We start from the raw sequence: 115,343 nt of genomic DNA, 5'->3' as shown, positions 1-115,343 counted from the left end.
GCGCTAGATTACGGTTCATGCGCTCAATGGCTTCTTGGCAAAGGGTATTTCCTGCTGCGGCCTCTTGGTAAATCTTGCGACCGTCCCAGTCAGTCTGACCAGATTTTTCAATCACGTATCGCACCATATTTCCAGTTGACGCTAGTTGCGACCAGTTGTTGAGCTTTTCAGCAGGAGCAAGGGTTGTCATGTAGCCAAATTCTCCACCCAGGCCGTGGCGACCTCGATGAAGTCTACCATTGATAATCATGGCTCCGCCAATCCCTGTCCCAATCACAACACAGGCTGCATTTTCAAGCTCTGGATGAGCTAGTAGTTCACTGAGTCCAACGCAGTTGGCATCATTTTCTAGATGGACAGGAATCTGATAAGAGCTAAGCGCCTCATACCAAGAAAATCCGTGGATGTAGGGCACCGCACTGAAGCCATCAATCACACCTGTATCTTGATTGACAGCGCCTGGAACGCTCATAGCAATCCCGCTATAATCCTGTTCTGACAAACGTTGATCTAGCCAAGCTAGTAAGTCCTCCAAGTTTTCAGGCGTTGGAATGCTTGTCTTATTCAGTATTTTCCCATCAGGAGTCAGACTGGCAAACTTAATCCCAGTCCCTCCGATATCAATCGTTGCAATGGTCATTGTTTTTACCATAAAAAGGGGCGAATCAGCAGTTAGTTCTTACCTTTTCGCCCCTCCTTTCTTTTTATGTTTACTTTTTGAAATTAAATTTCTTCTTTTTTGATGAATTCTGTACGAATCTCTTGTGGTGAAATGAGGCCTCTATGAACTGGGTATGGTCGTTCCAGTAGGTCCAGGAAGAGATGTTGACTTTCCGGTACACGCACATTTTCACTACACATATTGTAGTAGCGAAGAACATAGCCTTCTTCATTTTCAGCTACCTTAAAGGCTGTTGGACAGATTTGCGGTATGCTGAGAACAGAATGGCTCAAGAGGCTACCAGTCGCAGCCACGCTTCCTTCCTGTCTAGCAAGCTGAAGGCTGGTAAACGGTGTCTGCAAGGCTTTAGCTCGACGATAAGCTGAGAAGCGTTCTTGGGCTTGGTGGCATTCAAGTGCAAACTCGACTTCAAACTCACGCAAGCATTGTGCTTCTGGTGTTGGGAAGTAACCCCAGTCACCTAGCTCACCTGATGCACGCAAAATAGTCACTGCAATGGTGTCGTCTCCAAGGATTTCGTATTCATTCAATCCCTTGTTGGATACAGTCACACCTTTTTCATCGTCATACAGACTAACAAAGGCTTGTTGGTGTTGAGGATTTTCAGGATTTTCCCATGAAGCAGCTGGTTTGTTTGGTCGTGTCACCACCTCATAAATGCTTTCAGAATCATTGCTTGGACGCGTGTTGTGAGTCTTGACCAAGAGACGGATACGGTGGTCTTTGGCAGTGTTGGTAAAGCGAGTTTTAAAGCGGATTTGTGGATTATCAACGAAGATAGTCATCTCAGTTTCAAGAGGAATGCTTGTCAATTCTTCTGAACGTCCAGCTTCACGCTTCATAAACTCGATGATGCCTTTTTGCTCTTCTTCTAGCTTTTCATCCGCACTGACAGGCACGGTCAATTCATGTTTGAGCAAAATCTTAGCGTAGCGAGCTGTGTTTTCTAAGACCTCGTAGCCCTTAAGCTCTGCATAGATTGGCTCTGTTCCTTTTGGCTGGAAATAGATATACTCATTTCCGATATCCCCACGGTCTTCGAAGCGGATAAAATCTTCATAGGCTTCGTGAGTTGTCTTGTCATAGACTGTGATGTTGTCATCCACACTCACCGTTACAAATGGCGTATCAATCACTCCGTTTTGGTAAATACCGTCGCGGTGTTCTTGTTCTCCTTCCAGCAATTGGAAGGTTGTCCAAGAAAGAGGCGCTAGGTGAACTGGAATTGTCACGCGCACTTGTCGAGCAATACGAGCTTGGCGGAACTTATCTTTTGGTAAATCGTACTCAAAATTAGCTCCGAGGTCTTCGATTTTAGCCTCTACAGGACGCCCATCCAAGTCCTCTACACGGTAGCTTGGCAAGGTAAGAGCGGCCATCTTCTTGTAGCCTTCTGTTGGGTGCAATTCCTTGAAATCACAAGTCGCAACATCAATCACTGTACTGACAGTATCAACCTTATCATGCAAGCCTGTGTTAATAACCGTAAAGAGATAGTCACTTTGAGCCTTAGCCGTAGCGATTTTTCCCTTCCACTCGTTAAGAAGATTGCTCTTCACAAAGTTTCCGACTTGGTTGACCTTGGCAAAACGTGTCTCCATCTCACGGTGAACTTCGTCCACGCTACAGCCACAGATACTATCATGAGGCGCGTTCTGCAAAAGAGTTTTCCAAGCATAGGTCAACTGGTCCTTGTGGTTATGACTCCCAGTAATAATCGTCAAAGGTTCTACAACTTGCTCTAGGAGGTTGCTATTTTCTTGGAAGGCTTGTTTGAGATAAATACGAGATGAAGAAGTGTTAGCAAGCGTGTACCAGCCATCTGTTTCCTGACTGGTCAACTCGCCTGTAACCGTTGACAATTGCTCTGGTAGGGCACTTTCCACGGCTTGAACATATTCATCAAAAGAACTATGCACAAAGGTTACATCTGGGAAGAGTTCATTTGCCACACGAATGGCTTCGCTCAGATTTTTCTGGACAGGCTGGTGGTCACAACCGTTCATCATCAACCATTGGTTGGTAGAAGCGTAGTCACGCACGTCTGCCAGTTTTTGTTTCCAGAAGGTCAAAGCCTCGTCTTTATCCACTGGAATTTCATTCCCGTTACTGTACCAGTTGGCAAAGAGAATCCCGAGAACACGGCTACCATCCGCACCCTGCCAATACATTTCTGAAAATTGGGAAGTGAACTGCTCATCTTCGAGGACTTGGTTGTCAAATCCAATCGGCTTCACACCACGACCAAAGGCCGCCACGTGAATGCCTGATTTTTGAAGAATTTGAGGCGCTTGTCCCATATTTCCAAAGGTATCTGGGAAGTAACCAATCTGAGTAGATTTGCCCCATTTTGCAGCTTCCTGCTGACCAATCAAAGTATTGCGGACATTGGCTTCACTTGAAATCAAGTAATCATCCTGCAAGATATAAAAGGGACCAATTTTCAATTTTCCTTCGTCGATGTACTGTTGAACTTTGTCGCGATTTTCAGGACGAATCTCCAAGTAGTCATCAAGGACAATGGTTTGTCCATCCAAGTGGAAGCTCTTGAACTCAGGGTCATTTTCAAAGAGATCAAAGAGATTGTCAAATAATTCCACCAACTGCATACGGTGGCTTTCAAAAGGCAAGTACCACTCACGATCCCAGTGACTATGTGAGATAATATGTACGACAACATTTTCCATGAAGTAAAACCTCATTCTAAATTTAAATTTTTATTGTTAACGTTTTAAATGTAAATTTGTGATTCTTTCCAAGAATCAGTTGCGCTAAAGCGTGTTCCTTAGCGGATATCCAAGTAATCCAAGACCAACTCACAGAACATCATGTTAGCCCAAGAGAACCATTCACGAGAATAAAGAGTTGGGTCATCCACGTGGAAGCTTTCGTGCATCACACCTGTACCACCATCGCAAGCAACCAGCTGATCCAGCAAGAATTTCTTCTCTGCCTTATCTCTTGTTGTCAAGCCTTGGATAGACAGGGCAATGGGCCAGATATAGCGATAGAAGGTATGAGAACTTCCGAGACCGCTAGCGTATTCTCCTTGGTAAAAGTATGGATTTTCAGGGCTCAGAATGGTACGGCGAGTGGCTTGATACACTTCATCATCGACCGAACAGTAACCCAGATAAGGTGCAGCCAACAAACTTGGTACGTTTGGATCATCCATGATGCTGGCATTTCCTAGACCATCCACTTCAAAGGCATAAATCTTTTCGCCCTTGCTGTTGCTTGTGTAGGCGTAGTTTTCGATGCCTTCTTGGATCTCATCCTGAAGACGTTTAGCGTCTGTGATAACACTCTGGCTATCAGCCAGGTCTAATGCTGCAAAGATTTCTTGCACATAACCCAAGACTACTACGGCAAACATATTTGACGGAATCAAGTAACTATACTGACAGCAGTCATCGCTCGGACGAAAAGCTGACCAAGTCATACCTGTCACTGCAAAATCAGGTCCAAAGCCATCATTTACCAAGGTGTCTTCCTTACGATCCGTATCTCGAACAAAACGATAAGGAGAGTTGTTATGGTCTTGTTCAACCGTCCAAAGATGGAGAATCTCCTTAGTCGCTGCGACAAAAGTATCATCAAACTGGCTAGTCTCACCAGTCTCTTTCCAGAGGATATAAGCCAACTGCAAAGGATAGCAAAGCGAGTCCACCTCATACTTGCGTTCCCAAATCCAGCCATTAAGGTCGGTATGGTCTGTCTCGTGGTGACCCTTCCAGTTTTCCTCAATGTTGAAGGAATTGGCATAAGGATCCTTGAGCACCAAGGTCATCTGACGTTTGACCAAACCTGCAATGGTCTGACGCAAGAGGGCATCCCTTTTAGCCACATGCAGGTAAGGTCTGAGTTGGGCTGTCGAATCCCGAAGCCACATAGCAGGAATATCCCCAGTCAAGACAAAAGTTGAACCGTCTTCGAGAATTTCAACCGTATTGTCCAAAGTGTCAGTGTAGCAACGTTCAAAGACATCCACCCACTCTGGATGGTCCTTAGCCCGCTCTGCCACTTCATCTAGCCATTCTCTAACAATTTCTTTTGAATAAATCATCGTGCAGTATCCTCTTTCAAACAAGTTTCATTTTCAGTATATAGCTTTTGAGACAGAAAATACATACACAAATGATAGTCATTTTTCTACAAAATAGTTATCTTTGAAGCTCCTTTTCTAAAGGCCCTCTTTTTCTGATATAATGTAGAAAAACAGCTAAAGGAAAGACCATGAAACCACTACTTAAAACCATCGATACCCGCTTTGGAACTGCCAGCAAGCATGCCTTTTCTCGGGGAAATACCCTGCCATACACAGGCGTTCCTTTTGGGATGAATTACTTTGTACCCCAGACCAGCGACCAGGAGGGATCTTGGTTTTTCGATCCGCATCTGCCTATCTTTCAGGGGATTCGTTTAACCCACCAGCCCAGCCCTTGGATTGGGGACTACTCTTGGCTCCTTCTGACACCTGTCACAAGTCAACTAGGTGGAGACAGCCTCTTTCACCGCCAATCTTCCTATGACATAGATAAGACCTCTTTCCAACCCCATTATCTGAAGATTTTCTCCCTGCGCTATCAGATTGAAAGCCAGCTTACACCGACTTGCTACGGTGCTTCTATTCGTTTGGAGCAAAAGCAAGGAAAAGCCCTCTCCCTCTATCTCCACGCAGCAGATGAACTGACCGTAGAGCAAGTAGATAAGCGGAATCTTGCCCTGCGACAAGAAGGAAAAACTGAAACCAACAAAAATCCACTAACGATGTTCACTGTCCTGCAAATGAATACGGATATCCTTGCTATCAGCCAAGAAGGTGGAGACTGGCGAATCGACCTGGCAGATAGTCATGCTGAAATTCAGCTAGCGACTTCTTTCATCTCTCCTTCTCAAGCTCTGCTTAATCTACCTCAAGAAGATTTTGAAGGCTGTAAAGCAAGTGCCCAAGCGGATTGGGAAAATCTCCTCCATCGTTTTGACATTATAGAGACAGGAGAAGCTAACCGAACCTTCTTTGACCACTGTCTCTACAGACTCTTCCTCTTTCCTCAGACTTTTTATGAGGTTGATGAATCAGGGCAAGCCATCCACAAAGATTTGGCTACTGGAACTGTAAAGCCCGGTGTCCTCTTTAGCAATAATGGTTTCTGGGATACCTTCCGCACCACATTCCCCCTCTTTGCCCTTATTATACCGGAACACTACCACCGCTTCTTAGAAGGATTTCTCAATAACTACCGCGATACTGGTTTCCTTCCAAAATGGCTGGCTCCAGATGAACGGGGTATGATGCCAGGTACACTTTTAGACGGTATTATCGCCGATAGCGCCTGCAAGGACATGGCCCCCGACCTAGAAGAAGAACTCCTCCAAGCCATGCTTGAAACAGCCAGCAAGTCCGACCCTCTCGGTATCAATGGTCGCCACGGACTAGCCCAATACCAAGAACTGGGCTACCTCTCTACCGACCACCACGAAAGCGTCAGCCACACCCTAGACTATGCCTATAGCGATTTTTGTATCGCTAGCTGTGCTGAAAAACTAGGGAAAATAGAAATCGCTGAAATCTACAAGACTTCATCACAAAATTACCGCCATCTATTTGACGCTGAGATAGGTTACATGCGAGCGCGTGACAATCAAGGCAACTTCCGTCCTGACTTCTCTCCTTATAGTTGGGGACGCGACTATGCCGAATGCTCTGCCATCCAAGCAACTTTAGGCGTCATCCACGACATCCCAGGCTTAATCCAACTTATGGGTGGAAAAGAAACCTTTAGCAACTATCTTTTGAAAGTCTGTCAGGATGCTCCCCTCTTTGAAACAACGGGCTATGGTTACGAGATTCACGAAATGAGCGAAATGGCTACTGCTCCTTTTGGACAACTCGCTATTTCCAACCAACCTAGCTTCCACATTCCTTATCTCTTCCGTTACAGCGATTACCCTGACTACACTGCTCTTCTCATCAAGACGCTCCGTCAGAAAGCTTTTCACCCAAGTTGGGAAGCCTATCCTGGCGATGAAGACAATGGCAGTCTCTCAGCCTGGTACATCTGGTCAGCTCTCGGTTTTTATCCGACCTGTCCAGGCAAACCAAACTATGACCTCGGAATTCCTCTCTTTGACCATCTCCGAGTCTATCTTGCCAAAGAAGATAAATGGCTAGATATTCATGCTGAGCAAAACCACAGCCATTTTAACTTTATAAAAGAATGCCGACTGGATAAAACACTCGTATCAACTATTCAACACCAAAACCTCTTAAAAGCTGAACAACTAACCTTTACACTTAGCTGGTTACCAAGTCATCGCTAAATAATAAAAAATCTGCAATCCCCAAGATTATCCACAATCTGTGAATAACTATCCCAAACTGTGCTTAACTCTTGAGTTTCAGCAATTAAAACTACTTTATAATCCTCAAAAGTTACTAAATTGGTCACACAAATAAGAATTATCACTAAAATAATCAGAAGTTATCCACACTTATCCACAACCTGTTAGTAACTTTTATGAATAGCTAAGACTTATCTCTCACGAACACTAAAAAGAGCCTGACTCCAGGCTCTTTAGTCTATTATTTCTTCTCAGCGCGAAGGGCTGACAAGATTTGTGTACGGATATCATCCACACCATTTGGCGTATTTGGTAAAAAGATAGTCTGATTTCCTTTAGAGGCAAAGGTATTCAAGGTATCCAAATACTGATTGGTCAAGAGGATAGACATGATTTGCTCTTCTGTCATACCAACATTGGCTTCCTTGAGTTCTGTGATAGACTCTGCCAATCCATCCACAATCGCCTTACGTTGTTGGGCAATCCCCACACCATGGAGGCGGTCTTTTTCTGCTTCGGCTTCAGCTGCAGTGACGATTTTAATCTTATCGGCTTCCGCCAATTCTTGCGCTGCGACCCGCTTGCGTTGCGCCGCATTGATTTCATTCATGGATTGCTTGACTTCTGCATCTGGTTCGACCTTAGTAATCAAGGTTTTCACAATAATATAACCGTAAGTAGTCATTTCTTCTGCTACTTGATGTTGAACTTCAAGGGCAATCTCATCTTTTTTCTCAAACAATTCATCCAAGGTTAATTTGGGAACAGAAGAGCGAAGAGCATCTTCGATATAAGATTTAATCTGAGATTCTGGACGCATGAGTTTATAGTAAGCATCTGTCACGCTCTGCTCGTTGACACGATACTGAGTCGCCACATTCATCATCACGAACACATTGTCCTTGGTCTTAGTCTCAACCACAATATCACTTTGCAACAAGCGCAACTGAATCCGCGCTGCAATCGAGTCAATCCCAAAAGGCAAGCGAATATGAATACCGCTATTGGCAACCTTTTGGTATTTCCCAAAGCGTTCAATAATCGCCACCGACTGCTGACGAACCACATAAACTGTACTCAGTGTGACTATCACCAATAGGAGCACACAAACCACCACAAAAATCATCAAAAATGTTGCCATTATCGTGACCTCCATCATTATTTTTCCTGTATTATAGCACATTTAAAGAAGGCTGTGCAGTTTTTACTGCGATTTTTCCTGAAATGTCAATAATTAGAGGTGAATTGTCACATTGTCGTCTAATCTCTTACTAAAACAACTGGTAAAGAATTAGGTGCACCATGATCGTTCTTTCTAACTCCGTTGATTATCAACATACTATCTGAGCTTTACAAGTCGTGGACAAAGAAACGAAACAAGTAACGGTTAATCCCTTTAAAAGACTCACAAAAAACATCATTGAAGTGAACCGCACTCCAATAGTTCAAGCATTAAGTGAGGTTGTTGATCTAGATTTGATGTGTATACTATTTTTGTCATCGGTTACCGATTACGTTCCTTAGGTATCTGAAAGGTCTATAATGAAGTTACCATCTAGTATCCAAAAACCGACTAGCTCTTATGAACTAGTCGGTTTCTCATCAATGCGCCAACATTTCTTGAGCGATTTCTTGGCCAGATAGATTATCTGGGTAGTAGGTTGGCCAGTTGTCCATTTCTTCAAAGAGGGCTTCTTGGCTTGTTCCTCCAAAGAAGATATGGAAATGTTCTGCCTTCACTGGGGCGATATTGTGGTCACTAAACTGAACATACTTGAACTGTCCAGCGTCTGCATCTGTGGCTTCAAAGAGGAAGCGCACGCCACGATTGCCTTTCTTGTAAGTTAAGATTTTCTTACCAACATACTTGTAGGTGAATTTCTTACTTTGTCCACCTTGAACAAATTCCATAGTGTTATCAGTGATATTAATCTTAGTCACATCTGTCTGATAGCCTTTTGTATAGTAGGCCTTGTATTCAGCCTGAGTCATCTTACCAGTCAACTTAGCCTTGTAGTCAAAGACCTGATCAAAAGTTCCATCTTCAAGGAAAGGATAAACTGATTGCCAATTACCTGAATAGTCACTCAAGGTGCGGTCCTTGACAGCTGCATCCTCAAAGTAACCATTTTGTACTGTCTTGGTATCCTCTGCCTTTTCAGGCTCAATTGCTGGGCCTTCTTGGTCCGTTGTTTGTTTCAGAGCCTTGAGATTTTTCTCCATGACGGAGATGTAGTTTTCGCCAGCCTTGGTATCTTCTTCTGTCAGACTTTCTAAAGGATTAAGGACATCTGTTTTGACACCTGCCTCTTTTGAAAGTGTGTTAGCAAGGGCTTGTGAAGCATTTTCTTCAAAGTAGATATAGGCAATTTTATTTTTCTTGACGTACTCTGTCAATTCTGCCAAGCGAGCTGCTGATGGCTCTGCATCTGGAGAAAGTCCTGAGATTGCGACTTGTTTGAGCCCATAGTCCAAGGCAAGGTAGTTAAAGGCTGCGTGTTGAGTCACAAAGCTCTTTTGTTTAGCTTGAGATAAACCTTCTGCATAAGCCTTATCCAAGGCTTGCAATTTTTCAACATAGGCAGCAGCATTCTTCTCAAAGGTCTCTTTTTTATCCGGATAATCTGCTGACAAGCTATCACGGATGTGCTCTACAAGTTTAATGGCACGAACTGGTGATAACCAAACATGGGGGTCAAACTCATGATGATGGCCTTCTTCTCCATGGTCATGGTCTCCCTCTTCTTCCTCACCACCTGGCAAGAGCAACATATCGCCTGTCGCCTTGATGGTTTTGACTTTTTTCTTATCCAAAGTATCTAGCAATTTAGGAACCCATGTTTCCATGTTTTCATTTTCATAAACGAAGGTATCTGCGTCTTGGATTTTGGCAACTGCCTTGGCAGACGGTTCATATTCATGGGGTTCTGTACCAGCACCGATTAGGAGTTCTACATTAGCCGTATCTCCTGCGACTTGCTTGGTAAATTCATAGACAGGATAAAAGGTTGTCACGATATTTAGTTTGCCATCTGCCTGCTTTTGATTGGAACAAGCCACTAAAAACAAGGCACATAGACTGGCTAGCAATAAGCTAATTTTTTTCACGTTAGTCTCCTATTTGATAAAACGTCTTACTAAACTGATGAGTAAAAAGACAGTTACAAAAATAATGGTAATACTTGCACTTGCAGGTGTTTCTGCATAGTAGGAAATGTAAAGTCCTGCTACCATTCCCAAAAATCCAATAGCACTGGCAAGCAGCATAACCGATTTAAAGTTTTTCCCCAGACGAAGGGCAATACTAGCTGGTAAGACCATGATAGTCGATACCAAAAGAGCTCCTGCAGCAGGAATCATAAGGGCAATGGCCACCCCTGTCACCATGTTAAAAAGAATGGACATGGTACGAACTGGCAAACCATCCACAAAGGCCGTATCCTCATCAAAGGTCAAGATATACATTGGACGAAGGAAGAGGAAGGTCAAAATCAAAACAACCGCCGCAATGACAAAGAGGGAAATAACCTGCTCTTCACTGATAGTCACGATTGAACCAAAAAGATACTGGTCCAAACTCATTGAGCTAGAGCTTTTACCCTTGCTCATGACAATCAGAGAAACAGCCAGACCTGTCGACATGAGGATAGCTGTCCCTATTTCCATAAAGCTCTTGTAAACCGTACGGAGATACTCCAGGAAGACTGCCGCAATCAAGACAATGGCAATAGTAGAAATAGTTGGAGAAATCCCTAGTACCAGACCAAAGGCTACACCTGAAAGCGAGACGTGGCTGAGGGTATCACTCATCAAACTCTGACGGCGCAAGATAAGGAAGGTCCCCAATACCGGCGAGAAAAGACTCATGGCAATAACGGCCAGAAAGGCACGTTGCATAAAGTCATAAGATAACAAACTAAGCATGGCCCACCTCCTGATCATTCTCATGAACGTTGAAACAACGCCATGGCGAGTCTTGGTTACGGACTAGATGAATATTGCGGTCCGCATAGTCCTTAACTTCTTCAGGGTCATGGGTAATCATCAAAACAGCCTTGCCGTGATGATGAGCGCTGTGGTGCATGAGTTCGTAAAATTCGTTTTTACTTCCTGCATCCATCCCCGTTGTCGGCTCATCTAGGATAAACACATCAGGATCCGAAGCAAACATACGCGCAATCACCGCTCGCTGCTTTTGTCCTCCAGATAGAGAGCCCAAGCGTTTGTCTCGATGTTCCCACATACCAACTGAGTCCAGACTAGCCTTGATATGCTCCTCATCATGAGCATTCAAACGACGGAACCAACCCTTTCGTGGATAGCGACCTGACTTGACAAACTCATACACCGTACTCGGAAAACCTGCATTAAAACTGGCAATCTGTTGAGGAAGGTAAGCTATTCTCAATTTCTTACCCTGCGTATTTGTCTTTGAAATAGTCACCTTTCCAATGCGTGGCTGAAGAATTCCAAGACTGGCCTTTATGAGTGTCGTCTTAGCTGCCCCATTCTCCCCCGTCAAGGTAACAAATTCCCCACTATCAACACTATAATTGATATGTTCAAGAACGGGCTCCTTATCATAATAGAAGGATAAATCCTCTACCGTAATATATCTCATTATTTGATTTCTCCTACTAAAGCAGTCAAAAACCGCTGGATCACTTTTTGTTCATTTGGAGTAAACTGAGTCGCCACTTGTTCATAGGTTAAAAGTGTATGCTCATGGTGATGATGGTGCTCCTCAGCGATTGGACGAGCCAAATCAGTCAACTGATAAAAAATCACACGCGCATCCTTAGGATCTTTAGATGTTTCCAACATCCCTTCCTTGACCAAAGACTTAATGGCCTTGGTAACTGCTGCCTGACTGACATTGAGGCGACGCGCCAACTCTGAATTTGTTAAAGATTCCTCTGACAAGAGCATGAGGATATGCTCCTGGGTATTGGTCAGAGCCACCTCGCTAGTGCAATGACCTATTAGGATTTCATGCTGATTTTCCGCCTGCAAAATCACCTCATTCAAAAAAGCATCGATATCCTTCGCTAGCTGTCTCATATCTGACTCCTTTCCTTTTGGACTTCTCTTTTTTAAGAGAAAATACTATTCTTTGAAGAATTATTTACTGGTTAATTATATCACAACCAAAAAAAGAGTCAAGAAAAAACGTGAAAACCAGTTTCATTCTTGAACTCTTCCATACTATTATCTATTGAAATTCCTTGACATCTCCATCATAAGTCGCCCAGTCTTTACTGAAAAAGCGCTCATTCAGATGGTACATCGGAGCTGGAGTGGGATTGGATAGGAAAGGATCAACGGCCTTGTCAAATGCCAACCAACCCAACCAACCCAGATGAATGGTATCCTTCATAAAAAAAGGCTCCCCTCCATCCTTAGAAAAATCTGCTATATTAGTAAAACCTTGACTTTCTAACTGGTAGCGAATCTTCTGCACCGTTTGTTGGTACATATCCTCTCGTAGACCAGCATAGTCCATCCATTTTTTATTAACAGGTGGAATGATAAAAATCGGGTTGACCTTAGATTTAGAAAACTGTGTTAAAACCAACTGCAAGTCATTATACTCTGGCGACTTGAGATAGGTATGTGTTTTCTGAGAACCTTTTAATTTCTTCAAATCCTTTTTAATCTGAGTAGTATAGAAATAATTTTCCATTCCTAAATCATTATTAGAAGTATTCTTTTCGGCATCTGCTTTAACAATATCTTCTATGGCTTGATAAGAAAACTGATCTGGTAAGGTTTTTAAATATCTACCCACATGCTTATCATAATTGACATAGCCTCTAACTGAAAACTGACCAAAAAAGGAAGCTTGACGTTCATTAAACCGAGCCAATAATTCAATCATTTCATTGTCTGAAGACGACAATTCTTCTTTACTTGCCAACTTCTGAACCAGATCCTTCATAGCTACGTTTGGGAACTGATGCAGTAAGCGAGTCGCTGCATATTGACTAGCATGATCTCCAGATTGATTTTCCAGAAAACTGGTCAACTGGTCTCCATTAAAATACTGCTGAAAGGCTGCTGGCTCATAGCCATTTTTACTGAACCACTGTGGTGAGATAACATACACAACTTGTTTATTCTCTAGCTGTGACAACATCTGTTGCATCCCAAAATACTGATTGAGTGAAGCAGCTCCTCTCTGTCCTAAAAGATAAGGACGGTAGGAGCGATTGTATTTCTCAGCCAAGACTGCAGGATGAGCACTGTCAAAACGAAGCCATTCACTGGAGCCAAAGAAGGGAACAAAACGCATGTTTGGATCAGATAGGGCTCTGACCTTTTGACTCCGCTCCTTAAAACTTTCAATGGTAGTAGCCACCGCTGAACGCTTCTCAGCTCCCAGATCATGATTCATCTCAGTAGGATAGAAAAAGATAAGCAGACAAACCAACAAACCAGCTATCAAGACCGGTCCGAAGATCATCCATAAGCGTTTAAGCATTTTGTAGCTCCACAATACCAGCTATGATTTTATTGGCTGTATTCCAGTCGTCACGACCAAACTCTGTTACAGGGACACGAATGTCAAAACGGTTTTCAATCTCCACAATCAACTCAACCGTTCCCATACTATCCAAGACACCTGCATCAAAAAGATCTTCATCCATCATGTCAGAAACATCTTCCATAAACAACTCATCAATAATTTCGATAACTTCTGATTTGATATCCATATTTTATTTCCTTTTATTTTTTAAACCATAAATCATTCAAAAATCCAGAAAAGATCAAGAATGATAGCATGACGACATGGAAGGTGACAACCATGCCAAGCAACTGAATCCAGCGATTCTCAGGTAGAGCAGCTTTCCCTGCTTTTTTCCGTTCCTTATTGAGTGTTTTTTTCTTACGACCCCAAGCGTCATTGATGACCAGTCCAATCCCATGAAAGAGCCCATAGGCGATGTAGTACCAGGTCACACCGTGCCAAAATCCCATAATCAGCATATTTATAATGTAGGCCACACTTGAAGTGACATTGCGATTCTTAAAGACCTTCTTTCTGGTCAATACCATGACCATTCGCATAAAGACAAAGTCACGGAACCAGAAAGAGAGACTCATGTGCCAGCGATTCCAAAATTCCTTTAAATCCTTTGATAAAAAAGGCTTATTAAAGTTGATAGGGCTACGAATTCCCATCAAATTTGAAATGGCTAAGGCAAACATAGAGTAACCTGCAAAGTCAAAGAAAAGCTCCAGACCAAAGGTATACATGACTGCCAAGGCATAGTGGTTAAAGAAGCCACCTGACTGCAGGGCTAGATTCTTCAGAGGAGGTAGTAAAGTTTCTCCTAAAATATGAGCCAGGATAAACTTGTACAAAAATCCCCACATAATATAGCGAACAGATTCATCCAACATATCCATCAACTCATCCCGATCAGGAATGGTCTGATAATTTTCATTAAAACGCTTAAAGCGATCGATTGGGCCACTTGAAAAGGTCGGCATGAAGAGAAGAAAACGGAGAAATTCCCAGAGGGTAAAATCCTTAATCACTCCATCTCTCAGCTCGATGATAATCCCAACCGAACGAAAGGTCAGGTAAGAAATACCCAAAAAGCCAAGCAAAGACTGCGTTCCATTGATAGCTGGCTGCACCTTGACAAAGATAATCGGCAGTAGGGACAGAAAACTAACTAGGTAGAAAACCCACTTACCATCCTTACTTTTTCGATAGTGCTTATAGAAAAGCAAGAGCAATATTTCCCAGCACAGATAAATGCCCAAGGCAGCCAATTGATTAGTCTTCCCACCTACCAGCATGGTAACGATAAAGAAGAGACTAACCAATACCTCGTACCAGGCAAAGCGTTTCTTGAAAAAGAGGCCGATAAAGATGGGCAAGGTTGCAACAATCACATAGACAAAATACTGAGGATTGCCGTATGGCTCTAAATGAGGAAGCTGTTTAAAGAACTCCATCATCTCCTATTTACCTCATTAATCAATCCTTTGATATCAATTTTTCCATTTGGAGTCAGTGGCAAACTGTCTCGATAAAGGAATTTGGACGGCATCATATAAGACATCATAATATCTGTCAAGTCTTCCTTAATGGCCTTGGTAATATCGATATCACGCTCAAACTGCTCACGAACACCATCTTTTAAGATGACATAGGCTAGAAGATTTTGCACCTTGTGGTCTTTATTATAGCGCGGAACAGCGACAGCAGACTCGATAAAGCGAGACTTATTGAGGTTTTGAGAGACATCTTCTAACTCAATGCGGTAACCGTTAAACTTAATCTGGAAGTCCATGCGTCCGCCGTAGAGAAGCAAGCCCTCATCTGTCATAGTTCCCACATCTCCTGTATGGTAGGCTGGTAGACCTTCAAACTCAAAGAAGGCTTCCCCTGTTTTTTCAGGATTGTTCATATATCCTTTTGAAACAGCTGGTCCAGAAACAATGATTTCTCCCTGTTCGCCATTTGGCAGTTTATTTCCTTCCTCGTCAATGATAAAGGTTGGAGAATCAGCCTTGGTATAGCCGATTGGTAGGCGTTTGAGAGTCGCTAGCATCTCATCTGTCACGGCAACTGCTGACAGGGCCACTGTCGCTTCTGTTGGGCCGTAAGCATTGATAATACGGGCATTTGGGAAACGCTCGCGCAGTTTTTGAGCTGTTTTAACCGTCAATTCTTCGCCATCAAAGTAGAAATGCGTGATTCCAGGCATTTTCTTACTATTAAAGTCTTCAGACAACATGGCCATATCCGCAAAAGAAGGGGTTGATGTCCAGATGGCGATTGGCAATGAAAAGATGGTCGCAAAGAGTTGCTTAAAGTCCTGAGTAATAGCTGAAGGAAGAGCGAAAAGTGTACCACCAAGTGCTAATGTCGGTGCCCAGTACATGACAGACAAGTCAAAAGAATAAGGGGGCTGAGCCAGCATTTGCGGACGACTTGGCGTCGCAAATTCCTTGTCCGTAATCATCCAGTTGGTAAAGCTGAGGAGGTTATCATGTGAAATCTGCACTCCCTTAGGCTTACCAGTTGTACCAGAAGTAAAGATAATGTAGTAGTTATCATCGCCCTTGACTGGATGCGTGATCTCATAGCTTGTCCCTTGAACAAAGGCTTCTTGAGCCTGAGCTAGAGTCATCATTGGCGTAGAAACCTGCTCCAATGGAAAATCTGAGATGGCAATAATCAAACTTGGCTCCGCTACTTCTAAAATAGCTGAAACTCGCTCCAAAGCCGAATGGCTATCAATTGGAATGTAGGCATGACCTGACTTAGTCAGCGCTACAAAAGTTGCCAACATCTCATACTCTTGGCCTCCAAAAACAACCACAGGAGACTTCTCAGGCAAGCCTAGTTGGTCGATGGCTGCAGCTAAACTATCCGAATCAGCCTTCAAATCTCCATAAGTGTGTTCCTGCCCCAAAACATTGTAAACAGGATAGCTAGGCTGTGTCTGAGCAAAATGCTCAATGGTTTCAATCATATCTACGATTGCTTTATTTGACATAATAAGGATTCTCCTTCAAGTTAAAATTCATTATAGATAAAGCTTCCTTGACCCTGACCAAGATAGCTAAAAAAGTAAAGCAGCCCTAGAAAGATAAGAAAATACAAGGCTGTCCGACCAAGAAATATGTACAATTCTTTTCTCTGTTTCATCAAGAAAAACCATTCATTTCTGTAATTTTCCGTTAAAATAAAATCAATTTCTTACTAATTTATTTTTCTGCTATTATACCACTTTATAGACTAGTTTTTCAATTGTTTACCCGTCTATTTTCACTACGTTCCAGTAACATTAATTTGTTCCATATGATTCTTTCTAATGATAGCTTAAATGCTTTTCAGTATGGATTATATGGGGAGCTACAACAAAGTAGGCTCCATACTACCTATAGAGGATTTTTCCACTATAAATATTATAGAGCCTTATCTTATGTCTCACTTTATCGGTGCAGTTCCCTTTATCTAGAGATTTTTATAGTATGTAATCCTAGAATTCACTATAGATAAATTCTTGAATGTTCGAAAAATCGGTCACAAAACAATAAATCACGATGCTTAAGATAACCGTATAGAAAAATAGCGTCCACAAGATTAAACGGTGTGTGTTAGTTATCTTGGTTTGCAAATTTGTAAAGTTCTTTTTCAACTTCCATCCATCCTTTCACTCCAACATGCATCACATCAAATAAAAAGTAATCATCATACTCTCTGTTTCCATAGTTTAATACCGTTGCACCATAGCTTTTTGCGACATCTTCTATTTTTTTATAAGTTTTCTCCCGCATCTCTCTTGAGACACCTGTGTAGTCATTCCATTTCCCGTTTACTGGGAAAATAATGACCTCAACTTCAATGCCCAATTCCTTGGCAACTGTCAAGAAGAGTTCCATATCTGAATACTCTGGTGACTCCAGATAGCTCAAATCTTTATTGGAATCTTTCAACGATGCATAGCGATCTTTTAAGTAAGTATTGTAGTAGTTATTATCAACAGCATAATCATTATTGTCTGTTTTCTTTTTGACCTCTTCTACAAACTGATTCGTCATTTTCTCCCAATCATAGTCTGGAGTTTTATCCCCTAGTGAAGGATAATCTGATTTGGCATGTTTTTGATAAAAAATCTGTTTGAGTTTAAAGGAATAAATCGTATTATCTAACTCTAATAACTTCTTATCAATAAAGGTTCCTTTACCTTCTATGAAGTAGCTCTTATATTTCTTATAAAGGTCATTTTGAAGCTTATTCCCTTTAGTTATTTCAATAATTCTATCAATAAGTTTTTCCTTGGTATCTTTGCTAATTTTCTTATTAGAGAGTGTCTGAAAAATATGTTCCTGAGAAGCCTTATTCAAAAAGGCATCCTGATGAGTCCCATCTTTTTCAAACCACTGAACCGACTCTATTATAGCCACTTTTCGCTTAGTCATAGATCCTTCAATAGAACCCAAGGTCGTAGCCTGAATGATGTTTTGTGAATAACTGGTCCCAATCTGCATGATATTAAAATCGTTGTAGTTAAAAATTTTATTGGGATGATAGTCTTCATTTATCGTCGCAACCAACTCAGATGATCCCAATAAAACAAATGTATTGGGAGTAATATTGCTTGTCAGAATATCTCTACTTTTATACTTTTCATACGAAGTGCTATAGCGAATACTGTTATCCTTTACTTTATAATAATCATCAATCTTCTTGACGTATGTCACATTTAAAAGGGCAAGCGTCGCAATTACGAGCACAAGCGATAGCAAAAATGCTTTTAGTTTAATCATCTCGTTTTATCCTATCCCTTCGATCCGTCCAATCTCTTTTCAATTTCTTATCTCTTTAAAATCGTAAGTAAGATTTTATAGGGTTCACCTGAAAAGATAAAGAAACCAATCATAACCAAATTCATGGTCACAAACCAACTTAGTAGTTTATACCAATTTTTGTTTTTATTTTTCTTATAAAAAGTGCTTTTCTTTTGATACACTTCAAATCCAGCCATCAAGACACCGTGATAAAAACCATAAACAATGTAGCTAACACTAAGACCATGCCAAAAACCCATGACCAACATATTGACCATATAGGCATAGGTTGCATTGTGTAGTCTATTTTTAAACCATTTTTTCCTGATAACCTGCATCAATACTCTTGAAAATACAAAATCTCTCAACCAGGTCGACAAAGTGATATGCCATCTGGTCCAGAAATCCTTGATATCGACACTCAAGAAAGGTTTGTTAAAGTTCATCGGTGTCTGAATACCTAGAATGTTACTACTTCCGACAGCCATTAGACTATAGCCTGCAAAGTCGAAGAACAGATACAAGGTATAGAGGTACATATACTTGATTGAGTAAACGACTGTACCAGTATTGCTTAGAGCGAGTATCATCTGGTACACATAGGTTGACAAAACAACCTTGTAAAGTAGACCTAAAACGATACGATACACACCGTCCCCTGCTAACTCTAGATACTCTTTTCGAGGCATGACCTCGTTTATCTCTTTTAAAAATCTCCTACTCCGATCAATCGGACCAGCACTAACTGTAGGGAAAAAAAGTAAAAATTGCAGGTAGTCTTTTATGCTAATCTTTTCTTTAATCAAGCCATCCGATATCTCCAGCATGATCTGAATAGTCTTAAAGGACATGTAAGAAATTCCAATAAAGGCCAACAAATGCAGAGAAGTCAGGGCAAAGACTTTATTAATCACCAAAGGAAAAATAGAAAGGAAAATCAGAGGTTTCATCCGCTTTACTTCTATACTCTGTGCTAGAAAAACTAGAAAATATTGATAAATGACAAAGGCGAGTAAATAGATAATCATTGCTCTACTCTTGCCATAAATAGCTCCTGCAAATAAGAGGGAGAGCACCAAAATATAGTAGTCCTTACGTTTTTCAAAAAAGTTTACTACAAAACCAATTAGTAAAACTACAAACAAAAGAAGGAAAAACTCATTCCCCTCGAAATAATTCATACCAGCCAAACTCCTTTTTTCTTTTTCTCATCTCATGATTTATCTTTTTAAGATTAGTTCCTATCATATTACCAAAGATAGTTAACTTTATTCATTATACCATAATTTAAAAACTATGAATACTTCTGTTATTTTATTTCTTAAAATAAAAAATCCAAATGACTCTTAGTACTGAACCCCAATAATGAGACAAAATTATTCACACAATAAATAAAATTCAAGAACAAAAAATTGATGAAGGAACCGGTGAAGGATTCTGACTTTTTAGCTGAAATAGTAATCAACACCAGTATACAAACTTAAAAAAATCAAAATGACCAAAATGAAGTGAGAAAGTACTCCTTTATTTTGGTCATTTTTTGTAAGTTGTGTTTATTGAAGTATGAATAATTGAGTTTTAATATCTTAGAAAAGTGAGAATACAAGCACAGCCAAAGCTGCACCAATAACAGGTCCCACAACAGGAATCCAGGCATAAGACCAGTCTCCGTCTCCCTTGTTTGAAATTGGAAGGATACTGTGCATGATACGAGGTCCAAGGTCACGAGCTGGGTTCAAGGCATAACCTGTTGTCCCACCTAGTGATAGACCAATACCAACAATCAAGGTTCCCACTGCAAAGGTTCCGATACCTGCTTGAAGGTCATAAAGTCCCAAAGCAAAGATTGTCAATACCAATACAAAGGTGCCAAGGATTTCGCTGATCAAGTTTGATACAGTATCTTTGATAGCTGGTCCTGTGCTGAAAGTAGCCAAAATATTTCCTGCATTTTCTTCTGCCTCATAGTGAGGTTTGAATTGCAACCAAACCAAAATCTGACCGAGCATAGCCCCTGCAAACTGAGCTAGGATGTAAGGAAAAACGGAAGCCCAAGGCAAGTCACCTTTTAAAGCTACACCAATTGTCACAGCTGGGTTTAAATGAGCTGGACTGAGCTTGCCAGATACAAAGACTGCAACCGCAACTGCAATCCCCCAACCCATAGTAATCACAATCCAACCTGAACTGTTGCTCTTAGTTTTTGGAAGAACCACACCTGCAACAACACCATTTCCTAGAAGAATCAGGATTAAAGTCCCTAAAAACTCTCCAAATAATTCATTCATCATCTTTCTGTCTCCATTAAAAAGAAGGGGCGGGCGGCAAGGAATGCTGCCCTCTACCTCTTTTATTTTTTCTTAATTTTTTAATTCTGCTAAATCGTTGTTAGCGAGAGCCGCTTCGACATCCGCACGGTAGGCTACTTTTTCCTCTTCTGACCAGTCATAGAATCGTCCCATTTCATCCAAAACTGGCTCAACGATGCTATCCAAACTATCACGCATAAAGAGCATGTGATTGGTACGACGAAGGAGGAAGTCAACTGGGCTCAGAGCCAACTCATTGCGCATTGCATAGTGAAGTGACAAAGTGTCTGCCAAACTGAGTCCTGGCGCTTGTTCCAAACTATGAGCAAGAGCAAAGACCTTCGGTGCATTTGAACCGTAAAGATTTGCTAGGTAATGAGCTTCCTTGCTATCCAAACCACGTGACACTCCAAGTTGCGCAAAGGCTTCGATTTCCGAGTCCACATTTGCTGGGTTCAATTCCCCACCTGAAACAGGGTAAGTCTTAGAATTGATGAGTTTAAAGCTACGGTCAAATTCTGCTTTGAGAATGTCAACCACGCGCTCCATAGCTCCTTCAGCCATCTTACGGTAGTCTGTGATTTTACCACCAGCAAGGGTCAAAAGGCCATTGTCATCACGGTCCAAGCTCGAACCACGTGAAACTGCAGATGGATCCAAATGTTTCTCAGAGGTACTGCTTTCAAGCTTGCTGACAGCAGACTCAACATCTTCACGCGTTTTTTCTTTAGAGAGATAAGATTCAACAGTAGCAATCAAGTTGTTAAAGCTTTCATCACTGATGGTTCCGTTATTTCCTCCATTGTAGTCAGAAGCGCTATTGCCTGCGATCAATGGACGAAGACCTGCCCAGCTACTTTCGATATCATCAATGGTGATGTTGGCTTCTGGGAAGCGGTTGTTGACAATGCCAAGTAGGTAATCTACATCTTCCTGAGTTACTTTTGGATGTTCCAAATCACCTGTGTAGTCTGTATCAGTTGTCCCAAAGTAAGTCTTGTTTTCACGTGGGAGAACAAAGACCATACGACCGTCACCCAAACCTGTATCAAAGTAAACTGGTTGTGAAACCTTGATTTTGCTTGAATCCACTACCAAGTGAACTCCCTTAGTTGGACGCATTTGTGAGAATTGTGTTCCCTTATTAGACAAATTGCGCACCTTGTCGCTCCAAGGACCTGTTGTATTGATAACCAGACGAGCCTTGATTTCAAAGACTTGGTCTGTAAAGAGATCACGAGCTACAACACCTGTAATCTTGCCACTTTCGTCAAAGAGGAAGCCTTCTGCCTTCACGTGGTTAGCAATGAGGGCACCGTCTTGGTTGGCACGTTTGATGTTTTCAATCACGAGACGTGCATCGTTGTTACGGAAGTCAAGATAAACCCCACCTCCTACCAAACCTTCTTTCTTCAAGTTTGGCTGGCGTTCCAAAACTTCTTCCTTGCTCAAGACCTTGTTAGCAGCTGGTGTGTTGTTAACTCCTGCCAAAAGGTCGTACAAGTCCATGGCTACTTTGAGACGGAAGAGGCTAAAGGTCGCTCCATCTTCATCGTAAACTGGCAAGAGCATTGGATCTGGTTTTGGAATATGTGGTGCGATTTGTTGAACCACTGCACGTTCAGAAACTGTGTCTGATACCACTTCTACATCAAATTGCTTAAGGTAACGTAGTCCTCCGTGAACCAATTTAGTTGAACGGCTGGATGTTCCTTCTGCAAAGTCTTGCATTTCAATCAAACCAGTATCTAGACCACTGGCTGCAGCCTGCAAAGCTACACCAGCACCAGTGATTCCTCCACCGATAATCAAGAGGTCCAAGGTACGTTCCTGCATTTTTTGAATTGATAATTCACGTGTTTTCTTTGAAAATTCCATATTTACACACTTTCTAACTGAGTCGCTTTATTCTTCCAGTATTAGTCGTCTACTTCCGCAAAGACTTGGGTTGCTTTTACAGCCTTCTTCCAGCCCTTGTAGAGTTGTTCCTTGCGAGATTCGTTCATAGATGGTTCAAAGAGTTCTCCTGTCTCGTTCAAGAGTTTCAACTCATCCAAGTCTTTCCAGTAACCTACTGACAAACCTGCTAGGAAGGCTGCCCCTAGAGCTGTTGTTTCCAAGTTTTTGGCGCGTGCGATGTCGATTCCCAAAATGTCAGCTTGGAACTGCATGAGGAAGTTGTTCATAGCCGCACCACCGTCTACTTTCAAGACCTGGATAGCTGTCTGAGCATCCACTTGCATGGTGTCGATGATGTCACGTACTTGATAAGCAATAGATTGCAAAGTCGCCTTGATAAAGTCTTCTTTAGTTGTTCCACGAGTTAAGCCAAATACAGAACCGCGAGCGTTTTGGTTCCAGTATGGAGCTCCTAGACCTGTAAAGGCTGGAACAACATAAACTTCATCGTTGTTGTGAGAATCACGAGCGTATTTTTCAGATTCTGGTGAATTTTCAACCATGCGAAGACCGTCACGAAGCCACTGAATGGCGCTTCCTGCGATGAAGATAGAACCTTCCAAGGCATAGTAAACCTTGCCATTGATACCGTAACCAATGGTTGTCAAAAGATTGTTCTCAGACAACTGCATCTCTTCCCCAGTATTCATGATGATGAAAGAACCTGTTCCGTAAGTATTTTTAACCATACCTGGTTCAAAGGCCAACTGTCCAAAGAGGGCTGCCTGTTGGTCACCAGCCATACCTGAGATTGGCACTTCTCCACCGTAGAAATGGAATGGCGCTGTCTTACCGTAGATTTCAGAGTTAGAACGAACTTCTGGTAGCATAGCCTTAGGAATGTTGAGGATTTCCAAAATCTCATCATCCCATTTGAGTTCTTTAATGTTATAAAGCATGGTACGGGCTGCATTTGAGTAGTCGGTCACGTGAGCCGCACCGTCAGTCAATTTCCAAACCAACCAAGTGTCAATAGTACCAAAGAGTAATTCCCCTTTTTCTGCTCGCTCTTGAGCGCCTTCTACATGGTCCAAAATCCAACGAACCTTGGTAGCAGAGAAGTAAGCATCGATGATCAAACCAGTCTTTTCATGGAATTTTTCCACGTAACCTTGACTTTTTAGTTGTTCAGCCAGAGGTGCTGTCTGGCGTGATTGCCAAACGATAGCGTTGTAGATAGGGAGCCCTGTTTTCTTATCCCAGACGACAGTTGTTTCACGCTGGTTGGTAATTCCGATTGCTTCGATTTGATTTGGCTTGACACCACTTTCGATGAAAGCACCCGCAATAACTGACTGAACAGAGTTCCAAATTTCATTGGCATTGTGCTCTACCCAACCTGCCTGAGGGAAAATCTGAGTAAACTCTTTTTGACTCGAGCTAACCTTTTCCCCCTTTTTGTTGAAAATGATGGCACGAGAACTTGTAGTTCCCTGGTCAATAGCCATGATGTATTTTTCTTGTGACATGTGCTGTCCTCCTGATAAAGATCTTGAGGATGTTTCCTCTTTACAGTAACTAGTATACAAAATAAAGCGCTTTCTTGTTCATCAACTTTTTTTAATTTTTTAAAAAATGTGAGGAGATTGTGTGAATTTCACAAAAAAGACCTGGAACAACCAAGCCTTTTAAGTGAATAATAACTGACGAATCCCTGCCAAATCTTCCAAATCCAAGTCATTTTTTAAATAATAAACTGGGGTCTGTTCCTTCTTATGAATCGGGTTATTGGTAACCAGCAAATCATAATGCCGAGTACAATCATAGGCTTCAATAGTGATAAAACGATTGTATTCCAAATACCGTTTCAAAATGGCTGCCATCCTTGAAAAGACAAGAAAACCAGATGTCAAATCCAGACCAATCCGCATATGCTGACCACCATTTTCAGCCATATATTCGATTAACTGGAGCCATTCCCAGAGAATTTTCCTATCTAAATCTGTCCCCTGCTGAAAGGCCGGTAGAGCATGAAAAATCTCCTCTGCCGTTCCCCTAAAATCATGTTCCATCAGCAAATAAGGATGACGATTCTCTAACTGGTACTTGTAGCGATCCTGTAAGATATAGCCCTTGTATAGATAAACTTGACCACAAAGCTGACTGAGTTCATAAGTAACGTGATCCTCTGTATAATCACCCAGCAACTCCTCCTTCTTCATTTCTTGAATCAATTGTGTCAGTAAATCTGCCAACTGCCCTCCAAAACCAAGAATATACTCCATAGTATGAAGGGGAAGAATGCGATGGGATAGGAGGAAAGAGAAGAAAATCATCATCTCACCGTCCTCAGTTCCTAGAGGAAGGTGTTGCCCAGCAAAAAAGGACGGAGCCTTTCGATGCAAACGAAGGTAGAAAATATTGTCAAAATACCCTCGCATTTTCTCTTCTATCACTTGAAACTGACAGGCATTGACACGGAGACGTTGTTGACTGATATGAGCCCAGAGAACCAAGTCCAATTTCTGACCCGAAGACAAACTTGCACCGCAGATTTCTTCTAAAGTGGCAATCTCCTGTTTTCTCTCTGGTTTCTGCATGTGACCTTCCCACTCCTGACTGGACCAAACCTTGCGGAAAAGACAGAAATAGAAATAGCGAATTTGATGTTCTGGACCTCGCCACCGTCCATTTTGGATGGATAAGTCAAATTCTGACAAAATCTGATTTAGACTAGCTAAGTGGCGACCAAGCGTAGCCTCACTAATCATCAATTCTTGAGCCAGCTGATGGGCTAAAAACTGTTGGTGGTAGAGAAGATAAACAAGAATCTGATATTTAACAGCATTCTCCAAAAACAAGCTCCGAATATCTCTCCCCTTGGTCGCTGCACCGATCGATAGACGCAGATTTTCATCTTCTAAGTGAATATTCAGCTCTAAGCCACTATCCAAAGCCTTGTCATTGAGAAGGGTGACATATTTGGTTAGGGTTGCTTTTGAAAATCCTGTTTCCTCCATTACAGCCTTGACAGTCGTCTGAGACTCTTGTAATAGAAAGGAAAGGATTGAAAATTGGCCAGATTCAGCCTTTTCCATCAAGTCTCCTAAATACATTTGTTACCCCTTTCATTTTCTACCTTAAGCATAGCATAAATCTTACAAATGCTGAAATAATCTGTTTCTCTTTTTATTTTCATGCTGATTTCCTGGTCCATTATCCTAAAAATCAGCAAACACACGGCTCCCCCTTTGGGCATTTTTATGCTAAAATAGTAGCTATGGATAAAATTATTAAAACAATATCAGAAAGCGGAGCCTTTCGTGCTTTTGTCCTTGATAGCACAGAAACCGTCCGCACTGCTCAAGAAAAACACCAAACCCAAGCTAGCTCAACTGTAGCGCTTGGTCGAACTCTTATCGCTAGCCAGATTCTCGCAGCCAATGAAAAAGGAAATACCAAACTAACAGTGAAGGTACTGGGATCTAGCTCTCTAGGTGCTATTATCACCGTCGCTGATACCAAGGGGAATGTCAAAGGCTATGTTCAAAATTCTGGTGTTGACATCAAAAAGACTGCAACTGGTGAAGTCCTAGTTGGACCTTTTGTCGGCAATGGCCAATTCCTCGTTATCACAGACTACGGTACTGGAAATCCTTACAACTCTATGACTCCCCTCATTTCTGGGGAAATCGGTGAAGACCTTGCCTTTTACCTGACTGAAAGCCAACAAACACCTTCAGCAGTCGGCCTCAATGTCCTTTTGGATGAGGAAGACAAGGTCAAGGTTGCAGGTGGTTTCCTAGTCCAAGTCTTACCAGGAGCCAAGGAAGAAGAGATTGCCCGTTTTGAGAAACGCATCCAAGAAATGCCAGCTATCTCTACCCTTCTCGAAAGTGAAGACCATATCGAAGCCCTCCTCAAAGCAATCTACGGTGACGAGGCCTACAAGCGTCTTTCTGAAGAAGAAATCCGTTTCCAATGTGACTGTAGCCATGAACGCTTTATGAATGCTCTTGCTAGCCTTCCAAGCTCAGACTTACAGGAAATGAAAGAGGAAGACCATGGGGCAGAAATCACTTGTCAATTCTGCCAAACAACTTATAACTTTGATGAAAACGACCTGGAGGAACTCATTCGTGACAAATCTTAATACACCCTTTATGATTGGCAATGTTGAGATTCCCAATCGTACCGTTTTAGCACCCATGGCTGGCGTGACCAACTCAGCCTTTCGTACTATTGCAAAAGAGCTCGGAGCTGGACTCGTTGTCATGGAAATGGTCTCTGACAAGGGCATCCAATACAACAACGAAAAAACCCTGCACATGCTTCATATCGATGAAGGCGAAAACCCTGTTTCTATCCAACTTTTTGGTAGTGATGAAGACAGCCTAGCACGCGCAGCAGAATTCATCCAAGAAAACACCAAAACCGATATCGTGGATATCAACATGGGCTGTCCAGTTAACAAAATCGTGAAGAACGAAGCTGGCGCTATGTGGCTCAAGGACCCAGATAAGATTTACTCTATCATCAACAAGGTCCAATCTGTCCTTGATATCCCACTTACTGTCAAAATGCGAACAGGCTGGGCTGACCCGTCTCTTGCAGTAGAAAATGCCCTCGCTGCTGAAGCTGCAGGTGTTTCTGCCCTCGCTATGCATGGCCGTACCCGTGAACAAATGTACACAGGCCACGCAGACCTTGAGACCCTTCATAAGGTTGCCCAGGCCCTCACCAAGATTCCATTTATCGCTAACGGTGACATTCGTACGGTTCAAGAAGCCAAACAACGTATCGAAGAAGTCGGTGCTGACGCAGTCATGATTGGCCGCGCTGCTATGGGAAATCCCTACCTCTTCAACCAAATCAACCATTACTTTGAAACAGGAGAAATCCTCCCTGATTTGACCTTTGAAGACAAGATGAAAATCGCCTACGAACACTTGAAACGTTTGATTAACCTCAAAGGGGAAAACGTAGCAGTTCGTGAATTTCGTGGTCTCGCTCCTCACTACCTCCGTGGAACATCTGGCGCAGCCAAACTCCGTGGAGCCATTTCACAAGCTAGCACTCTGACAGAGATTGAGGCTCTCTTGCAGTTGGATAAGGCATAAAATGGTTCATACTGCTCTACTGATTATCGATATGCAAAAAGCATTTAATAACCCTATTTGGGGAGAACGGAACAACCCTCAAGCTGAACAACAAGCATTGAGGGTACTGGCATACTTTCGTAAACACGCTCTTCCAGTCTTACACGTTCAACACATATCTGACAATCCCCAGTCGCAATTTCATAACAAACAAAATCAGGAGTTTAAAAGTGGATTTGAACCAGTTACTGCAGAACCTGTCTTTCAAAAAACAGTTAATAGCGCCTTTATTGGAACAAATCTTGAAACCTATTTACGAAAAAATCAGATTTTTCATTTAATCGTTGTTGGTTTGACTCTGCCTCATTGTATATCTACTACGACACGAATGGCAGCAAATCTTGGTTTTAGAGTCACTTTACTAGCAGATGCTACTGCCAGTTTTACCCTATCTAACAAAAACGGTCAGGCCATCTCTCCTGAGACTATCCATGAGATTAACCTCCTTTCTCTACAAGATGAATTTGCTCAAATTCTTACTACAGAAGAATTTCTAACCCAAGTACAAGTATAAAATAATCCGTCAACTCTTATTGAGCTGACGGATTTTCTTTGATTGTAAATATTCAAATACTGATCGTTATTATTGATTCAAAGCAACACTGGAAACCTTACCATCCGCTCCTGTTGTAATTTGGATGATTTTTCCCCCACCAATTTTGGCATTATACTTACCATCATCAAGAGTATAAGAATAGTCTCTGATAGAGTAGTTTTCTTTCTTTCCATCAGCAGATTCTACTGTGAATTTGCCTCCTGATGAAACTGTGATGGTTTCACCATTGGCACCCTTCCAGTTGCCTGCAGCTGCTGAGAAATCACCATCAACCATGGTTAAAACACCCTTGTAGCGTTTGTTGTGTTCTGCTTGCTTGTCTTGAAGTTTGCGGTCAGTTGTTGGATCATAGCCTGACTGGTTAGACTGAGCTTGAGAACCTTGCTGAGTTGAAGGAGCTTGAGTAGCAGTTTGTTGACTAGCTGCCTGTTGATTAGACACTTCTTGGCCTTGTCTTTGCTCTGGTGCAGGTGTCGCAGTTGCTGCAGACTGGTCAGTAGATGATTTGGTCTTTTCAGATGAAGCTGAACTTGAGGACTTCTGAGTTTTACTTTCTTTGCTAGAAGAAGCTGCTTTTGAGCTTGATGATTGGCTTGTCTTAACAGAACTGCTTGCTTGAGTTGTTTCCTTTTTATTTCCACAAGCTCCTAATAGCAAGGTAGAAGCCAATACAGTTGCTGCCATCAATTTGATATAGGTTTTCTTTTTCATTTTTCTACTCCTTTGTAATGTTTTAGAAATATAAAGAAATCTTTTTGTAATATAATTGTAACATTTGGCTTTAAATATGTCAACAATTTATCTAAACTATTTTAAAAATCTTAAATACTTTAGATACATTTACTCCTCCTACTCTTCTATTCGTAATAAAACAGAAAAACAGGAGATTTTTCTTTTAAAATTTGAATTTGTTTTTGTGTAATCGCTTGCATTGTATTAGACAAAGGAATATAATAACATTGAAATAGAATATAGGAGGTGTAGACTTATGTTAAGCAAATATTACAAGTATCTTCCTTGGTTGATTTTGGGAGCTTTCTGGTCTTATCAGTCCGCAATTCGCTACGCTCAGACTACATTTGATGTCTTCTATCTGACGACAGTCTTTATGATTTTCTATATAGCTTTGTTATTCCTACACGAAAAATATCTCAAGTATCTATACAAAGACTTTTTTACTCACCTGTTGAGCAATTCTAAGAAAGATAGCCACCCATAAAATCAGTCACAACACAAAACCATCTCATGATGGTAGATAAAGAGGTCAGGAACTTTGTCCCGACCTCGTTTTTTATTTCAATCGATAGGTTTTTCTTGGTTTCTTTTTAGGCACTCGTTTGAGTCCGACTTCTTCTACATATTCTCCGTATTTTACGAGAAAGTTATTGCTGACGATTGGACGACCGGGGTTGATAAGATTGACCAGTTCAGTTCCTTCGTAGACAGTGAACTCCTCCTCCAGCAGATAAAGGAAGGTCGGATTCCAGTCGAGACGGCCTTGGATTCGTTTGATGGATTCTTGGATAATGGCATAATGGTCAAAAGCGAAGGCTTGCTCCTCCAACTCTACTCCCTTTAAGAAGCACTTGCCTGTCTGAAAATCGACATCTACGAAAACGACATCCTTGGCATCGTCTCCTGCTTGAACAAGTTCTAATGCACGACTAGGCAGATAAACCAAGTGGGCAATGGTCACTGTCCAGCCCCGTGGGTCACGGCCGGGGGTCGATACGGTCATCAATTGCTCGATTTTTTCCAAAGGAAGATCGAGATTGACTTCTTCTCTCACCTCGCGCTGACAGGCATGCGCAGCATCTTCGCCCTTGTCCATAAATCCTCCAACTAAGGCCAAACAATTTTGATATGGATGAGCCTTGCGACGAATTAATAAAAGCTTGATTTTTCCTTCTACAAAGCAATATGCTACCATATCCACCGTCACACTTGGTTTTTCGTATTGAGGGAGTTCTTGCTTGTAGTACCAGTCTAAAAATTCTTCCTGACTGGCATGAATTTCAAAATATTCTTTTTCTGTCATCCCAGCTGGAATCATCGTGTCAGTCATGTTAAGCCTCCTTACGAACTGCCTTAGTCCATTGGTACCAACCTACTAGACTATTGAGTGTGTAGACCCAGTACATCCCTTGAATATGGATATTTTCACCCCACCAAAGGTAGATACTAAAGAGATTAGTTGCAATCCAGAAAACCCATTGCTCACGGTAGAGACGTGTCATCAAGAGCTGGCCAACACCATTGGTCGCATCGGTAACACTATCACGGAAAGGGCGAGCACTATGGATACTTTGGTAAGCCAAGCCCATACCAATCCAAATGATAGCAGTCAAGGCTAAGTACTTGAGCCAGTCAAGCACAGATAATTTCTTAGCTTCAAAGTGAGATTCTTCTACTTTTCCTTGATCATTGATACGGTTGGACAGCCAAGCATAGAGGCCAATCGGCTGCATGACAAAGAAGTAAACGGTCGTCAAAACTTCACCATAAAAAGTCGCATTCATAGCCAAAACCAAATAGATAGCAGAGTTAATGGCCCCAAAGAGATAATTGCTTGCACGCCCTTCTGCTACCAAGATAACACAGACAATCCCAGTCCAAGATGCAAACAAGCTCATCCAGTCATGACTTTCTGTATTTTGAGTGAACTCTAAGATCAAGGGAACACTCGACAAGACGATGAGATACAACCACTGGAAAAGACTACGGCCGACAAAAAGATCTTTCCAGAGCAGGTACATGATTCCTGCAAAACCGATCTTGCGGGCTTCCGCATGGACATTTTTAAAGTTTTCGATAAATTGTGTGATTTTTTCAGTTAGTTTTTTCATAATTTTCTCCTAATCTGCTTGGTAAATGGCATCAATAGCCACTTTTGCTGCTTCATAATTTCCTAGATAATCCTCTGCTAGATAAACTAGTGGAATGGTGGTTAAATATCGCTCTCTCATCTGGTCCAAATGCTGGGAAAAACTATGACGAATATGGTCTTCTGCCATGGTCATATCTCTAAACCCATCATTGATATAGGAGCCGATAGGTTGCACAAAGAGAATCAAGTCCCATTTTTCCTTAGCCAAGATCGAGACAAAGAGATTGTCAAAGGTTTCTCCTGATAAGTCCCCTTGGTCCTCAGTCTCCATGTAATAATCATAGTAGCCTTTGGTTACTAAAGAGTTTGTGTCAGCAATCACTAGACCTCGATTGGCATTGCTATCGATTAACTTAGATGTCTGATCATACTGTCCCAAAAGAAGATAATAGTAATCTTTTGGAGTCAATTCATCGTCGCGGACATTGTTTTTAATCTGGTACTCACGTGCGTATTCCAGACTGACAGGTGCATCGTAATACCTAGCCAAATCCTTAGCAAGAGTGGTCTTCCCATTGCTGGCACTTCCCATAATCAACACTTTCTTTGTAAACTGACGTCGGAAGGGTTGAGCAATATATTTCCAATATTTGCTTGGATTTTCTCGAATCATAGTCGCTGAGATACCAAACTTTCTTTCTTGCAAGACAGTCTCAAAGCCACGATTTGATAATTCTTGCTGGTAGTCTGCTTCTCCCACAAAGAAAATTAGTTCTTGCTGGGTTTCATCATAGGAAATCTCTGCAAACATTTGGTCCAACCACTCCTGCCAGCCCATAGGGTAACGGGGAAGATTGGTTTCGTCTAACTTGCAAACGGAGGTCAACTCGTCATCACGAAAGGCCTCTCGAATATAGCGAAATCTCTTTTGAAGAGTTAAGCCTACCTGCTCCCCTCGGTCTCCCTCATAGCCTGAAACGACAACCCAGACCTGGTCACACTGCCGCTTCGCTCGCTGAATCAGATCGATATGTCCTTGATGAAGTGGAGCAAAGGTTCCAAATACCACTGCTGTTTTCTTTTTCATAAACCTATAGCCTTTTTATATTTTTTGATATTTTTCTCTATGTTTTTATTATAAACTATATTTTTGTTTTGTCAATAGTTTTTTATTGTTTTTTATAAAAAAGTAGCAAAAAAGAATCAGGATCACTCCTAATTCTCCATTTTTAAGCAATATCAAATTTTAATTGACCAGCTTTGACACCAATCTTAAGTGTCTTACCTGCCACTAGTTCTCCCTTGAGAAGAAGTTCTGCCAACTTGTCTTCCACTTCTGTTTGTAGGGTTCTGCGAAGTGGACGAGCTCCCATCTCTGGATCATATCCTTGATTTGCCAATAATTTCAGTGCTGAAGCTTGTAATTTCAAGTCAATACCTTTTTCAGCCAAACTTGCCACTAAAGGTTTGACCATAATCTTCACTACTTCCTGCATATGGTCGCTAGAAAGGCTATGGAAGACCACCTTTTCATCAATACGGTTAATAAATTCAGGTCTATAAGCCTTTTTCAACTCTTCAAACATGCGTTTTTCCATATTTTCCTGGTCAAAACGAATATCCTTAGCCCCAAATCCGACGGTCTTGTCATCCCGAAGGGCTGTCGCACCAAGATTTGACGTCATGATGATAATGGTATTTGAAAAGTCGACCTTGCGTCCCTTGCTATCTGTCAAGACACCGTCATCCAGAACCTGCAAGAGAACATTAAAGATATCTGGGTGGGCCTTCTCTACCTCGTCAAAGAGGAGAACGGAATAGGGTTTGTTGCGAACTTTCTCGGTCAACTCCCCACCTTCTTCATAACCCACATAGCCCGGAGGAGCTCCATTAAGACGGCTAGCTGCGAATTTCTCCATATACTCACTCATATCAAAGCGGATAAGGGCTGATTCGTCGTCAAAAAGAACTTCTGCCAAAACCTTGGCCAATTCGGTCTTACCGACACCTGTAGGTCCTAGGAACATAAAGGAACCAATCGGACGCTTGTGACTGCGAATCCCTGACTGGTTGCGGCGAATCGCACGGCTAATGCTTGAAACAGCTTGATCTTGACCGATGACACGTTTGTGCAGTTCAGCTTCCAAGTTTAAGTATTTCTTAGCATCAGTCTGAGTCAGTTTTTGAACGGGGATACCTGACAAGCGACTCAAGGTGGTCAAAATATCAGACTCTGTCACCAAGTCTTTATAAACAGGCACTTCCTCTTCTTTTGCAATTAGCTGAGCTGCCTGTTCCCACTTACCATCCATCAAGGCCTTGTCAGCTGGACTCAAACCTGAATCGTCTGCTTTTACATGCTTAGCCTTATTTTGCACTGTTGCTGCTGCCTCATCCAAGAGGTCGATAGCAGAATCTGGTAAGTGACGGCTAGTCAAGTAACGATGAGCCATCTTGACCGCTGTTTCAACCGCTTCATCTGTGATTTGCACACGGTGATGTTTCTCATAAGTCACCTTCAAACCTTGCAAAATAGTCATACTGTCTGCCACACTTGGTTCTTCAATCGTCACTTTAGCGAAACGACGAGAAAGGGCCGCATCTTTTTCGATATGTTTTTGATATTCTTCCTGAGTAGTCGCACCAACCGTTCTCAAAGTTCCACGCGCTAAGGCTGGCTTCAAGATATTGGCCGCATCTAGAGTTGAGTCAATCCCACTACCAGAACCCATGATGGTATGAAGTTCATCGATAAAGAGGATTACTTGGCCATCTTCTTCAATATCCTTGATGATATTGTTCATGCGTTCTTCAAAGTCACCACGGAAACGTGTCCCTGCAACAACATTCATCAAATCAAGCTCTAACACGCGCATCTTAGCCATTTCTGCAGGTACATCACCACTAGCAATACGCTGGGCAAGCCCAAGCGCCAGAGCTGTTTTCCCGACACCAGCATCCCCAACCAAGACAGGATTATTCTTTGTCTTCCGACTCAAGATTTGAATCATACGCGAGATTTCCTTGTCCCGACCGATGACTGGCTCCAACTTGCCAGAACGCGCTTGCTCTGTCAAATCATGCGTATAGTCCTCAAGACCACCGCTCGGAGTCTGGGGCATGCCCATCATATTAGCCATAGAATTTTGCTTGTCAGCTACTGTACGATGACGTTGGCGTAAAGCCTTGAGGTCTTCTCGAGTCCAGCCTGCCCGTTCTTCTAAATTTCGACGAAGGGCAGCAATCTTAACCTGATCTTTCTTGTCTTCATAAGAAAAACCAGCCCTCTCCAAGATACGAGTCGCCAAGGCATTGCCATCATGTAAAATCGCATAAAGGACGTGCTCCGTCCCTAGCACCTTAGAATGGACCACTGACGCCACATATTCCGCTTCATCAAAAAGAACCTGCAAACGATGAGAAAACGGCAATTCCGTGAAGGTTTCATCCTGGCTATAGTCCGTTTCAGTCAGTTCCAAAGCGACTTCTTCTAAACGATCCATCTCATATGGATAATCATTTAAAGTTGCCCCTGCCACACTATAACTGTGATTGGACATGGCAATCAACAAGTGCCAAGACTCTAGATAACGAGCTCCAAAATGGCCAGCAACCATGTAGGCACTTTCGATACATTCATTCAATGCTTTTGAATAGTTCATCTTACTTCCCTTTTCTATCTACCTCTTGTATGACCTGTCGTAGCATGTTTGCACGAAGGACTGGAGCTTCTTCTCCTAGAACGCGATCCAAAGCTACTGATACTAGCAAATTCATCTCCTGCTTGGTCATCAATTCCTGCTCAACCAAAAGCTGTAGAATATCCTCATAAATTTCTTGACTAATCCGCTCACCAATTGAGTAAAGCAGCTCCTTGAGCATTTCATGATGACTAGAAAACTCAATCCGTCCTATACGAATATAGCCTCCGCCACCACGCTTACTTTCAACCAAGTAGCCTCTACTTTCCGTAAAGCGTGTCTTGATCACGTAGTTAATCTGACTAGGAACAACCTGAAAGGTATCTGCCAACTGACTCCGTTGCAACTCCACAATTCCAGATTGATCTAAAATCGCCTTGATGTAGGCCTCAATATGATCCGATGTATTTTTAAATCTCATTACAAACCCACCTCTCTCTTTAAACCTTGACTATCTTTGACTATTATACCGAAATTTTCTCATTTTTAAAAGAAAAAGGGCGCTGGTAAAGGATAATCTTCACCAACTCCCCATTTTTCTACTTATCTAAGCCTAATTCTGCCAAGATTTGACGTTTGTAGGCAATCTTTTGGACTTCCTTGTCCTCACCTTCAGACCAATCTAATTTAATTTCTGAAACAATCTGCCCAGGTCGATTTTTCAAGATATAGATGCGGTCGCTAAGATTGATGGCCTCCTCGATACTGTGGGTAATAATCAATGTCGTCAATTGCAACTGCTTGTGAATCTCAAGGTACCAAGCGTGTAGTTCCATCTTGGTCATCTCATCCAAGGCGCTAAAGGCTTCATCTAAGAGAAAGAGCTTGTGACCGAAAAGATAGGTACGAAGTAAGGCCACACGCTGGCGCATCCCACCACTGAGTTCATGAGGGTATTTATCTCTTACAGCTGTCAACTGGAAAGTCGCAAGAATTTCATCTGCGCGAGCAATAGCTTCTGCCTTATCCACCTTTTGAATCAAGAGGGGAAGAATGATATTACCAAGCACCGTCTTGTGCTCCAAGAGCAGATCCTTTTGCAACATATAACTCACGCGGCCCTTGGGATTCTCCTCCCCATCAAGGACAATTCTCCCTGACTGAACTTCTAAAATCCCAGCGATTAGATTAAAGAGGGTGGTCTTTCCTACACCACTTGGGCCTAAGATAGAAACCACTTCTCCTGAAGTCACCTGCAGGTTGATATCCTCTAAAATCCTCTCCTCGCCATAAGCATAACTGACGTGTTCTAGTCTAATTTCTGTCATTATTTCACAAATTCATTGGTAAAGCCTTTGTCTGTCAAGTCTTCTTTAAGGATACCATTTTCTTTATCCCATTTGTAGAAGGCATTCCAGCGAGCTGCATCAAATTGACCCCATTTTTCCTTGTCGCTTGCGTATTCTTTTGACAAGTATTTTTGAGATTCGATGACAAAGTCACGTTTTTCCTTGAGTTCAGGTGCATTTTTGATGAGGATATCAGCTGCTTCCTCTGGATGCTCCATAGCATATTGGTAGCCTTTTTTGATGGCTTGGATGACTTTGCGAGCTTCTTCTTTGTTGTCTTTAAGGTAGTCGTTGTTTGCGATGATAACTGGTGAGTAGTAGTCAAACTCCTTGACATAGTCTTTCAAGTACATGAAGTTAGCCTCTACGCCTTGAGATTTTGCAAGAATTCCATCCCATCCATAGTAGATCCAAGCAGTGTCAAATACTCCATTGGCAATCGGTGTAATCGAGTTTGAGTCGTTGTTTGGTACTTTTTCTACTTTTTCAAAGTCTCCACCTTGAGATTCTACTAAGGTTTTCAACATAGCAAGTTCAGTTGGGTCATTCCAAGTTCCGTATTTCTTACCAACCAAGTCTTTTGGACTAGCTACATTGTCAGATTTACGAGAGATAATTCCTGATGTATTGTGTTCTACGATAGCGGCAACGGCAGTAATTCCTGCACCTTTTTCCAATTTCTTAGCCATGTAGTCTTGGAAATACACTGCAAATGGTGCCTTTCCGTTAATAACCAAGTCAGAAGAACTTTCTTCTGGTGGCAATTTCAAATCAACATCCACTCCAGCTTCTTTGAAATAGCCTTTTTCTTTAGCAACATAAAGCCCTGTGTGGTTGGTATTTGGTGTCCAGTCTAGGATAAAGTCGATCTTCTTGAGTTCTGCTTCTTTGTTGTCCTTAGAAGCAGTTCCTTGGCCACAGGCCACAAGCACAACAGCTACAAGAGCTGTCACAAGCGTTAAAAACACTTTCCATGTTTTCTTCATTTTCTTTCCTCTTTTCTTTTTCAAAAACATTCTAATGCTACGAACGTTTCCATTTAATAACATATTTCTCGCTGATATCGACCAGCTTCATACCAAGAAGACTGATAATCGATACCAAAATAATAATAGCAAACATGGTATCATACTGAAACAGTTTCTTGGACTGAATCATGTAGACACCTAGTCCTTCAAAACCTCCCAACCACTCAGATACCACGGTTGTGATAAAAGCGTAGGATACACTGACTCTCAGACCTGCATAAAAGTAAGGCAGGCTGACTGGGATTTTAAAATGCCACAGGATTTGCCAAGGTTTGGCCCGCATCAGACTAAACAAGGTCAGCATATCCTTGTCACAATGCCTAAAACCGTCCAAAATACTTACGATGATAGGAAAAGTTGTCGTTAAGATAATCAAGACAATCTTGGGTAAAATCCCATAACCGAGCCACAAGACCAGAATAGGGGCTATGGCAATGGTCGGGATAGTCTGAACGACCACCATCATAGGGTAAATCAGGTCATTAAGCCAAGTCAAACTGTCCATAAGTACAGCCATGAGACAGGCAATCAAAACTCCCAGAACCAGCCCCAGTAAAGCCACTCTCAAGGTAGCCCAGCTATGGTGCCAGAGAAATTCTCTATCACGAACAAAGGCCTGGAGAATTTCAAGAGGTGTAGGCAGGATAAACTTGGGGAGAAGTTTAAGAAAACCTGCTACCTGCCAGATTGACAAGACTCCTAGAAAGCCCAAAAGACTAATCTGTCGCCTCAGTATACTTTTCAAGTTTCTCATCAATACTTAAAATCTCTCCTACATTTATTTTGACATTAGCAAAGATATTGTCTGCCTCCTGCCCTGCCACTTCCAGCGCTTCTTTGAGAATGCGCATAAGCTCATCAAACTCCCCTTCCAAGACCGTTTCAAATGGTGTCACCACCATAGTCACTTCTTGAGCTTTCAGATAGGCAATGACCTGATCAATAACAGCAATCCGATCAATCCCCTGTGATAGGGGTAAAACTTGCAAGGCAATGCTTGCTTTCATAAGAACCTCCTCTTCTCGTTTTCCTTTGACAAAAAGAAAAACCTTTACCATATATGGAAAAGGTGCAGAATAGACTAAGTATTGTTCCCTACGCTGGCATTACCCAGATCAAGTGCGGTCGAAGCTTAACGCTTCCTCTCAGACTGTACACAGACTCCCATATATTATATGGACATATGATAGCGCAAAACCAAAAAAATGTCAAGGAAACTGCTTACAGAAAAACATGAAAAAGAGTTTGAAAACAAGTGCTTCAAACTCTACATAACTTTTTTATTTAGCCTCGTACCAGGTTGCCCCTTCATTCTCATCTGCGATGAGGGGAACACTGAGTTGAATGGCTTCTTCCATAGTTTGTTTCACTAATTTTTTCATCTCTGCTAATTCAGATTTAGGAACTTCAAGGACAATTTCATCGTGAACTTGTAGAAGCATCTTAGTCTGATAACCACCTGCAACTAAGGCTTTATCCAGCTGAATCATGGCAATCTTGAGAATATCTGCCGCCGAACCCTGAATAGGAGAGTTGATAGCTGTCCGCTCCGCAAAACCACGAATGTTGAAGTTGCGCGAATTGATATCTGGCAACTCACGACGACGCTTGAAGAGGGTCTCCACATAGCCCTTATCACGCGCCTCACGCACCACTTCATCCATGTAGTTTTTAATACCTGGGAAGCGTTCAAAGTAGGTATCAATGTAGGCTTTGGCTTCCTTACGACTAATGCCCAGATTATTAGACAAGCCAAAGTCTGAAATTCCATAAACCACCCCAAAGTTAACTGCCTTAGCATTGCGACGGTCGTTTGCAGTCACATCCTCAGGACGCTCAATGCCAAAGACCCGCATGGCTGTCGAAGTATGGATATCTGCCCCCTCTTGGAAAGCCTTAATCAAGTGCTCATCCTTAGAAATATGCGCCAAAACACGCAATTCAATCTGTGAATAGTCCGAGCTGAGCAGCACACTATCCTCCCACTCAGGTACAAAAGCCTTACGAATGAGACGGCCCTGCTCCAAACGCACAGGAATGTTTTGCAAGTTTGGATCTACACTAGACAAACGCCCAGTCTGGGTCAAATCCTGCACATAGCGAGTATGAATCTTGCCATCAGCCAAAATCCAGTCCTGCAAGCCAATCACATAAGTCGATTGAATCTTGGCAATCTGACGGTAATCCAGGATTTTCTTAACAATTGGCGCAATAGGAGCCAAGCGTTCCAAGACATCCACCGCAGTCGAGTATCCAGTTTTGGTTTTCTTAGTGTATTCTAGAGGTAGCCCCAATTTTTCAAAGAGAAGCACCCCCAACTGCTTAGGCGAGTTGATATTAAACTCCTCACCAGCCAGTTCGTAAATCTCCTGAGTGAGTTTTTCAATGACAAGCTCATTTTCAGCCTGCATCTCAAGAAGAGTCTCTTTCTTGACCGTAATCCCAGCAATTTCCATCTTAGCAAGGACAAAGGCCAGAGGTTGCTCCATATCATAAAGAAGCTCTAATTGCCCATTTTCGCTGAGTTTTTCAAGCAAAATAGGCTCTGTTTCGACCAAAACTGCAAGCTTACGAGCTAAATGCTCCAAGAATTTCTCACGTTCAGGAAGGGCCTTCTTGACTCCCTTACCATAGAAAGTCTCATCATCAACCAAATAAGTCTGACCATAAAGACTAGCGATGGTCGCAATTTCATTGTCCTCCACAGTCGAAAGGAGGTATTTAGCCAAACGGCTATCAAAAGCAGGCGCCTGCAAATCCACACCAAAACGATGCAAGAGAACTTTAGCCTTCTTAAAGTCATACACTCTCAGAGGTGTTTTTTCTAGAAAGTCCTTGAAAATCGGCTCTTGCAAAAGCTCAAGTTTATCTGTGGCATAGAGCTTATCCCCACAAGACCAGGCAAAACCAACCAAATCGTCCGTATGGTAATTCTCCCCAAAAAGCTCAAAATGGAAGATAGACTCTTCACTCAGCATATCTTGACTAATTTGGTCAACGATAGTAAAGTTCAAACTCTCAGCCACATCAGCTGACGACACATTTAAAGCCTGCTTGAGCTGTTTGAAACCCATCTCATCGTAGAATTTCCCGAGATTTTCAACATCTGGACCGCTATAGACCAAATCCTCCAAACCAATCTCAATCGGTGCCTTGGTATCAATGGTCGCTAGTGTTTTAGACAAAAAGGCCTGTTCCTTATCATTGATAAGATTTTCCTTCATCTTAGAAGCCTTCATCCCATTGATATTCTCATAAATCCCCTCGAGTGAGCCATGCTCCAGCAAGAGCTTGATACCCGTCTTTTCACCAATTTTGGTTACTCCAGGGATATTATCCGACTTATCACCCATGAGCGCCTTGAGATCGATAAACTGCGTCGGTGTAATGCCCATCTTTTCCATAAGATATTCTGGCGTAAAGGCCTCAAACTCAGCCACACCTTTCTTGGAAATTTCAACCACCGTATGCTCATCCGTCAGCTGAATCAAATCCTTGTCCCCACTGACAATGGTAATATCAAAACCATCCTGCTCTGCTAGCTTATCCAATGTCCCAATGATGTCATCAGCCTCATACTGAGCCAACTCATAGTGACGAATCCCCATATGATCCAGCAACTCACGAATGAAGGGAAATTGCTCACGAAACTCATCCGGAGTCTTAGCTCGACCACCCTTATAATCTGCATACATCTCTGTCCGGAAGGTCGTCTTTCCCGCATCAAAAGCCACCAAAATATGACTCGGCTCAACCCGCTCCAACAAATGGCTCAACATCAACTGAAAACCATAAATCGCATTGGTATGCAAACCAGCCGCATTCTTAAAACGGTCCAACTGCTGATAGAGCGCAAAAAACGCCCGAAAAGCAACAGAAGACCCATCAATCAATAATAATTTTTTCTTATCCATACACCCATTATAAAGGAAAGCACCAAAAAATACCATTAGGAAGAGTTCCCTGAGAGAAACTAAGATAATAGTAAAAAGAGAAGGAAGTTACTCCCTCTCTTTCAAACTACGAAATGAATTAGTTTTTACGTTTCACAAATGGAATGGCACCAAGGAACAATCCAAGGAATCCTAATGATGCAACTGCAACATTATCTTTACCACCAGTATTTGGAAGTTCTTTTTTATCTTCTGTTTTTACTGCTGGCGCTTGATAAGTATTATCCTTGTTAGTACCTGCTGTTGTAAGAGTATATTGTGGAACTTCGTTAATTGCTGCTTCTACACTATTAACGCCTCCTGTATATTCTGGAACTTCGTTAATTGCTGCTTCTACACTATTAACGCCTCCTGTATATTCTGGAACTTCGTTAATTGCTGCTTCTACACTATTAACACCTCCTGTATATTCTGGAACTTCGTTAATTGCTGCTTCTACACTATTAACACCTCCTGTATATTCTGGAACTTCGTTAATTGCTGCTTCTACACTATTAACACCTCCTGTATATTCTGGAACTTCGTTAATTGCTGCTTCTACACTATTAACGCCTCCTGTATATTCTGGAGCATCGGCTATAGTAGGAGGTGTTGCATCATTTACCCCACCAGTGAAATCAGATTCATTATCTCCAGAAGGAGAATCACTAGGATTCACACCACCATTAAATTCTGGAGCATTAGGAGCAGTTGGTACTTCGTCAGGTTGTTTAGCATCGTCAGAAGGAGAATCACTAGGATTTACTCCACCATTAAATTCTGGAGCATTAGGAGCAGTTGGTACTTCGTCAGGTTGTTTAGCATCGTCAGAAGGAGCGTCAGCAGGATTTACCCCACCAGTGAATTCTGGAGCATCAGGAACAGTTGGAACTTCATCTGCTTCCTTAGCAGGCTCAGTAGGTGCTTCATCATCACTTACGCCACCACTGAAATCTTTAGGTTCTTCACCTTTAGGAACTTCTTTTAAGTTTTCGATATAACCTAAAGTTGCGTTGTAATCGTCAGTTAGTGTATCGATTGCATTTTTACGCGCTTGTAATGATTCGTTAACTTCGTCAAATTTAGCTTGAGCTTCATCAACAGAAGCTTTAGCAGAAGCGACAGAACCTTCTAGTTTAGTTACAGCATCTTGTAATTTATCGATAACATCTTGATCAGCTTTATTCGTTTTAGCTGTTTCAAGAGCAACTTTAGCTTTTTCTAAGGTTTCTTTTTGTTTATCTAAGGCAGCATTTTTCTCTTCTACTGCCTTAGCTTTTTCAGCAGCATCTGCTTTATCTTTATCAGCTTCTTTAGTTAATTTTTCAATTTTTTCAGCTAAATCATCAGCAATATCTGTAAGTTTTTTAACGATTGGTTTAGAAGCTTCTTTTTTAGCAGCTTCATCAATTTTTTTAGCTTCTTCAGCATCTAATTTTTTAGTTTCATCAACTTTTTCAGGAGCTTTGTTTCTAGTGTTATAGTCGTTTTCTAATTCTTTTAGAATATCTTTAGCAGATAAATCACCTTTTTCAACGGCATCTAGAATAGCTTCTTTACCAATTTCAGCTTTTTTATCAGCTATTGCTTTTTCTTTATCAGTTATACTTGCATCTTTATGGATTTCTGCAATCGCATCTTCTTCAAGTTGATCTAAAGCGTCTTTAAGAGCTGTTTTAGTTTCAGCTTCTTCTTTTTTAGCCTCTTCTTCTTTTTTAACTTCTTCTTCAACTTTAGCTTTTGCTTTTTCAGCTTCTTCTTTAGCTTTGGCTAATTCAGCTTCTGCGTCAGCTTTAGCTTTTTCAGCTTCTTCTTTTTTAGTTTGAGCAGCAGTTACGTCAGCAGCTTCTTTTTCAGCTTTAGCAGTATCTTCCTCAACTTTTTTAGCTTCTTCAGCAACTTTTTTCTCTAATTCAGCAACTTTAGCATCCGCTTCTGCTTTAGCTTCAGCAGCTTTTTCAGCTTCTGTTTTCTCTGCTGGTTTAGCTGGCTCTTCTTCTACTGGTTTAGCTGGCTCGTTCGCTTCTTTTTCTTTAGCAGCTTTCACTTCTTCTAGAGTTTTGTTGTACTCATCAGTAAGTTTGTTTAATTCGTCAGCAACAGCTTTAGTATCTAAAGCAGCTTGATCAAAGTCATTTTGTGCAGCATCACGAGCTGCTTCTGCTTTTTTAGCAACATCTTCTAAAATTTTAACAATTTCTTCAGATGAACCATTTGCTTTTGCTGTTTCAAGAGCTTTTTTAGTTTTTTGTAGAGTTTCATCTCTCTTAGTTAATGTATCAGCTTTTTTATCTTCTTCAGATTTTAATGCATCCGCTTCTTTTTTAAGCTCATCAACATTTTCACCTAAATCATCAGCTTTATCTTGAAGTTTTTCTGATGCAGGACGAGCAGCATCAGCTTTTTCAGCTTTGTCAATCCCAGCTTTAATATCTTCTGGAAGTTGATCTTTAGTTGAAGGGTTAGCTTGAGTTGCACCAGCATCAGCAGTAGCAGCTTGGTCTTTATTTCTTAATTTTTTCTCAGTTTCTTTATTAGCTTCAGCTTTTTCGTTATCATCTGCTAATTCAGCAAGAACATCACCAGCTTTTAAATCACCAGCTTCTACAGCATTTAATAATTCTTCTTTTGCTTTTTTGTCAAGCAATTCGTTATCAGGAATTTGTTTCAAAGCTTCAGTTAAAGTTTCTTTAGCTTCAGCCTCTTCTTTTTTAGCGTCTTCTTCTTTTTTAGCTTCTTCTTTAGCTTTAACATCAGCTTCGGCAGCTTTTTCTTTAGCAGCAGCTAGTTCATCATCAGCAGTTTTTTTAGCTTCTTCAGCTTTAATTTTTGCAGCATCAGCTTCTGCTGCTTCTTTTTTCTCTGCTTCAAGCTTAGTAGTTGCTTCATCAGCTGCAGTAGTTGTCGTATCTACTTTTGCTTGAGCTTCATCAACTTTAGCGTTAGCTTCTTTTTCAGCTTCTTTAGCTTTTTCTACTTCAGTTTTTGGAGTTTCAGCCGCAGGTGTAGGCTGAGAATCTCCAGCAGGTTGAGTAGCTACTGGTTTGCCATCAGCTTTCACGACTGACGGTTGAGATGCAACAAATGCCGCTCCCAAAACAGCAACACTTGCTAAGCTAGTTAAAATCATTTTCTTTTTGTTCATCTTGTGTACCTCTTTTTAAGAATCATATTTATATACATTATAAACCTTTTTTTGAGTGAAATCAAGGTATACATTATATTATATATACTTTGTTATTGATATATTATATTTCAAAAACATGGAAAATTCTCAAGAAAGTAAAGCATATTTTACTAGCTTTCTTTTTTCTTTCTTTTCATTCTTTTCATTTTCTATAGTAAATTATAGTTTTGAATTCAATTCAGATATCTTAATTCTTCATAAAAACTCTATTTTAAACAAAAAAACAGGAGATTTCTCTCCTGTTCAGATTCAATTACTTAAAATTAAACCCACTCACCATTATGATTTACAGTATAACCGTCTACTATTGTATTAACAGCTAGCTCACCTGAAGAGTAAGAATAATACCACTTACCAGAAACTTGATACCAGCCTGTTTTCATTGCCCCTGAACTATCCAGATAATACCAAACCCCATTTTCCTTTAACCATCCTGTCTGCATTTCACCAGATGATTTCAAATAATACCAGGTAGAACCATCTTTCAACCATCCCGTCGCCTTAGAACCATCTGATTTGAAATAATACCAACTACCATTTATTTTCTTCCAACCCACAGTCAATCCATTATTTGAACCATGATTAGATTTATTTACTGATTGATTCTGTGACGAAGTCACTCCCTCCAACTGAATATAACGACGATTTCCACTATACGAAATGTAACTTAACCATTTGTAGCCATCTTTTTCAATCACCTGATCATAATGAACACTCTCACCTGGAGAATAATATGCAAGTGGAGTTGCATTCAATAATGGTTGATCTTTAATAGGAGTCTCCACCTTAAAATAATGAGTTCCTCTCATCAAAGATGACGATTGACTGGTCACAACATGATTGCTTGTCGAATCTTTTGAACTGCTTGGGACTTCTTTAGAATTGCTTGATAAATCTTTAAAATGAATAAAACCGGTCATCTTGTTTGCTTTTACAATTCGTTTATTATAATTACCTTTATAATCATAGTTATATTCCTCAATTTCTATATTATCTCCCATCACATTTGAAACCCAAGCAACATGACCATAACCTCCTGCAGTAGACCAAGCAATAGCTCCAATTGCTGGTTTATTATCGACACGATAACCTTCACGACGAGCACGATAACCCCATTCACCAGCATTACCATAAGCTCCTGGAAGCTCAAAACCATTTACTCCACTCAAGCGAAAAGCAGCAAATGAAGTACACTGACGAGAATACATCCTCCACTTATCAATACTCTGACTCCCATTTTTATAATAAGCAGGATAATCATCTCCACGAGCATAAGAACTGTTTGCATGAACACTTTCTCCAGCCGACAACATCAGCCCTACTACTAAAAAAGGAACAACCTTTTTAACTGACTTTCTAATAGAAAATCCTGACTCTGTTACTTTAAATGGTGAACTTTTCATTCTTCCTCCTTGAAAAATAATATAAATCGAAGATTACCTTCACTTAAACTATTCGGAGAAAAAAGAAAAAGTGAGAAAATTTCTCACTTTAGTCAAGATAATGAATCAAATTCTTTTCTGTAAGGATATCTGAGTAAGTGAAGGATTCAACGTAAACATTAGCTTGTTTATCTCCTTCAACGTTCCCAAATTCAACGATAAATAGGGATGGATAAACCTCAATTAGCTTACCCAATCTATTTTTTTGGCGCTTACGACCATTCTCCAAAGTCATTTCTACGACTTGTCCCTCATGTGCCTTGATTTCTTCTTTTATTTTTTTCATCTTGGCTACATCTGTAAATGCATCTGACATCTTATGCCTCCCTCTTTGAGATACTTGAAAATTTATTGTATTCTTTTTGGAAAATTAATTCCACCGTTCCACGAGCTCCACTACGGTTTTTCTCGATAATAACTTCTACCTTATTATTCGGTATGCCTTCCTCTTCTTCTCCACCACGCTCATAGTAATCGTCGCGATAAAGAAAGGCTACGATATCAGCATCCTGCTCAATAGACCCAGATTCACGAATATCAGACAAGACCGGTCTCTTATCCTGACGTTGTTCTACACCACGAGAAAGCTGACTTAGAGCGATTACTGGAACCTTCAGTTCCTTAGCTAAAATTTTCAACTGACGTGAAATTTCTGAAACCTCTTGTTGACGATTTTCCCGACCAGTTCCCGTGATAAGCTGCAAATAGTCTATCAAAATCAAACCAAGATTACCAGTTTCTTGAGCCAGTTTACGAGAACGAGAACGAATCTCTGTAATCCGAATTCCTGGGGTATCATCGATATAGATACTTGCATTAGCTAGATTCCCTTGAGCAATAGTATATTTTTGCCACTCCTCATCAGTCAATTGACCCGTACGGATAGAATGCGATTCCACCAAACCTTCTGCCGCCAACATACGATCCACTAGACTTTCCGCACCCATTTCCAGTGAAAAAATAGCAACCGTTTTGTCCAACTTAGTCCCAATATTCTGAGCAATATTCAAGGCAAAGGCTGTCTTACCAACCGCCGGACGGGCTGCTAGGATAATCAACTCCTCCTCATGAAGTCCAGTCGTCATATGATCCAGGTCACGATAGCCTGTCGCAATACCTGTAATATCGGTCGTTTGTTGCGAGCGAGCTTCCAGATTTCCAAAGTTGATATTCAACACATCTCTAATGTTCTTAAATCCACTTCGATTAGCATTTTCGCTGACATCAATCAGGCCTTTTTCTGCCTGAGCAATGATTTCATCAGCTGGTTGCGAAGCCTCGTAAGCTTGATTGACAGACTCTGTCAACTTGGCGATTAATCGCCGTAGCATAGCCTTTTCTGCAACAATTTTAGCATAATACTCCGCATTAGCAGAAGTTGGCACAGAATTGACAATCTCAACTAGGTAAGACAGGCCACCAATATTCTGTAAATCACCTTGATTATCCAGAATGGTACGAACCGTTGTTGCATCTATAGCATCGCCACGGTCGGATAAATCAACCATAGCTTGGAAAATCAATCGATGGGCATACTTAAAAAAGTCCCGAGACTCAATATATTCTCGCACAAAAACAAGCTTACTCTCGTCAATAAAGATAGCCCCTAAAACGGATTGCTCAGCTAAGATATCTTGAGGTTGTACTCGTAACTCTTCTACTTCTGCCATCAGACTTCCCTTCCTTTTACAATCTTGTCAAGAAAGTGTAAATTTACCCTTCTTTCACACGAAGATTGATCACACTTGTGATATCTTGATAGATTTTCACTGACACATCAATCAAACCAACCGCCCGAATCGGAGCTTGCACTTGGATATGACGTTTATCAATCTTAATTCCAAATTGCTTTTGCAATTCTTCTGCAATCTTCTTATTCGTAATTGAACCAAAAGTACGGCCATCTGGACCAACTTTTTCAACAAATTCTACAACAGTTTCTTCTGCTTCAAGTTGGGCTTTAATTGCTTTTGCTTCTGCAATCATCTCAGCGTGAGCTTTCTCTTCAGATTTTTGTTTACCACGAAGTTCACCTACAGCTTGAGCAGTCGCTTCTTTGGCTAGATTCTTTTTGATAAGAAAGTTTTGCGCATACCCTGTTGGTACTTCCTTAATTTCGCCTTTTTTTCCTTTTCCTTTAACATCTGCTAAAAAGATTACTTTCATTCTTCTTTCTCCTTTTCCTTTATTTCATTTAATACAATTTCTGTCAGTTTTTCACCTGCTTCTGACAAGGTTGAATCCTTAATTTGAGCTGCTGCCAAATTAAAGTGGCCTCCACCTCCCAGCTCTTCCATAATCCGTTGTACATTCAGCTTACTGCGACTGCGAGCTGAGATAGAGATAAATCCTTGTGTATTCTTCGCAAGAACAAAACTCGCTTCAATACCTGACATAGCTAACATGGCATCTGCTGCCTTACTAATAACAACTGTATCATAACATTTCGAGTCCTTAGCCTCTGCTATTAGTACATCTGAACCTAATTTACGCCCTTGTAAAATCAGTTCATTGACCTCACGATATTCTTCAAAATCTGTCGCAGCAATTTCTTGGATAGCAATACTATCACTTCCTCTCGTTCTGAGATAGCTAGCAACATCAAATGTCCGACTAGTCACTCGTGAGGTGAAATTTTTAGTATCCAACATCATACCAGCCATTAAAACACTTGCTTGCATACGACTCAAACGATTCTTCTTAGAATTCTGGAACTGAATCAATTCCGTTACCAACTCACTGGCACTACTTGCACCACTTTCGATATAAGTGATAACTGCATTATCTGGGAAATCCTGATCCCGTCTGTGGTGGTCGATGACGATGGTTTGGGTAAATAAATCATAAAAATCTTTTGATAAAGTTAAAGCTGTCTTTGAATGGTCTACAAGAATCAACAAAGAACGATTGGTCACCATCCCCATTGCGTCCTTAACAGACAACAACTTTGTAACTCCTTCTTTTTCTAAGAATGAAACAGCTCGTTCAATATCCGGCGACATTTGTTCTTCGTCATAAATAGCATAACTATTTTCAGTCACATTGCTGGCAAACAACTGCATACCTACAGCAGAGCCAAGAGCATCCATATCTAGATTTTTGTGACCAACTACAAAAACCTGATCCACACTACGAACCTTATCTGAAATAGCCGTCATCATAGCACGCGTACGAGTCCGTGTACGTTTGATTGAGGCAGCAGACCCACCACCAAAATAAACTGGATTTTTCGTCTCGTCGTTTTCCTTAACAACCACTTGGTCGCCACCACGCACTTCAGCCAAGTTCAAGTTGAGCAATGCAACTTTCCCTATCTCATCATGATTTCCATCACCATAAGAAAATCCCATACTTAAGGTCAAGGGCAACTGTCTCTGTTTCGACTCTTCTCTGAATGCATCAATAACAGAAAATTTATCATTCATCAAGCCCTCAAGCACCGTGTAGTCCGTAAACAGATAAAAACGATCCATACTTACTCGACGGGAGAACATGGCATGCTTCCCAGCAAATTCTGAAACAAAATTGGCTACAAAACTGTTAATATGACTAATGTCAGACTCCGATGTCGCATCTTCTAAATCGTCATAGTTATCAACGGAAACAATTCCAATAACCGGACGACTCGTCACTAACTCAACAGTCGCTTCGTATTCTCCAGACACATCAAAGAAGTAAAGAACACCAGATACCTTGTCCATATGAACCGAATAGCGAGTCTCACCCAAGGTGGCATAAGAACCTGGATTCCCCACAGACGCCTTTATAATTGTTTGAATTAATGCAACATCAATCTCCCCCACTTCATTAGTCAAAATCAATTCAGCGTAAGGATTGAACCATTCAACTTCACCTGACGATAAGTCTAGTTTAATAACTCCGACAGGCATCTGTTCTAACAAAGTTGTCAAACTATCTTCAGCTTGGTGGTTTACATACTGGATTTGTTCTACTTCACTCTTTGAGTAGTAGTCTCTCTGATGGATGAATAGTAAAATATATGAACCCAAAATAAGTAGCAAAAGAAATAGCGTTACCAGTGTATTCGTTACAAAAACAAGTTGCACAGATAGCACTCCGAACGCCACTATTCCTAATATTAAGGGGAAAATAGGACTTACATAAAATTTTTTCATTCCAAACCTCTTGGCACCCATTATACCATAATAACCACCAAAAAGCGACTTTTTAAAAGTGTAATCAGTAATTCTATCAATTATAAGAAAAAGGAGGTTTACAATTTAGTAAACCTTCCTTTACACATATTGAAATTAAGATTCTTTAACTTCTAACAAGCCAATCTCGCCATCTTCACGACGATAAATCACATTGGTTGTCTGATCTTCAACATCCACATAGATAAAGAAATCATGTCCCAACAAATCCATCTGTAGAATAGCTTCTTCCAAATCCATTGGTTTCAAATCAATTTGTTTTGAACGAACAACTCTTGATTGGACAACATTTGTATCTTCCACCAAAGCATCTGTAAATAATTGACTAGTTGCTACCTTATTTTTATTTTTACGCTCGATTTTTGTTTTATTTTTACGAATCTGACGTTCAATTTTATCGGTTACAAGGTCAATTGAACCATACATATCTTGAGACACATCTTCTGCACGAAGAGTAATTGAGCCAAGCGGAATCGTCACCTCCACTTTAGCCGTTTTTTCACGATACACCTTCAAGTTAACTCGAGCATCCAACTCTTGTTCAGCTTGAAAATACTTTTCGATCTTTTCGAGTTTAGAAACTACATAATCACGAATTGCTTCTGTTACTTCTAGGTTTTCACCACGGATACTATACTTAATCATATGAGTACCTTCTTTCTAAACATTTTTGTTTTTCTGATTTCATTATAACGCTTTCATTTTATTTTTGCAAATTTTTTCCTCATCTTACAAGGGAAAATGTTTTTACATCCTCAGCACCAGCTTCTTCCAACAGTTTCTTCACACGATTTATAGTTGTTCCAGTAGTATAGATATCATCTATAAGTAGGATTTTTTTAGGAATAGTGACTCCACTTTTGACAAAGAAGGGAAGTTCTGTTGCCAAGCGTTCTGAACGATTTTTGGAAGAACTAGCTCGCTCTTCTCTCTTCTCTAGTAAGTCTTGAAAAGAGAACCCTGCTGCTTCAACTAAGCCTTCAACCTGGTTAAATCCCCTCTCGAGCAATCTTTCCGGACTTAGGGGAATTACAACAAATTGATACTCTTTGTACTTTTTTAACTCCTCACTTAAAACTGAAGCAAAGACTTTTCTTAAAAGGAAGTCTCCATCAAACTTATACCGACTGAAAAAATCCTTCATAGCTTGATTGTAAATAAAAATCGCTCTATGACTGACTTCAACTCCTTCTTTACACCAAAATTGACAATCTTGACACTTTGTTGACAATCCTGTTTTCATACAGTTTGGACAGTTCTCTTCTCCAATCCTATCAAAAGTAGAATCACAATCTAAACAAAGACAGGAGGCATCATTCTTCAGAAGTAAAAGACTACTGAAAGTTAAAACAGCCTTCATAGTCTGCCCACATAATAAACACTTCATAGACTCGCCTCCTTATTCATCTGTTGAATTTCCTTAATTGCCTTTTTGATTGAAGCATTTAACCCGTCATGGAAGAAAAGCAAATCTCCTGTCGGTCTATCCATGCTTCGTCCAACTCGTCCACCAATCTGAATCAAACTAGATTTGGTAAACAGACGATGGTTGGCTTCTACTACAAAAACATCCACACAAGGGAAGGTAACTCCACGCTCCAAGATTGTCGTACTGATAAGTATTGTCAGTTCTCCATCTCGAAAAGCTTGCACCTGCTCTAATCGATCTTCCGTAACTGAAGACACAAAACCAATTTTCTCATGCGAAAATTCCTTCTGTAAGACTTCTTTCAATTGCTCCCCTTTCTTAATTTCTGAAGCAAAAATGAGTAACGGATAACCTGTCTTTCTCTGTTTCTCAATATAAAACTTTAACTTTGGTGATAAACGATTCTTATCCAAATAGCGATTAAAATCGGATAACCAGACAGGTTTAGGAATAATCAAAGGATTTCCATGAAACCGTCTAGGCAAACTCAATCGTTTTAATTCTCCGATGCGAACCTTCCTATCTAACTCATCGGTAGAAGTTGCTGTTAAAAAGATTCTCAAGCCATTCTTCTTTACACTATTCTTGACAGCATGGTAAAGCGTAGGGTTGTCAACATAAGGAAAAGCATCTACTTCATCCACTATTAGCAAATCAAAAGCATGATAAAATTTTAACAGCTGATGAGTCGTTGCAACAACTAGTGGTGTTCGAAAATATGGTTCTGATTCTCCGTGTAGTAAAGCTATCTCGCAAGCAAAATCATCTTGCAGTCGCTTATACAGCTCCAAACACACATCGATTCTAGGGCTGGCCAAACAAACTGCACCACCTTCATCAATCACTTTGGCCACAACTTGGTAAATCATCTCTGTCTTTCCAGCTCCTGTTACAGCGTGAACCAAGGTTGGTTCCTGCTTATCTACCGCTTGAATCAATCCCTTTGACACCTTCTCTTGAAAAGGAGTTAATTGACCACGCCATTTAAGAACATCTTGCTTCGGAAAATCCTCCTGTGGGAAATAGTATAAAGCTTGATCACTCCTAATTCGCTTCATAATTAAGCACTCCCGACAATAGTAAGCACCGATGGGCAAATACCATTCATCTAAAATAGCACTATCACAACGTTGACAGAAAAGTTTCCCTTTCTCCTTTCTCATTGCTGGAAGTTTCTCCGCCAACTGACGTTCCTCTTCTGTTAATTCATTCTCCGTAAACAACCGACCGAGATAATTTGGATTTACTTTCATACTTCTTTATTCGTAAAAACCTAGCGCTTTAGATAATTTTTTAGTACAATTAAATCATGGAATTTAGAACAATTAAAGAGGACGGACAAGTCCTAGAAGAAATCAAAAAATCCCGCTTTATCTGTCATGCCAAGCGTGTTTATAGCGAAGAAGAGGCTCGTGACTTCATTACTGCCATCAAAAAAGAACACTACAAAGCTACGCATAACTGCTCTGCCTTCATTATTGGGGAACATAGTGAAATCAAACGGACAAGTGATGATGGTGAACCCAGTGGTACTGCTGGCGTTCCCATGCTTGGGGTACTAGAAAATCACAATCTTACTAATGTCTGTGTAGTAGTGACACGCTACTTTGGAGGCATTAAGCTAGGCGCTGGAGGATTGATTCGTGCTTACGCCGGCAGTGTTGCCTTAGCTGTCAAAGAAATTGGCATCATTGAAATAAAGGAACAAGCTGGCATTGCTATTCAAATGTCTTACGCTCAGTACCAAGAGTACAGTAACTTCCTTAAGGAACATGATCTCATGGAACTTGAGACAAACTTTACAGATCAAGTCGATACAATGATTTATGTTGATAAAGAAGAAAAAGAAAATATTAAAGCTGCACTTGTAGAGTTTTTTAATGGAAAAGTCACTTTAACTGATCAAGGTTTACGAGAAGTTGAAGTTCCTGTAAACTTAGTGTAAACAAAGGAGAAAAATATGGCATTTGGTAAATTCATTCAAGGACTCGCTGGTAACTTTAGCGAGCAAAACAAAGAAACTCTTATCAAAGAATATGGACAATATCTACTAGAAAATGAAGAAATTCAAAGTGGATATAAACTGATTCGTGACTCAATTATATTTACAAATATACGTATTATCTTTACAGATAAACAAGGTGCTACCGGTCGTAAGATGTCTATTAAATCAATCTTTTTGATGAACATTGTTAACGTTGAAATGGAAACTGCTGGAGCAGGTATAGATGATAGTGAAATTACTATTACTTATTTAGAAAATGTCTTTCTAAAAGCACATAATGAGCATTTTAATGCTCATAAATTTGAATTCCCTAAGAAAACGGATATCATTCCACTTTACACCTATTTATTAGAATTAGCTTATCACAATCGCTTGAAAATTAACGGCTTAGACCTTTGATATAAAAAAATCCTATCACTTCGATAGGATTTCTATATTTTACAAATGGTATAGATAGCGTTATACTAGAAATATCTTATACAAAGAGGTATTCATATGTCTATTTATAACAACATTACTGAATTAATCGGTCAAACTCCGATTGTTAAACTCAACAACATCGTGCCAGAAGGGGCTGCTGACGTCTATGTAAAGCTTGAAGCATTCAACCCTGGTTCTTCTGTAAAAGATCGTATTGCTCTTAGCATGATTGAAAAAGCTGAACAAGACGGTATTCTGAAACCTGGTTCTACTATTGTTGAAGCAACAAGTGGAAACACTGGTATTGGACTTTCATGGGTAGGTGCTGCTAAAGGGTATAAAGTCGTCATCGTTATGCCTGAAACTATGAGTGTAGAGCGACGTAAGATTATCCAAGCTTATGGCGCTGAACTCGTCCTAACTCCTGGAAGCGAGGGAATGAAAGGTGCTATTGCTAAGGCTCAAGAAATCGCTGCTGAACGTGATGGTTTCCTTCCTCTTCAATTTGACAATCCAGCTAATCCAGAAGTACACGAAAGAACAACAGGAGCTGAAATACTAGCTGCTTTCGGTAAAGATGGACTAGATGCCTTTGTTGCTGGAGTGGGTACCGGTGGAACGATTTCTGGTGTTTCTCATGCACTCAAATCAGCAAATTCTAACATTCAAGTTTTTGCAGTAGAGGCAGACGAATCTGCTATTCTATCTGGTGAAAAACCTGGACCACACAAAATTCAAGGTATCTCAGCTGGATTTATTCCTGATACACTGGATACAAAGGCTTATGATGGTATCGTTCGTGTAACGTCAGACGATGCTCTAGCACTCGGCCGTGAAATTGGTGGAAAAGAAGGTTTCCTTGTAGGGATTTCTTCAGCTGCAGCTATCTACGGAGCAATTGAAGTTGCCAAGAAATTAGGTACAGGTAAGAAAGTCCTTGCTCTAGCACCAGATAACGGTGAACGTTATCTCTCTACAGCACTCTATGAATTTGAAGTGTAGTCTCCTAAATACACTTGGCCCTTATTATAGGGCTTTTTATTTATACCTTAAAAGTAGGAACATCTCCCTATAAAGATTGACTGCATAGAAAAAAGGAAGCAATTTAGCTTCCTTCCTTTTTATTATTAGTTATTCAAGGCTGCTGCCATTGTAGCTGCAACTTCAGCTTCGAAGTCGTTTGCAGCTTTTTCGATACCTTCACCAACTTCAAAGCGAGCGAACTCAACTACTGAAGCGTTAACTGATTCAAGATATGCTTCAACTGTCTTGCTGTCATCCATGATGTATACTTGTGCAAGAAGTGTGTAAGCTTGGTCAACTTTAGTGTTGTCAAGCATGAAGCGATCCATTTTACCTGGGATGATTTTGTCCCAGATTTTTTCTGGTTTACCTTCTGCAGCCAATTCAGCTTTGATGTCAGCTTCAGCTTGGGCAATCACTTCATCAGTCAATTGTGATTTCGATCCATACTTCAAGTGTGGAAGAGCTGGTTTGTTAACCATTGCACGACTTTCGTTATCTTGGTCGATAACGTGGTTCAATTGTGCCAACTCATCTTTAACGAATTGCTCATCCAATTCTTTGTAAGAAAGAACTGTTGGTTTCATCGCTGCGATGTGCATTGACAATTGTTTAGCAAGCGCTTCATCTCCACCTTCAACAACTGAAATAACACCGATACGTCCACCGTTATGTTGGTAAGCTCCAAAGTGTTGTGCATCTGTTTTTTCAATCAATGCAAAGCGACGGAATGAGATTTTTTCTCCGATAGTTGCTGTTGCAGATACGTATGCAGCTTCAAGAGTTTCACCTGAAGGCATTGTCAAAGCAAGTGCTTCTTCATTATTTGCAGGTTTTCCTTCAGCAATAACTTTAGCTGTAGTATTTACCAATTCAACGAATTGAGCGTTTTTCGCAACGAAGTCAGTTTCAGCGTTTACTTCAATAACCGCTGCAACATTACCGTTAACATAAACACCAGTCAAACCTTCTGCAGCAACACGGTCAGCTTTCTTAGCTGCCTTAGCCATACCTTTTTCACGAAGCAATTCAATCGCTTTTTCGATGTCACCGTCTGTTTCTACAAGCGCTTTTTTAGCGTCCATAACACCGGCACCAGATTTTTCACGCAACTCTTTTACAAGTTTAGCTGTAATTTCTGCCATTTTTATTCTCCTATATTTTTAAAAATAGGAGAGCCGGGCTAAGCCCCGCCCTCCTAGGTAATTACTATTTATATAAATTAAGCGTTGTCGCCTTCTACAACTTCAACGATTTCTTCGATTGAATCTGCTTGAGCTTCTGAAGCTACAAATTCTGCTTCAACTGCTACTGCATCTTCACCTTGACGTCCTTCAATGATAGCGTCAGCCAATTTAGCTGTGATCAATTTAACAGCGCGGATAGCATCATCGTTAGCTGGGATGATTACATCGATATCATCTGGATCAGTGTTTGTGTCAACCATCGCTACAACTGGGATTCCCAATTTCTTAGCTTCTTTAACAGCAATTTGCTCTTTATGTGGGTCAACTACGTACATAACATCTGGGATACGAGGCATATCTTCGATACCACCCAAGAATTTTTCAAGACGTGCACGTTGTTTGTTAAGAAGTGCAACTTCTTTCTTAGGAAGAACTTCGAAAGTTCCATCTTCTTCCATACGTTTGATTTCTTTCAAACGAGCGATACGTTTTTGGATTGTTCCCCAGTTTGTAAGAGTTCCACCCAACCAACGGTGGTTAATAAAGTATTGACCTGAACGTACTGCTTCTTCAGCAACTGCATCAGCTGCTTGTTTCTTAGTACCAACAAACAATACAACTGCATCGTTAGCTGCTGCATCACGCATGAAATCGTAAGCTTGGTCAGCGTATTTTACAGTTTGTTGCAAGTCGATAACGTGAATTCCGTTACGTTCGGTGAAGATGTACTTAGCCATCTTAGGGTTCCAGCGACGAGTTTGGTGACCAAAGTGTACACCAGCCTCAAGAAGTTGTTTCATTGAAATTACTGCCATGAGTATTTCTCCTTTTTGTTTTTTTCCTCTTCTTGACTTCAACTCGCAAAACGACCCAAGGGCAACTGTTTCACAATTCATCAAGAATGAGTATTATCGTTCACACGACAAGTTTCATTTTACCATACTTTTTTAATATTTTCAAGTCATTTTAGTAGATTTTTAAAGTAGGTAATTTCTGCTAACTTTCCAACATATACTGCTGGGATGCTCTAATAGCTAAATTTTTTTAAATTTAATATAGTGGCAAAATAATTAGTTTGTCTTATCTACTTCTAAGTTTCTTACGAATTTTATAAGCTAGATTAAACAAAAAATATAATGAACTAGTTGGATAATTAAACTCACCAGCAAATTCCTCGATAGTAGGATTAAACTTGGATTTAAAGCTAATTAACCCACCCTCTAAATTGTTTTCAATTCCACCCATATTATGAGTCTCAGCCCCTCGTTCAAAAGAATGTTGTGCTGTCTCAAACCATGTAGGAATAGCAGGTTGATAGTGTCTAAATTCTTCATTCATTCCAGCATATAAGTTCTCAGAAGTTTTCCCAAATTCGATAGTTAAAGTACCAGACAATGGGACAATACTATCCCCTCTGTCAATATGGTTCTTAAGAAAAGAAATTTCTTCCTTTAATCGTTTTCTCTCTTGCTGATTCTCTTTTATTTTACCTTCTTTCGTTTTATCTGTAAACTTCTGCTCTGTTTTTAGATTCTTTTCGAATTGTTGCTCAACTTCTTTCAGTCTATTAGGTAGATCTAAATAGCTCAGTGTGATAAAGGAGTGATCAGGATAAGTATCCAGTAACTTCTGATAATAATCTTTGCCTCGTAAACTGATATTCTTGCGAGACTCTGTTTTCTTCATTAAAAATGAAAATTCATCTAATAAATCAAGTCCACCAAATTTTACTTCTAATCCTTTATTTCTTGCAGTTCGGATGGCCTGTCTAGTAGACTTAGAAAGTTGATCCAGTGAGAAATTTTCTTTATGAATATTAGCTTGAAAACGTGGTTGTATATTTTCTGCCATATCCTTTGTTAAGCCTGTCCAATAAACTTTATTTTTTTTCAGTTCTTCGACAATTGCTAAAGTCATAGAATTTTGGACAGTTTCTTGGTCAATAAGACCTCTACTTATAAATAAACTTGGGTCAAATTTAACCATTATTGCATGGCTTTTTTTAGCAAGTTTTTTCAACGTTAAAAGAACAAATTTTAGAAGTTCTTTATCTTCATAGTCAATTACTGGACCTCGTGGAATATAAAACATAGAAAGTCCTAATGGTAGCGGCTGAATTAAGATATTTGCTACTCCAACTAATTGATTATCTTTATAAAAGCCAACTCTCTCGTTCCCCCAAGTATCCTTTATCTTGGACCAATCACTACTCTGCAATAAATTTCCTTGAGGATGATTTTCTAAAAATAAATCCCACTCTTTAGCATCAACATTTATTTTATACCTAAACATAACTTCAACACCGACTCCCTTAGAAACCATTTTTTATTAACATGCTACACTCGTACTAAATCTCTACATTTCATTTTACTTTAATTAAATAATTATAAAAATAGAAAATAAATTCAAGTAATTATATAATGAAATTAATTTTTCCAGCACTATACAAAGGGTGAGATTAATAAGATCTCACCCTTTGTATAGTAATAATCAGTATATTAGTTTGGATAAATGTATCTTACAGTACCTCTTGATGCTGTCGGATTAAACCATCCACGATAATTTCCGATTGGTTGAGTTCCACTTCCATCATAGTTACACTCAGAAACTTGAATACGAGTTGATGATTCAACTGCTGTAACAACTGCTACGTGACCGTATCCTCCATCATCCCAACATGCAATCGCGCCAACTTGTGGTGTAGAACCTGTACGGAAACCTGCAGCTGCTGCACTTGCAGCCCATTGACCGCCATTACCCCAGTAATCACCAGCCCATGGTGCTAAAGTTTTTACTCCCCATGTACATTGACCTACAGGATAGCTTGATGCATTTGTACTGTATGTCGGATGTTGTTTCACTGGTGCAGGAGTATAGCTTGTTGATTCCGCTGAAGCACTACTTGAAGATGATTCAGACGAACTAGATGACGAAGAAGTAGTTGATACTGCTTGAACTTCTGCTGTAAAAGTTGTATTCCCAGAAGCAACGACTTTTTGTTGTTGACTTGCTTGTTTAGCTTTATAAGCTGCTTCTGCTTCTGCAGCTGCTTTAGCTTCTGCTTCTGCTGCAGCTTTTTTCTCAAGTAAACTTGCTTTTTCATCCTCTGCAGTAGCCTTTTCAGCAGCAAGATTCAATTCTGCAGCTTTCAACTCAGCTTGTTTTGTAGTTAATGATTGAGCATCATCAGCTAGTTTTTGCTGATTTGCAATAACTGTATTAATTGCATCATTATTTGCTACTTGTTTTTCAGAAATAGCTTTTTTATCTGCTTTTTGTTGTTCCAACATTTTGTTGTTTGCAGATACGATTTCACTCATTGCAGCAACACGTGAAATAGCTTCTGTAATTGATTTTGAGTTTACAATTGTATTAATGTAATTTGTTGCAGCTCCATTTGTTTGAGCACTACGAGCTTGTTTTTGTAATGAATCATTGCGAGATACAATATTCTTAGAAAGTTCTGTAATTTCACCCTCAAGCTTTTTAGATTCTTCTTGTAGTCTATCATTTTCAGATTGCAAGTTTGATTGCTCTGTTTGAATAGCAGATACTTGCTCCTGAACTTGATCAACTTGTTTTTGGGCTTCTTGTTGTTGTGCTGTTAAGTTGCTAATTTTATTATCTTGAGCAGCAATTTTGTCATCAGTAGTTTCTGCATGCGCAGTTGTTAAAACAGCTGCTTGAGAAACCATTACTGTACTTAGTAAAAGTGACGCTAAGATTTTTTTCTTCATATTTCGTAGATACTCCTTCTTTTAAAGACATTACTAGTATACCAAAAAAAGGCCTAATGAATATTACGCCTTTGTTACATTTTTATTTCTTTCTTATAGGTAAAATTTTTCAAAAATAAACTGAAAAGTAATCATCCATATAAGGTTCAAAATCATTGATGGTACTAAACTATAGACTATAAACAAAGACATACTATCCACAGTTAAACCTACCACTATTGCAAGTATATAAGCTCCCATCTCAAATAGAAAAGTCATGACAATAATTGCCAGCATTCTCGTCCAACGATTCAATAAAATAACACTATTAAATTTATGGAGAAATGCCCCCAACAGGACAAATAACAGAGTCGCAATCCCTATCAAGTGGAAAAAGTAAATGTCATAAACCAAACCCACTACAAAACAATAGGCTAAATAGAGATACTCTGATACTTCAATCGTCTCAAATAAGAGAAACAAAAATAGAAAATGACTAGCTAACTGCACGTGGGGAAATAATGAGCCCAAAAGCTGGCTAATATGGGCATCAATTAGAACAAAGAAAGGAAGCAATAAAAACACTCCAACCCGCTTCAGCTGTCTCATTATGAATTCCCCACTAATTCTATCACACTCACATTATGAGTATCTGCACTCAATTTAACAGTTACTTCTCGTGTCAAATAGTCCGTACTATGCGTTGTAGCAACCACTTCACCAACAGGAATATCAGCAACATTAAAGTTTCCTAATCCACCAGTGGTCACCTTATCTCCTGCACTAATATCGCCACTACTATTTAATTGACTAATTTTGAGAACTTCATTTTCCTTGTCATAGCCAACAATAATCCCATAAATTGTAGTAGAACCATGTTGAATTTTAACAGAAATCTTATCAGCATTTTCCGTATTTGTCAGAAGGTTGACCATAGTAGAGTTGTCCTCCACTTTTGAAACACTCCCAATCAAACCACCATTTGCAATGGCTAACATATTCTCAGAAGCCCCTTTTGATTTGCCTGCATCCAGGGTCAATTCCTGCTTCCAAGATACCGGAGAACGCATAATAACATCTGCTGCCAAAGTCTTTGTGGCTTGCAACTTGGACTTCATATCAAGCAATTGGCGCAGTTGTTCATTTTCGGTCTTTAAACTTTCCGCCTCATTTGATTTAACTTCTAATTGATAAATCTGTTTCTTCAAACTTTCATTTTCATTATATGTTCGTGTCAAATGAGCCAAATCTGATTTGGCAGAATCAAACCACTGAAAAGGTTTTTGTACAACTCTATCAACCAATGAGATTCCATCTCCTAATTTTGTCACAATTGTACTTGAATAAGTCGTCGCTAAGAGAGCTGACACAAGCAGAACAATGACAAAAACAATAATGACATATTTTGATTTTTTAAAACGGTTCATATCCCTACCTTTATATCAAAAACTGTTACAGTAATTTTTTATGAATTCCTGAAAGCTACTAAGATTTTAAGAAAAATAAGCAACAACCAAGTACGATAATAACAAGAATGGTCAGCGTATCCTTTCGTGTCCATTTCAGTTGTCGATATTGACTTCTGCCTTTCCCCCCCTGATAACCACGCGCTTCCATAGCAATAGCCAAGGAATCTGCACGTTTTAAACTTGTCGCAAAAAGAGGAATCAAAATGGGAATCATAGCCTTCACCTTTTGAACAATGCTTCCTTCACCAAAATCCACTCCACGCGCTTTCTGTGCATTCATAATCCGCGTCGTATCATCCATTAAGGTCGGAACAAAACGCAAACTCATAGATAGCATTAAGCCAATTTCATGAACTGGAACTTTCACACGCTTTAAAGGTGCTAATAAAGCTTCAACAGCTGATGCCAAACTTAAAGGCATGGTAGTTAAAGTTAACAAAGTTGAAAAGAAAATAATCAATACAAAGCGACAAAAAATAATTCCAGCTTGTTGCAAAGCATAATCTGTGATTCTCACAAATGAAAACTCAAATAAAACATTCCCATTAGAAATGAAAAACAGTTGAAAAATAGTTGTGAAGGCAATCAAGAAAAACATAGACTTCAAGCCCTGAATAAAAAATGAAAGAGATACTCCTGACAAGGCAATAAAAATCCCTGTCGCTATAAAAAGAATTAGATTCGTTAAGGGATTATTAGCCCAAAAAACGATCAAAATCAGTAGCATCATAGTAAGCAATTTGCTACGTGGATCCAATCGGTGAACAATTGAATCCCCTGGGATATAACGCCCCAAAATCATACTATCCATTTAGCGACTCCTTGAACTCCTCTATCTTAATCGGTAATCGTTTAAATGACACGCCTCTATCAGCTAATCGTTTACAAAAGGCCGTAATTTTAGGTACTCCCAACAGCACTTCTTCCATAAAAACAACATCTTGAAAGACATCACTAGGTTTACCAAACTTAACTAAACGTCCCTTTTCCATCACATATACCTGGTTCGCATATTCAGCAACATCATCCATCAAATGTGTTACTAAGACAATGGTCATCCCTGACTGGTGGAGTTTTTTGAACAAATTCATCAGCTCTTTTCTTCCCAGGGGATCTAGGCCTGCTGTGGGTTCATCTAAGACTAATATGGCTGGTTCCATGGCAAGTATACCTGCAATGGCCACACGTCTCATTTGTCCACCTGATAGCTCAAACGGACTACGATTAAAAAGTGATTCATCAATTCCAACCAAAGCCAGTTTCTCACGCGCAATCTGCTCCGCATCTTCTTCAGAAACTCCAAAATTTTGCGGTCCAAAAGCAACATCCTTCAAAACCGTTTCTTCAAAGATCTGATTTTCAGCAAACTGAAATACCAAGCCAACCTGTTTTCTAATTTGACGAATGTCTTTATTTTTAGAAGTCGATGTGATTAAGGTATCAAAAACCCGCACACTCCCTTGACTTGGAACCAATAAACCATCTAAAAGTTGTAAAATAGTTGATTTGCCACTACCTGTGTGGCCAATTAAAGCCGTATAAGAACCATCTTCAATCGTCAAAGAAACATCTGACAAAGCTGTTGAAGCTAAGGGAGTCCCTTCTTGATACGTAAAACTCACATTTTCTAGAGCAATTCCCATAGCTTATCCTCTAGCTCACTTTCTGTCAAATAATTTTCAGGTAAATCATAGCCATTCTGGCTCAAAGAATGTTTTAATTGATTGGCAAAAGGATCATCTAATCCAATTTGATCTAAATCATTTCGAGAAAAAAGTTCCCTTGGACTACTAGTTGATTCAATTTCCCCTTTTTTCATGACCAATACACGATCACTCATGGCAACTTCTTCCAAATCATGTGTAATGGAAATGACCGTCATATCATAGTCTTTTCGAATTCCTTTTACTGTCTCAATCAGTTCTCTACGTCCCTCAGGATCCAACATACTCGTTGCTTCATCTAGGATTAAAATAGCTGGTCTTAGGGCTACAACACCTGCAATGGCCACACGTTGCTTTTGGCCACCTGACAGACGAGCTGGCTCTCTCTTTTTAAAGTCCAACATGCCAACCAAATCCAGAGCTTCTTCCACTCTTTTTTTCATTTCTTGACGAGAAAGTCCCTGATTTTCCAAACCAAAGGCTACATCATCTTCAACAGTCGCTCCAACAAATTGATTGTCTGGATTTTGAAAAACCATACCGATTTGACGACGTATATTCCAAACATTTTCCTCAGTCAAACGTTGGCCATCAATTACAATCTCTCCAGATTCCGCTTCCAGTAAGCCATCAATTAATCGGACAGTCGTTGATTTACCACTACCATTATGCCCTACAATCGAAAGCCATTCTCCACGTTTCACGTGAAACGTAATATCCTTCACATCATAGTATTCCTGACTTTCCTTATAGCGAAAAGAAAGATTTTTTACATCAATTATTGATTTCATTTCGAACCAAATGTCCCTTTAAATACATAGGCACTACCCTTGAAATAATCATAGCCAGAGTAGATAGTGAAAAACAAGGCTACATAAAGTAGAACTTGACCAAGCAAAGTCCAATGTAATAGCAAGAAAATAATGGCAAACATCTGACTGAAAGTTTTAATTTTTCCAGGCATTGCTGCTGCTAAAACCGTCCCACCAGTTTCAACCAATAAAAGCCTTAAACCTGTCACAGCCAACTCACGACAGATAATCACTGCAACAATCCAAGCCGGAGCCATACCTAACTCAATCAGCATAATAAAAGCCGACATAACTAGTAACTTATCCGCCATAGGATCTGCAAATTTACCAAAATTACTGACCACATTCCATTTACGAGCTAAATATCCATCTAAATAATCGGTAATACTGGCAATAGCAAAGATAATAGCTGCTACTATATGACTCTCTATCGAATTTCCTATCGTTAAAATAAAGATAAAAATAGGTATAAAGAGAATTCGACCTATTGTTAAGAGATTGGGAATTTGTTCTTTTTTCATTCGTTTTTCCTTAATTTCTAGTAAAGGTTACAGTGATTTGTCCAGTTTGTGCTGTTAAGTTCGATAAATCAACAGTCTGATTATCTACTGTTAAAGCAACACCTTTGACAACACCTAAAGTAATGGTCACAGGATTTTTTGTTGAAACTGTTGTTTCTGCACTTTTATTATCCGGTGATAAGGTCACACCACCCTCAAGCTCACTTTCTGAAACACTAACCCAACTTCTAGCATCTGAAACCGATAATTGCAATTTTGCAGTTTCCTTACTTGTTTTATAAGCGATTTCTACATAATTTCCTTCACCTGATACACTTATAACTGGTTCAATATTCGAAGAGCTACTTGATGAACTACTACTTGAAGATGGAGTTACAGAACTAGTCGAACTTGTTGCTTGGACTACACTGTAACTAGACGCAAATGAACGCTCAGGTTGATTTTGAATATAGTTCCAAACATAATAAGTCACAAAAATGACAATCGATAGGGCAAAGAGTATAAAATAAAATAAAGGTAAAAATGATGCCTTATTTTTCTTACTGGAACGTCTCCTGCCTGTCAACTCGTCTTCATCAACATCTACTTCTTCATAAGTAATCATGCTCCCAGAATCATAAGCATCCAAGACAATTCGCTCATCTAGTTCAACTGCCCACGCATACTTTCTCAGAAAAGAACGAGTATAAAATGGACTAGGAAGTTGATCAAAATCATCAGCTTCCATCGCTTCCAACATATCCAACTGAATTTCTGTTTTTTTGTGTAATTCTTCTAAAGTCAACCCTTGGTTGGTTCTAGCTAAACGTAAAACCTCACCAATTGTTTTTTTCCTCATACTTGTCATTCCTTCTTTCTAGTATCGATTATGATAGGTTACTACGATGGGAATATTGTAAAATCAACTATATCACCATCCTCTATTAAATGATGTCCAGCATCAAGGACATCCTCCAAAGTAATTTCCTGTAAAATTTTCGGAAAATCAAAAATTGTCTCACCATTTTCAAAAGCATCATATTGCGTTGCAATAAATTCAAGAGAGTTCATGCTACTGAAAAATTCTCCAAACATCTCTCTTTTGATAATATCTAAATGATCCTCTGTAATATCTAAATCCTTTGTAAAATTACGAATAGCCTTCCTAAACTGATGAGATAAAGCAACTGGCTCTTTTGTATCCATTGTCAACATGACAAAATGAAAGCGACTTGTTACTTCAACTTCCAAAGAGAAGGATGCGTCAATTTTACCTGATTCATATAATTTCTGAAAACGATCCGAAGTCCAACCAAACATCATTGCAAACAATAATTTTAATAAAATATGATGTCGATAGCAATCCGCTTCGGCAACTTCTTGTTTACCTCTAACACCAATCGCTAGTTTGGGAGAAGATACTTCCATCCTCATGCTGTCTGTTTGCTTTATAGATTGTAAAACAAACTTTTCTCTTGCTAGTTCCTGAACATCTAAATCTTCCAGTTCTTTTCTTTCAAAATAATCCTGTACCTGATCCACATCAAAATTGCCAACTAAAAACAGAGACATATTTACAGGTTTGTAAAACATTGTAAAATTTTCTTGCAAATTAGTTAGATTGATTTGGGAAATTGACTCCTCACTTCCAACTATATCAATTGCTAAAGGTGTACCAGGATACAAATTCGCTAAAGTTGAAAAGAATAAACACGAATCTGGATCATCTTGATACATTTCTCGTTCTTGCTGGATAATATCCTGCTCTCTTAAAATGGAACCTTCAGTAAAATGTGCTGATGTTACCAATTCATCAAGTAAATCTAAATTTTCTAAAAAATGATCCGTTGCTGAAAAAAGATAGCTTGTTTTTGTAAAGCTTGTAAAGGCATTGCTATCTGCACCTAGACTCGTAAAAGCCGACATCAAGTCGCTAGCATCTTCTCTCTCAAATAATTTATGTTCAAGAAAATGAGCAATCCCTGCAGGATATTGTTTTACATCTCCGTCAACTTCTGTGACAAGCGTATCTACCGAACCAAACTGTACAGTTACACTCCCGTAAACCTCTTTAAATTCTTTTTTAGGCAAAAGAGCAACTGTCAATCCATTTGACAAACGAGTTCGATAAACCATTTCTTTTACAGCTGGATAGTATTTTTCTTCAAAAACAACCTTTGTCATTCTATTCCTTCCATAAAGTAAATCGCTTGTAGTTTCACATTATTAGCTGCTCTACAAATAGCATCTTTGTCAACTTGCTCGAGTTTTGCAATCCAACCTTTAAAGTCTGCTGAAGATTTTCCAAATAAGGCATTTTGATAAGCACGTTCAATCAATGAACTTTGATTATCTTGAGAAAGTAATAAAGACCGACGAATCATTTCCTTGGTCTGCTCTAACTCAAGCTCTGTAAAATAACCTTTTTTTAAATCAAGCAGTTGATTATTCATCATTTTACGAGCCTGGTTACGATCTTCTCGATTGATGCCAGCATACATCCTCAAGAACCCACTAAATAAATCGAGCTGACTTGAAATCGTATAAGCTAATCCAGCATTTTCACGGACATTTGTAAAGAGTTTAGAGTGAGCAAATCCGCCCAGTAAACCATTCATTACAATCATTGGTAAATGTTGCTCATCACCATATTCAGAAGGGAAATGATAACCCAATTCCAAAATGGATTGTCCCACATTTTTCCGAATCATACCTTCCTTAAGGATATTAGAATATGGTTGACAATACTGAGCCTTCACATCTCCATCTCGACCTTTGAAGTCAACTGATTCTAATACATTTTGAATTTCAACCTCATTAAAGTCACCTAGGAAAAAGAAATCTATTCGATCATTAGCCAAAAATTCTTGGAAACAAGAATAAGAACTTTGTGGAGTTTCAGCTAAAATACGATTTCGTAAATCACTATATTCCAATTTGAGACGTTCATCATGAAAAAATAATTTATCTAATTCTTTATGTGCGAAATAAAATGAATCATCCATATCAGCTGCTAAACTTGCTAGCAATTGTTTTTTCTCAATTTCAAATAAGGCCGAATCAAACCCATTATCAACTACTACGGGTGAAAAAAGAGTTTCTTTTACAAATTCCAAAACCTGAGAAGTTAGAACATTTTTCCTACTTAAAAACTCATCACAAACATAGGTAAATGTCAATTCTACAATGTGACTTTGTCCTCTTCTGAAACAATTGGTTGACATATCTGTACCGTATAGACTGGCCAAATGTCTTCTCAAATCTTGAGAAGTGGGGTACATCTGATTAGCAGTCTCTAGCATACTCGCACTCAACATGCGACCTGCAATCGTATCGAGGGATAATGGAGCGGTAAAACGCACGGCGATTTTGTTCGTTTTAAACTTTTTTGATTGGATAAAATGTGTTGAAATTCCATGCACTAACTCCATGATTTACCTCCTTATATACAGACTTCTATTATATCACGAAAACCTGAAATTTTCTTGTTCTCTGTAACACTTTTGAAATAAAAATCGCTTACATTACTCCTTGTTTCTCTCACTATTTTTAGGAAAATATGGTATAATACCAAAGATTGAGGTGAATTATGGAATACAAATTATTTGAAGAATTTATTACCCTCCAAGCACTACTCAAAGAACTTGGAATTACACATAGCGGAGGAGCTATTAAATCATTTCTCTCTGAACATTCTGTTTACTTTAATGGGGAATTAGAAAATCGTCGTGGTAAAAAACTTCGTATTGGTGATAAAGTTGACATCCCTGACATGAATATTGACATCTTGTTGACACAACCTACTTCTGAAGAACAGGATGAATACCAAGATGATAAAGTTGAAAAAGAACGAATCGCTAAACTTGTCAAGGAGATGAATAAGGGACTAAAAAAAGACAAATCGAAACCTGCTTCATCACCCAAAAGCAGACAAGCTCCGCGATTCCCTGGTAGATAATCATGTGGCTACAACACCTATCTCTCAAGACTTTTCGTAATTACAAAGAGACGAAAATAGACTTTAATCCTAAATTGAATGTCTTTTTAGGACGCAATGCACAAGGAAAAACAAATATGTTAGAGGCTATCTATTTTTTAGCCTTAACACGCAGTCATCGAACTCGAACAGATAAAAATCTCATTCATTTTGATGAGGAACAGCTTCATCTTTCAGGTCTTGTTCAGAAAAAAACTGGATCCATTCCTCTCGAAATCGAACTAACACAAAAAGGGCGTGTGACAAAAGTTAATCATTTAAAACAGGCACGACTTTCAGATTATGTCGGACACATGAATGTTGTCTTATTTGCTCCTGAAGATTTACAACTAATTAAAGGAGCACCTTCAATTCGACGAAAATTTATTGATATGGAGCTTGGACAAATTAAGCCAATCTATTTATCAGATTTAACCAATTATAACCACATCCTTAAACAAAGAAATACCTATCTAAAATCAGCTCAAACAATAGATGAAACCTTCCTTTCAGTACTAGATGATCAGCTAGTCGATTATGGATGTCGTGTGATGAATCACCGCTTAGATTTTATAAAAAAACTAGAATATTTTGGCCGTAAGAAACATTTTGAACTCTCTAATCAGATTGAAGAGTTGTCAATAGCCTATCAATCTTCTGTCAAGATAACTGACAAAGAAAACTTATCCGAATCTTTCAAAATCGCTTTAGAAAAAAGTAGATCCAGAGATTTATTTAAAAAGAATACTGGTGTCGGTCCTCATCGAGATGACATTTCTTTTTATATAAATGGAATGGATGCTAGTTTCGGAAGTCAAGGCCAACATCGTAGTCTCGTCCTCTCAATAAAATTAGCAGAAATCGAGTTAATGGAAAGCATTACTACAGAATCTCCAATATTACTGCTTGACGATGTTATGAGCGAACTTGACAACACTAGACAACTAAAATTATTAGAAACGATTTCTCATTCAATCCAAACCTTTATCACAACAACAAGCATAGATCATCTTCAAAATCTACCAGAAAATCTAAGTATTTTCACTATTCAAGATGGTAAAGTTATTGTAAATAAAACTTGACAACATTGTAAAAGAACTCCTGTTTTCGCAGGAGTTCTTTTCATTGTTTTTTACATAGAATAATTTGGTGCCTCATTCGTAATTTGTACATCATGAGGGTGGCTTTCTTTCAAACCAGCACCAGACATTTCAATAAATTGAGCATTATCGTGTAGTTCTTTAAGGTTAGCCGCACCACAGTAACCCATACCAGATCGGATACCGCCAATCATTTGGAAAACGATATCAGCTGCCGCTCCTTTATAAGCAACACGACCTTCAATTCCTTCTGGAACAAGTTTATTTGCTTCATTGACAGAACCTTGGAAGTAACGATCGCTTGAACCTTTCTTCATTGCTGCAATTGATCCCATACCACGGTAAGTCTTGAACTTACGTCCTTGGAAGATTTCAGTTTCTCCTGGAGCTTCATCAGTTCCAGCAAACATTGATCCAAGCATAACTGCATTTCCACCAGCAGCAAGAGCTTTTACAATATCTCCCGAATACTTGATTCCACCGTCAGCAATGATTGTTTTTCCATATTCACGCGCAACAGCTGCAGCATCATAGATAGCTGTTACTTGTGGAACACCAACACCTGCAATTACACGAGTAGTACAGATAGAACCTGGTCCAATACCAACCTTGACAACGTCTACACCTGCTTCGTAAAGTGCGCGCGCTCCCTCAGCAGTAGCAATATTTCCAGCAATCAAAGTACGATCTGGGAAGTGAGCACGAATCTCAGCAATTTTACGCAAGACACCTGCAGAATGACCATGTGCAGTATCAATAACAATCGCATCTGCTCCTGCCTCAAAAAGAGCCTCTGCACGTTCAAAGGTATCTGAAGTAACACCTACTGCACCTGCAACTAGAAGACGACCAAACTCATCTTTAGCAGCATTTGGAAACTCAATAACTTTTTCAATATCTTTAATAGTAATCAAACCAGAAAGACGACCTTCTTCATCTACCAAAGGAAGTTTTTCAATACGGTGTTCTTGAAGAATACTCTCAGCTGTTGCAAGATCTGTACCCACAGGAGCAGTAACAAGGTCTTCACTAGTCATATGGTTTGAAATTGGTTGGTTATAATCTGAAATAAAACGAAGATCTCGGTTTGTTAAAATACCAACTAATTTACGATTTTCAAGTGTTTCAACAACTGGAACACCACTGATACGGTAACGACCCATAAGCTCATCTGCTTCAGCAATTGTATGTTCAGGCGTCAAGAAAAACGGATCAATAATAACTCCATTTTCAGAACGTTTTACCTTGCGAACCTCGTCTGCTTGTTGAGCAATTGACATGTTTTTATGGATAACTCCGAGACCACCTGCACGAGCAATAGCAATAGCCATTTGACTCTCTGTTACTGTGTCCATGGCAGCGGTAATAATTGGGATATTTAAAGTCAAATTATCTGCCAATTTAGTTGTTAAATCTGCATCATTAGGCAACACATGACTTTCAGCTGGAATAAGCAATACATCATCAAAGGTAAAACCTTTTTTCAAAAATTTAGTGTCCCAATTAGACATTCGAAGTTTCCTCTTTTCTTTCTTTTTGAGCTTGACTCTTTTTATATTGTATCTATCATACCATTCTATAAAAATTTGTCAAATGTTACAGGGGTAAATAAAAAACTATCTTTTCTTCGAGATAGAAATGATAGTTTCTTATAAAATAAACCTAGTTAAAGTAATGAAGTCCCATTGCTCCTTTAACCTCAGATAGTGTTTGACCCGCAACTTCACGCGCTCTTTCACTACCTTTTTGAAGCATATTATAAACTTCTCCCATATCCTTAGCAAATTCGATACGGCGCTCACGAATAGGACCAAGTTCACGTTCTAATATTTCAAGTAGATAACGCTTGGTCTTCACATCACCAAGACCACCTCGTTGATAATGTTCTTTCATGTCAGCAATTTCTTGAGCATCTTCTGGACGACCAAAAACATCTAGATAATGGAAAACCATATTTCCTTCAATTTTACCTGGATCCTCAACGCGGATATGATCTGGATCTGTATACATACTCATTACTTTTTTACGCAAAGTATCCGCATCATCAGCTAAATAAATACCATTATTGAGTGATTTAGACATTTTAGCATTTCCATCTAAACCAGGCAAACGCCCTGCTCTCTCATTTTCTGGATAAATACCTTCCGGCTCTACCAAGACATCACAGTTATATGCATTATTAAAAGAACGAACAATTTCACGAGTTTGCTCAATCATTGGTTTCTGATCTGTCCCAACAGGAACATAATTAGCCTTGAAAGCTGTGATGTCAGCTGCTTGAGCTATTGGATAGACCAAGAATCCTGTCGGAATACTTTCTCCAAATCCTTTCTGAGCAATTTCTGTCTTGACAGTTGGATTACGCTCCAGACGTGCTAATGAAACCAGATTCATATAATACATAGACAACTCAGCCAACTCTGGAATCTGGCTTTGAATAAAAATAGTTGACTTACTTGGATCCAATCCAACTGCAAGGTAATCCAAAGCCACATTTCCAATAGACTCTACAATGGTTTGAGGATCTTTGGCATGATCTGTCAAGGCTTGTTGGTCAGCCAAGAACACAAACATATCATACTTATCCTCTTCCTGTAATAATACTCGATTTTTGAGACTTCCAACATAATGTCCAATATGCAATTTTCCTGTTGGACGGTCTCCTGTTAAAATAATGGGTTTAGTCATTTTATTCTCCTTCGATATAGTCCCTTCAATTATAGCACTTTTTTAATGAAATAACCGTAATTTATCAAAATAAATCAGCCTTGCTATTTACGGATTTGTGTAAAGTATTCTGTAAATGTAATTTACACAAAATTGACAGATAAAAATTTGAATATTTCCGTATTTTCTAGTAGAATAAATATATTACACATATAGGAGAAAAACATTGCTTACAGTATCTGATGTTTCACTACGTTTTAGTGATCGCAAACTTTTTGATGATGTCAATATCAAATTTACAGAAGGAAATACTTATGGATTAATCGGTGCTAATGGTGCCGGAAAATCAACCTTTTTAAAAATTTTAGCTGGAGATATCGAACCTACTACTGGTCACATCTCTCTTGGTCCAGATGAACGTCTCTCTGTTCTTCGTCAAAATCACTTTGACTATGAAGACGAACGTGCCATTGATGTCGTTATCATGGGAAATGAAAAACTTTATAGTATCATGAAGGAGAAAGATGCTATCTACATGAAAGAAGATTTCTCAGATGAGGATGGAGTGCGTGCTGCCGAACTCGAAGGAGAGTTTGCTGAGCTTGGGGGCTGGGAAGCAGAAAGTGAAGCCTCTCAACTACTTCAAAACCTAAACATTCCAGAAGAATTGCACTATCAAAACATGAGCGAATTGGCCAACGGTGAAAAAGTAAAAGTTCTCCTAGCCAAAGCACTTTTCGGTAAACCTGATGTTCTTCTGTTGGATGAGCCTACCAATGGTTTAGATATCCAATCAATTACATGGCTAGAAGACTTCTTGATTGATTTTGATAACACCGTTATTGTTGTATCCCATGACCGTCACTTCTTAAACAAAGTATGTACTCACATGGCTGACCTTGACTTCGGAAAAATCAAACTCTATGTCGGAAACTACGACTTCTGGAAGGAATCTTCTGAGCTTGCTGCTAAATTGCTAGCAGACCGTAATGCTAAAGCAGAAGAAAAAATTAAGCAATTGCAAGAATTCGTTGCTCGTTTCTCTGCTAATGCTTCTAAATCAAGACAAGCAACATCACGTAAGAAAATGCTTGATAAGATTGAACTTGAAGAAATTGTACCATCTAGTCGTAAATATCCATTTATCAACTTTAAAGCGGAACGTGAGATTGGTAATGATCTCTTGACAGTAGAAAATCTAACTGTAAAGATTGATGGTGAGACTATTTTAGATAATATCAGCTTTATCTTACGTCCAGGTGATAAGACAGCGCTTATTGGGCAAAATGACATCCAAACGACTGCATTAATTCGTGCAATCATGGGAGACATTGACTATGAAGGAACTGTCAAGTGGGGAGTTACTACTAGCTGTTCTTACTTGCCAAAAGATAACTCGGCAGATTTTGCAGGAGGAGAGTCAATCCTTGACTGGTTGCGTCAATTCGCAAGTAAAGAAGAAGATGACAATACTTTCCTACGTGGCTTCCTCGGCCGTATGCTCTTCTCTGGAGATGAGGTTAACAAACCTGTAAACGTCTTGTCAGGGGGAGAAAAAGTCCGTGTCATGCTTTCAAAACTCATGCTCTTAAAATCAAATGTCCTTGTACTTGATGATCCAACCAATCACTTGGACTTGGAATCTATCTCAAGCTTGAATGATGGATTGAAAAACTTTAAAGAATCAATCATCTTTGCCAGCCATGACCACGAGTTTATTCAAACTCTAGCTAACCATATCATTGTCTTGTCTAAAAATGGCGTCATTGACCGTATCGATGAAACCTATGATGAATTCCTAGAAAATGCAGAAGTACAAGCAAAAGTTAAAGAACTTTGGAAATACTAAATAAAACTTCAAAACTCAGTTGGGTTAACCAGCTGAGTTTTCTAACATTTTATGAGGTAACATGAAATTATTTTTTAAAACATATTGGACCTATTTTATTTCTTTCATCATTCCCATAATCATTATGATAGGAGTATATCTATCTCAAGGTATCTACTGGAATAGTGATACATCTCCACTATTGGGAGATGGCTTTCATCAATACGTTATTTTTGATGTAGCTCTAAGAAATATCCTACACGGAAATGGTAGTTTGTTCTACACCTTTACAAGTGGCCTCGGATTGAATTTCTATGCCCTATCTAGTTATTACTTGGGGAGTTTCCTTTCACCTCTAGTTTACTTTTTTAATCTGTCGAATATGCCAGATGCTGTCTATCTGACAACTCTCTTAAAATTTGGATTGATTGGACTGTCAACTTACTTTAGTTTAAACAAATTATTTCAATCGATTCCTAAGCCTTTAAAACTAGCTTTATCTACTTCCTATGCTCTGATGAGTTTCACAGCTAGTCAATTAGAGATAAAAACCTGGCTAGATGTTTTTATCTTGATTCCTTTAATTATAACTGGTTTACAGTTACTTGTCACTGAAAAGAAATTCCTATTGTACTTTACAAGTCTGTCAATCTTATTTATACAAAACTATTATTTTGGCTATATGACAGTATTGTTTCTTATTTTCTGGTATCTCTGTCAAATTTCTTGGGACTTTAAAACTCGAAAATCATCTTTTCTTGATTTCATAATCACCTCCGTTTTAGCTGGTATGGCTAGTTTGATTCTGACTCTTCCTACTCTATTTGATTTACAGACACATGGAGAAAAATTAACTGAAGTTACAAAGTTTCAAACTGAAAGTAGCTGGTATCTTGATCTCTTTGCTAAGCAATTCATTGGTTCCTTTGACACAACAAAGTATGGGGCCATCCCAATGATTTTTGTTGGACTACTTCCCTTTATTTTGACCATTTTATTTTTTACGCTGAAATCCATTAAGTTTCACGTGAAACTTATCTATGCAATCTTCTTTGCATTTCTAATTGCTAGCTTTTATATAGAAGCTCTTAATTTATTTTGGCAAGGCATGCATACTCCAAACATGTTTTTACATCGCTATGCTTGGATTTTCTCTACCTTGTTAATTTACACAGCAGCAGAAGTCTTAAATCGTCTGAAAGAAATTAAAATCTGGAATTTTTTAGTTTCACTTTTTCTTCTAGTAACAGGATTTTTAGCTACCATCTATCTAAAATCGCATTATTCTTTTTTAACAGATTTGAATATTCTACTGACTCTTGAATTTTTAATTGTCTATTCTCTTTTACTCCTTGCAGTTATCAAAAAGTTTATCTCTGTAAATCTATTTGCCATTCTAATTTCTTTATTTATAATGGTTGAAATAAGTTTAAATGCTTCATCTCAAATAGACGGAATTGCTAAAGAATGGGGTTTTGCTTCTCGAAGTTCATATAATCGAGATATCCCAGCTATGGAATCTTTCTCAACATATATTGGAAATCAATTTACTCGTACTGAAAAACTAGAGACTCAGACAGGAAATGACAGTATGAAATTCAACTACAATGGAATCTCTCAATTTTCATCTGTTCGAAATCGTTCAGCAAGCTCTACTTTGGATAAACTTGGGTTTAAATCCTCTGGGACTAATCTCAATCTCCGCTATGCCAATAATAGTATTTTGGTTGATAGTTTATTTGGTATCCAGTACAATATCTCAGACAGTCCTATTGATAAATATGGTTTTAAAGATATCTATCAAAAAGATAATCTTACCCTGTATGAAAATCAATACTCTCTTCCGATTGCATTTGCTAGTCAATCTATTTACAATGATGTCAAGTTCAATGAACATACTTTAGATAATCAAGCCTCGTTTTTAAATCAACTTGCTAATGTCGATTTTGATTATTTTTCTCCAATCCCTTATGAAAAAACTGAAAATACTAATGATTTGATTAGTGTTATCAGTTCTTCAAATGAGGATGCATCAATCCAGTATCAAATTCAAGTTCCAGAAAACAGCCAAGTTTATCTTTCTTTCACAAACCTTCACTTTTCTAATGACAAACAAAAGAAGGTTGACATCCTTGTAAATGGAGAAAAGAAAACTTTTACAACTGATAATGTCTTCTCCTTCTTTAATCTAGGCTATACAAAAGAGAAAAAAACTTTCAATATCAATGTTAGTTTCCCTGGAAATTCACAAGTATCATTTGAATCTCCTACCTTCTATCGTTTAGATACCCAAACTTTAACTGAGGCAATTCAAAAAATTAAAGAACAGCCCGTAACAGTATCAACTTCTAAAAACAAGGTTTTTGCTACATATGATGTCCAACAAGATACATCTATTTTTTTCACCATTCCTTATGACAAAGGTTGGTCTGCCTACCAAGATGGTAAGAAAATAGAAATTAAACAAGCTCAAACTGGATTTATGAAAGTTGATGTTCCCAAGGGGAAAGGAACTATTACACTTTCCTTCATTCCCAATGGTTTTATTACTGGAGCAATATGTTCCTTTATTTCTCTCTTACTATTTGGAATCTATAATCACAGACGAAAGTCATCTAAGGCATAAAAAAATCGACCAGTTGGTCGATTTTTTTAATATTCTTCCATTTTCTTAGGTTGATAGGTTAGCATACCTAAACCAGTAAATAGGGCTAATATCACAACAAGGAAAATGACTTGATGATGAATATTCCCTGTCATAGAGATTGTTTGTCGTAATCCAGAAACTGAATAACTCATTGGTAACCAGGGATTAATAGCTCTAAAGAAATCATTTGTCAAAGCAAGTGGGTAAGTACCTGCACTTGATGCTAACTGTAATAAAAGCAAAATAAGAGAAATGAAAGCTCCTATACGGCTATTCCATGTTGTTAAAGCAGTCACCATGGACATGAATACTAAACTTGTTAGGATAATGAGAATAAATGTTCTCATCTCATGATTAGCCGTTAGACCAATAAGATGAACTCCTCCATATACTAAAATCCCTGCTAAAACAGCTATAATACCATTTATTTCTGCTCGAGATTTCAACCAAGCCCAACGACTCTCTGGATGACGTCCTGAAGGCAACTTCGCAAAGATCATATTCGTTGATATTGCTGCAACAAAAAGAGCAACTGATATCATATAAGGAGCCATTGCGATTCCATTTACAGGAACTTGATCATTGTCTGTTTTTGAAAGACTGAGTGGATTTGACAAAATCTCTGCATTTTGAGACTCCGTAGATGCCGATTTGAGTTGATCACTAGCATTACTTAGTCCTTGTCCTAAAGAAGCAACTCCTGTCTGTAAACCTCCCAATCCAGAAGTTAACTTTGTTCCACCTTCTGCTAGTTTCCCAGCTCCATCTGCCAATTTATTAGCTCCATTCTCTAATTGAGAAGCACCTGAAATTAACTGACTGGATTTGTCAGCTAGTTGGCTAGATCCTGACTGCAATTTATCAACTCCTGCTATCAATTCTTGACTCTTTTGATTCAATTGACTAGAGCCAGTTGATAATTTTTCAATACCAGACACTAATTCTGGAGTTTTTTCAACTAATTGACCAATTCCTGCTGTCAAGTTAGATGATTTTTGTGTCAAGGTAGTTGTTCCTGAAACTAGTTGATCCAAACTACCTGTCAAGGTGGAATTCTTTTCACTTAGTTGACTTGCGCCTTGAGAAACTTTATCAACACCTGCAGTATATGCATTTACCCCCGACGTAATCGACTGACTAGCTGGAACTAATTTACTTGTCACTGCTCCCTGTATTTCTGTTAATCCACTTGACAATCCTGTCAAAGAAGTAGAAGCAAGCGGTAATACTTGATTAGCTTGATTTTTTAATGTCGAAAGATTTGAAGATTGATTTTGTAAGTTTTCCAAACTTCCCTGTAAACCTTGTACTAAAGCTATTATTGACTGAGCCGATTGAATACTATCAGTCGAATTTTGAGATACAGAAGCGCTTATCTCAGCTTGTTGCTCACTTGTCAATGATTGATAAGCTGCTGTCGATTGAATATTAGCTAATGTAGTCGCTTTATCAGACTGAGCACTTGCTAACATTTGATTAGAAAGAGATACTATACTTGATAAAACAGAATCTAATTGTTTTGTATCTCCAACATCAATATTTTGAATAGCTTGATTTAACTGATTCAAACCAGAAGATAATTGATTAATTTGATCTTTTTGCTCAGACGAAGCCTCTAACTTGCTAGAAAGTTGTTGAATCCCTTCACTTAATTGCTCCACACCCATTCGAAGTGTAGCTGATTGATTAGATAACTGATTAGCACCTGTTGCAAGACTTCCCACTCCGTTTGTATAAGCACTAACACCTGATGAAAATTGATTAAGACCAGCATTGAGCTGAGAAACACCGCCAGTATAGGACTCTACACCAGTATATAATTGATTAATTCCCCTCACTAATTCAGGACTTTTAGAAGATAATTGACCTAATCCGCTATCTAATTGACTCACTGCACCAGTATATGTAACTAAACCACTATTAAAATTCCCTAAGCCAAGATGAAGTTGTTCAACACCAAAGACATAAGAGGATAATCCTTTAGTAAACTGCTCCGTTCCATTTGAAAATGTTAAACTTGAATCTGCTAAAGAGTGTAGGTTAGTAGTTAATGTTTGACTTCCTGCCACTAACTGATTCGCTCCATCAGTTAATTTTTCACCACCAGAAGTTGCTTGACTCATCCCATCCTTTAAATCGACCATTTTGTTGAATAAAGCTTTAGTATAGGTCTCGGTTACATTGGTAGAAACACTCTGCTTTAATTGTGTCATTGCAGAATCACTCATCTTGCTGGCAATAAAACTATGACCACTTGAAGTCTGATAATCGATTTGCATTTGCTCTGGGTGATCCGTTAAAATAGAAGCTGCTTTTTCAGATAAATCACTTGGTAAAGTCACTACCATATAGTAATCGCCATCTTCCAATCCCTTCTTTCCTTCATCTTCATCTACAAAATGAAAATCCAATGATTTATTTTGCTCTAAATTAGACACCATGTCTTTTCCTATAGACATGGTATTACCATTATAGGAAGCTTCTTTATCATTATTGACAACTGCCACAGGTAAGTCAGACAATTGACCATATGGATCCCACATTGATGACAAAAATATGACATTGTACAGAGCGGGAATAAGAGAAATCCCTATCATGACAATAATAAAGTTTGGTTTTTTAAAAATTGCTTTCCATTCTTTAAACATAGTTTCTCCTTTTTTAAACACATTGTCTAAAATTTTGATATAATAGATTATACATTAAAAAATCTAAATTACAAGATAAAAAACCAATTTTTAGACACATAGTCTAATTTGTTTACAAGGAGGAAATATGAAAGAAAGTAACAAACGCTTAAAAACAAAGCGAACTATTGAAAATGCTATGGTACAACTACTGATAGAACAGCCATTTGATCAAATTTCTACTGTCAAGTTAGCAAAAAAAGCCGGAATTAGTCGTTCCAGCTTCTATACTCACTATAAGGATAAGTATGATATGATTGAGCACTATCAAAGCAAGCTATTCCATACATTTGAATATATTTTTCAAAAACATGCTCATCACAAAAAAGATGCTATTTTAGAAGTCTTTGAATATCTAGAGTCAGAACCACTTCTAGCTGCTCTTCTTTCTGAAAATGGGACCAAAGAAATCCAAAATTTCTTAAGAAATAAACTTCATATCATGCTCAGTACAGATTTACAAAAACGCTTTATGCAACTGAATCTCAATACCACTGAATTAGAATACAGTAGCATCTATCTAACTCACGCACTTTTTGGTGTCTGCCAAACTTGGATTGCACATGGAAAAAAAGAAAGTCCTCAAGAAATAACAGACTTCCTTATGAAGATGCTTGGTGATACAAATTGATACAAAAAGAGGAACACGGTTGTGTTCCCTTTTATCTATACTCCGCCAGTAGGACTCGAACCTACGACATCATGATTAACAGTCATGCGCTACTACCAACTGAGCTATGGCGGATAAAATAGTCCGTACGGGATTCGAACCCGTGTTACCGCCGTGAAAAGGCGGTGTCTTAACCCCTTGACCAACGGACCTTCTATCTGTAGCAGATATAACCATTATATCAATTTCTTACTAATTGTCAATCACTTTTGAGATTTTTTCTCTAAAATATCTTTTAACTTTCTAATTTTTAACCTTGAAATAGGACAGCGATGATCTTCATAGAAAACAACTTCTAGATTCTTTCGGTCAATTTCTCTAATATTGCCTATATTTACCAAAAATGACTTATGAGGAGAATAAAATCGCTGAGTATGTTTGTCCTTTTCCTGAATATCCGTCATTGTACCATAAAATTCTTTTGCAAAATTCTTACCAATAATACGCAATTTATGAGAGACACCTGTCGTTTCAATATACAGAATGTCATGATAAGGAATTTTTAAATCATTTCCCTTGTAATTGTAGTCAAAATAATCTACAACATCTTCATTTTCAAGTAACATACTCTTCGTGTAGAAGATATTTTGCTCAATTCTCTTCTTAAATAACTCATCATTAATATCCTTATCAACAAAGTCTAAGGCTGATACCTGGTATTTATAGGTTAGAGTCGCAAACTCTGATCGACTGGTGATAAAGACGATAATAGCATAAGGATTGTGATGACGAATAAACTGAGCAACTTCAAACCCTTTTTTCTCAATTCCATGAATATCAATATCTAGAAAATAAAGCTGGTTTACTTCATCATTTTCGATATATTCCTTAAACTCACGAACTTTTCCCGTTGTCTTGTATGATATTGGAATATTCGATTCTTTCGAAATTTCATCCAATATTCTCTCTAGTCTCACTTGATGTTCAATAACATCTTCTAAAATTAAAACTTTCATTCAAATTCCCTCTTAAATCTAATGATTTGTCTAAATGTACTGCCTTCCATCTCTGTTTCTAAAATAATATTATTGTACTTATCTAATAGTTCTTTCACATTATTTAATCCTACTCCGCGATTTCTTCCCTTAGTGGAGAATCCTAAAGCAAATAGATCTCCTGAAGGAGTCATCGTCATTTTACATGAATTCTGAATCACAATAACTGTTTCAGTTTCCATCTTAATAACTGCTACTTCCATCTGCTTTTTATAACTATCAGCCGATCCTTCGACAGCATTGTTCAATAAAACGCTCATGATACGAACCAAATCCAATAGTTCAATTGGGAGCTTAGTAATCGTATCTTTTACTTCCAGTGTAAACTCTACACCATTATTTCGAGCATAAACAATTGACTGAGCAACCAAACTTCGTAAAGCTGAATCTTCTATGTTGTTCAAATCAAAGTAAGTATACTTATCTGAACGCAGTTTGTGATTAGCTTTAACCAAAACTTCATTGTAAACTCTGTCAATTTCCTGTAAATCACCACTGTCAATTGCCATCTGCATGCTGACAAGCATCCCAGCATAGTCATGTCTAAAACCACGGATTTCATTATACAAGCCAACAATTTCATCTGTATAATTCTGTAAATGTTTCTGTTCGAATTTCTTCTGCTTCAAAGCAATCTCTTTCTCCATTTGTTCTTTATGCGAATTCATTGCAAAGAAGGTCAAAAGTAACGAGATAAAAACAATAGATGATAAAATACTTCCAAAACTATTCAAATGTTTAATCGTACTTACCATATCTGAAATGAAAGATACAATATGTAGAAGTAGTAAAGCAAAAAAGACTTTTTTCAAGAAAGGATAGAGATAATCTTTGTCAAAATAGTTTAGTTCCAAATTAAAATATGTAATGATTTTATCTATTATAAAATATGAGATTAAATTTATTATGAAAAAGAATGCTTGTTCATATTGTTGTACAAGTAAATCTCCTGTAATAGATGATGAAATGACAGATAAAAAAGTATGAGTACTTTGATACAGTAATGAAAATAATATACTTAAAAAGATACTTTTGGAATAATTATATTTTTTGAAAAATTTTAAAAAAATATAAAAAATAATTGGGTAAACATTAATTAATACATAATGTATAATTAATAATAAATCAATGTTATTGAACATAAATAAGAAATAAAAATAAATTATTTGAAAAAATAAGAGTATAAAACCTAAAATATTTTTATCTTTATTAGATGTTTTGCATATTTTACCATAAATCATACTAATTAAAATGCAAGTTAATAACATATCTATTATTCCTAGTATTATTTCAACTATTGTACCCATATTTTCTTTTTACTCCTTATCTTTTTTTAAATAGAAATACGAAAGAACCAAAAGTTTTTCGAACATCCCCACCTTGAATCTTTTGCAAGTCTTTTTCCTTCAAAGCTACAAACTGTTCCAATTTAACTGTGTTTTTCATAATAAAATCTCCTAAAATGTTTTTTTTCTTGTAAGCTAACTTACAAAAACTATTATACAAAATGGAATTTCGTTTTAGATAAAATTCTCTCAACTGTCATTTTTTTCTCCCCAAGTGTACTTTTTTAAGAAAAAAGCCGGGAAAATTCCCAGCTTTGCTACTATATTGATCCCAGCAGGATTCGAACCTGCGACCGTTCGCTTAGAAGGCGAATGCTCTATCCAGCTGAGCTATGAGACCCAATACAGCTATTCTACCAAAAATTCAATTGAAAGTCAATTTTCTATTTATGATAGGGCGAGCCCTGCTGTATTGTAAAAGCTCGATAGATTTGTTCAACAAGGACTAGTCTCATTAACTGATGGGGCAAGGTTAAACGACCAAAACTAACAGAGAGATTGGCTCTCTTTTTTACATCCCGTGCTAATCCCAGACTCCCTCCAATAATAAAAGTAAGAGTAGAAAATCCTTTTATAGAAGCTTCTTCTAAATGTTTACTAAATTCTTCTGAGGAGAAAGTTTTCCCTTCAATGGCTAACACAATAACAAAATCACGGTCACCAACTTTTGATAAAATTCTCTGACCTTCTATTTCTAAAATCTTTTGATTTTCTGATTCACTGGCCTTATCTGGTGTTTTTTCATCTGCTAGCTCTATCATTTCAAGCTTAGCAAATCGAGAAATTCGTTTTGAATACTCTGCGATACCATCTTTTAAATACTTTTCTTTCAGTTTCCCAACTGTTACAACTTTAATTTTCATGACTCTATTCTAACATATTCTCTATTTTTTCACATCTTATTCACAAAATAAAAGGTTAATTTTAGCCGAGAAAACCACAGATTTCTGAAAGTTATCCACAATCTGTGAAAAACTTTTGTTTTTAAGTTATAATTAAGCTAGTCAGTTTATACTTTCAGTAATTTCAAACAAATGGAGGCAAATATGAAACATCTAAAAACATTTTACAAAAAATGGTTTCAATTATTAGTCGTTATCGTCATTAGCTTTATTAGTGGAGCCTTGGGTAGCTTTTCAATAAACCAACTAACTCAAAAAAGTACTATAAGTACCTCTAACAACAATAGTACTATTACACAGACTGCCTATAAGAATGAAAATTCAACAACACAGGCTGTTAACAAAGTAAAAGATGCCGTTGTATCTGTTATTACTTATTCAGCAAACAGACAAAATAGCGTATTTGGTAATGATGATACTGACACTGATTCTCAGCAAATCTCTAGTGAAGGATCTGGGGTTATTTATAAAAAGAATGATAAAGAAGCTTATATTGTCACCAATAATCACGTTATAAATGGCGCCAGCAAAGTAGATATTCGTTTGTCAGATGGAACTAAAGTACCTGGAGAAATTGTCGGAGCGGATACTTTCTCTGATATTGCTGTCGTCAAAATCTCTTCAGAAAAAGTTACAACAGTAGCTGAGTTTGGTGATTCTAGCAAGTTAACCGTAGGAGAAACTGCTATTGCCATTGGTAGCCCGTTAGGTTCTGAATATGCAAATACTGTCACTCAAGGTATCGTATCTAGTCTTAATCGAAATGTATCTTTAAAATCTGAAGATGGACAAGCCATTTCTACAAAAGCAATCCAAACTGATACTGCTATTAACCCAGGTAACTCTGGTGGCCCACTAATCAATATTCAAGGACAAGTTATCGGAATTACCTCAAGTAAAATTGCTACAAATGGAGGAACATCTGTAGAAGGTCTTGGTTTTGCAATACCTGCAAATGATGCTATCAATATTATTGAACAGTTGGAAAAGAACGGAAAAGTGACTCGTCCAGCTTTGGGCATCCAAATGGTCAATCTCTCAAATATTAATACAAGTGATATTAGAAGACTGAATATTCCAAGCAATGTAACATCTGGTGTAGTTGTTCGTTCTGTACAAAGTAATATGCCTGCCAATGGTCACCTTGAAAAATACGATGTTATTACAAAAGTAGATGACAAAGACATTGCTTCATCAACAGATTTACAAAGTGCTCTTTACAATCATTCTATCGGAGACACCATTAAGATAACTTACTATCGTAACGGTAAAGAAGAAACTACATCTATTAAACTTGACAAGAGTTCAGGTGATTTAGAATCTTAATTGACATCTATGTAAAGAAAGCTTTACATAAGAGAAAAGATGTGTTAGTGTAGAATCATGGAAAAATTTGAAATGATTTCTATCACAGATATACAAAAAAATCCCTATCAACCTCGAAAAGAATTTGATGGAGAAAAACTACATGAACTAGCACAGTCTATCAAAGAAAATGGGGTCATTCAACCGATTATTGTTCGTCAATCTCCTGTTATTGGTTATGAAATCCTTGCAGGAGAGAGACGCTATCGGGCTTCACTTTTAGCTGGTCTAAGGTCTATCCCAGCTGTTGTTAAACAGCTTTCAGATCAAGAGATGATGGTCCAGTCCATCATTGAAAATTTGCAAAGAGAAAATTTAAATCCAATAGAAGAAGCACGCGCCTATGAATCTCTTGTAGAGAAAGGATTTACCCATGCTGAAATTGCAGATAAAATGGGCAAGTCTCGTCCTTATATCAGCAACTCTATTCGCTTGCTGTCCTTGCCAGAACAGATTATCTCAGAAGTAGAAAATGGCAAACTATCACAAGCTCATGCGCGTTCTCTAGTTGGGTTGAATAAGGAACAACAAGACTATTTCTTTCAACGAATTATAGAGGAAGACATTTCTGTAAGGAAGTTAGAAGCTCTTCTGACAGAGAAAAAACAAAAGAAACTTCAAAAAACGAATCATTTCATACAAAATGAAGAAGAACAGTTAAAAAAACTACTCGGATTAGATGTAGAAATCAAACTGTCTAAAAAAGATAGCGGAAAAATCATTATTGCTTTCTCAAATCCAGAAGAATACAGTAGAATTATCAACAGCCTGAAATAAGGCTGTTCTTTTATTTTTTTATCTCACAGGGTTATCCACTCTTTTTTTTAATAAAAAGCTTAATAAATCAATAGTTCCTGCCTTTATCCCCAACCTGTGGATAAAACTTGGTAACATTGTGGATTATTTTTCACAGCTTGTGGAAAATTCTTGTTTTCTATGGTAAAATAGATCTAGTATTAAACTTTTAAATAGTAAAGGAGGAGAATGGAGTGAAAGAAAAACAATTTTGGAATCGTATATTAGAATTTGCTCAAGAAAGACTGACTCGATCCATGTATGATTTCTATGCTATTCAAGCTGAACTCATTAAGATAGAGGAAAATGTTGCCACCATATTTTTACCACGATCTGAAATGGAAATGGTCTGGGAAAAACAACTAAAAGATATCATTGTAGTAGCTGGTTTTGAGATTTATGATGCTGAAATAACTCCCCACTATATTTTCACCAAGCCTCAAGATACGATTATCCCACAAGTTGAAGAAGCTCCAAATTCAACTCTCTATAACTATAGTCCAAAGTTAGCATCTATTCCTTATTCGGATACTGGATTAAAAGAAAAGTATACCTTTGATAATTTTATCCAAGGGGATGGAAATGTTTGGGCAGTATCAGCCGCCTTGGCTGTCTCTGAAGATTTGGCCTTGACCTATAATCCTCTTTTTATCTATGGAGGACCTGGCCTTGGTAAGACTCACTTACTCAATGCCATTGGGAATGAGATTTTGAAAAATATTCCTGATGCGCGTGTTAAGTACATTCCTGCTGAAAGCTTTATAAACGACTTTCTTGAACATCTGAGACTGGGTGAAATGGATAAGTTCAAAAAAACCTACCGTAGCCTCGATCTCTTGTTAATTGATGATATTCAATCGCTGAGTGGAAAAAAAGTTGCAACTCAGGAAGAATTTTTCAATACTTTCAATGTTCTCCATAACAATCAAAAACAAATTGTTCTGACTAGTGATCGTAGTCCTAAACACTTAGAGGGCCTTGAAGAAAGACTTGTCACGCGCTTTAGCTGGGGCTTGACGCAAAACATCACACCACCTGACTTTGAGACACGTATTGCCATTTTACAAAGCAAAACAGAACATTTAGACTACCATTTCCAAAGTGATACCCTAGAATACCTAGCTGGTCAATTTGATTCAAACGTCCGAGAACTTGAAGGAGCAATCAACGACATCACTTTAATTGCCAGAGTGAAGAAGATTAAAGATATCACAATCGATATCGCTGCAGAGGCTATTCGAGCACGTAAACAAGATGTTAACCAGATGCTCGTCATCCCAATTGATAAAATCCAAAATGAAGTCGGTAATTTTTATGGTGTCAGTGTCAAAGAAATGAAGGGAAGCAGACGCCTTCAAAATATTGTTTTAGCCCGTCAAGTAGCTATGTATTTATCTAGAGAACTAACAGATAATAGTCTTCCAAAAATTGGGAAGGAATTTGGTGGAAAAGATCACACAACAGTCATTCATGCCCATGCCAAAATTAAATCTTTGATTGATGAAGACGATAATTTACGTTTAGAAATTGAATCCATCAAAAAGAAAATTAAATAGCTTGTGGATAACTTTTACTTTATTATCTTTTTTATCCACATTTTTTAAACAAACCAAAAAACTTGATATTACTTGTTTAAAGTCTGTTTTCCACAGATTTCACAGACTCTATTATTACTATTATCCTTCTAATACTAAAAATAAATAAAGGAGAATCCATGATTCATTTTTCAATTAATAAAAATTTATTTCTACAAGCTTTAAATACTACTAAGAGAGCTATTAGTTCTAAAAATGCCATTCCAATTTTATCAACTGTCAAAATTGACGTGACCAATGAAGGTGTTACTTTAATTGGTTCAAATGGTCAAATTTCAATTGAAAATTTTATTTCTCAAAAAAATGAAGATGCTGGTTTGTTAATTACTTCTTTAGGTTCAATTCTTCTTGAAGCTTCTTTCTTTATCAATGTTGTATCTAGTCTACCTGATGTGACTCTTGATTTTAAAGAAATTGAACAAAATCAAATTGTTTTAACTAGCGGCAAATCAGAAATTACCCTAAAAGGAAAAGATAGCGAGCAATATCCACGAATCCAAGAAATTTCAGCAAGCACTCCTTTAATTCTTGAAACAAAATTACTTAAGAAAATTATCAATGAAACAGCTTTTGCTGCAAGTACACAAGAAAGTCGTCCAATTTTAACAGGTGTTCATTTTGTATTGAGCCAACACAAAGAGTTAAAAACAGTTGCAACAGACTCTCATCGTCTAAGCCAGAAAAAATTAACGCTTGAAAAAAATAGTGATGATTTTGATGTCGTGATTCCTAGCCGTTCTCTACGCGAATTTTCAGCAGTATTTACAGACGATATTGAAACTGTAGAGATTTTCTTTGCCAACAATCAAATCCTCTTTAGAAGCGAAAATATTAGCTTCTATACTCGTTTGTTAGAAGGTAACTATCCTGATACAGATCGTTTGATTCCAACAGACTTTAACACTACTATTACTTTTGATGTTGTAAACTTACGCCAGTCAATGGAGCGTGCTCGCCTTTTATCAAGTGCGACTCAAAATGGTACTGTAAAACTTGAAATAAAAGATGGGGTTGTTAGCGCTCATGTTCACTCTCCAGAAGTTGGTAAAGTAAACGAAGAAATCGATACTGATCAAGTTACTGGTGAAGATTTGACCATTAGTTTCAATCCAACTTATTTGATTGATTCCCTTAAGGCTTTAAATAGCGAAAAGGTGACCATTAGCTTTATCTCAGCCGTTCGTCCATTTACTCTTGTGCCAGCAGACACTGATGAGGACTTCATGCAGCTCATTACACCAGTTCGTACAAATTAAGTGAAAGAGGTTGAGCCTAGCTCGCCTCTTTTATGATATAATCGAAAAAGAAAAGGAGAGTAGTATGTATCAAGTTGGAAATTTTGTTGAAATGAAAAAACCACATGCTTGCACCATCAAGTCAACAGGAAAAAAAGCTAATCGTTGGGAAATTACACGTGTAGGAGCAGATATAAAAATCAAATGTAGCAATTGTGACCATGTTGTCATGATGGGGCGCTATGATTTTGATCGAAAAATGAATAAAATTATTGACTGAGAACTCTTAGTTAGAGGGTTAGCACTTTATCCCTTTTTGTGTTATAATATTAGGGATTGAAATGAAAACGGAGAATGAGAAAATATGGCTTTAACAGCAGGTATCGTTGGTTTGCCAAACGTTGGTAAATCAACACTATTTAATGCAATTACAAAAGCAGGAGCAGAGGCAGCAAACTACCCATTTGCGACGATTGATCCAAACGTTGGAATGGTAGAAGTTCCAGATGAACGCCTCCAAAAATTGACGGAAATGATTACTCCTAAAAAGACAGTTCCAACAACATTTGAGTTTACAGATATCGCAGGGATTGTAAAAGGTGCATCAAAAGGAGAAGGGCTAGGGAATAAATTCTTGGCCAATATCCGTGAAGTAGATGCGATTGTTCATGTAGTTCGTGCTTTTGATGATGAAAATGTCATGCGCGAGCAAGGACGTGAAGATGCTTTTGTGGATCCCCTGGCAGATATTGATACTATTAACCTAGAGTTGATTCTTGCTGACTTAGAATCAGTTAACAAACGATATGCGCGTGTAGAAAAGATGGCACGTACGCAAAAAGATAAAGAATCAGTAGCAGAGTTTAATGTTCTTCAAAAGATTAAACCTGTTCTTGAAGATGGAAAATCAGCTCGAACTATTGAATTTACAGATGAAGAACAAAAAGTTGTCAAAGGTCTCTTCCTTTTGACCACTAAACCAGTTCTTTATGTTGCTAATGTGGATGAAGATGTGGTTTCAGAACCTGACTCTATCGACTATGTTAAACAAATTCGTGAATTTGCAGCGACAGAAAATGCTGAAGTAGTCGTTATTTCTGCGCGTGCTGAGGAAGAAATTTCTGAGTTAGACGATGAAGATAAGCAAGAGTTTCTTGAAGCACTTGGGTTGACAGAATCAGGCGTTGACAAGTTGACTCGCGCTGCTTACCACTTGCTTGGACTGGGAACTTATTTCACAGCTGGTGAAAAAGAAGTTCGCGCTTGGACCTTCAAACGTGGTATGAAGGCTCCTCAAGCAGCTGGTATTATCCACTCAGACTTTGAAAAAGGATTTATTCGTGCAGTAACCATGTCATATGAGGATCTAGTGAAATACGGATCTGAAAAGGCCGTAAAAGAAGCTGGGCGCTTGCGTGAAGAAGGTAAAGAATATATCGTTCAAGATGGCGATATCATGGAATTCCGCTTTAATGTCTAAAGAAATTAATGAATAGTGTCAATTAGGTTGGAAAAAAATTCCAACCCTTTTGGCTTTTGAAAGGAAAAATAAATGACCAAATTACTTGTAGGATTAGGAAATCCAGGGGATAAATATTTTGAAACAAAACACAATGTTGGATTTATGTTGATTGACCAACTAGCGAAGAAACAGAATGTCACTTTTACACATGATAAGATATTTCAAGCTGACCTAGCATCCTTTTTCCTAAATGGAGAAAAAATTTATCTTGTCAAACCAACGACATTTATGAATGAAAGCGGAAAAGCGGTTCATGCTTTATTAACTTATTATGGTTTAGATATTGAAGATTTACTCATCATTTACGATGACCTTGACATGGAAGTTGGAAAGATTCGCTTAAGAGCAAAGGGATCCGCAGGTGGTCATAATGGTATCAAGTCTATTATTCAACATATTGGAACCCAGACATTTAATCGTGTTAAGATTGGAATCGGAAGACCTAAAAATGGAATGTCAGTTGTTAACCATGTTTTGAGTAAGTTTGACAAGGATGATTATATTGGTATTTTACAGTCTATTGACAAAGTTGACGATTCTGTAAACTACTATTTACAAGAGAAAAACTTTGAAAAAACGATGCAGAGGTATAACGGATAAATGGTGGCCTTATTAGATTTATTCTCAGAAAATGATCAGATAAAAAAATGGCATCAAAATCTGACAGATAAGAAAAGACAATTAATGTTAGGCTTGTCAACTTCTACAAAAGCTTTAGCAATTGCTAGTAGTTTGAGACAGGAAGATAAGATTGTGTTATTGACGTCAACTTATGGAGAAGCAGAAGGACTTGTTAGTGATCTTATATCTGTCTTGGGTGAGGAACTTATCTATCCATTTTTGGTAGATGACTCCCCTATGGTCGAGTTTTTGATGTCTTCACAAGAAAAAATCATTTCACGGGTTGAAGCCTTGCGTTTTTTGACTGATTCATCTAAGAAAGGGATTTTAGTTTGTAATATCGCAGCAAGTCGATTGATTTTACCGTCTCCCAATATATTTAAAGATAGTATTGTAAAAATAACAGTTGGTGAAGAATATGACCAACACGCACTTATCCATCAGTTAAAAGAGATAGGCTATCGAAAAGTTACACAAGTACAAACTCAAGGCGAATTTAGTCTGCGAGGAGATATTTTAGATATTTTTGAAATATCCCAGTTAGAACCTTACCGAATCGAATTTTTTGGTGATGAAGTCGATGGTATTAGGTCATTTGAAGTCGAAACACAATTATCGAAAGAAAATCAGACAGAACTCACTATCTTTCCAGCTAGTGATATGCTTTTGAGAGAAAAGGATTATCAACGAGGACAGTCAGCTTTAGAAAAACAAATTTCAAAAACGTTATCACCTATTTTAAAATCATACTTAGAAGAAATTCTTTCAAGTTTTAACCAAAAACAAATTCATTCTGATTCACGGAAATTTTTATCTTTGTGTTATGATAAGACATGGACTGTTTTTGACTATATTGAAAAAGATACCCCAGTATTCTTTGATGATTATCAGAAATTGATGAATCAGTATGAAGTCTTTGAAAGGGAGTTAGCACAATACTTTACAGAAGAATTACAGAACAGTAAAGCATTTTCTGAGATGCAGTATTTTGCTGATACAGAGCAAATCTACAAAAAACAGAGTCCGGTTACCTTTTTCTCTAATCTTCAAAAAGGGTTAGGAAATCTCAAGTTTGACAAAATTTATCAATTTAATCAATATCCTATGCAGGAGTTTTTCAATCAATTTTCTTTTCTAAAAGAAGAAATTGAGAGATACAAAAAAATGGATTATACTATTATCCTGCAGTCTAGCAATTCAATGGGAAGTAAAACATTGGAGGATGTTTTAGAGGAATACCAGATTAAATTGGATTCCATAGATAAGTCAAGTATTTGTAAAGAATCTGTAAACTTAATCGAGGGTAATCTCAGACATGGTTTTCATTTTGTAGATGAAAAGGTTTTATTGATAACTGAACATGAGATTTTTCAAAAGAAATTGAAACGTCGTTTTCGAAGACAACATGTTTCAAACGCAGAGAGATTAAAAGATTACAATGAACTTGAAAAAGGAGATTACGTTGTTCACCATATCCATGGAATTGGTCAATATCTAGGGATTGAAACCATTGAAATCAAAGGGATTCACCGTGATTATGTTAGTGTTCAATACCAAAACGGGGATCAAATCTCTATCCCAGTGGAACAGATTCATCTGCTTTCCAAATACGTTTCAAGTGACGGGAAAGCTCCTAAACTCAATAAATTAAATGACGGTCATTTCAAAAAAGCCAAGCAAAAAGTTAAGAACCAGGTAGAGGATATAGCTGACGATTTAATCAAACTTTATTCTGAACGCAGCCAGTTGAAGGGTTTTGCTTTCTCAGCTGATGATGAGGATCAACATGCTTTTGATGATGCCTTCCCTTATGTTGAAACGGATGATCAACTTCGTAGTGTTGAGGAAATCAAGAGAGATATGCAGGCTTCTCAGCCAATGGATCGACTTTTAGTTGGGGATGTTGGTTTTGGAAAGACTGAAGTTGCTATGCGTGCAGCCTTTAAGGCAGTCAATGATCACAAACAGGTTGTCGTTCTAGTTCCGACAACGGTTTTAGCGCAACAGCACTATACGAATTTTAAGGAACGATTCCAAAATTTTGCAGTTAATATTGATGTATTGAGTCGCTTTAGAAGTAAAAAAGAGCAGACTGAAACACTTGAAAAATTGAAAAAGGGTCAAGTTGATATTTTGATTGGAACACATCGTGTTTTGTCAAAAGATGTTATGTTTGCTGATTTGGGCTTGATGATTATTGATGAGGAACAGCGATTTGGTGTCAAGCATAAGGAAACCTTGAAAGAATTGAAGAAACAAGTGGATGTTCTAACTTTGACAGCAACGCCGATTCCTCGTACCCTTCACATGTCTATGCTGGGAATCAGAGATTTGTCTGTTATTGAAACTCCGCCGACTAATCGTTATCCAGTGCAAACCTATGTCTTAGAAAAGAATGATAGTGTGATTCGTGATGCTGTCTTGCGTGAAATGGAGCGTGGAGGTCAAGTTTACTATCTTTACAATAAAGTTGACACAATTGATCAGAAGGTTTCAGAATTACAGGAGTTGATTCCAGAGGCTTCGATTGGGTATGTTCATGGGCAAATGAGTGAGATTCAGTTAGAAAATACTCTACTAGATTTCATTGAAGGTCAGTATGATATCTTGGTGACAACTACCATTATTGAGACAGGGGTGGACATTCCAAATGCCAATACTTTATTTATTGAAAATGCGGATCATATGGGCTTGTCAACCTTGTATCAGTTAAGAGGAAGAGTCGGTCGTAGTAATCGTATTGCTTATGCCTATCTCATGTATCGTCCAGAAAAATCAATCAGTGAAGTCTCCGAGAAGAGATTAGAAGCGATTAAAGGATTTACAGAATTGGGCTCTGGATTTAAGATTGCAATGCGAGATCTTTCGATTCGTGGAGCAGGAAATCTCTTAGGCAAGTCTCAGTCTGGTTTCATTGATTCTGTTGGTTTTGAATTGTATTCGCAATTACTAGAGGAAGCTATTGCTAAACGACATGGTAATGGGAACATAAGGACCAAAGGAAATGCCGAATTGATTTTACAAATTGATGCTTATCTTCCTGATACCTATATTTCTGATCAACGACATAAGATTGAAGTTTACAAGAAAATTCGTCAAATTGACAACCGTGTCAATTATGAGGAGTTACAAGAAGAGCTGATGGACCGTTTTGGAGAATACCCAGATGTGGTTGCTTATCTTTTAGAGATTGGTTTAGTCAAGTCATATTTGGACAAGGTCTTTGTTCAACGTGTGGAAAGAAAAGAGAATAAGATTACAGTCCAATTTGAAAAAATTACTCAGCGACTGTTCTTGGCTCAAGATTATTTTAAATCTTTATCAGCAACGAATTTAAAAGCAGCCATAACTGAGAATAAGGGATTAATGGAAGTTGTATTTGATATCCGAAACAAGAAGGACTATGAAATTTTAGAAGGTCTGCTCATTTTTGGAGAAAGGTTATTAGAGATAAAAGAATCAAAGGAAGCAATTTCCTTTTAACATTTTTCTTCTATAAAGGGGATAAAAATGGTACAATAATAATTTGAGGTAATAAAAATGAGATTAGATAAATATTTAAAAGTATCAAGAATTATCAAGCGTCGTACAGTCGCAAAAGAAGTAGCAGATAAAGGTAGAATTAAGGTAAATGGAATTTTGGCTAAAAGTTCAACGGACTTGAAAGTTAATGACAAAGTTGAAATTCGCTTTGGCAATAAGTTGCTACTTGTAAAAGTACTGGAGATGAAAGATAGTACAAAAAAAGAAGATGCGGCAGGAATGTATGAAATTATCAGTGAAACACGGGTAGAAGAAAATGTCTAAAAATATCGTACAATTGAATAATTCTTTTATTCAAAATGAACACCAACGTCGTCGCTATCTGATGAAAGAACGACAAAAACGTAATCGTTTCATGGGTTGGGTTCTTATTTTGATGATTTTATTGTTCATTTTACCAACTTATAATCTTGCTCAAAGCTATCATCAATTACTCCAAAGACGTCAACAGTTATCAGACTTGCAAACTCAGTATCAAACCTTGAGTGAGGAAAAGGAGAAAGAGACAGCTTTTGCCACAAAGTTGAAAGATGAAGATTACGCTGCTAAATACATGCGTGCAAAATATTATTATTCTAAGAATCGGGAAGCTGTTTATACGATTCCTGACTTGCTCCCAAGGTGATAAAATGGAAAATTTATTAGATGTAATAGAGCAATTTTTGAGTCTATCGGATGAAAAGCTGGAAGAGTTGGCTGATAAAAATCAATTATTGCGTTTACAAGAAGAAAAGGAAAGGAAGAATGCGTAAATTCTTAATTATTTTGTTGTTACCGAGTTTTTTGACCATTTCAAAAGTCGTTAGCACAGAAAAAGAAGTAGTCTATACTTCAAAAGAAATTTATTACCTTTCACAATCTGACTTTGGTATTTATTTTAGAGAAAAATTAAGTTCTCCCATGGTTTATGGAGAGATTCCTGTTTATGCGAATGAAGATTTAGTAGTGGAATCTGGAAAATTGATTCCCAAAATAAGTTTTCAAATAACCGAGTGGCGCTTGAATAAACAAGGGATTCCAGTATTTAAGTTATCTAACCATCAATTTATTGCTGCAGACAAACGATTTTTATATGATCAATCAGAGGTAACTCCAACAATAAAAAAAGTATGGTTAGAATCTGATTTTAAACTGTACAATAGTCCTTATGATTTAAAAGAAGTGAAATCATCCTTATCAGCTTATTCGCAAGTTTCAATTGATAAGACCATGTTTGTAGAAGGGAAAGAATTTCTACATATTGATCAAGTTGGATGGGTATATAAGGAATTAACTTCTGAAGAAGATAATCGGATGAATAAAGTGCAAGAAATATTATCTGAAAAATATCAGAAAACTTCTTTCTCTATTTATGTTAAGCAACTGACTACTGGAAAAGAAGCTGGTATCAATCAAGATGAAAAGATGTATGCAGCTAGCATTTTAAAATTACCTTATCTCTACTATACGCAAGAAAAAATAAATGAGGGTCTTTATCAGTTAGACACGACTGTAAAATACGTATCAGCAGTCAATGATTTTCCAGGTTCTTATAAACCAGAGGGAAGTGGTAGTCTCCCTAAAAAAGAGGATAATAAAGAGTATTCTATAAAGGACTTAATCACAAAAGTATCTAAAGAATCGGATAATGTAGCTCATAATCTATTGGGATATTACATTTCAAATCAATCTGATGCTATATTCAAATCCAAGACGTCTGCTATTATGGGAGATGATTGGGATTCCAAAGAAAAATTGATTTCTTCCAAGATGGCCGGGAAGGTCATGGAAGCTATTTATAATCAAAATGGATTTGTGCTAGAGTCTTTGACTAAAACAGATTTTGATAATCAGCGAATTGCCAAAGGTGTTTCTGTTAAAGTAGCTCATAAAATTGGAGATGCGGATGAATTTAAGCATGATACAGGTGTTGTTTATGCAGATTCTCCATTTATTCTTTCTATTTTCACAAAGAATTCTGATTATGATACGATTTCTAAGATAGCCAAAGATGTTTATGAGGTTCTAAAATGAGAGAACAAGATTTTTTAAATCATTTTCTTAATAAGGGATATTTCAAAAAACATGCTAAGGTGGTGCTAGCTCTTTCTGGTGGATTAGATTCTATGTTTCTATTTAAGGTATTATCTACGTATCAAAAAGAGTTAGAAATTGAATTGATTCTAGCTCATGTGAATCATAAGCAGCGAGTAGAATCAGATTGGGAAGAAAAGGAATTAAGGAAGTTGGCTGCTGAAGCAGAGCTTCCTATTTATATCAGCAATTTTTCAGGAGAATTTTCGGAAGCGCGTGCTCGAGATTTTCGTTATGAATTTTTTAAAAAAGTCATGAAAAAGACAGGTGCGACAGCCTTAGTCACTGCTCACCATGCTGATGACCAGGTGGAAACGATTTTGATGCGCTTGATTCGAGGCACTCGTTTGCGCTATCTATCAGGAATTAAGGAGAAGCAAGTTGTCGGAGAGATAGAAATCATTCGTCCCTTCTTGCATTTTCAAAAAAAAGACTTTCCACCAATTTTTCACTTTGAAGATATATCAAATCAGGAAAATCATTATTTGCGCAACCGTATTCGAAACTCTTATTTACCAGAATTGGAAAAAGAAAATCCTCGATTTAGGGATGCAATATTGAGAATCGGTAATGAAATTTTAGATTATGACATAGCCATAGCTGAATTATCAAAGAATATTGATGTAGAAAATGTAGAGCAGCTATTGTCTTACTCTGAGTCCACACAAAGAGTTTTACTTCAAACTTATCTGAATCGTTTTACAGATTTGAATCTTACAAAAGCTCAGTTTGATGAAGTTCGACAGATTTTAAAAACTAAAAGCCAGTATCGTCATCCGCTTAAAAATGGTTATGAATTAGTAAAAGAGTATCAACAGTTTCGGATTTGTAAAATCAGTCCTCAGGCTGATGAAAAGGAAGAGGAACTTGTGTTACACTATCAAAATCAGGTATCTTATCAAGGATATTTATTTTCCTTTGGGATTCGATTAGAAGGTGAATCAATTCAACAAATACCTGTTTCACGGGAAACATCAATACACATTCGTCATCGAAAAAGAGGAGATTTTTTGATTCAAAATGGGCATAGAAAAAAACTCAGACGTCTATTTATTGATTTGAAAATCCCTATGGAAAAGCGAAAATCTGCTCTGATTATTGAGCAATTTGGTGAAATTGTCTCAATTTTGGGAATTGCGACCAGTAATTTGAGTAAAAACACGAAAAATGATATAATGAACACTGTACTTTATATAGAAAAAATAGATAGGTAAAAAAATGTTAGAAAACGATATTAAAAAAATCCTCGTTTCACACGATGAAATTACAGCAGCTGCTAAAAAATTAGGTGCTCAATTAACTAAGGACTATGCAGGAAAAAATCCAATCTTAGTTGGGATTTTAAAAGGATCTATTCCTTTTATGGCTGAATTGGTTAAACATATCGACACACATATTGAAATGGACTTCATGATGGTTTCTAGCTACCATGGTGGAACAGCAAGTAGTGGTGTCATCAATATCAAGCAAGATGTGACTCAAGATATCAAAGGAAGACATGTTCTATTTGTAGAGGATATCATTGATACAGGACAAACTTTGAAGAATTTGCGAGATATGTTTATTGAAAGAGAAGCTGCTTCTGTTAACATTGCAACCTTGTTGGATAAACCAGAAGGACGTGTTGTAGAAATTGAGGCAGACTATACTTGCTTTACTATTCCCAATGAGTTTGTAGTAGGTTATGGTTTAGACTACAAAGAAAATTATCGTAACCTTCCTTATGTTGGAGTATTGAAAGAAGAAGTATATTCAAATTAGAAAGAACAATTTTTAATGAAAAAACAAAATAATGGTTTAATTAAAAATCCTTTTCTATGGTTATTACTTATTTTTTTCCTAGTTACAAGTTACCAGTATTTTAGTACAGGTAGTGTTGCAGGGAAAAGTGAGCAAATTAATTATACAGAATTGGTAAAAGAAATTACCGATGACAATGTAAAAGAATTGACTTACCAACCAAATGGCAGTGTTATCGAAGTTTCAGGTGTTTATAAAAATCCTAAAACAAGTAAAGAAGAAACAGGCATTCAGTTCTTTTCTCCATCTGCTACAACAGTAGAGAAATTTTCAAGCATCATTCTTCCTTCAGATACGACGGTATCAGAATTACAAAAGCTTGCTTCTGACCATAAAGCGGAAGTAACTGTTAAGCATGAAAGTTCAAGTGGTATGTGGATTAATATTCTTGTATCCATTGTGCCATTCGGTATTCTTTTCTTCTTCCTATTCTCTATGATGGGAAATATGGGAGGAAATAATAGCCGTAACCCGATGAGTTTTGGACGTAGTAAGGCTAAAGCTGCAAATAAAGAAGATATTAAAGTAAGATTTTCAGATGTTGCTGGAGCTGAGGAAGAAAAACAAGAACTAGTTGAAGTTGTTGAATTTTTAAAAGATCCAAAACGATTTACAAAACTTGGAGCCCGTATTCCAGCAGGTGTTCTTTTGGAGGGACCTCCGGGAACAGGTAAAACTTTGCTTGCTAAAGCAGTCGCCGGAGAAGCAGGTGTTCCATTCTTTAGTATCTCAGGTTCTGACTTTGTAGAAATGTTTGTCGGAGTTGGAGCTAGTCGTGTTCGTTCTCTTTTTGAAGATGCTAAAAAAGCAGCACCAGCTATTATCTTTATCGATGAAATTGATGCTGTTGGACGTCAACGTGGAGTCGGTCTTGGCGGAGGTAATGACGAACGTGAGCAAACCTTGAATCAACTCTTGATTGAGATGGACGGTTTTGAGGGAAATGAAGGGATTATCGTTATCGCTGCGACAAACCGTTCAGATGTACTTGATCCTGCCCTTTTGCGTCCAGGACGTTTTGATAGAAAAGTATTGGTTGGCCGTCCTGATGTTAAAGGTCGCGAAGCAATCTTGAAAGTTCATGCTAAGAACAAGCCTTTAGCAGAAGATGTTGATTTGAAATTAGTTGCCCAACAAACTCCAGGTTTTGTTGGTGCTGATTTAGAGAATGTATTGAATGAGGCGGCTCTAGTTGCTGCTCGTCGAAATAAATCGATAATTGATGCTTCAGATATTGATGAAGCAGAAGATAGAGTTATTGCTGGTCCTTCTAAGAAAGATAAGACAGTTTCACAAAAAGAACGTGAATTGGTTGCCTACCATGAGGCTGGACATACTATTGTTGGTTTAGTCTTGTCGAATGCCCGCGTTGTCCATAAGGTTACAATTGTACCACGTGGCCGTGCAGGTGGTTACATGATTGCACTTCCTAAGGAAGATCAAATGCTTCTATCTAAAGAAGATATGAAAGAGCAATTGGCTGGTTTAATGGGTGGCCGTGTAGCTGAAGAAATTATCTTTAATGTCCAAACTACAGGAGCTTCAAACGACTTTGAACAAGCAACGCAAATGGCGCGTGCAATGGTTACAGAGTATGGTATGAGTGAAAAACTTGGTCCAGTACAATATGAAGGAAACCATGCTATGTTTGGTGCACAGAGTCCTCAAAAATCAATTTCAGAACAAACAGCTTATGAAATTGACGAGGAAGTTCGTTCATTATTAAATGAAGCACGAAATAAAGCTGCTGAAATTATTCAGTCAAATCGTGAAACTCACAAGTTGATTGCAGAAGCATTATTGAAATATGAAACATTGGATAGCACACAAATTAAATCTCTCTATGAAACAGGAAAGATGCCTGAAACAGTAGAAGAGGAATCTCATGCATTATCTTATGATGAAGTGAAGTCAAAAATGAATGACGAAAAATAACCCTGAGAGAGGCAAACCCTCTCTTTTTTGTGCAGTTGAGGCAGTGTAGAGAACAGAATGGGGAAAATGGGACAAAAGTGTATCTGAATCTGTTAGACTGTATCTAGAAAGGGGAACAATATGATTGAAGAATTGTATGAAGAAGTCCGAGGCATTGTGTACAAGTGTAGAAATGAATATCATCTCCATTTATGGGAGCTATCGGATTGGGATCAAGAGGGTATGATTTGTTTACATGAATTGATCAGTAGAGAAGAAGGACTAGTAGAAGATACACCACGCTTACGTAGATACTTCAAAACTAAATTCCGGAATCGGATTTTAGACTATATCCGTAAACAAGAAAGCCAGAAGCGTAGATATGATAAAGAACCTTATGAAGAAGTAGGTGAGCTCAGTCATCGTATCAGTGAGGGCGGTCTGTGGCTAGATGACTATTATCTCTTTCATGAGACACTAAGAGATTATAGAAACAAACAAAGTAAAGATAAACAAGAAGAGTTAGAACGTGTCTTAAGAAACGAACGCTTCCGAGGTCGTCAAAGAGTATTAAGAGACTTACGTATTGTGTTTAAAGAGTTTGACATCCGTACTCATTAGGAAGTCATGCAAAAAAATAGAAAAAAGATAAAAAAAGTAGTTGACAAAGTTTAAAAAGTGGGTATAATAGTAAGAGTTGAAAATAACAACTCAGGTCCGTTGGTCAAGGGGTTAAGACACCGCCTTTTCACGGCGGTAACACGGGTTCGAATCCCGTACGGACTATGGTATGTTGCAGATGAAACACTTGATGAAAAAAGTTTAAAAAAGTTTCAAAAAAGTGTTGACAAGCGAAAGCGACTGTGATATACTAATATAGTTGTCACTTGAGAGAAGCAAATGACAAAGACCTTTGAAAACTGAACAAGACGAACCAATGTGCAGGGCACTACAACTAATGTTGTAGTACTGAACAATGAAAAAACAATAAATCTGTCAGTGACAGAAATGAGTGAGAACTCAAACTTTTAATGAGAGTTTGATCCTGGCTCAGGACGAACGCTGGCGGCGTGCCTAATACATGCAAGTAGAACGCTGAAGGAGGAGCTTGCTTCTCCGGATGAGTTGCGAACGGGTGAGTAACGCGTAGGTAACCTGCCTGGTAGCGGGGGATAACTATTGGAAACGATAGCTAATACCGCATAATAGTAGATGTTGCATGACATTTGCTTAAAAGGTGCAATTGCATCACTACCAGATGGACCTGCGTTGTATTAGCTAGTTGGTGGGGTAACGGCTCACCAAGGCGACGATACATAGCCGACCTGAGAGGGTGATCGGCCACACTGGGACTGAGACACGGCCCAGACTCCTACGGGAGGCAGCAGTAGGGAATCTTCGGCAATGGACGGAAGTCTGACCGAGCAACGCCGCGTGAGTGAAGAAGGTTTTCGGATCGTAAAGCTCTGTTGTAAGAGAAGAACGAGTGTGAGAGTGGAAAGTTCACACTGTGACGGTATCTTACCAGAAAGGGACGGCTAACTACGTGCCAGCAGCCGCGGTAATACGTAGGTCCCGAGCGTTGTCCGGATTTATTGGGCGTAAAGCGAGCGCAGGCGGTTAGATAAGTCTGAAGTTAAAGGCTGTGGCTTAACCATAGTACGCTTTGGAAACTGTTTAACTTGAGTGCAAGAGGGGAGAGTGGAATTCCATGTGTAGCGGTGAAATGCGTAGATATATGGAGGAACACCGGTGGCGAAAGCGGCTCTCTGGCTTGTAACTGACGCTGAGGCTCGAAAGCGTGGGGAGCAAACAGGATTAGATACCCTGGTAGTCCACGCCGTAAACGATGAGTGCTAGGTGTTAGACCCTTTCCGGGGTTTAGTGCCGCAGCTAACGCATTAAGCACTCCGCCTGGGGAGTACGACCGCAAGGTTGAAACTCAAAGGAATTGACGGGGGCCCGCACAAGCGGTGGAGCATGTGGTTTAATTCGAAGCAACGCGAAGAACCTTACCAGGTCTTGACATCCCTCTGACCGCTCTAGAGATAGAGCTTTCCTTCGGGACAGAGGTGACAGGTGGTGCATGGTTGTCGTCAGCTCGTGTCGTGAGATGTTGGGTTAAGTCCCGCAACGAGCGCAACCCCTATTGTTAGTTGCCATCATTCAGTTGGGCACTCTAGCGAGACTGCCGGTAATAAACCGGAGGAAGGTGGGGATGACGTCAAATCATCATGCCCCTTATGACCTGGGCTACACACGTGCTACAATGGCTGGTACAACGAGTCGCAAGCCGGTGACGGCAAGCTAATCTCTTAAAGCCAGTCTCAGTTCGGATTGTAGGCTGCAACTCGCCTACATGAAGTCGGAATCGCTAGTAATCGCGGATCAGCACGCCGCGGTGAATACGTTCCCGGGCCTTGTACACACCGCCCGTCACACCACGAGAGTTTGTAACACCCGAAGTCGGTGAGGTAACCGTAAGGAGCCAGCCGCCTAAGGTGGGATAGATGATTGGGGTGAAGTCGTAACAAGGTAGCCGTATCGGAAGGTGCGGCTGGATCACCTCCTTTCTAAGGATAAGGAACTGCGCATTGGTCTTGTTTAGTCTTGAGAGGTCTTGTGGGGCCTTAGCTCAGCTGGGAGAGCGCCTGCTTTGCACGCAGGAGGTCAGCGGTTCGATCCCGCTAGGCTCCATTGGTGAGAGATCACCAAGTAATGCACATTGAAAATTGAATATCTATATCAAATAGTAACAAGAAAATAAACCGAAAACGCTGTAGTATTAATAAGAGTTTATGACTGAAAGGTCAGAAAAAATAAGGTTAAGTTAATAAGGGCGCACGGTGGATGCCTTGGCACTAGGAGCCGAAGAAGGACGTGACAAACGACGATATGCCTTGGGTAGCTGTAAGTAAGCGATGATCCAGGGATTTCCGAATGGGGGAACCCAACAGGTACTACCTGTTACCCACATCTGTTAAGGATGTGAGGAGGAAGACGCAGTGAACTGAAACATCTAAGTAGCTGCAGGAAGAGAAAGCAAAAGCGATTGCCTTAGTAGCGGCGAGCGAAACGGCAGGAGGGCAAACCGAAGAGTTTACTCTTCGGGGTTGTAGGACTGCAATGTGGACTCAAAGATTATAGAAGAATGATTTGGGAAGATCAGCCAAAGAGAGTAATAGCCTCGTATTTAAAATAGTCTTTGTACCTAGCAGTATCCTGAGTACGGCGGGACACGTGAAATCCCGTCGGAATCTGGGAGGACCATCTCCCAACCCTAAATACTCCCTAGTGACCGATAGTGAACCAGTACCGTGAGGGAAAGGTGAAAAGCACCCCGGGAGGGGAGTGAAATAGAACCTGAAACCGTGTGCCTACAACAAGTTCGAGCCCGTTAATGGGTGAGAGCGTGCCTTTTGTAGAATGAACCGGCGAGTTACGTTATGATGCGAGGTTAAGTTGAAGAGACGGAGCCGTAGGGAAACCGAGTCTGAATAGGGCGCCTTAGTATCATGACGTAGACCCGAAACCATGTGACCTACCCATGAGCAGGTTGAAGGTGCGGTAAGACGCACTGGAGGACCGAACCAGGGCACGTTGAAAAGTGCTTGGATGACTTGTGGGTAGCGGAGAAATTCCAAACGAACTTGGAGATAGCTGGTTCTCTCCGAAATAGCTTTAGGGCTAGCGTCGACATTAGAGATTCTTGGAGGTAGAGCACTGTTTGGGTGAGGGGTCCATCCCGGATTACCAATCTCAGATAAACTCCGAATGCCAATGAATTATGGTCGGCAGTCAGACTGCGAGTGCTAAGATCCGTAGTCGAAAGGGAAACAGCCCAGACCACCAGCTAAGGTCCCAAAATAATTGTTAAGTGGAAAAGGATGTGGGGTTGCACAGACAACTAGGATGTTAGCTTAGAAGCAGCTATTCATTCAAAGAGTGCGTAATAGCTCACTAGTCGAGTGACCCTGCGCCGAAAATGTACCGGGGCTAAAACAATTTACCGAAGCTGTGGATACCTTTATAGGTATGGTAGGAGAGCGTTCTATGTGTGATGAAGGTGTACCGTGAGGAGTGCTGGAACGCATAGAAGTGAGAATGCCGGTATGAGTAGCGAAAGACAGGTGAGAATCCTGTCCACCGTAAGACTAAGGTTTCCAGGGGAAGGCTCGTCCGCCCTGGGTTAGTCGGGACCTAAGGAGAGACCGAAAGGTGTATCCGATGGACAACAGGTTGATATTCCTGTACTAGAGTATGTAGTGATGGAGGGACGCAGTAGGCTAACTAAAGCAGACGATTGGAAGTGTCTGTCTAAGCAGTGAGGTGTGAACTGAGTCAAATGCTTAGTTCTATAACATTGAGCTGTGATGGGGAGCGAAGTTTAGTAGCGAAGTTAGTGACGTCACACTGCCAAGAAAAGCTTCTAGCGTTTAAACATACTCTACCCGTACCGCAAACCGACACAGGTAGTCGAGGCGAGTAGCCTCAGGTGAGCGAGAGAACTCTCGTTAAGGAACTCGGCAAAATGACCCCGTAACTTCGGGAGAAGGGGTGCTGACTTTACGTCAGCCGCAGTGAATAGGCCCAAGCAACTGTTTATCAAAAACACAGCTCTCTGCTAAATCGTAAGATGATGTATAGGGGGTGACGCCTGCCCGGTGCTGGAAGGTTAAGAGGAGTGCTTAGCGTAAGCGAAGGTATGAATTGAAGCCCCAGTAAACGGCGGCCGTAACTATAACGGTCCTAAGGTAGCGAAATTCCTTGTCGGGTAAGTTCCGACCCGCACGAAAGGCGTAATGATTTGGGCACTGTCTCAACGAGAGACTCGGTGAAATTTTAGTACCTGTGAAGATGCAGGTTACCCGCGACAGGACGGAAAGACCCCATGGAGCTTTACTGCAGTTTGATATTGAGTGTCTGTACCACATGTACAGGATAGGTAGGAGTCTATGAGATCGGGACGCCAGTTTCGAAGGAGACGTTGTTGGGATACTACCCTTGTGTTATGGCCACTCTAACCCGGATAGGTGATCCCTATCGGAGACAGTGTCTGACGGGCAGTTTGACTGGGGCGGTCGCCTCCTAAAAGGTAACGGAGGCGCCCAAAGGTTCCCTCAGAATGGTTGGAAATCATTCGCAGAGTGTAAAGGTATAAGGGAGCTTGACTGCGAGAGCTACAACTCGAGCAGGGACGAAAGTCGGGCTTAGTGATCCGGTGGTTCCGTATGGAAGGGCCATCGCTCAACGGATAAAAGCTACCCTGGGGATAACAGGCTTATCTCCCCCAAGAGTTCACATCGACGGGGAGGTTTGGCACCTCGATGTCGGCTCGTCGCATCCTGGGGCTGTAGTCGGTCCCAAGGGTTGGGCTGTTCGCCCATTAAAGCGGCACGCGAGCTGGGTTCAGAACGTCGTGAGACAGTTCGGTCCCTATCCGTCGCGGGCGTAGGAAATTTGAGAGGATCTGCTCCTAGTACGAGAGGACCAGAGTGGACTTACCGCTGGTGTACCAGTTGTCTTGCCAAAGGCATCGCTGGGTAGCTATGTAGGGAAGGGATAAACGCTGAAAGCATCTAAGTGTGAAACCCACCTCAAGATGAGATTTCCCATGATTTTATATCAGTAAGAGCCCTGAGAGATGATCAGGTAGATAGGTTAGAAGTGGAAGTGTGGCGACACATGTAGCGGACTAATACTAATAGCTCGAGGACTTATCCAAAGTAACTGAGAATATGAAAGCGAACGGTTTTCTTAGTTTGAATAGATATTCAATTTTGAGTAGGTATTACTCAGAGTTAAGTGACGATAGCCTAGGAGATACACCTGTACCCATGCCGAACACAGAAGTTAAGCCCTAGAACGCCGGAAGTAGTTGGGGGTTGCCCCCTGTGAGATATGGAAGTCGCTTAGCTTTAATCCGCCATAGCTCAGTTGGTAGTAGCGCATGACTGTTAATCATGATGTCGTAGGTTCGAGTCCTACTGGCGGAGTAGTTAAGAAAAACAAGAAAGGACACATTTCGTCCTTTCTTTTTTGATGTTTATAGCGATGAAAATCCTTTTTTTGAAGTTTTCAAAGTGTTGACGATTTTATATTTGTCCTTGAGAAAGATTTAAAAAATAGTCTGAAAAATCTAACTTTGAACTGCACCCCAAAAGTTAGACAGAAATAATCTAACTTTTGGGGTATTTTTATTATGAAATTAATTTATTATAATAATAAAGTTAAGATCTATGAACTTAGAAAACAAGGATATGGCTTAGAGAAGCTTTCAAATAAATTTGGGATAAACAATTCTAATATTAGGTACATGATTAAATTGATTGATCGTTACGGAATAGAGTTCGTCAAAAAAGGAAAAAATCGTTACTATTCTCCTGATTTAAAACAAGAAATGATTCATAAAGTCTTACATGAAGGCTGGACTAAAGATAGAGTTTCTCTTGAATACGGCCTCCCAAGTCGTACGATACTTCTTAACTGGCTAGCACAATACAAGAAAAACGGGTATACTATTGTTGAGAAAACAAGAGGGAGAGTACCTAAAATGGGACGTAAGCCAAAAAAGAGACCTGAAGAGAGGACAGAATTAGAACGTCTTCAAGCAGAAAATGAGTACCTGAGAGCGGAGAATGCCATCCTAAAAAAGTTGAGAGAACTCCGATTGAAGGAGGAAAAAGAGAAAGAAGAAAGACAGAAATTGTTCAAGAATTAATGACTGAGTTTTCGTTAGATATTCTTCTAAAAGCCATTAAACTAGCTCGTTCGACCTACTACTATCACTTGAAACAGCTAGACAAACCAGATAAGAACCAAGAGCTTAAAGCTGAAATTCAATCCATTTTTATCGAACACAAGGGAAATTATGGTTGTCGTCGGGTTCATTTAGAACTAAGAAATCGTGGTTATCTGGTAAATCATAAAAGAGTTCAACGCTTGATGAAAGTACTCAATTTACAAGCTAAAATGCGACAGAAACGAAAATATTCTTCCCATAAAGGAGACGTTGGCAAGAAGGCAGATAACCTTATTCAACGTCAATTTGAAGGCTCTAAAACAATGGAAAAGTGCTACACAGATGTGTCAGAATTTGCCATTCCAGCAAGTACTCAAAAGCTTTACTTATCACCAGTTTTAGATGGCTTTAATAGCGAAATTATCGCCTATAATCTTTCAACTTCACCCAACTTAGAACAAGTAAAAACGATGTTGAAACAGGCCTTCACAGAGAAACACTACGAGAATACGATTCTCCATAGTGACCAAGGTTGGCAATACCAACACGATTCTTATCATCGGTTCCTAGAGAGTAAGGGAATTCAAGCATCCATGTCACGTAAGGGTAACAGCCCAGACAACGGTATGATGGAGTCCTTCTTTGGCATTCTGAAATCGGAGATGTTTTATGGTTATGAGAAGTCATTTCAGTCGCTTAAGCAATTGGAACAAGCTATTGTAGACTATATTGATTACTACAACAATAAACGAATTAAGGTAAAACTAAAAGGACTTAGCCCTGTACAATACAGAACTAAATCCTTTGGATAAATTAATTGTCTAACCTTTTGGGGTCAGTACATTATAATGCCTGATAATATGCGTTTTTCTTAATTTAAGATTTTTACCTCAGTCTCTTTTAGTATTTAACACAGTTAATAAGATCTATAATAGTCTAATTTAGGTAGTAAATTTCTTCCTATTCTGTCAACTTTTCCTATTTGTTATCTTTTTGAGGTTGGTATTTGAGCAATTCAGGATTTTATAATAACTGTTTATAATTTTTTGTTAGAATAAAATCATAAAAAGTAAAGGAGTGTATGCTTATGCTACAAAATATTTATGATCAGATGACTGATTTCTATGACAGTATCGAAGAAGAGTATGCTACTTTCTTTGGTAATAATTGGGACTGGGAACATTTTCATTTTAAATTTTTGATTTATTATTTAGTTAGATATGGCATTGGGTGTCGTAGGGATTTTATCGTTTACCATTATCGTGTTGCTTATCGTTTGTATCTTGAAAAATTGATAATGAAACAAGGTTTTGTTGCTTGTTGAGACAGTATGAGTTAATTTCCGAACAAATTTACTTTTTTATAGAAATATAATAATAAATAGCTGGTTATTTTTCTAAATCATTTTTTAATAGTTGGAAATAGCAAATCTTTCTATTGTTTCTTCTTGATAAAAAGGCGATTTTTTCTTATAATAAATTGTAAGATATAATTGCAGGTGAGAGTCCTGCCATGTATGTGAGAAAGGAAGAGCCTGAGGGCTCAGACAAGATTATGACTTCAGTTGTTGTTGTAGGTACCCAATGGGGTGATGAAGGTAAAGGGAAGATTACAGACTTCCTTTCAGCGAATGCAGAAGTGATTGCACGTTACCAAGGTGGTGATAATGCAGGCCACACGATTGTTATTGATGGTAAGAAGTTTAAATTGCACTTGATTCCATCTGGAATTTTCTTCCCTGAAAAAATCTCTGTTATTGGAAACGGTATGGTTGTAAATCCTAAATCTCTTGTAAAAGAGTTGAGCTATCTTCATGAGGAAGGTGTGACAACTGATAACTTGCGTATTTCTGATCGTGCCCATGTCATTTTGCCTTACCATATCGAGTTAGACCGTTTGCAAGAAGAAGCTAAGGGCGACAATAAGATTGGGACTACAATCAAGGGAATTGGTCCAGCTTATATGGACAAGGCTGCTCGTGTTGGGATTCGTATCGCAGATCTTTTGGATAAAGATATTTTCCGTGAGCGTTTAGAACGTAACCTTGCTGAAAAGAATCGTCTTTTTGAAAAATTGTATGACAGTAAAGCGATTGCTTTCGATGATATTTTTGAAGAATATTACGAATATGGTCAACAAATCAAGAAGTATGTGACAGATACATCTGTCATTTTGAATGATGCACTTGATAACGGTAAACGTGTGCTTTTTGAAGGTGCACAAGGTGTTATGCTAGATATCGACCAAGGTACTTATCCATTTGTTACGTCATCAAACCCTGTAGCTGGTGGTGTGACAATTGGTTCTGGTGTTGGTCCAAGTAAGATTGACAAGGTTGTAGGTGTATGTAAAGCTTATACGAGTCGTGTAGGAGATGGTCCTTTCCCAACTGAGTTGTTTGATGAAGTGGGAGAACGTATCCGTGAAGTCGGTCATGAATATGGTACAACAACTGGTCGTCCACGTCGTGTGGGTTGGTTTGACTCAGTTGTGATGCGTCATAGTCGTCGTGTTTCTGGTATTACTAATCTTTCATTGAACTCTATCGATGTTTTGAGCGGTTTGGATACTGTGAAAATCTGTGTGGCCTATGATCTTGATGGTCAACGTATTGACTACTATCCAGCTAGTCTTGAGCAATTGAAGCGTTGCAAGCCTATCTATGAAGAGTTGCCAGGTTGGTCAGAAGATATTACCGGAGTTCGTAATTTGGAAGATCTTCCTGAGAATGCGCGTAACTATGTTCGTCGTGTGAGTGAATTGGTTGGCGTTCGTATTTCTACTTTCTCAGTAGGTCCTGGTCGTGAACAAACAAATATTTTAGAAAGTGTTTGGTCCTAAGAGATTTTTAAGATTTGTTTAAGATAGGTCGGGTATACTATAGACAGTTACAAGAAGACCTCCTAACTTGTTGTAACAAATATCCTAAACTTTTCTTTTTCATAATAATCTCCCTATAAAGTCACCGCATTCGGTGGCTTTTTTTGTCTTGGGATTCATGATATAATAATAAAATCGATAAGTAGGAAAAGGGAAACGGATGAATTATACAGTTGAAGAAAAAGAAGTCTTTATGAGGGAAGCTTTGAGAGAGGCTGAGATTGCTCTTGAACACGATGAAATTCCAATTGGTTGTGTGATTGTCAAGGACGGAGAAATCATTGGCCGCGGGCATAATGCGCGTGAGGAACTGCAGCGAGCGGTTATGCATGCGGAGATTATGGCCATAGAGCATGCGAACCTGAGTGAGGAGAGTTGGCGCTTGCTGGATTGCACGCTTTTTGTGACCATTGAGCCTTGTGTCATGTGTAGTGGGGCAATTGGACTCGCCCGTATTCCCAACGTGGTCTATGGGGCTAAAAACCAGAAATTTGGCGCTGCTGGGAGTTTGTACGATATCTTGACAGATGAGCGTCTTAACCATCGTGTAGAGGTTGAAACGGGAATTTTGGAAGATGAATGCGCAGCTATTATGCAGGACTTCTTTAGAAATAGACGGAAAAAATAATTTTGCTTTTAAAATGAATAGGAATGTGATATAATAAATAGTGGAGCAACAGTTCTGCGTGAAGCGGGTCAGGGGAGGAATCCAGCAGCCCTAAGCGATTTGAATTGTGTGCTCTTTTTTTCGTGCTTTTTCCGAATAAATAAGATAGAATAATCTAGAGTAAATGATAATAGAAAAGAGAAAATGATGAAAATTCGTGGTTTTGAATTGGTTTCTAGTTTTACAGATGAAAATTTATTGCCCAAACGTGAGACAGCGCATGCGGCTGGTTACGACTTAAAGGTTGCTGTGCGTACAGTTATTGCGCCAGGAGAGATTGTATTGGTTCCGACAGGGGTTAAGGCTTATATGCAACCAACTGAGGTTCTCTATCTCTATGATCGCTCTTCAAACCCTCGTAAGAAGGGTTTGGTTTTGATTAATTCAGTTGGGGTCATTGATGGGGATTATTATGGAAATCCTGGGAATGAAGGGCATATTTTTGCGCAGATGAAGAATATCACAGACCAAGAGGTTGTTCTTGAAGTTGGAGAACGCGTTGTCCAGGCTGTCTTTGCTTCTTTCTTAATTGCAGATGGAGATGCAGCTGATGGTGTGCGGACTGGTGGTTTTGGGTCAACTGGACACTAAGATGAAGATTATCTTTTTACGTCACGGGGAGCCAGATTATTGTGAGTTAGAGGAACATTCTTATACGGGATTTGGGATAGATTTGGCACCCTTGTCTGAGAAGGGACGGCAACAAGCCCAGAAATTGAGCACCAATCCTTTACTCCCTTCAGCTGAAATAATCATATCTTCTTCAGTCACAAGAGCTTTAGAAACGGCTTTTTATGTGGTTTGTGCTACGGGACTTCCTTTGAGAGTGGAGCCATTATTACATGAATGGCAGGTCTATGAAAGTGGCACAGATAATTTTGAAAAAGCTCGTACTATGTTTCTAGAAAATAAGGGGGAGTTACTTCCTAATAGTCCTATTCAATATGAGACAGCTACGGAAATGAAGTCTCGTTTTCTAGAATGCATGGCTAAGTATCGAGATTACCAGACCGTGATAGTGGTAACTCACAACATGCTCATGCGCCAGTTTGTGCCAAATGAGAAGATTGATTTTTGCCAAGTGATTGAGTGTGAGTTAGAGATATAGAAAGAGGTTTATCATCGCAAAGAAAAAAGCGACATTTGTATGTCAAAATTGTGGGTATAATTCCCCTAAATATCTGGGACGATGCCCTAACTGTGGGTCTTGGTCTTCTTTTGTAGAAGAGGTTGAGGTTGCCGAGGTTAAGAATGCGCGTGTGTCTTTGACAGGTGAGAAAACCAAGCCCATGAAACTGGCTGAGGTGACTTCTATCAATGTCAATCGAACCAAGACAGAGATGGAGGAATTCAACCGTGTACTTGGAGGCGGAGTGGTACCGGGAAGTCTTGTTCTTATCGGTGGGGATCCTGGAATTGGGAAATCAACCCTTCTCCTACAAGTTTCAACCCAGCTATCTCAAGTGGGGACGGTTCTCTATGTCAGTGGGGAGGAGTCTGCCCAGCAGATTAAACTACGTGCAGAGCGTTTGGGTGATATTGATAGCGAGTTTTATCTCTATGCAGAGACCAATATGCAGAGTGTTCGAGCTGAGGTGGAGCGCATCCAACCAGACTTCCTCATTATTGACTCCATTCAGACTATTATGTCTCCTGAGATTTCAGGGGTGCAGGGATCTGTTTCTCAAGTGCGTGAGGTGACGGCTGAGCTCATGCAACTGGCCAAGACCAATAATATTGCTATCTTTATCGTAGGGCATGTAACCAAGGAAGGAACCTTGGCTGGTCCTCGTATGTTGGAGCATATGGTGGATACGGTGCTTTACTTTGAAGGGGAGCGCCACCATACCTTCCGTATTTTAAGAGCGGTCAAAAACCGTTTTGGCTCCACTAATGAGATTGGGATTTTTGAGATGCAGTCGGGTGGATTGGTTGAGGTACTCAATCCGAGTCAAGTTTTCTTAGAAGAGCGTTTGGATGGAGCAACTGGTTCATCAATCGTTGTGACCATGGAAGGGACGCGTCCGATTTTGGCGGAGGTTCAGGCTTTGGTGACACCGACCATGTTTGGAAATGCCAAGCGTACGACGACGGGACTTGATTTTAACCGTGCTAGCTTGATTATGGCTGTTTTGGAAAAGCGGGCAGGTCTTCTCTTGCAAAATCAGGACGCCTATCTCAAATCTGCTGGCGGTGTCAAATTGGATGAACCTGCCATTGACTTGGCCGTTGCAGTTGCCATTGCTTCGAGCTACAAGGACAAGCCAACTAATCCTCAGGAATGTTTTGTGGGAGAACTGGGCTTGACAGGAGAAATTCGGCGCGTGAATCGTATTGAGCAGCGCATTAATGAAGCTGCTAAACTGGGTTTTACTAAAATTTATGTACCTAAGAATTCCTTGACAGGAATCACTCCGCCTAAGGAAATTCAGGTTATTGGAGTGACAACGATTCAGGAAGTTTTGAAAAAGGTCTTTGCATAATCCGTGACAAATCTTCTTAAAAATGATAAGATAGGAGAAATATTTGACTATCAAATTTTCGAGGAGGGAATCGTGTCGTATTTTGAACAGTTTATGCAAGCTAATCAGGCTTATGTTGCCCTACATGGGCAGTTAAATCTGCCACTTAAACCCAAAACCAGAGTAGCCATTGTGACCTGTATGGACTCACGTCTGCACGTTGCACAAGCTCTAGGTTTGGCACTTGGGGATGCTCATATCTTGCGGAATGCAGGTGGCCGAGTGACTGAGGACATGATTCGTTCGCTGGTTATTTCCCAGCAACAAATGGGGACAAGAGAGATTGTGGTATTGCACCATACAGACTGTGGTGCTCAGACCTTTGAAAATGGTCCTTTTCAGGAGTATTTAAAAGAGGAACTAGGTGTCGATGTGTCAGATCAGGACTTCTTGCCCTTCCAAGATATAGAGGAGAGTGTACGCGAGGACATGCAACTTCTTATCGAGTCTCCCCTAATACCAGACGATGTCATTATCTCTGGTGCTATTTACGATGTGGATACAGGAAGTATGACAGTCGTAGAATTATAAACACTTCATTTAGAAAGAAAGTGTATGAAGAAAAACAGTATTTTATTTATTTTTATTTTATTGCTATGTATTGGTTTACAGTATGAAACCATCTACTATACGGATGGTTCGATGTCAGGTGCGGAATATGGCCTACTGGGAGTTTCTATCTTTCTAGCTCTCTTTTACATGATTCCGGCTCTTTATTTCCTTTTCCGTATTGGGAAAAAATGGGAATTGCCAAAGAACTCCTTGATCTTGTCTTTATTGGGTGGGATGTTCCTTGCAGGCTGGTTGTCTAGCTTTGCTAATACCTATATCCATGATTTATTGGGGGTTCTTTTCCCAGATAGTGCATTTTTAAATGCCTTTGAAAGTGCGATTGTGGCTCCTTTGGTAGAAGAACCCTTGAAATTGTTGCCACTTGTTTTTGTTTTAGCTTTGATTCCTGTGCGAAAATTAAAATCTTTGTTTTTACTAGGGATTGCTTCTGGTTTGGGATTCCAAATGATTGAGGATATTGGCTACATTCGTACGGATTTACCAGAGGGATTTGACTTTACTATTTCGAGAATTTTAGAGCGTATTATCTCAGGAATTGCTTCTCACTGGACTTTTTCAGGTTTGGCGGTAGTAGGTGTTTACTTGCTTTACAGAGCCTATAAAGGACAGAAGGTTGGCAAGAAACAGGGGCTTATTTTCCTAGGTTTAGCCTTGGGAACTCACTTCCTGTTTAACTCTCCTTTTGTGGAGTTGGAGACAGAGTTGCCATTAGCGATTCCATTGGTTACGGCTATTACTCTCTATGGTTTTTATCAGGCTTATCGCTTTGTTGAGAAGCATAATGAGTTGATGAACTAGAATATTTTTGAAAAGAATGATGCAAGGGTACAAATATGGTGCCCTTCTTTTATTTTTGATTGAAAAATAGTGCAAAAAGCGCTACAATGGTAGATGGAAAAATCTTGTGAAAAGCACAAGCGATACATATATACCGGAGGAAATCATGTCTTTTTCTGATTTAAAGCTGTTTGCCCTTTCTTCTAATCAAGAATTGGCAGAACGTGTAGCGCAGGAGATTGGGATAGAGTTGGGGAAATCAAGTGTTCGTCAATTTTCAGATGGAGAGATTCAGGTCAACATCGAAGAATCAATCCGTGGGAAACACGTCTTTATCCTACAATCAACTAGTTCGCCTGTAAATGACAATCTGCTTGAAATTTTGATTATGGTAGATGCTTTGAAGCGTGCGAGTGCAGAATCTGTCAATGTTGTCATGCCTTACTATGGGTATGCACGTCAGGATAGAAAGGCGAGAGCGCGTGAGCCAATCACTTCAAAACTTGTCGCAAATATGCTTGAAGTAGCTGGGGTAGATCGTTTATTGACAATCGACTTGCATGCTGCGCAGATTCAAGGGTTCTTTGATATTCCTGTGGATCATTTGATGGGAGCTCCTCTGATTGCGGATTATTTTGAGCGTCGTGGCATGGTTGGTTCTGACTATGTAGTTGTCAGTCCAGACCATGGAGGGGTGACTCGTGCTCGTAAGTTGGCAGAATTTTTGAAAACATCTATCGCTATCATTGATAAACGTCGTAGCGTTGATAAGATGAATACTAGTGAAGTCATGAACATCATCGGTAAGGTCGAAGGCAAGACTTGTATCTTGATTGATGATATGATTGATACGGCTGGAACGATTTGTCACGCGGCAGATGCCCTTGCAGAAGCTGGTGCCGTTGAAGTCTATGCGAGCTGTACGCACCCAGTTCTTTCTGGTCCTGCTATGGACAATATCCAAAAATCAGCTATTAAGAAATTGGTTGTTTTGGATACCATCTATCTGCCAGAAGAGCGTTTGATTGATAAGATTGAGCAGATTTCAATCGCTCATCTCCTAGGGGATGCTATCGTCCGTATCCATGAAAAACGCCCACTTTCTCCACTTTTCAGTATTGAGAAAAAGATTTAAGTTTTCGCTTAGAATAAATATACTCCTAGTAGAAGTGAACTGCTAGGAGGTTTTTATATTAAAAATCTGCAAGCCTTTTCAAAATGTGCTATACTGATGAAAAAGGAGGATTTCTATGAGTCAAGAATTTATCAATCCAAGTGATGGCGTGATTCGTCAGTATCTAGCAACGAGTAAAACTCTTGCTGTGGTGGGCCTGTCAGACCGTGAGGAAACGACTAGCAATCGAGTGACTAAGGAAATGCAGTCTCGGGGTTATAAAATTATCCCAGTCAATCCCAAGGTAGCAGGTGGTGAAATATTGGGTGAAAAGGCTTATGCTAGTCTAGCTGAGATTCCTTTTCCTGTAGATATTGTCAATGTTTACCGTCGTAGCGAGTTTCTGCCTGATGTGGCGCGTGATTTTCTCAAAGCTGATGCCAAGATTTTTTGGGCACAGCTAGGACTTGAAAGTCTAGAGGCGGAAGAAATCTTGCGTGCTGGTGGATGCGATGACATCGTGATGAATCGTTGCATCAAGAGAGAACATACACGCTTGATTGAGGAAGCATAATAAAAAGGTAGCTGGTGGGCTACCTTTTTATTATACTCAATGAAAATCAAAGAGCAAACTAGGAAACTAGCCGCAGGTTGCTCAAAGCACTGTTTTGAGATTGTGAATAAGACTGACGAAGTCAGTTACCTATACCTATGA

At 39.1% G+C, this 115,343-nt stretch carries 99 protein-coding genes, 6 tRNA genes, 3 rRNA genes and 1 other RNA gene (1 of these 109 only partly in view); 47 read left to right on the top strand and 62 right to left on the bottom strand.

The window, feature by feature from the left end:
• The 3 genes from D7D53_RS09460 to D7D53_RS09450 all read right to left on the bottom strand — a co-directional run.
• Window positions 1-640 carry the 5' portion of an ROK family protein gene (locus tag D7D53_RS09460; RefSeq protein ID WP_162927925.1) on the bottom strand. The gene continues 230 nt to the left of window position 1, outside the view, so the window shows 640 of its 870 coding nt (coding positions 1-640); its start codon is at window positions 638-640; the stop codon falls past the left edge of the window.
• A gap of 83 nt (window positions 641-723) precedes the next feature.
• On the bottom strand, window positions 724-3,369 hold the full coding sequence (locus D7D53_RS09455; protein WP_120770793.1) for an alpha-mannosidase: 2,646 nt from the start codon (window positions 3,367-3,369) through the stop codon (window positions 724-726).
• A 98-nt stretch (window positions 3,370-3,467) separates the two neighbouring features.
• Window positions 3,468-4,748, bottom strand: a complete 1,281-nt coding sequence (locus D7D53_RS09450; protein ID WP_120770792.1) for a glycoside hydrolase family 125 protein — start codon at window positions 4,746-4,748, stop codon at window positions 3,468-3,470.
• A 170-nt stretch (window positions 4,749-4,918) separates the two neighbouring features.
• Here D7D53_RS09450 and D7D53_RS09445 point away from each other — a divergent pair, with 170 nt between their 5' ends.
• Window positions 4,919-7,006 (top strand): GH92 family glycosyl hydrolase, encoded by a 2,088-nt coding sequence (locus tag D7D53_RS09445; protein WP_120770791.1) that lies wholly within the window; start codon window positions 4,919-4,921, stop codon window positions 7,004-7,006.
• 262 nt (window positions 7,007-7,268) lie between these two features.
• Here the strand turns inward: D7D53_RS09445 and D7D53_RS09440 are convergent, their stop codons facing one another.
• The 16 genes from D7D53_RS09440 to D7D53_RS09365 form a co-directional block, all read right to left on the bottom strand.
• The gene (locus D7D53_RS09440; RefSeq protein WP_004235732.1) at window positions 7,269-8,153 is read right to left on the bottom strand and encodes an SPFH domain-containing protein; all 885 of its coding nucleotides are present in this window, start codon (window positions 8,151-8,153) and stop codon (window positions 7,269-7,271) included.
• Between the two features lie 476 nt (window positions 8,154-8,629).
• Entirely contained in the window at window positions 8,630-10,135 is a 1,506-nt protein-coding gene (gene adcA / locus D7D53_RS09435) for a zinc ABC transporter substrate-binding lipoprotein AdcA (protein WP_120770790.1), read from the bottom strand.
• A gap of 9 nt (window positions 10,136-10,144) precedes the next feature.
• Window positions 10,145-10,951 carry a metal ABC transporter permease gene (locus tag D7D53_RS09430; RefSeq protein ID WP_000950030.1) on the bottom strand — a complete coding sequence of 269 codons (807 nt, stop codon included), beginning with the start codon at window positions 10,949-10,951 and terminating at the stop codon, window positions 10,145-10,147.
• A complete protein-coding gene (locus tag D7D53_RS09425; protein ID WP_001269496.1) occupies window positions 10,944-11,648 on the bottom strand; it encodes a metal ABC transporter ATP-binding protein in 705 nt (234 codons plus the stop codon). Before D7D53_RS09425 ends, D7D53_RS09430 begins: the two co-directional genes overlap by 8 nt.
• Window positions 11,648-12,088 carry a zinc-dependent transcriptional regulator AdcR gene (adcR, locus tag D7D53_RS09420; protein WP_001249308.1) on the bottom strand — a complete coding sequence of 147 codons (441 nt, stop codon included), beginning with the start codon at window positions 12,086-12,088 and terminating at the stop codon, window positions 11,648-11,650. The genes D7D53_RS09425 and adcR overlap by 1 nt, the downstream gene beginning before the upstream one ends.
• A gap of 151 nt (window positions 12,089-12,239) precedes the next feature.
• A complete protein-coding gene (dltD, locus tag D7D53_RS09415) occupies window positions 12,240-13,508 on the bottom strand; it encodes a D-alanyl-lipoteichoic acid biosynthesis protein DltD (protein ID WP_120770789.1) in 1,269 nt (422 codons plus the stop codon).
• The gene (gene dltC / locus D7D53_RS09410) at window positions 13,501-13,740 is read right to left on the bottom strand and encodes a D-alanine--poly(phosphoribitol) ligase subunit DltC (RefSeq protein WP_000351967.1); all 240 of its coding nucleotides are present in this window, start codon (window positions 13,738-13,740) and stop codon (window positions 13,501-13,503) included. Before dltC ends, dltD (D7D53_RS09415) begins: the two co-directional genes overlap by 8 nt.
• 13 nt (window positions 13,741-13,753) lie before the next feature.
• Window positions 13,754-14,998: a D-alanyl-lipoteichoic acid biosynthesis protein DltB gene (dltB, locus tag D7D53_RS09405; RefSeq protein WP_120770788.1), complete on the bottom strand. Its 1,245-nt coding sequence runs from the start codon at window positions 14,996-14,998 to the stop codon at window positions 13,754-13,756.
• Window positions 14,995-16,545, bottom strand: coding sequence for a D-alanine--poly(phosphoribitol) ligase subunit DltA (gene dltA, locus D7D53_RS09400; RefSeq protein ID WP_120770787.1), 1,551 nt, complete (start codon window positions 16,543-16,545; stop codon window positions 14,995-14,997). Before dltA ends, dltB (D7D53_RS09405) begins: the two co-directional genes overlap by 4 nt.
• 20 nt (window positions 16,546-16,565) lie before the next feature.
• On the bottom strand, window positions 16,566-16,697 hold the full coding sequence (locus D7D53_RS09395; RefSeq protein WP_033682482.1) for a teichoic acid D-Ala incorporation-associated protein DltX: 132 nt from the start codon (window positions 16,695-16,697) through the stop codon (window positions 16,566-16,568).
• Between the two features lie 452 nt (window positions 16,698-17,149).
• Window positions 17,150-18,322 carry a D-alanyl-lipoteichoic acid biosynthesis protein DltD gene (dltD, locus tag D7D53_RS09390; RefSeq protein WP_120770786.1) on the bottom strand — a complete coding sequence of 391 codons (1,173 nt, stop codon included), beginning with the start codon at window positions 18,320-18,322 and terminating at the stop codon, window positions 17,150-17,152.
• A 47-nt stretch (window positions 18,323-18,369) separates the two neighbouring features.
• Window positions 18,370-19,524 (bottom strand): D-alanyl-lipoteichoic acid biosynthesis protein DltB, encoded by a 1,155-nt coding sequence (gene dltB, locus D7D53_RS09385; protein WP_064276804.1) that lies wholly within the window; start codon window positions 19,522-19,524, stop codon window positions 18,370-18,372.
• A 405-nt stretch (window positions 19,525-19,929) separates the two neighbouring features.
• Window positions 19,930-20,634 (bottom strand): MIP/aquaporin family protein, encoded by a 705-nt coding sequence (locus D7D53_RS09380; protein WP_000980817.1) that lies wholly within the window; start codon window positions 20,632-20,634, stop codon window positions 19,930-19,932.
• Between the two features lie 69 nt (window positions 20,635-20,703).
• On the bottom strand, window positions 20,704-22,530 hold the full coding sequence (glpO, locus tag D7D53_RS09375) for a type 1 glycerol-3-phosphate oxidase (protein WP_120770785.1): 1,827 nt from the start codon (window positions 22,528-22,530) through the stop codon (window positions 20,704-20,706).
• A 41-nt stretch (window positions 22,531-22,571) separates the two neighbouring features.
• Complete coding sequence (gene glpK / locus D7D53_RS09370) at window positions 22,572-24,080, bottom strand: glycerol kinase GlpK (RefSeq protein ID WP_000076786.1); 1,509 nt, start codon at window positions 24,078-24,080, stop codon at window positions 22,572-22,574.
• 159 nt (window positions 24,081-24,239) lie between these two features.
• The gene (locus D7D53_RS09365; RefSeq protein ID WP_120770784.1) at window positions 24,240-25,667 is read right to left on the bottom strand and encodes an AcpB/EbpR/MafR family transcriptional regulator; all 1,428 of its coding nucleotides are present in this window, start codon (window positions 25,665-25,667) and stop codon (window positions 24,240-24,242) included.
• A gap of 164 nt (window positions 25,668-25,831) precedes the next feature.
• On the opposite strand from D7D53_RS09365, the gene hslO reads away from it, so the two are divergent.
• Genes hslO through D7D53_RS09350 form a run of 3 tightly spaced genes read left to right on the top strand, consistent with a single transcriptional unit; the run spans window position 25,832 to window position 28,224 of the window.
• Window positions 25,832-26,704: an Hsp33 family molecular chaperone HslO gene (gene hslO / locus D7D53_RS09360; RefSeq protein WP_050141921.1), complete on the top strand. Its 873-nt coding sequence runs from the start codon at window positions 25,832-25,834 to the stop codon at window positions 26,702-26,704.
• Window positions 26,691-27,671 (top strand): tRNA dihydrouridine synthase DusB, encoded by a 981-nt coding sequence (dusB, locus tag D7D53_RS09355; RefSeq protein ID WP_162927899.1) that lies wholly within the window; start codon window positions 26,691-26,693, stop codon window positions 27,669-27,671. The genes hslO and dusB overlap by 14 nt, the downstream gene beginning before the upstream one ends.
• A gap of 1 nt (window position 27,672) precedes the next feature.
• Window positions 27,673-28,224: a cysteine hydrolase family protein gene (locus tag D7D53_RS09350; protein ID WP_120770782.1), complete on the top strand. Its 552-nt coding sequence runs from the start codon at window positions 27,673-27,675 to the stop codon at window positions 28,222-28,224.
• Window positions 28,225-28,293: 69 nt separating this feature from the next.
• Here the strand turns inward: D7D53_RS09350 and D7D53_RS09345 are convergent, their stop codons facing one another.
• Window positions 28,294-28,977 (bottom strand): hypothetical protein, encoded by a 684-nt coding sequence (locus D7D53_RS09345; RefSeq protein ID WP_120770781.1) that lies wholly within the window; start codon window positions 28,975-28,977, stop codon window positions 28,294-28,296.
• Between the two features lie 277 nt (window positions 28,978-29,254).
• Here D7D53_RS09345 and D7D53_RS09340 point away from each other — a divergent pair, with 277 nt between their 5' ends.
• Window positions 29,255-29,485, top strand: coding sequence for a hypothetical protein (locus D7D53_RS09340; RefSeq protein WP_120770780.1), 231 nt, complete (start codon window positions 29,255-29,257; stop codon window positions 29,483-29,485).
• Between the two features lie 72 nt (window positions 29,486-29,557).
• Here the strand turns inward: D7D53_RS09340 and D7D53_RS09335 are convergent, their stop codons facing one another.
• The 19 genes from D7D53_RS09335 to D7D53_RS09245 all read right to left on the bottom strand — a co-directional run bounded on the left by D7D53_RS09335 (window position 29,558) and on the right by D7D53_RS09245 (window position 52,529).
• A complete protein-coding gene (locus tag D7D53_RS09335; RefSeq protein ID WP_000132693.1) occupies window positions 29,558-30,331 on the bottom strand; it encodes an NUDIX domain-containing protein in 774 nt (257 codons plus the stop codon).
• Between the two features lies 1 nt (window position 30,332).
• Complete coding sequence (gene pnuC / locus D7D53_RS09330; protein ID WP_049552667.1) at window positions 30,333-31,112, bottom strand: nicotinamide riboside transporter PnuC; 780 nt, start codon at window positions 31,110-31,112, stop codon at window positions 30,333-30,335.
• 9 nt (window positions 31,113-31,121) lie between these two features.
• A complete protein-coding gene (locus D7D53_RS09325) occupies window positions 31,122-32,180 on the bottom strand; it encodes an AAA family ATPase (protein ID WP_049552668.1) in 1,059 nt (352 codons plus the stop codon).
• Between the two features lie 142 nt (window positions 32,181-32,322).
• On the bottom strand, window positions 32,323-34,755 hold the full coding sequence (locus D7D53_RS09320; protein ID WP_120770779.1) for an ATP-dependent Clp protease ATP-binding subunit: 2,433 nt from the start codon (window positions 34,753-34,755) through the stop codon (window positions 32,323-32,325).
• 1 nt (window position 34,756) lies between these two features.
• On the bottom strand, window positions 34,757-35,215 hold the full coding sequence (locus tag D7D53_RS09315) for a CtsR family transcriptional regulator (RefSeq protein ID WP_049552670.1): 459 nt from the start codon (window positions 35,213-35,215) through the stop codon (window positions 34,757-34,759).
• 118 nt (window positions 35,216-35,333) lie between these two features.
• A complete protein-coding gene (locus D7D53_RS09310) occupies window positions 35,334-36,062 on the bottom strand; it encodes an ABC transporter ATP-binding protein (protein ID WP_120770778.1) in 729 nt (242 codons plus the stop codon).
• Entirely contained in the window at window positions 36,062-37,069 is a 1,008-nt protein-coding gene (locus D7D53_RS09305) for an ABC transporter substrate-binding protein (RefSeq protein ID WP_061864811.1), read from the bottom strand. Before D7D53_RS09305 ends, D7D53_RS09310 begins: the two co-directional genes overlap by 1 nt.
• A 37-nt stretch (window positions 37,070-37,106) precedes the next feature.
• Window positions 37,107-37,865, bottom strand: a complete 759-nt coding sequence (locus D7D53_RS09300; RefSeq protein WP_162927898.1) for an ABC transporter permease — start codon at window positions 37,863-37,865, stop codon at window positions 37,107-37,109.
• A complete protein-coding gene (locus D7D53_RS09295) occupies window positions 37,828-38,118 on the bottom strand; it encodes a thiamine-binding protein (RefSeq protein ID WP_004261893.1) in 291 nt (96 codons plus the stop codon). The genes D7D53_RS09300 and D7D53_RS09295 overlap by 38 nt, the downstream gene beginning before the upstream one ends.
• A gap of 273 nt (window positions 38,119-38,391) precedes the next feature.
• Entirely contained in the window at window positions 38,392-41,025 is a 2,634-nt protein-coding gene (polA, locus tag D7D53_RS09290; protein WP_120770881.1) for a DNA polymerase I, read from the bottom strand.
• Window positions 41,026-41,143: 118 nt separating this feature from the next.
• Window positions 41,144-44,188, bottom strand: coding sequence for an SIALI-17 repeat-containing surface protein (locus D7D53_RS09285; protein WP_120770776.1), 3,045 nt, complete (start codon window positions 44,186-44,188; stop codon window positions 41,144-41,146).
• 305 nt (window positions 44,189-44,493) lie between these two features.
• Window positions 44,494-45,633: an SH3 domain-containing protein gene (locus D7D53_RS09280; RefSeq protein ID WP_120770775.1), complete on the bottom strand. Its 1,140-nt coding sequence runs from the start codon at window positions 45,631-45,633 to the stop codon at window positions 44,494-44,496.
• A gap of 88 nt (window positions 45,634-45,721) precedes the next feature.
• Window positions 45,722-45,988, bottom strand: coding sequence for a Veg family protein (locus tag D7D53_RS09275; RefSeq protein WP_001278169.1), 267 nt, complete (start codon window positions 45,986-45,988; stop codon window positions 45,722-45,724).
• 1 nt (window position 45,989) lies between these two features.
• The gene (gene dnaB, locus D7D53_RS09270) at window positions 45,990-47,342 is read right to left on the bottom strand and encodes a replicative DNA helicase (RefSeq protein ID WP_120770774.1); all 1,353 of its coding nucleotides are present in this window, start codon (window positions 47,340-47,342) and stop codon (window positions 45,990-45,992) included.
• 43 nt (window positions 47,343-47,385) lie between these two features.
• A complete protein-coding gene (rplI, locus tag D7D53_RS09265) occupies window positions 47,386-47,838 on the bottom strand; it encodes a 50S ribosomal protein L9 (protein WP_120770773.1) in 453 nt (150 codons plus the stop codon).
• The gene (locus D7D53_RS09260) at window positions 47,835-49,808 is read right to left on the bottom strand and encodes a DHH family phosphoesterase (RefSeq protein WP_120770772.1); all 1,974 of its coding nucleotides are present in this window, start codon (window positions 49,806-49,808) and stop codon (window positions 47,835-47,837) included. Before D7D53_RS09260 ends, rplI begins: the two co-directional genes overlap by 4 nt.
• Window positions 49,809-49,943: 135 nt before the next feature.
• Entirely contained in the window at window positions 49,944-50,492 is a 549-nt protein-coding gene (gene hpf / locus D7D53_RS09255; protein ID WP_004255322.1) for a ribosome hibernation-promoting factor, HPF/YfiA family, read from the bottom strand.
• Between the two features lie 79 nt (window positions 50,493-50,571).
• Window positions 50,572-51,234: a ComF family protein gene (locus D7D53_RS09250; protein ID WP_070842124.1), complete on the bottom strand. Its 663-nt coding sequence runs from the start codon at window positions 51,232-51,234 to the stop codon at window positions 50,572-50,574.
• Window positions 51,231-52,529 (bottom strand): ATP-dependent helicase ComFA, encoded by a 1,299-nt coding sequence (locus D7D53_RS09245; RefSeq protein ID WP_120770771.1) that lies wholly within the window; start codon window positions 52,527-52,529, stop codon window positions 51,231-51,233. The genes D7D53_RS09250 and D7D53_RS09245 overlap by 4 nt, the downstream gene beginning before the upstream one ends.
• Window positions 52,530-52,585: 56 nt before the next feature.
• Here D7D53_RS09245 and D7D53_RS09240 point away from each other — a divergent pair, with 56 nt between their 5' ends.
• The 3 genes from D7D53_RS09240 (at window position 52,586) to cysK (ending at window position 54,703) form a co-directional block, all read left to right on the top strand.
• On the top strand, window positions 52,586-53,221 hold the full coding sequence (locus D7D53_RS09240; RefSeq protein ID WP_049491126.1) for a YigZ family protein: 636 nt from the start codon (window positions 52,586-52,588) through the stop codon (window positions 53,219-53,221).
• A 15-nt stretch (window positions 53,222-53,236) separates the two neighbouring features.
• Window positions 53,237-53,680 (top strand): PH domain-containing protein, encoded by a 444-nt coding sequence (locus D7D53_RS09235; protein ID WP_000863906.1) that lies wholly within the window; start codon window positions 53,237-53,239, stop codon window positions 53,678-53,680.
• Window positions 53,681-53,776: 96 nt separating this feature from the next.
• Entirely contained in the window at window positions 53,777-54,703 is a 927-nt protein-coding gene (gene cysK, locus D7D53_RS09230; RefSeq protein WP_049521100.1) for a cysteine synthase A, read from the top strand.
• Window positions 54,704-54,828: 125 nt separating this feature from the next.
• On the opposite strand, the gene tsf is transcribed toward cysK, so the two are convergent.
• The 13 genes from tsf to yfmF form a co-directional block, all read right to left on the bottom strand.
• Window positions 54,829-55,869: a translation elongation factor Ts gene (gene tsf / locus D7D53_RS09225; protein ID WP_000808071.1), complete on the bottom strand. Its 1,041-nt coding sequence runs from the start codon at window positions 55,867-55,869 to the stop codon at window positions 54,829-54,831.
• A gap of 77 nt (window positions 55,870-55,946) precedes the next feature.
• On the bottom strand, window positions 55,947-56,726 hold the full coding sequence (gene rpsB, locus D7D53_RS09220; RefSeq protein WP_000268469.1) for a 30S ribosomal protein S2: 780 nt from the start codon (window positions 56,724-56,726) through the stop codon (window positions 55,947-55,949).
• Between the two features lie 265 nt (window positions 56,727-56,991).
• Window positions 56,992-58,203, bottom strand: a complete 1,212-nt coding sequence (locus D7D53_RS09215) for an aminoacyltransferase (protein ID WP_120770880.1) — start codon at window positions 58,201-58,203, stop codon at window positions 56,992-56,994.
• A 206-nt stretch (window positions 58,204-58,409) separates the two neighbouring features.
• Window positions 58,410-59,648 carry a peptidoglycan hydrolase PcsB gene (pcsB, locus tag D7D53_RS09210; RefSeq protein WP_004269801.1) on the bottom strand — a complete coding sequence of 413 codons (1,239 nt, stop codon included), beginning with the start codon at window positions 59,646-59,648 and terminating at the stop codon, window positions 58,410-58,412.
• Window positions 59,649-59,741: 93 nt separating this feature from the next.
• The gene (gene mreD, locus D7D53_RS09205) at window positions 59,742-60,236 is read right to left on the bottom strand and encodes a rod shape-determining protein MreD (RefSeq protein WP_042751844.1); all 495 of its coding nucleotides are present in this window, start codon (window positions 60,234-60,236) and stop codon (window positions 59,742-59,744) included.
• Entirely contained in the window at window positions 60,236-61,054 is an 819-nt protein-coding gene (gene mreC / locus D7D53_RS09200) for a rod shape-determining protein MreC (RefSeq protein WP_049487611.1), read from the bottom strand. The genes mreD and mreC overlap by 1 nt, the downstream gene beginning before the upstream one ends.
• A 58-nt stretch (window positions 61,055-61,112) precedes the next feature.
• Window positions 61,113-61,907 carry an energy-coupling factor transporter transmembrane component T family protein gene (locus tag D7D53_RS09195; RefSeq protein WP_120770770.1) on the bottom strand — a complete coding sequence of 265 codons (795 nt, stop codon included), beginning with the start codon at window positions 61,905-61,907 and terminating at the stop codon, window positions 61,113-61,115.
• Window positions 61,900-62,739: an energy-coupling factor transporter ATPase gene (locus D7D53_RS09190; protein ID WP_120770769.1), complete on the bottom strand. Its 840-nt coding sequence runs from the start codon at window positions 62,737-62,739 to the stop codon at window positions 61,900-61,902. The genes D7D53_RS09195 and D7D53_RS09190 overlap by 8 nt, the downstream gene beginning before the upstream one ends.
• Window positions 62,724-63,551 (bottom strand): energy-coupling factor ABC transporter ATP-binding protein, encoded by an 828-nt coding sequence (locus tag D7D53_RS09185; protein ID WP_049509629.1) that lies wholly within the window; start codon window positions 63,549-63,551, stop codon window positions 62,724-62,726. Before D7D53_RS09185 ends, D7D53_RS09190 begins: the two co-directional genes overlap by 16 nt.
• Window positions 63,548-64,093 (bottom strand): CDP-diacylglycerol--glycerol-3-phosphate 3-phosphatidyltransferase, encoded by a 546-nt coding sequence (gene pgsA / locus D7D53_RS09180; protein WP_000712127.1) that lies wholly within the window; start codon window positions 64,091-64,093, stop codon window positions 63,548-63,550. The genes D7D53_RS09185 and pgsA overlap by 4 nt, the downstream gene beginning before the upstream one ends.
• A 10-nt stretch (window positions 64,094-64,103) precedes the next feature.
• On the bottom strand, window positions 64,104-64,931 hold the full coding sequence (rodZ, locus tag D7D53_RS09175) for a cytoskeleton protein RodZ (protein WP_120770768.1): 828 nt from the start codon (window positions 64,929-64,931) through the stop codon (window positions 64,104-64,106).
• Window positions 64,932-64,972: 41 nt separating this feature from the next.
• Window positions 64,973-66,256: an EF-P 5-aminopentanol modification-associated protein YfmH gene (yfmH, locus tag D7D53_RS09170; RefSeq protein WP_120770767.1), complete on the bottom strand. Its 1,284-nt coding sequence runs from the start codon at window positions 66,254-66,256 to the stop codon at window positions 64,973-64,975.
• Window positions 66,253-67,503, bottom strand: a complete 1,251-nt coding sequence (gene yfmF, locus D7D53_RS09165) for an EF-P 5-aminopentanol modification-associated protein YfmF (protein WP_120770766.1) — start codon at window positions 67,501-67,503, stop codon at window positions 66,253-66,255. The genes yfmH and yfmF overlap by 4 nt, the downstream gene beginning before the upstream one ends.
• 158 nt (window positions 67,504-67,661) lie before the next feature.
• On the opposite strand from yfmF, the gene yaaA reads away from it, so the two are divergent.
• Together yaaA and recF are read left to right on the top strand one after the other, a co-directional pair.
• A complete protein-coding gene (gene yaaA / locus D7D53_RS09160) occupies window positions 67,662-68,030 on the top strand; it encodes a S4 domain-containing protein YaaA (RefSeq protein WP_061864821.1) in 369 nt (122 codons plus the stop codon).
• 2 nt (window positions 68,031-68,032) lie between these two features.
• A complete protein-coding gene (recF, locus tag D7D53_RS09155; protein ID WP_064276835.1) occupies window positions 68,033-69,130 on the top strand; it encodes a DNA replication/repair protein RecF in 1,098 nt (365 codons plus the stop codon).
• Between the two features lie 50 nt (window positions 69,131-69,180).
• On the opposite strand, the gene guaB is transcribed toward recF, so the two are convergent.
• Together guaB and trpS are read right to left on the bottom strand one after the other, a co-directional pair.
• Window positions 69,181-70,659, bottom strand: coding sequence for an IMP dehydrogenase (gene guaB / locus D7D53_RS09150; RefSeq protein ID WP_120770765.1), 1,479 nt, complete (start codon window positions 70,657-70,659; stop codon window positions 69,181-69,183).
• Window positions 70,660-70,810: 151 nt separating this feature from the next.
• Window positions 70,811-71,836, bottom strand: a complete 1,026-nt coding sequence (trpS, locus tag D7D53_RS09145; protein WP_000165457.1) for a tryptophan--tRNA ligase — start codon at window positions 71,834-71,836, stop codon at window positions 70,811-70,813.
• Between the two features lie 205 nt (window positions 71,837-72,041).
• Here trpS and D7D53_RS09140 point away from each other — a divergent pair, with 205 nt between their 5' ends.
• The gene (locus D7D53_RS09140; protein ID WP_120770764.1) at window positions 72,042-73,664 is read left to right on the top strand and encodes an ATP-binding cassette domain-containing protein; all 1,623 of its coding nucleotides are present in this window, start codon (window positions 72,042-72,044) and stop codon (window positions 73,662-73,664) included.
• Between the two features lie 61 nt (window positions 73,665-73,725).
• The gene (locus D7D53_RS09135; protein ID WP_120770763.1) at window positions 73,726-76,269 is read left to right on the top strand and encodes a YfhO family protein; all 2,544 of its coding nucleotides are present in this window, start codon (window positions 73,726-73,728) and stop codon (window positions 76,267-76,269) included.
• Window positions 76,270-76,295: 26 nt separating this feature from the next.
• Here D7D53_RS09135 and D7D53_RS09130 read toward each other — a convergent pair whose 3' ends face one another.
• A complete protein-coding gene (locus D7D53_RS09130) occupies window positions 76,296-78,938 on the bottom strand; it encodes a YhgE/Pip domain-containing protein (protein ID WP_120770762.1) in 2,643 nt (880 codons plus the stop codon).
• Between the two features lie 127 nt (window positions 78,939-79,065).
• On the opposite strand from D7D53_RS09130, the gene D7D53_RS09125 reads away from it, so the two are divergent.
• Window positions 79,066-79,608, top strand: coding sequence for a TetR/AcrR family transcriptional regulator (locus tag D7D53_RS09125; RefSeq protein WP_049552685.1), 543 nt, complete (start codon window positions 79,066-79,068; stop codon window positions 79,606-79,608).
• A gap of 40 nt (window positions 79,609-79,648) precedes the next feature.
• Here D7D53_RS09125 and D7D53_RS09120 read toward each other — a convergent pair.
• The 7 genes from D7D53_RS09120 to rlmH form a co-directional block, all read right to left on the bottom strand.
• Window positions 79,649-79,722: transfer RNA gene (locus D7D53_RS09120), tRNA-Asn, on the bottom strand.
• Window positions 79,723-79,727: 5 nt separating this feature from the next.
• A tRNA-Glu gene (locus D7D53_RS09115) sits at window positions 79,728-79,799 on the bottom strand.
• Window positions 79,800-79,850: 51 nt separating this feature from the next.
• Complete coding sequence (gene comE, locus D7D53_RS09110; RefSeq protein WP_033682534.1) at window positions 79,851-80,603, bottom strand: competence system response regulator transcription factor ComE; 753 nt, start codon at window positions 80,601-80,603, stop codon at window positions 79,851-79,853.
• Complete coding sequence (gene comD / locus D7D53_RS09105; RefSeq protein ID WP_120770761.1) at window positions 80,600-81,949, bottom strand: competence system sensor histidine kinase ComD; 1,350 nt, start codon at window positions 81,947-81,949, stop codon at window positions 80,600-80,602. Before comD ends, comE begins: the two co-directional genes overlap by 4 nt.
• 16 nt (window positions 81,950-81,965) lie before the next feature.
• The gene (gene comC / locus D7D53_RS09100; protein ID WP_120770760.1) at window positions 81,966-82,088 is read right to left on the bottom strand and encodes a competence-stimulating peptide ComC; all 123 of its coding nucleotides are present in this window, start codon (window positions 82,086-82,088) and stop codon (window positions 81,966-81,968) included.
• Window positions 82,089-82,254: 166 nt separating this feature from the next.
• Window positions 82,255-82,328: transfer RNA gene (locus tag D7D53_RS09095), tRNA-Arg, on the bottom strand.
• A gap of 43 nt (window positions 82,329-82,371) precedes the next feature.
• Window positions 82,372-82,851: a 23S rRNA (pseudouridine(1915)-N(3))-methyltransferase RlmH gene (gene rlmH, locus D7D53_RS09090; protein ID WP_120770759.1), complete on the bottom strand. Its 480-nt coding sequence runs from the start codon at window positions 82,849-82,851 to the stop codon at window positions 82,372-82,374.
• 183 nt (window positions 82,852-83,034) lie between these two features.
• Between rlmH and htrA the strand changes: the two genes are divergently transcribed.
• The 34 genes from htrA to D7D53_RS08920 all read left to right on the top strand — a co-directional run bounded on the left by htrA (window position 83,035) and on the right by D7D53_RS08920 (window position 115,202).
• Entirely contained in the window at window positions 83,035-84,216 is a 1,182-nt protein-coding gene (gene htrA / locus D7D53_RS09085) for a serine protease HtrA (RefSeq protein ID WP_120770758.1), read from the top strand.
• A gap of 57 nt (window positions 84,217-84,273) precedes the next feature.
• Window positions 84,274-85,032, top strand: coding sequence for a ParB/RepB/Spo0J family partition protein (locus D7D53_RS09080; RefSeq protein WP_120770757.1), 759 nt, complete (start codon window positions 84,274-84,276; stop codon window positions 85,030-85,032).
• A gap of 212 nt (window positions 85,033-85,244) precedes the next feature.
• Entirely contained in the window at window positions 85,245-86,606 is a 1,362-nt protein-coding gene (gene dnaA, locus D7D53_RS09075) for a chromosomal replication initiator protein DnaA (RefSeq protein ID WP_120770756.1), read from the top strand.
• A gap of 158 nt (window positions 86,607-86,764) precedes the next feature.
• On the top strand, window positions 86,765-87,901 hold the full coding sequence (gene dnaN / locus D7D53_RS09070) for a DNA polymerase III subunit beta (RefSeq protein WP_042751910.1): 1,137 nt from the start codon (window positions 86,765-86,767) through the stop codon (window positions 87,899-87,901).
• A 64-nt stretch (window positions 87,902-87,965) separates the two neighbouring features.
• Window positions 87,966-88,160 (top strand): DUF951 domain-containing protein, encoded by a 195-nt coding sequence (locus D7D53_RS09065; protein ID WP_000285186.1) that lies wholly within the window; start codon window positions 87,966-87,968, stop codon window positions 88,158-88,160.
• Between the two features lie 84 nt (window positions 88,161-88,244).
• Window positions 88,245-89,360 carry a redox-regulated ATPase YchF gene (ychF, locus tag D7D53_RS09060; protein WP_004269823.1) on the top strand — a complete coding sequence of 372 codons (1,116 nt, stop codon included), beginning with the start codon at window positions 88,245-88,247 and terminating at the stop codon, window positions 89,358-89,360.
• Between the two features lie 72 nt (window positions 89,361-89,432).
• A complete protein-coding gene (gene pth / locus D7D53_RS09055; RefSeq protein ID WP_004255263.1) occupies window positions 89,433-90,002 on the top strand; it encodes an aminoacyl-tRNA hydrolase in 570 nt (189 codons plus the stop codon).
• Window positions 90,003-93,506 carry a transcription-repair coupling factor gene (gene mfd, locus D7D53_RS09050; protein WP_120770755.1) on the top strand — a complete coding sequence of 1,168 codons (3,504 nt, stop codon included), beginning with the start codon at window positions 90,003-90,005 and terminating at the stop codon, window positions 93,504-93,506.
• A gap of 57 nt (window positions 93,507-93,563) precedes the next feature.
• Window positions 93,564-93,830, top strand: a complete 267-nt coding sequence (locus D7D53_RS09045) for an RNA-binding S4 domain-containing protein (RefSeq protein WP_120770754.1) — start codon at window positions 93,564-93,566, stop codon at window positions 93,828-93,830.
• On the top strand, window positions 93,823-94,191 hold the full coding sequence (locus tag D7D53_RS09040; protein ID WP_000041905.1) for a septum formation initiator family protein: 369 nt from the start codon (window positions 93,823-93,825) through the stop codon (window positions 94,189-94,191). Before D7D53_RS09045 ends, D7D53_RS09040 begins: the two co-directional genes overlap by 8 nt.
• A 4-nt stretch (window positions 94,192-94,195) precedes the next feature.
• The gene (locus tag D7D53_RS10295) at window positions 94,196-94,318 is read left to right on the top strand and encodes an SP_0009 family protein (RefSeq protein ID WP_000429334.1); all 123 of its coding nucleotides are present in this window, start codon (window positions 94,196-94,198) and stop codon (window positions 94,316-94,318) included.
• Window positions 94,311-95,579: a serine hydrolase gene (locus tag D7D53_RS09035; RefSeq protein WP_120770753.1), complete on the top strand. Its 1,269-nt coding sequence runs from the start codon at window positions 94,311-94,313 to the stop codon at window positions 95,577-95,579. Before D7D53_RS10295 ends, D7D53_RS09035 begins: the two co-directional genes overlap by 8 nt.
• A complete protein-coding gene (gene tilS / locus D7D53_RS09030) occupies window positions 95,576-96,853 on the top strand; it encodes a tRNA lysidine(34) synthetase TilS (protein WP_120770752.1) in 1,278 nt (425 codons plus the stop codon). The genes D7D53_RS09035 and tilS overlap by 4 nt, the downstream gene beginning before the upstream one ends.
• Window positions 96,854-96,857: 4 nt before the next feature.
• Window positions 96,858-97,400, top strand: coding sequence for a hypoxanthine phosphoribosyltransferase (hpt, locus tag D7D53_RS09025; RefSeq protein WP_033682551.1), 543 nt, complete (start codon window positions 96,858-96,860; stop codon window positions 97,398-97,400).
• Window positions 97,401-97,415: 15 nt separating this feature from the next.
• Window positions 97,416-99,374 carry an ATP-dependent zinc metalloprotease FtsH gene (ftsH, locus tag D7D53_RS09020; protein WP_070842143.1) on the top strand — a complete coding sequence of 653 codons (1,959 nt, stop codon included), beginning with the start codon at window positions 97,416-97,418 and terminating at the stop codon, window positions 99,372-99,374.
• 120 nt (window positions 99,375-99,494) lie between these two features.
• Window positions 99,495-99,974, top strand: a complete 480-nt coding sequence (locus tag D7D53_RS09015) for a sigma-70 family RNA polymerase sigma factor (RefSeq protein ID WP_120770751.1) — start codon at window positions 99,495-99,497, stop codon at window positions 99,972-99,974.
• A gap of 93 nt (window positions 99,975-100,067) precedes the next feature.
• Window positions 100,068-100,139: transfer RNA gene (locus D7D53_RS09010), tRNA-Glu, on the top strand.
• Window positions 100,140-100,380: 241 nt separating this feature from the next.
• A 16S ribosomal RNA gene (locus tag D7D53_RS09005) occupies window positions 100,381-101,926 on the top strand.
• A gap of 51 nt (window positions 101,927-101,977) precedes the next feature.
• Window positions 101,978-102,050: transfer RNA gene (locus D7D53_RS09000), tRNA-Ala, on the top strand.
• A gap of 126 nt (window positions 102,051-102,176) precedes the next feature.
• Window positions 102,177-105,078, top strand: a 23S ribosomal RNA gene (locus D7D53_RS08995).
• Window positions 105,079-105,154: 76 nt separating this feature from the next.
• Window positions 105,155-105,270 (top strand): 5S ribosomal RNA (rrf, locus tag D7D53_RS08990).
• The 16S, 23S and 5S rRNA genes sit together here with 3 tRNA genes alongside, the layout of an rRNA operon.
• 5 nt (window positions 105,271-105,275) lie before the next feature.
• A tRNA-Asn gene (locus D7D53_RS08985) sits at window positions 105,276-105,349 on the top strand.
• A 206-nt stretch (window positions 105,350-105,555) separates the two neighbouring features.
• Window positions 105,556-106,907 (top strand): IS3 family transposase gene (locus tag D7D53_RS08975; RefSeq protein WP_120770750.1). Its coding sequence is split into 2 segments (ribosomal slippage): window positions 105,556-106,000 and window positions 106,000-106,907, totalling 1,353 coding nucleotides; the frame shifts between segments, so codons are not numbered across the junction.
• Between the two features lie 275 nt (window positions 106,908-107,182).
• Window positions 107,183-107,419, top strand: a complete 237-nt coding sequence (gene comW / locus D7D53_RS08970; protein ID WP_120770749.1) for a sigma(X)-activator ComW — start codon at window positions 107,183-107,185, stop codon at window positions 107,417-107,419.
• A 230-nt stretch (window positions 107,420-107,649) separates the two neighbouring features.
• Window positions 107,650-108,936 (top strand): adenylosuccinate synthase, encoded by a 1,287-nt coding sequence (locus tag D7D53_RS08965; protein WP_001832534.1) that lies wholly within the window; start codon window positions 107,650-107,652, stop codon window positions 108,934-108,936.
• Between the two features lie 199 nt (window positions 108,937-109,135).
• Complete coding sequence (gene tadA / locus D7D53_RS08960; RefSeq protein WP_120770748.1) at window positions 109,136-109,603, top strand: tRNA adenosine(34) deaminase TadA; 468 nt, start codon at window positions 109,136-109,138, stop codon at window positions 109,601-109,603.
• Between the two features lie 32 nt (window positions 109,604-109,635).
• An RNA gene (gene ffs, locus D7D53_RS08955) (signal recognition particle sRNA small type) lies at window positions 109,636-109,733 on the top strand.
• A 56-nt stretch (window positions 109,734-109,789) separates the two neighbouring features.
• Window positions 109,790-110,233 carry a dUTP diphosphatase gene (locus tag D7D53_RS08950; protein ID WP_061864865.1) on the top strand — a complete coding sequence of 148 codons (444 nt, stop codon included), beginning with the start codon at window positions 109,790-109,792 and terminating at the stop codon, window positions 110,231-110,233.
• Entirely contained in the window at window positions 110,193-110,750 is a 558-nt protein-coding gene (locus D7D53_RS08945; RefSeq protein WP_162927897.1) for a histidine phosphatase family protein, read from the top strand. The genes D7D53_RS08950 and D7D53_RS08945 overlap by 41 nt, the downstream gene beginning before the upstream one ends.
• 13 nt (window positions 110,751-110,763) lie before the next feature.
• Window positions 110,764-112,125, top strand: coding sequence for a DNA repair protein RadA (radA, locus tag D7D53_RS08940; protein ID WP_077804517.1), 1,362 nt, complete (start codon window positions 110,764-110,766; stop codon window positions 112,123-112,125).
• Window positions 112,126-112,197: 72 nt separating this feature from the next.
• On the top strand, window positions 112,198-112,695 hold the full coding sequence (locus D7D53_RS08935; RefSeq protein WP_004237611.1) for a beta-class carbonic anhydrase: 498 nt from the start codon (window positions 112,198-112,200) through the stop codon (window positions 112,693-112,695).
• A gap of 24 nt (window positions 112,696-112,719) precedes the next feature.
• On the top strand, window positions 112,720-113,535 hold the full coding sequence (locus D7D53_RS08930; RefSeq protein WP_120770746.1) for a PrsW family intramembrane metalloprotease: 816 nt from the start codon (window positions 112,720-112,722) through the stop codon (window positions 113,533-113,535).
• A 145-nt stretch (window positions 113,536-113,680) separates the two neighbouring features.
• Window positions 113,681-114,649, top strand: a complete 969-nt coding sequence (locus D7D53_RS08925; protein ID WP_078238233.1) for a ribose-phosphate diphosphokinase — start codon at window positions 113,681-113,683, stop codon at window positions 114,647-114,649.
• 115 nt (window positions 114,650-114,764) lie between these two features.
• Entirely contained in the window at window positions 114,765-115,202 is a 438-nt protein-coding gene (locus D7D53_RS08920; protein WP_120770745.1) for a CoA-binding protein, read from the top strand.
• Window positions 115,203-115,343: the final 141 nt, after the last annotated feature.

This window comes from Streptococcus gwangjuense (assembly GCF_003627155.1).
Lineage (GTDB): Bacteria > Bacillota > Bacilli > Lactobacillales > Streptococcaceae > Streptococcus > Streptococcus gwangjuensis.
The sequence above is the reverse complement of the archived record's forward strand: the minus strand, read 5'-3'. Positions and strand labels throughout refer to the sequence as shown.

What these genes read in the sequence shown, in the direction of transcription:
- D7D53_RS09250 (WP_070842124.1), bottom strand. Translation starts at nt 51,234, where the DNA reads ATGAAGTGTTTATTATGTGGGCAGACTATGAAGGCTGTTTTAACTTTC.
- D7D53_RS09350 (WP_120770782.1), top strand. Translation starts at nt 27,673, where the DNA reads ATGGTTCATACTGCTCTACTGATTATCGATATGCAAAAAGCATTTAAT.
- adcR (WP_001249308.1), bottom strand. Translation starts at nt 12,088, where the DNA reads ATGAGACAGCTAGCGAAGGATATCGATGCTTTTTTGAATGAGGTGATT.
- D7D53_RS09135 (WP_120770763.1), top strand. Translation starts at nt 73,726, where the DNA reads ATGAAATTATTTTTTAAAACATATTGGACCTATTTTATTTCTTTCATC.
- ychF (WP_004269823.1), top strand. Translation starts at nt 88,245, where the DNA reads ATGGCTTTAACAGCAGGTATCGTTGGTTTGCCAAACGTTGGTAAATCA.
- D7D53_RS09195 (WP_120770770.1), bottom strand. Translation starts at nt 61,907, where the DNA reads ATGGATAGTATGATTTTGGGGCGTTATATCCCAGGGGATTCAATTGTT.
- D7D53_RS09125 (WP_049552685.1), top strand. Translation starts at nt 79,066, where the DNA reads ATGAAAGAAAGTAACAAACGCTTAAAAACAAAGCGAACTATTGAAAAT.
- pnuC (WP_049552667.1), bottom strand. Translation starts at nt 31,112, where the DNA reads ATGAAAAAACTAACTGAAAAAATCACACAATTTATCGAAAACTTTAAA.
- yaaA (WP_061864821.1), top strand. Translation starts at nt 67,662, where the DNA reads ATGGAATACAAATTATTTGAAGAATTTATTACCCTCCAAGCACTACTC.
- D7D53_RS09325 (WP_049552668.1), bottom strand. Translation starts at nt 32,180, where the DNA reads ATGAAAAAGAAAACAGCAGTGGTATTTGGAACCTTTGCTCCACTTCAT.
- polA (WP_120770881.1), bottom strand. Translation starts at nt 41,025, where the DNA reads ATGGATAAGAAAAAATTATTATTGATTGATGGGTCTTCTGTTGCTTTT.
- D7D53_RS09285 (WP_120770776.1), bottom strand. Translation starts at nt 44,188, where the DNA reads ATGAACAAAAAGAAAATGATTTTAACTAGCTTAGCAAGTGTTGCTGTT.
- comC (WP_120770760.1), bottom strand. Translation starts at nt 82,088, where the DNA reads ATGAAAAACACAGTTAAATTGGAACAGTTTGTAGCTTTGAAGGAAAAA.
- rpsB (WP_000268469.1), bottom strand. Translation starts at nt 56,726, where the DNA reads ATGGCAGTAATTTCAATGAAACAACTTCTTGAGGCTGGTGTACACTTT.
- D7D53_RS09365 (WP_120770784.1), bottom strand. Translation starts at nt 25,667, where the DNA reads ATGTATTTAGGAGACTTGATGGAAAAGGCTGAATCTGGCCAATTTTCA.
- trpS (WP_000165457.1), bottom strand. Translation starts at nt 71,836, where the DNA reads ATGACTAAACCCATTATTTTAACAGGAGACCGTCCAACAGGAAAATTG.
- dltA (WP_120770787.1), bottom strand. Translation starts at nt 16,545, where the DNA reads ATGTCAAATAAAGCAATCGTAGATATGATTGAAACCATTGAGCATTTT.
- htrA (WP_120770758.1), top strand. Translation starts at nt 83,035, where the DNA reads ATGAAACATCTAAAAACATTTTACAAAAAATGGTTTCAATTATTAGTC.
- D7D53_RS09450 (WP_120770792.1), bottom strand. Translation starts at nt 4,748, where the DNA reads ATGATTTATTCAAAAGAAATTGTTAGAGAATGGCTAGATGAAGTGGCA.
- D7D53_RS09345 (WP_120770781.1), bottom strand. Translation starts at nt 28,977, where the DNA reads ATGAAAAAGAAAACCTATATCAAATTGATGGCAGCAACTGTATTGGCT.
- cysK (WP_049521100.1), top strand. Translation starts at nt 53,777, where the DNA reads ATGTCTATTTATAACAACATTACTGAATTAATCGGTCAAACTCCGATT.
- D7D53_RS09335 (WP_000132693.1), bottom strand. Translation starts at nt 30,331, where the DNA reads ATGACTGACACGATGATTCCAGCTGGGATGACAGAAAAAGAATATTTT.
- glpO (WP_120770785.1), bottom strand. Translation starts at nt 22,530, where the DNA reads ATGGAATTTTCAAAGAAAACACGTGAATTATCAATTCAAAAAATGCAG.
- ftsH (WP_070842143.1), top strand. Translation starts at nt 97,416, where the DNA reads ATGAAAAAACAAAATAATGGTTTAATTAAAAATCCTTTTCTATGGTTA.
- D7D53_RS09425 (WP_001269496.1), bottom strand. Translation starts at nt 11,648, where the DNA reads ATGAGATATATTACGGTAGAGGATTTATCCTTCTATTATGATAAGGAG.
- hpf (WP_004255322.1), bottom strand. Translation starts at nt 50,492, where the DNA reads ATGATTAAGTATAGTATCCGTGGTGAAAACCTAGAAGTAACAGAAGCA.
- D7D53_RS09310 (WP_120770778.1), bottom strand. Translation starts at nt 36,062, where the DNA reads ATGACAGAAATTAGACTAGAACACGTCAGTTATGCTTATGGCGAGGAG.
- D7D53_RS09380 (WP_000980817.1), bottom strand. Translation starts at nt 20,634, where the DNA reads ATGATGAATGAATTATTTGGAGAGTTTTTAGGGACTTTAATCCTGATT.
- tsf (WP_000808071.1), bottom strand. Translation starts at nt 55,869, where the DNA reads ATGGCAGAAATTACAGCTAAACTTGTAAAAGAGTTGCGTGAAAAATCT.
- D7D53_RS09445 (WP_120770791.1), top strand. Translation starts at nt 4,919, where the DNA reads ATGAAACCACTACTTAAAACCATCGATACCCGCTTTGGAACTGCCAGC.
- D7D53_RS09300 (WP_162927898.1), bottom strand. Translation starts at nt 37,865, where the DNA reads ATGAGAAACTTGAAAAGTATACTGAGGCGACAGATTAGTCTTTTGGGC.
- D7D53_RS09190 (WP_120770769.1), bottom strand. Translation starts at nt 62,739, where the DNA reads ATGGGAATTGCTCTAGAAAATGTGAGTTTTACGTATCAAGAAGGGACT.
- D7D53_RS09275 (WP_001278169.1), bottom strand. Translation starts at nt 45,988, where the DNA reads ATGTCAGATGCATTTACAGATGTAGCCAAGATGAAAAAAATAAAAGAA.
- D7D53_RS09280 (WP_120770775.1), bottom strand. Translation starts at nt 45,633, where the DNA reads ATGAAAAGTTCACCATTTAAAGTAACAGAGTCAGGATTTTCTATTAGA.
- dnaB (WP_120770774.1), bottom strand. Translation starts at nt 47,342, where the DNA reads ATGGCAGAAGTAGAAGAGTTACGAGTACAACCTCAAGATATCTTAGCT.
- D7D53_RS09340 (WP_120770780.1), top strand. Translation starts at nt 29,255, where the DNA reads ATGTTAAGCAAATATTACAAGTATCTTCCTTGGTTGATTTTGGGAGCT.
- D7D53_RS09430 (WP_000950030.1), bottom strand. Translation starts at nt 10,951, where the DNA reads ATGCTTAGTTTGTTATCTTATGACTTTATGCAACGTGCCTTTCTGGCC.
- D7D53_RS08965 (WP_001832534.1), top strand. Translation starts at nt 107,650, where the DNA reads ATGACTTCAGTTGTTGTTGTAGGTACCCAATGGGGTGATGAAGGTAAA.
- dltB (WP_064276804.1), bottom strand. Translation starts at nt 19,524, where the DNA reads ATGAATTATTTCGAGGGGAATGAGTTTTTCCTTCTTTTGTTTGTAGTT.
- D7D53_RS09215 (WP_120770880.1), bottom strand. Translation starts at nt 58,203, where the DNA reads ATGTTTAGGTATAAAATAAATGTTGATGCTAAAGAGTGGGATTTATTT.
- D7D53_RS09315 (WP_049552670.1), bottom strand. Translation starts at nt 35,215, where the DNA reads ATGAGATTTAAAAATACATCGGATCATATTGAGGCCTACATCAAGGCG.
- D7D53_RS08920 (WP_120770745.1), top strand. Translation starts at nt 114,765, where the DNA reads ATGAGTCAAGAATTTATCAATCCAAGTGATGGCGTGATTCGTCAGTAT.
- tadA (WP_120770748.1), top strand. Translation starts at nt 109,136, where the DNA reads ATGAATTATACAGTTGAAGAAAAAGAAGTCTTTATGAGGGAAGCTTTG.
- D7D53_RS08945 (WP_162927897.1), top strand. Translation starts at nt 110,193, where the DNA reads ATGGTGTGCGGACTGGTGGTTTTGGGTCAACTGGACACTAAGATGAAG.
- D7D53_RS09455 (WP_120770793.1), bottom strand. Translation starts at nt 3,369, where the DNA reads ATGGAAAATGTTGTCGTACATATTATCTCACATAGTCACTGGGATCGT.
- D7D53_RS08950 (WP_061864865.1), top strand. Translation starts at nt 109,790, where the DNA reads ATGAAAATTCGTGGTTTTGAATTGGTTTCTAGTTTTACAGATGAAAAT.
- rodZ (WP_120770768.1), bottom strand. Translation starts at nt 64,931, where the DNA reads ATGAGGAAAAAAACAATTGGTGAGGTTTTACGTTTAGCTAGAACCAAC.
- dltD (WP_120770789.1), bottom strand. Translation starts at nt 13,508, where the DNA reads ATGCTTAAACGCTTATGGATGATCTTCGGACCGGTCTTGATAGCTGGT.
- D7D53_RS09260 (WP_120770772.1), bottom strand. Translation starts at nt 49,808, where the DNA reads ATGAAAAAATTTTATGTAAGTCCTATTTTCCCCTTAATATTAGGAATA.
- glpK (WP_000076786.1), bottom strand. Translation starts at nt 24,080, where the DNA reads ATGTCACAAGAAAAATACATCATGGCTATTGACCAGGGAACTACAAGT.
- dnaN (WP_042751910.1), top strand. Translation starts at nt 86,765, where the DNA reads ATGATTCATTTTTCAATTAATAAAAATTTATTTCTACAAGCTTTAAAT.
- D7D53_RS10295 (WP_000429334.1), top strand. Translation starts at nt 94,196, where the DNA reads ATGGAAAATTTATTAGATGTAATAGAGCAATTTTTGAGTCTATCGGAT.
- D7D53_RS09080 (WP_120770757.1), top strand. Translation starts at nt 84,274, where the DNA reads ATGGAAAAATTTGAAATGATTTCTATCACAGATATACAAAAAAATCCC.
- yfmF (WP_120770766.1), bottom strand. Translation starts at nt 67,503, where the DNA reads ATGGAGTTAGTGCATGGAATTTCAACACATTTTATCCAATCAAAAAAG.
- rplI (WP_120770773.1), bottom strand. Translation starts at nt 47,838, where the DNA reads ATGAAAGTAATCTTTTTAGCAGATGTTAAAGGAAAAGGAAAAAAAGGC.
- D7D53_RS09320 (WP_120770779.1), bottom strand. Translation starts at nt 34,755, where the DNA reads ATGAACTATTCAAAAGCATTGAATGAATGTATCGAAAGTGCCTACATG.
- D7D53_RS08925 (WP_078238233.1), top strand. Translation starts at nt 113,681, where the DNA reads ATGTCTTTTTCTGATTTAAAGCTGTTTGCCCTTTCTTCTAATCAAGAA.
- pgsA (WP_000712127.1), bottom strand. Translation starts at nt 64,093, where the DNA reads ATGAAAAAAGAACAAATTCCCAATCTCTTAACAATAGGTCGAATTCTC.
- dltC (WP_000351967.1), bottom strand. Translation starts at nt 13,740, where the DNA reads ATGGATATCAAATCAGAAGTTATCGAAATTATTGATGAGTTGTTTATG.
- D7D53_RS09240 (WP_049491126.1), top strand. Translation starts at nt 52,586, where the DNA reads ATGGAATTTAGAACAATTAAAGAGGACGGACAAGTCCTAGAAGAAATC.
- mreD (WP_042751844.1), bottom strand. Translation starts at nt 60,236, where the DNA reads ATGAGACAGCTGAAGCGGGTTGGAGTGTTTTTATTGCTTCCTTTCTTT.
- yfmH (WP_120770767.1), bottom strand. Translation starts at nt 66,256, where the DNA reads ATGACAAAGGTTGTTTTTGAAGAAAAATACTATCCAGCTGTAAAAGAA.
- comE (WP_033682534.1), bottom strand. Translation starts at nt 80,603, where the DNA reads ATGAAAGTTTTAATTTTAGAAGATGTTATTGAACATCAAGTGAGACTA.
- D7D53_RS09185 (WP_049509629.1), bottom strand. Translation starts at nt 63,551, where the DNA reads ATGAAATCAATAATTGATGTAAAAAATCTTTCTTTTCGCTATAAGGAA.
- pcsB (WP_004269801.1), bottom strand. Translation starts at nt 59,648, where the DNA reads ATGAAGAAAAAAATCTTAGCGTCACTTTTACTAAGTACAGTAATGGTT.
- dltD (WP_120770786.1), bottom strand. Translation starts at nt 18,322, where the DNA reads ATGATTAAACTAAAAGCATTTTTGCTATCGCTTGTGCTCGTAATTGCG.
- dltB (WP_120770788.1), bottom strand. Translation starts at nt 14,998, where the DNA reads ATGATGGAGTTCTTTAAACAGCTTCCTCATTTAGAGCCATACGGCAAT.
- D7D53_RS09130 (WP_120770762.1), bottom strand. Translation starts at nt 78,938, where the DNA reads ATGTTTAAAGAATGGAAAGCAATTTTTAAAAAACCAAACTTTATTATT.
- recF (WP_064276835.1), top strand. Translation starts at nt 68,033, where the DNA reads ATGTGGCTACAACACCTATCTCTCAAGACTTTTCGTAATTACAAAGAG.
- D7D53_RS09305 (WP_061864811.1), bottom strand. Translation starts at nt 37,069, where the DNA reads ATGAAGAAAACATGGAAAGTGTTTTTAACGCTTGTGACAGCTCTTGTA.
- comD (WP_120770761.1), bottom strand. Translation starts at nt 81,949, where the DNA reads ATGGGTACAATAGTTGAAATAATACTAGGAATAATAGATATGTTATTA.
- D7D53_RS09040 (WP_000041905.1), top strand. Translation starts at nt 93,823, where the DNA reads ATGTCTAAAAATATCGTACAATTGAATAATTCTTTTATTCAAAATGAA.
- tilS (WP_120770752.1), top strand. Translation starts at nt 95,576, where the DNA reads ATGAGAGAACAAGATTTTTTAAATCATTTTCTTAATAAGGGATATTTC.
- pth (WP_004255263.1), top strand. Translation starts at nt 89,433, where the DNA reads ATGACCAAATTACTTGTAGGATTAGGAAATCCAGGGGATAAATATTTT.
- D7D53_RS09440 (WP_004235732.1), bottom strand. Translation starts at nt 8,153, where the DNA reads ATGATTTTTGTGGTGGTTTGTGTGCTCCTATTGGTGATAGTCACACTG.
- hpt (WP_033682551.1), top strand. Translation starts at nt 96,858, where the DNA reads ATGTTAGAAAACGATATTAAAAAAATCCTCGTTTCACACGATGAAATT.
- rlmH (WP_120770759.1), bottom strand. Translation starts at nt 82,851, where the DNA reads ATGAAAATTAAAGTTGTAACAGTTGGGAAACTGAAAGAAAAGTATTTA.
- comW (WP_120770749.1), top strand. Translation starts at nt 107,183, where the DNA reads ATGCTACAAAATATTTATGATCAGATGACTGATTTCTATGACAGTATC.
- hslO (WP_050141921.1), top strand. Translation starts at nt 25,832, where the DNA reads ATGGATAAAATTATTAAAACAATATCAGAAAGCGGAGCCTTTCGTGCT.
- D7D53_RS09015 (WP_120770751.1), top strand. Translation starts at nt 99,495, where the DNA reads ATGATTGAAGAATTGTATGAAGAAGTCCGAGGCATTGTGTACAAGTGT.
- D7D53_RS09395 (WP_033682482.1), bottom strand. Translation starts at nt 16,697, where the DNA reads ATGAAACAGAGAAAAGAATTGTACATATTTCTTGGTCGGACAGCCTTG.
- D7D53_RS09045 (WP_120770754.1), top strand. Translation starts at nt 93,564, where the DNA reads ATGAGATTAGATAAATATTTAAAAGTATCAAGAATTATCAAGCGTCGT.
- D7D53_RS08930 (WP_120770746.1), top strand. Translation starts at nt 112,720, where the DNA reads ATGAAGAAAAACAGTATTTTATTTATTTTTATTTTATTGCTATGTATT.
- mreC (WP_049487611.1), bottom strand. Translation starts at nt 61,054, where the DNA reads ATGAACCGTTTTAAAAAATCAAAATATGTCATTATTGTTTTTGTCATT.
- D7D53_RS09295 (WP_004261893.1), bottom strand. Translation starts at nt 38,118, where the DNA reads ATGAAAGCAAGCATTGCCTTGCAAGTTTTACCCCTATCACAGGGGATT.
- D7D53_RS09065 (WP_000285186.1), top strand. Translation starts at nt 87,966, where the DNA reads ATGTATCAAGTTGGAAATTTTGTTGAAATGAAAAAACCACATGCTTGC.
- guaB (WP_120770765.1), bottom strand. Translation starts at nt 70,659, where the DNA reads ATGTCTAATTGGGACACTAAATTTTTGAAAAAAGGTTTTACCTTTGAT.
- D7D53_RS09235 (WP_000863906.1), top strand. Translation starts at nt 53,237, where the DNA reads ATGGCATTTGGTAAATTCATTCAAGGACTCGCTGGTAACTTTAGCGAG.
- D7D53_RS09035 (WP_120770753.1), top strand. Translation starts at nt 94,311, where the DNA reads ATGCGTAAATTCTTAATTATTTTGTTGTTACCGAGTTTTTTGACCATT.
- mfd (WP_120770755.1), top strand. Translation starts at nt 90,003, where the DNA reads ATGGTGGCCTTATTAGATTTATTCTCAGAAAATGATCAGATAAAAAAA.
- D7D53_RS09245 (WP_120770771.1), bottom strand. Translation starts at nt 52,529, where the DNA reads ATGAAAGTAAATCCAAATTATCTCGGTCGGTTGTTTACGGAGAATGAA.